General features: G+C 51.0%; 95 protein-coding genes and 6 tRNA genes (2 of these 101 running past the window's edge). 51 read left to right on the forward strand and 50 right to left on the reverse strand.

Annotated features, from left to right (window positions below; genetic code table 11):
• Positions 1-822, forward strand: partial view of a DUF6351 family protein gene (locus tag G8770_RS07165; RefSeq protein WP_167184004.1) — the end only. The gene continues 1,578 nt to the left of window position 1, outside the view; only the last 822 of its 2,400 coding nucleotides appear in the window; its start codon lies beyond the left edge, outside the window; it ends in the stop codon at positions 820-822.
• A 120-nt stretch (positions 823-942) separates the two neighbouring features.
• Here the strand turns inward: G8770_RS07165 and G8770_RS07170 are convergent, their stop codons facing one another.
• On the reverse strand, positions 943-2,478 hold the full coding sequence (locus tag G8770_RS07170; protein WP_167184007.1) for a two-component system sensor histidine kinase NtrB: 1,536 nt from the start codon (positions 2,476-2,478) through the stop codon (positions 943-945).
• 236 nt (positions 2,479-2,714) lie between these two features.
• Here G8770_RS07170 and G8770_RS07175 point away from each other — a divergent pair.
• From G8770_RS07175 to G8770_RS07195, 5 genes are all read left to right on the forward strand, one after another.
• Positions 2,715-2,790: transfer RNA gene (locus G8770_RS07175), tRNA-Val, on the forward strand.
• 21 nt (positions 2,791-2,811) lie between these two features.
• Positions 2,812-2,888 (forward strand) — tRNA-Asp (locus G8770_RS07180).
• Between the two features lie 1,139 nt (positions 2,889-4,027).
• Complete coding sequence (locus tag G8770_RS07185; RefSeq protein WP_167184010.1) at positions 4,028-5,332, forward strand: hypothetical protein; 1,305 nt, start codon at positions 4,028-4,030, stop codon at positions 5,330-5,332.
• A gap of 151 nt (positions 5,333-5,483) precedes the next feature.
• On the forward strand, positions 5,484-6,476 hold the full coding sequence (locus G8770_RS07190) for a 1-aminocyclopropane-1-carboxylate deaminase/D-cysteine desulfhydrase (RefSeq protein ID WP_167184013.1): 993 nt from the start codon (positions 5,484-5,486) through the stop codon (positions 6,474-6,476).
• Positions 6,476-7,627, forward strand: coding sequence for a cyclic nucleotide-binding domain-containing protein (locus tag G8770_RS07195; protein WP_167184016.1), 1,152 nt, complete (start codon positions 6,476-6,478; stop codon positions 7,625-7,627). Before G8770_RS07190 ends, G8770_RS07195 begins: the two co-directional genes overlap by 1 nt.
• Here G8770_RS07195 and G8770_RS07200 read toward each other — a convergent pair.
• On the reverse strand, positions 7,606-8,634 hold the full coding sequence (locus tag G8770_RS07200; protein WP_167184019.1) for a DUF1853 family protein: 1,029 nt from the start codon (positions 8,632-8,634) through the stop codon (positions 7,606-7,608). The genes G8770_RS07195 and G8770_RS07200 overlap by 22 nt on opposite strands.
• A 74-nt stretch (positions 8,635-8,708) precedes the next feature.
• On the opposite strand from G8770_RS07200, the gene G8770_RS07205 reads away from it, so the two are divergent.
• The 7 genes from G8770_RS07205 (at position 8,709) to G8770_RS07235 (ending at position 15,988) form a co-directional block, all read left to right on the forward strand.
• On the forward strand, positions 8,709-9,590 hold the full coding sequence (locus tag G8770_RS07205; protein WP_167184022.1) for an NAD(+) kinase: 882 nt from the start codon (positions 8,709-8,711) through the stop codon (positions 9,588-9,590).
• 81 nt (positions 9,591-9,671) lie between these two features.
• Entirely contained in the window at positions 9,672-10,634 is a 963-nt protein-coding gene (locus G8770_RS07210) for a metallophosphoesterase (RefSeq protein ID WP_341771097.1), read from the forward strand.
• Positions 10,631-11,551, forward strand: a complete 921-nt coding sequence (locus tag G8770_RS07215) for a rhomboid family intramembrane serine protease (RefSeq protein WP_167184028.1) — start codon at positions 10,631-10,633, stop codon at positions 11,549-11,551. Before G8770_RS07210 ends, G8770_RS07215 begins: the two co-directional genes overlap by 4 nt.
• 54 nt (positions 11,552-11,605) lie before the next feature.
• Positions 11,606-11,869: a YeaC family protein gene (locus tag G8770_RS07220; RefSeq protein WP_167184031.1), complete on the forward strand. Its 264-nt coding sequence runs from the start codon at positions 11,606-11,608 to the stop codon at positions 11,867-11,869.
• Positions 11,870-11,876: 7 nt separating this feature from the next.
• Entirely contained in the window at positions 11,877-12,737 is an 861-nt protein-coding gene (locus tag G8770_RS07225) for a DUF2797 domain-containing protein (RefSeq protein WP_243760318.1), read from the forward strand.
• A 77-nt stretch (positions 12,738-12,814) separates the two neighbouring features.
• Positions 12,815-15,487 (forward strand): aminopeptidase N, encoded by a 2,673-nt coding sequence (pepN, locus tag G8770_RS07230; RefSeq protein ID WP_167184034.1) that lies wholly within the window; start codon positions 12,815-12,817, stop codon positions 15,485-15,487.
• A gap of 45 nt (positions 15,488-15,532) precedes the next feature.
• A complete protein-coding gene (locus tag G8770_RS07235; protein ID WP_167184036.1) occupies positions 15,533-15,988 on the forward strand; it encodes a hypothetical protein in 456 nt (151 codons plus the stop codon).
• Between the two features lie 44 nt (positions 15,989-16,032).
• Here G8770_RS07235 and G8770_RS07240 read toward each other — a convergent pair whose 3' ends face one another.
• The 3 genes from G8770_RS07240 to G8770_RS07250 form a co-directional block, all read right to left on the reverse strand.
• On the reverse strand, positions 16,033-16,614 hold the full coding sequence (locus G8770_RS07240) for a DUF488 domain-containing protein (protein ID WP_167184039.1): 582 nt from the start codon (positions 16,612-16,614) through the stop codon (positions 16,033-16,035).
• Positions 16,615-16,672: 58 nt separating this feature from the next.
• Positions 16,673-17,233, reverse strand: coding sequence for a hypothetical protein (locus G8770_RS07245; protein WP_167184042.1), 561 nt, complete (start codon positions 17,231-17,233; stop codon positions 16,673-16,675).
• 130 nt (positions 17,234-17,363) lie between these two features.
• A complete protein-coding gene (locus G8770_RS07250) occupies positions 17,364-18,965 on the reverse strand; it encodes an isocitrate lyase (RefSeq protein WP_167184044.1) in 1,602 nt (533 codons plus the stop codon).
• A 109-nt stretch (positions 18,966-19,074) separates the two neighbouring features.
• Here G8770_RS07250 and G8770_RS07255 point away from each other — a divergent pair, with 109 nt between their 5' ends.
• From G8770_RS07255 to G8770_RS07280, 6 genes are all read left to right on the forward strand, one after another.
• Entirely contained in the window at positions 19,075-20,019 is a 945-nt protein-coding gene (locus G8770_RS07255) for a LysR family transcriptional regulator (protein ID WP_167184047.1), read from the forward strand.
• 344 nt (positions 20,020-20,363) lie between these two features.
• Entirely contained in the window at positions 20,364-22,532 is a 2,169-nt protein-coding gene (locus G8770_RS07260; protein ID WP_167184050.1) for a malate synthase G, read from the forward strand.
• A 459-nt stretch (positions 22,533-22,991) separates the two neighbouring features.
• A complete protein-coding gene (trmH, locus tag G8770_RS07265; RefSeq protein ID WP_243760319.1) occupies positions 22,992-23,702 on the forward strand; it encodes a tRNA (guanosine(18)-2'-O)-methyltransferase TrmH in 711 nt (236 codons plus the stop codon).
• A 729-nt stretch (positions 23,703-24,431) separates the two neighbouring features.
• Positions 24,432-27,215 carry a putative bifunctional diguanylate cyclase/phosphodiesterase gene (locus tag G8770_RS07270; RefSeq protein ID WP_167184053.1) on the forward strand — a complete coding sequence of 928 codons (2,784 nt, stop codon included), beginning with the start codon at positions 24,432-24,434 and terminating at the stop codon, positions 27,213-27,215.
• A 224-nt stretch (positions 27,216-27,439) separates the two neighbouring features.
• The gene (locus tag G8770_RS07275) at positions 27,440-28,066 is read left to right on the forward strand and encodes a TetR/AcrR family transcriptional regulator (RefSeq protein ID WP_167184056.1); all 627 of its coding nucleotides are present in this window, start codon (positions 27,440-27,442) and stop codon (positions 28,064-28,066) included.
• Between the two features lie 166 nt (positions 28,067-28,232).
• Positions 28,233-28,814, forward strand: coding sequence for a DUF1285 domain-containing protein (locus tag G8770_RS07280; protein WP_208022106.1), 582 nt, complete (start codon positions 28,233-28,235; stop codon positions 28,812-28,814).
• A 108-nt stretch (positions 28,815-28,922) separates the two neighbouring features.
• Here G8770_RS07280 and G8770_RS07285 read toward each other — a convergent pair whose 3' ends face one another.
• On the reverse strand, positions 28,923-30,545 hold the full coding sequence (locus tag G8770_RS07285) for an electron transfer flavoprotein-ubiquinone oxidoreductase (protein WP_208022132.1): 1,623 nt from the start codon (positions 30,543-30,545) through the stop codon (positions 28,923-28,925).
• A gap of 491 nt (positions 30,546-31,036) precedes the next feature.
• Here G8770_RS07285 and G8770_RS07290 point away from each other — a divergent pair, with 491 nt between their 5' ends.
• From G8770_RS07290 to G8770_RS07305, 4 genes are all read left to right on the forward strand, one after another.
• Entirely contained in the window at positions 31,037-31,789 is a 753-nt protein-coding gene (locus G8770_RS07290; RefSeq protein WP_167184062.1) for an electron transfer flavoprotein subunit beta/FixA family protein, read from the forward strand.
• Entirely contained in the window at positions 31,786-32,715 is a 930-nt protein-coding gene (locus G8770_RS07295) for an electron transfer flavoprotein subunit alpha/FixB family protein (protein WP_167184064.1), read from the forward strand. Before G8770_RS07290 ends, G8770_RS07295 begins: the two co-directional genes overlap by 4 nt.
• Positions 32,716-32,797: 82 nt before the next feature.
• Complete coding sequence (locus tag G8770_RS07300) at positions 32,798-32,992, forward strand: DUF2788 domain-containing protein (RefSeq protein ID WP_167184067.1); 195 nt, start codon at positions 32,798-32,800, stop codon at positions 32,990-32,992.
• A 130-nt stretch (positions 32,993-33,122) separates the two neighbouring features.
• Entirely contained in the window at positions 33,123-35,321 is a 2,199-nt protein-coding gene (locus tag G8770_RS07305) for a response regulator (protein WP_167184070.1), read from the forward strand.
• Positions 35,322-35,390: 69 nt separating this feature from the next.
• Here the strand turns inward: G8770_RS07305 and msrQ are convergent, their stop codons facing one another.
• From msrQ to G8770_RS07325, 4 genes are all read right to left on the reverse strand, one after another.
• Positions 35,391-36,047 (reverse strand): protein-methionine-sulfoxide reductase heme-binding subunit MsrQ, encoded by a 657-nt coding sequence (gene msrQ, locus G8770_RS07310; RefSeq protein WP_243760320.1) that lies wholly within the window; start codon positions 36,045-36,047, stop codon positions 35,391-35,393.
• A complete protein-coding gene (msrP, locus tag G8770_RS07315; protein WP_167184073.1) occupies positions 36,048-37,058 on the reverse strand; it encodes a protein-methionine-sulfoxide reductase catalytic subunit MsrP in 1,011 nt (336 codons plus the stop codon).
• Positions 37,059-37,217: 159 nt separating this feature from the next.
• Positions 37,218-38,033: an exodeoxyribonuclease III gene (gene xthA, locus G8770_RS07320; protein WP_167184076.1), complete on the reverse strand. Its 816-nt coding sequence runs from the start codon at positions 38,031-38,033 to the stop codon at positions 37,218-37,220.
• Between the two features lie 109 nt (positions 38,034-38,142).
• Positions 38,143-40,260, reverse strand: a complete 2,118-nt coding sequence (locus tag G8770_RS07325) for a carboxy terminal-processing peptidase (protein ID WP_208022107.1) — start codon at positions 40,258-40,260, stop codon at positions 38,143-38,145.
• A gap of 476 nt (positions 40,261-40,736) precedes the next feature.
• Between G8770_RS07325 and G8770_RS07330 the strand changes: the two genes are divergently transcribed.
• The gene (locus G8770_RS07330; RefSeq protein ID WP_167184079.1) at positions 40,737-42,107 is read left to right on the forward strand and encodes a DASS family sodium-coupled anion symporter; all 1,371 of its coding nucleotides are present in this window, start codon (positions 40,737-40,739) and stop codon (positions 42,105-42,107) included.
• Between the two features lie 26 nt (positions 42,108-42,133).
• The gene (locus tag G8770_RS07335; RefSeq protein WP_167184082.1) at positions 42,134-43,027 is read left to right on the forward strand and encodes an AEC family transporter; all 894 of its coding nucleotides are present in this window, start codon (positions 42,134-42,136) and stop codon (positions 43,025-43,027) included.
• A gap of 59 nt (positions 43,028-43,086) precedes the next feature.
• Here the strand turns inward: G8770_RS07335 and G8770_RS07340 are convergent, their stop codons facing one another.
• The gene (locus G8770_RS07340; protein WP_243760338.1) at positions 43,087-46,404 is read right to left on the reverse strand and encodes a mechanosensitive ion channel domain-containing protein; all 3,318 of its coding nucleotides are present in this window, start codon (positions 46,402-46,404) and stop codon (positions 43,087-43,089) included.
• A gap of 646 nt (positions 46,405-47,050) precedes the next feature.
• Here G8770_RS07340 and G8770_RS07345 point away from each other — a divergent pair.
• A complete protein-coding gene (locus G8770_RS07345) occupies positions 47,051-47,332 on the forward strand; it encodes a polyhydroxyalkanoic acid system family protein (protein WP_167184088.1) in 282 nt (93 codons plus the stop codon).
• A 102-nt stretch (positions 47,333-47,434) separates the two neighbouring features.
• On the opposite strand, the gene G8770_RS07350 is transcribed toward G8770_RS07345, so the two are convergent.
• The 5 genes from G8770_RS07350 to G8770_RS07370 form a co-directional block, all read right to left on the reverse strand.
• Positions 47,435-48,445, reverse strand: coding sequence for a YhdH/YhfP family quinone oxidoreductase (locus tag G8770_RS07350; protein WP_167184091.1), 1,011 nt, complete (start codon positions 48,443-48,445; stop codon positions 47,435-47,437).
• Positions 48,446-48,541: 96 nt separating this feature from the next.
• Entirely contained in the window at positions 48,542-49,600 is a 1,059-nt protein-coding gene (gene sohB, locus G8770_RS07355; RefSeq protein ID WP_167184094.1) for a protease SohB, read from the reverse strand.
• A gap of 24 nt (positions 49,601-49,624) precedes the next feature.
• Positions 49,625-50,278: a cation/multidrug efflux pump gene (locus G8770_RS07360; protein ID WP_167184097.1), complete on the reverse strand. Its 654-nt coding sequence runs from the start codon at positions 50,276-50,278 to the stop codon at positions 49,625-49,627.
• Positions 50,279-50,409: 131 nt separating this feature from the next.
• The gene (gene nudC, locus G8770_RS07365) at positions 50,410-51,225 is read right to left on the reverse strand and encodes an NAD(+) diphosphatase (RefSeq protein ID WP_167184100.1); all 816 of its coding nucleotides are present in this window, start codon (positions 51,223-51,225) and stop codon (positions 50,410-50,412) included.
• A 72-nt stretch (positions 51,226-51,297) separates the two neighbouring features.
• The gene (locus tag G8770_RS07370; RefSeq protein ID WP_167184103.1) at positions 51,298-53,013 is read right to left on the reverse strand and encodes a FimL-related protein; all 1,716 of its coding nucleotides are present in this window, start codon (positions 53,011-53,013) and stop codon (positions 51,298-51,300) included.
• 411 nt (positions 53,014-53,424) lie between these two features.
• Here G8770_RS07370 and nhaB point away from each other — a divergent pair, with 411 nt between their 5' ends.
• The gene (gene nhaB, locus G8770_RS07375; protein ID WP_167184106.1) at positions 53,425-54,930 is read left to right on the forward strand and encodes a sodium/proton antiporter NhaB; all 1,506 of its coding nucleotides are present in this window, start codon (positions 53,425-53,427) and stop codon (positions 54,928-54,930) included.
• Between the two features lie 352 nt (positions 54,931-55,282).
• Here the strand turns inward: nhaB and dnaQ are convergent, their stop codons facing one another.
• From dnaQ to G8770_RS07390, 3 genes are all read right to left on the reverse strand, one after another.
• A complete protein-coding gene (gene dnaQ, locus G8770_RS07380; RefSeq protein WP_167184109.1) occupies positions 55,283-55,987 on the reverse strand; it encodes a DNA polymerase III subunit epsilon in 705 nt (234 codons plus the stop codon).
• A 108-nt stretch (positions 55,988-56,095) separates the two neighbouring features.
• Positions 56,096-56,533, reverse strand: coding sequence for a ribonuclease HI (gene rnhA / locus G8770_RS07385; RefSeq protein ID WP_167184112.1), 438 nt, complete (start codon positions 56,531-56,533; stop codon positions 56,096-56,098).
• A complete protein-coding gene (locus G8770_RS07390) occupies positions 56,530-57,375 on the reverse strand; it encodes a class I SAM-dependent methyltransferase (protein ID WP_167184115.1) in 846 nt (281 codons plus the stop codon). Before G8770_RS07390 ends, rnhA begins: the two co-directional genes overlap by 4 nt.
• Positions 57,376-57,495: 120 nt before the next feature.
• Here G8770_RS07390 and gloB point away from each other — a divergent pair, with 120 nt between their 5' ends.
• The 6 genes from gloB (at position 57,496) to G8770_RS07420 (ending at position 66,196) form a co-directional block, all read left to right on the forward strand.
• Positions 57,496-58,269 carry a hydroxyacylglutathione hydrolase gene (gene gloB, locus G8770_RS07395; RefSeq protein ID WP_167184118.1) on the forward strand — a complete coding sequence of 258 codons (774 nt, stop codon included), beginning with the start codon at positions 57,496-57,498 and terminating at the stop codon, positions 58,267-58,269.
• Positions 58,270-58,399: 130 nt separating this feature from the next.
• The gene (locus G8770_RS07400) at positions 58,400-60,028 is read left to right on the forward strand and encodes a LysM peptidoglycan-binding domain-containing protein (protein WP_167184121.1); all 1,629 of its coding nucleotides are present in this window, start codon (positions 58,400-58,402) and stop codon (positions 60,026-60,028) included.
• Positions 60,029-60,602: 574 nt separating this feature from the next.
• A complete protein-coding gene (locus tag G8770_RS07405) occupies positions 60,603-62,312 on the forward strand; it encodes an extracellular solute-binding protein (protein ID WP_208022108.1) in 1,710 nt (569 codons plus the stop codon).
• Positions 62,313-62,377: 65 nt separating this feature from the next.
• Positions 62,378-63,457, forward strand: a complete 1,080-nt coding sequence (locus tag G8770_RS07410) for a microcin C ABC transporter permease YejB (protein WP_167184128.1) — start codon at positions 62,378-62,380, stop codon at positions 63,455-63,457.
• A 25-nt stretch (positions 63,458-63,482) separates the two neighbouring features.
• A complete protein-coding gene (locus G8770_RS07415) occupies positions 63,483-64,523 on the forward strand; it encodes an ABC transporter permease (RefSeq protein WP_167184131.1) in 1,041 nt (346 codons plus the stop codon).
• The gene (locus G8770_RS07420) at positions 64,523-66,196 is read left to right on the forward strand and encodes an ABC transporter ATP-binding protein (RefSeq protein ID WP_243760321.1); all 1,674 of its coding nucleotides are present in this window, start codon (positions 64,523-64,525) and stop codon (positions 66,194-66,196) included. The genes G8770_RS07415 and G8770_RS07420 overlap by 1 nt, the downstream gene beginning before the upstream one ends.
• 164 nt (positions 66,197-66,360) lie before the next feature.
• Here G8770_RS07420 and G8770_RS07425 read toward each other — a convergent pair whose 3' ends face one another.
• The 13 genes from G8770_RS07425 to G8770_RS07485 all read right to left on the reverse strand — a co-directional run bounded on the left by G8770_RS07425 (position 66,361) and on the right by G8770_RS07485 (position 84,829).
• A complete protein-coding gene (locus tag G8770_RS07425; RefSeq protein ID WP_167184134.1) occupies positions 66,361-68,235 on the reverse strand; it encodes a SurA N-terminal domain-containing protein in 1,875 nt (624 codons plus the stop codon).
• A gap of 222 nt (positions 68,236-68,457) precedes the next feature.
• Positions 68,458-68,730 carry an HU family DNA-binding protein gene (locus tag G8770_RS07430; protein WP_167184137.1) on the reverse strand — a complete coding sequence of 91 codons (273 nt, stop codon included), beginning with the start codon at positions 68,728-68,730 and terminating at the stop codon, positions 68,458-68,460.
• A 251-nt stretch (positions 68,731-68,981) separates the two neighbouring features.
• Positions 68,982-71,402, reverse strand: coding sequence for an endopeptidase La (gene lon / locus G8770_RS07435; RefSeq protein WP_167184140.1), 2,421 nt, complete (start codon positions 71,400-71,402; stop codon positions 68,982-68,984).
• Positions 71,403-71,572: 170 nt separating this feature from the next.
• Positions 71,573-72,892 (reverse strand): ATP-dependent Clp protease ATP-binding subunit ClpX, encoded by a 1,320-nt coding sequence (gene clpX / locus G8770_RS07440; RefSeq protein WP_208022109.1) that lies wholly within the window; start codon positions 72,890-72,892, stop codon positions 71,573-71,575.
• 228 nt (positions 72,893-73,120) lie between these two features.
• Complete coding sequence (clpP, locus tag G8770_RS07445) at positions 73,121-73,759, reverse strand: ATP-dependent Clp endopeptidase proteolytic subunit ClpP (protein ID WP_167184143.1); 639 nt, start codon at positions 73,757-73,759, stop codon at positions 73,121-73,123.
• Between the two features lie 247 nt (positions 73,760-74,006).
• Entirely contained in the window at positions 74,007-75,323 is a 1,317-nt protein-coding gene (gene tig / locus G8770_RS07450; RefSeq protein ID WP_167184146.1) for a trigger factor, read from the reverse strand.
• A gap of 85 nt (positions 75,324-75,408) precedes the next feature.
• Positions 75,409-75,493 (reverse strand) — tRNA-Leu (locus G8770_RS07455).
• 245 nt (positions 75,494-75,738) lie between these two features.
• Positions 75,739-76,755 carry a TraB/GumN family protein gene (locus G8770_RS07460; RefSeq protein WP_167184149.1) on the reverse strand — a complete coding sequence of 339 codons (1,017 nt, stop codon included), beginning with the start codon at positions 76,753-76,755 and terminating at the stop codon, positions 75,739-75,741.
• A gap of 120 nt (positions 76,756-76,875) precedes the next feature.
• A complete protein-coding gene (locus G8770_RS07465) occupies positions 76,876-78,225 on the reverse strand; it encodes a hypothetical protein (protein WP_167184151.1) in 1,350 nt (449 codons plus the stop codon).
• A 285-nt stretch (positions 78,226-78,510) separates the two neighbouring features.
• Positions 78,511-79,686: an acetyl-CoA C-acyltransferase FadA gene (fadA, locus tag G8770_RS07470; RefSeq protein ID WP_167184154.1), complete on the reverse strand. Its 1,176-nt coding sequence runs from the start codon at positions 79,684-79,686 to the stop codon at positions 78,511-78,513.
• A 34-nt stretch (positions 79,687-79,720) separates the two neighbouring features.
• Positions 79,721-81,871 carry a fatty acid oxidation complex subunit alpha FadB gene (fadB, locus tag G8770_RS07475; protein WP_167184157.1) on the reverse strand — a complete coding sequence of 717 codons (2,151 nt, stop codon included), beginning with the start codon at positions 81,869-81,871 and terminating at the stop codon, positions 79,721-79,723.
• Positions 81,872-82,260: 389 nt separating this feature from the next.
• Complete coding sequence (locus G8770_RS07480) at positions 82,261-82,770, reverse strand: helix-turn-helix domain-containing protein (protein WP_167184160.1); 510 nt, start codon at positions 82,768-82,770, stop codon at positions 82,261-82,263.
• 163 nt (positions 82,771-82,933) lie between these two features.
• The gene (locus G8770_RS07485; protein ID WP_167184163.1) at positions 82,934-84,829 is read right to left on the reverse strand and encodes a beta-ketoacyl synthase; all 1,896 of its coding nucleotides are present in this window, start codon (positions 84,827-84,829) and stop codon (positions 82,934-82,936) included.
• Between the two features lie 173 nt (positions 84,830-85,002).
• Between G8770_RS07485 and G8770_RS07490 the strand changes: the two genes are divergently transcribed.
• Positions 85,003-86,001 carry a GlxA family transcriptional regulator gene (locus G8770_RS07490; RefSeq protein ID WP_167184166.1) on the forward strand — a complete coding sequence of 333 codons (999 nt, stop codon included), beginning with the start codon at positions 85,003-85,005 and terminating at the stop codon, positions 85,999-86,001.
• Here the strand turns inward: G8770_RS07490 and G8770_RS07495 are convergent.
• Complete coding sequence (locus G8770_RS07495; RefSeq protein WP_208022110.1) at positions 85,985-86,638, reverse strand: class I SAM-dependent methyltransferase; 654 nt, start codon at positions 86,636-86,638, stop codon at positions 85,985-85,987. The genes G8770_RS07490 and G8770_RS07495 overlap by 17 nt on opposite strands.
• A 228-nt stretch (positions 86,639-86,866) precedes the next feature.
• Positions 86,867-87,352, reverse strand: a complete 486-nt coding sequence (locus G8770_RS07500; RefSeq protein ID WP_167184169.1) for an Hsp20 family protein — start codon at positions 87,350-87,352, stop codon at positions 86,867-86,869.
• 238 nt (positions 87,353-87,590) lie between these two features.
• Between G8770_RS07500 and thpR the strand changes: the two genes are divergently transcribed.
• The gene (gene thpR / locus G8770_RS07505) at positions 87,591-88,211 is read left to right on the forward strand and encodes an RNA 2',3'-cyclic phosphodiesterase (protein WP_167184172.1); all 621 of its coding nucleotides are present in this window, start codon (positions 87,591-87,593) and stop codon (positions 88,209-88,211) included.
• A gap of 41 nt (positions 88,212-88,252) precedes the next feature.
• Here thpR and modC read toward each other — a convergent pair whose 3' ends face one another.
• The 4 genes from modC to G8770_RS07525 all read right to left on the reverse strand — a co-directional run bounded on the left by modC (position 88,253) and on the right by G8770_RS07525 (position 92,544).
• Positions 88,253-89,389, reverse strand: a complete 1,137-nt coding sequence (gene modC, locus G8770_RS07510; protein ID WP_167184175.1) for a molybdenum ABC transporter ATP-binding protein — start codon at positions 89,387-89,389, stop codon at positions 88,253-88,255.
• 3 nt (positions 89,390-89,392) lie between these two features.
• On the reverse strand, positions 89,393-90,088 hold the full coding sequence (modB, locus tag G8770_RS07515; RefSeq protein WP_167184191.1) for a molybdate ABC transporter permease subunit: 696 nt from the start codon (positions 90,086-90,088) through the stop codon (positions 89,393-89,395).
• Between the two features lie 148 nt (positions 90,089-90,236).
• A complete protein-coding gene (locus G8770_RS07520; RefSeq protein ID WP_167184194.1) occupies positions 90,237-91,232 on the reverse strand; it encodes a TIGR01777 family oxidoreductase in 996 nt (331 codons plus the stop codon).
• Between the two features lie 220 nt (positions 91,233-91,452).
• Positions 91,453-92,544 (reverse strand): coiled-coil domain-containing protein, encoded by a 1,092-nt coding sequence (locus G8770_RS07525; RefSeq protein ID WP_167184197.1) that lies wholly within the window; start codon positions 92,542-92,544, stop codon positions 91,453-91,455.
• A gap of 378 nt (positions 92,545-92,922) precedes the next feature.
• On the opposite strand from G8770_RS07525, the gene G8770_RS07530 reads away from it, so the two are divergent.
• The 4 genes from G8770_RS07530 (at position 92,923) to glpK (ending at position 95,744) form a co-directional block, all read left to right on the forward strand.
• Positions 92,923-93,357 carry a universal stress protein gene (locus tag G8770_RS07530; RefSeq protein WP_167184200.1) on the forward strand — a complete coding sequence of 145 codons (435 nt, stop codon included), beginning with the start codon at positions 92,923-92,925 and terminating at the stop codon, positions 93,355-93,357.
• Between the two features lie 2 nt (positions 93,358-93,359).
• Positions 93,360-93,563, forward strand: coding sequence for a hypothetical protein (locus tag G8770_RS07535; RefSeq protein WP_167184203.1), 204 nt, complete (start codon positions 93,360-93,362; stop codon positions 93,561-93,563).
• 28 nt (positions 93,564-93,591) lie between these two features.
• Positions 93,592-93,984 (forward strand): HPF/RaiA family ribosome-associated protein, encoded by a 393-nt coding sequence (locus G8770_RS07540; RefSeq protein WP_167184206.1) that lies wholly within the window; start codon positions 93,592-93,594, stop codon positions 93,982-93,984.
• A gap of 275 nt (positions 93,985-94,259) precedes the next feature.
• Positions 94,260-95,744, forward strand: coding sequence for a glycerol kinase GlpK (gene glpK, locus G8770_RS07545; protein ID WP_167184209.1), 1,485 nt, complete (start codon positions 94,260-94,262; stop codon positions 95,742-95,744).
• A 251-nt stretch (positions 95,745-95,995) separates the two neighbouring features.
• Here glpK and G8770_RS07550 read toward each other — a convergent pair.
• From G8770_RS07550 to G8770_RS07560, 3 genes are all read right to left on the reverse strand, one after another.
• A tRNA-His gene (locus G8770_RS07550) sits at positions 95,996-96,071 on the reverse strand.
• A 59-nt stretch (positions 96,072-96,130) separates the two neighbouring features.
• Positions 96,131-96,207, reverse strand: a tRNA-Arg gene (locus G8770_RS07555).
• A 72-nt stretch (positions 96,208-96,279) separates the two neighbouring features.
• Positions 96,280-96,356, reverse strand: a tRNA-Pro gene (locus G8770_RS07560).
• A 333-nt stretch (positions 96,357-96,689) separates the two neighbouring features.
• Between G8770_RS07560 and folD the strand changes: the two genes are divergently transcribed.
• The 4 genes from folD to G8770_RS07580 all read left to right on the forward strand — a co-directional run bounded on the left by folD (position 96,690) and on the right by G8770_RS07580 (position 100,346).
• Positions 96,690-97,535 carry a bifunctional methylenetetrahydrofolate dehydrogenase/methenyltetrahydrofolate cyclohydrolase FolD gene (gene folD / locus G8770_RS07565; RefSeq protein ID WP_167184212.1) on the forward strand — a complete coding sequence of 282 codons (846 nt, stop codon included), beginning with the start codon at positions 96,690-96,692 and terminating at the stop codon, positions 97,533-97,535.
• A gap of 184 nt (positions 97,536-97,719) precedes the next feature.
• The gene (gene truC, locus G8770_RS07570; protein ID WP_167184215.1) at positions 97,720-98,514 is read left to right on the forward strand and encodes a tRNA pseudouridine(65) synthase TruC; all 795 of its coding nucleotides are present in this window, start codon (positions 97,720-97,722) and stop codon (positions 98,512-98,514) included.
• A gap of 68 nt (positions 98,515-98,582) precedes the next feature.
• Positions 98,583-99,278, forward strand: coding sequence for a 16S rRNA pseudouridine(516) synthase RsuA (gene rsuA / locus G8770_RS07575; protein WP_167184217.1), 696 nt, complete (start codon positions 98,583-98,585; stop codon positions 99,276-99,278).
• Positions 99,279-99,299: 21 nt separating this feature from the next.
• The gene (locus G8770_RS07580; protein WP_167184219.1) at positions 99,300-100,346 is read left to right on the forward strand and encodes a class I SAM-dependent methyltransferase; all 1,047 of its coding nucleotides are present in this window, start codon (positions 99,300-99,302) and stop codon (positions 100,344-100,346) included.
• A 227-nt stretch (positions 100,347-100,573) separates the two neighbouring features.
• On the opposite strand, the gene amrS is transcribed toward G8770_RS07580, so the two are convergent.
• Positions 100,574-101,656, reverse strand: coding sequence for an AmmeMemoRadiSam system radical SAM enzyme (gene amrS / locus G8770_RS07585; protein ID WP_167184221.1), 1,083 nt, complete (start codon positions 101,654-101,656; stop codon positions 100,574-100,576).
• Positions 101,657-101,737: 81 nt separating this feature from the next.
• Here amrS and amrB point away from each other — a divergent pair, with 81 nt between their 5' ends.
• Positions 101,738-103,255, forward strand: a complete 1,518-nt coding sequence (gene amrB, locus G8770_RS07590; RefSeq protein ID WP_167184223.1) for an AmmeMemoRadiSam system protein B — start codon at positions 101,738-101,740, stop codon at positions 103,253-103,255.
• Between the two features lie 42 nt (positions 103,256-103,297).
• Here amrB and G8770_RS07595 read toward each other — a convergent pair whose 3' ends face one another.
• On the reverse strand, positions 103,298-104,110 hold the full coding sequence (locus G8770_RS07595) for a spermidine synthase (protein ID WP_167184225.1): 813 nt from the start codon (positions 104,108-104,110) through the stop codon (positions 103,298-103,300).
• Between the two features lie 92 nt (positions 104,111-104,202).
• Complete coding sequence (locus G8770_RS07600) at positions 104,203-104,793, reverse strand: DNA-J related domain-containing protein (protein WP_167184228.1); 591 nt, start codon at positions 104,791-104,793, stop codon at positions 104,203-104,205.
• Positions 104,794-105,088: 295 nt separating this feature from the next.
• Between G8770_RS07600 and ppnP the strand changes: the two genes are divergently transcribed.
• Positions 105,089-105,370: a pyrimidine/purine nucleoside phosphorylase gene (gene ppnP, locus G8770_RS07605; RefSeq protein ID WP_167184230.1), complete on the forward strand. Its 282-nt coding sequence runs from the start codon at positions 105,089-105,091 to the stop codon at positions 105,368-105,370.
• Positions 105,371-105,492: 122 nt separating this feature from the next.
• On the opposite strand, the gene G8770_RS07610 is transcribed toward ppnP, so the two are convergent.
• A complete protein-coding gene (locus tag G8770_RS07610; RefSeq protein ID WP_167184232.1) occupies positions 105,493-106,170 on the reverse strand; it encodes a TIGR01621 family pseudouridine synthase in 678 nt (225 codons plus the stop codon).
• A 109-nt stretch (positions 106,171-106,279) separates the two neighbouring features.
• On the opposite strand from G8770_RS07610, the gene G8770_RS07615 reads away from it, so the two are divergent.
• From G8770_RS07615 to G8770_RS07625, 3 genes are all read left to right on the forward strand, one after another.
• Positions 106,280-106,546, forward strand: coding sequence for a hypothetical protein (locus tag G8770_RS07615; RefSeq protein WP_167184234.1), 267 nt, complete (start codon positions 106,280-106,282; stop codon positions 106,544-106,546).
• A gap of 749 nt (positions 106,547-107,295) precedes the next feature.
• A complete protein-coding gene (locus G8770_RS07620; RefSeq protein WP_279537115.1) occupies positions 107,296-107,793 on the forward strand; it encodes an acyltransferase in 498 nt (165 codons plus the stop codon).
• A gap of 217 nt (positions 107,794-108,010) precedes the next feature.
• Complete coding sequence (locus G8770_RS07625; protein WP_167184238.1) at positions 108,011-108,976, forward strand: NAD(P)H-dependent flavin oxidoreductase; 966 nt, start codon at positions 108,011-108,013, stop codon at positions 108,974-108,976.
• A 98-nt stretch (positions 108,977-109,074) separates the two neighbouring features.
• Here the strand turns inward: G8770_RS07625 and G8770_RS07630 are convergent, their stop codons facing one another.
• From G8770_RS07630 to G8770_RS07640, 3 genes are all read right to left on the reverse strand, one after another.
• Positions 109,075-109,842, reverse strand: a complete 768-nt coding sequence (locus G8770_RS07630; protein ID WP_167184239.1) for a hypothetical protein — start codon at positions 109,840-109,842, stop codon at positions 109,075-109,077.
• Between the two features lie 23 nt (positions 109,843-109,865).
• A complete protein-coding gene (locus tag G8770_RS07635; RefSeq protein WP_167184241.1) occupies positions 109,866-110,351 on the reverse strand; it encodes a hypothetical protein in 486 nt (161 codons plus the stop codon).
• A gap of 97 nt (positions 110,352-110,448) precedes the next feature.
• Positions 110,449-111,468, reverse strand: coding sequence for a nucleoid-associated protein (locus tag G8770_RS07640; protein ID WP_167184243.1), 1,020 nt, complete (start codon positions 111,466-111,468; stop codon positions 110,449-110,451).
• 282 nt (positions 111,469-111,750) lie between these two features.
• On the opposite strand from G8770_RS07640, the gene G8770_RS07645 reads away from it, so the two are divergent.
• The gene (locus tag G8770_RS07645) at positions 111,751-112,248 is read left to right on the forward strand and encodes a DUF3806 domain-containing protein (RefSeq protein ID WP_167184246.1); all 498 of its coding nucleotides are present in this window, start codon (positions 111,751-111,753) and stop codon (positions 112,246-112,248) included.
• A 90-nt stretch (positions 112,249-112,338) separates the two neighbouring features.
• On the opposite strand, the gene G8770_RS07650 is transcribed toward G8770_RS07645, so the two are convergent.
• Positions 112,339-112,599 carry a hypothetical protein gene (locus G8770_RS07650; RefSeq protein WP_167184249.1) on the reverse strand — a complete coding sequence of 87 codons (261 nt, stop codon included), beginning with the start codon at positions 112,597-112,599 and terminating at the stop codon, positions 112,339-112,341.
• Positions 112,600-112,822: 223 nt separating this feature from the next.
• Positions 112,823-113,107, reverse strand: coding sequence for a hypothetical protein (locus G8770_RS07655; RefSeq protein ID WP_167184252.1), 285 nt, complete (start codon positions 113,105-113,107; stop codon positions 112,823-112,825).
• 312 nt (positions 113,108-113,419) lie between these two features.
• Between G8770_RS07655 and G8770_RS07660 the strand changes: the two genes are divergently transcribed.
• Both G8770_RS07660 and G8770_RS07665 read left to right on the forward strand, forming a co-directional pair.
• Complete coding sequence (locus G8770_RS07660; RefSeq protein ID WP_167184255.1) at positions 113,420-114,367, forward strand: AAA family ATPase; 948 nt, start codon at positions 113,420-113,422, stop codon at positions 114,365-114,367.
• 68 nt (positions 114,368-114,435) lie between these two features.
• Positions 114,436-115,343 carry the 5' portion of a vWA domain-containing protein gene (locus tag G8770_RS07665; RefSeq protein ID WP_167184258.1) on the forward strand. Its footprint extends 499 nt past the window's final position, so 908 of the gene's 1,407 nt are visible here — the first part of the coding sequence; it begins with the start codon at positions 114,436-114,438; the stop codon falls past the right edge of the window.

The raw sequence follows: 115,343 nt of genomic DNA on the forward strand, positions 1-115,343 counted from the left end.
TCTGACAATGTTGAGCAGCCTGCCAAGCGCACCGAAGCGTCACTGGATGCGATCGAAGGTATTTTCCGCTCTGGCAATGTTTTTATCGGCAAACTTGATATCCCGATCCTTGATGTGCGTCACTACCTGGATCCGATCCTGGACATGCATCACTCTTCTGCATCATTTATGACCCGGGCCAGGATGCTCAAAGCTCAAGACAACGCCGACAATCAGATCATCTGGATGAGCGATCCCAAGCATGACCCGGTTGACCGCGCCTTTGCTGTCATGGACGACTGGTTACTCAACATCCATATGCACCCGGAAAAAAGCGTGGTGGAAAACCGTCCGTATTTTGCCGAGCATTCCTGTTTTGACCAGGACGGCCAAACCATTGCCCGCGGGCATAATGTTTGGGATGGGGCCTGGAATCAGCAGCCTGCAGGGGCTTGCATGAGGGTGTACCCAAGTTACCCCACCTCCAGAGAAATTGCCGGGGCTCCTGTGGATGGTGATATCTTCAAGTGCCAGCTGCAATCGATCGAAAACGCGGTTGACGGAGGGCTTTATGGGCGGGTTGACATGCAGTCGCATAGGGAGCGACTGGAGGCCATCTTTCCCAGTGGCGTCTGCGATTTCACCAAGCCGGGACTGGGGCGTCCGGGTAACCTGCTGAAGCGGGCCGTGATCGCCAAGGCTGACGTCACATCCGGGAAAAACGTTTCTGAGACTCAACAAGCAGCACCCGAGGGGCTGTCTCTGGACAAGCTGCAGCCTGTGACCTTATCCAGACTGGATGACGTGCACAACGATCTCGACAGGGAGACCGCTACGCAGTGACAGGAGCTTGTTGCGAGGGGGCTTTGCTGCCTCTCGGTGACTACTTCGGTAACTTCTGGGGCTGGACGAGATGGGGCGCTGATTGATGATTCAGCCGGGCCGTGGGTTGGTGCATACCAGCTATTCGGTCAACGGCAACGTTATGATGAAATTGGTCCCTTTGCCGGGGTGAGATTCGACCTCGATGGTTCCATCATGGTGTTCTGTGACGATAAAGTAGGTGACGGACAACCCCAGACCGGTGCCTTTGCCCACTTCTTTGGTGGTGAAAAAGGGCTCAAAAATGTGGCGGCTGACCGCTTCGGTCATTCCCGGGCCGTTGTCTTCAACTTCAATACTGACACTGTGCTGGTGTGCACGAATTCGCAGTGTAATTCTGGGGTGCAGGGGCGGACCATACTCATCGTTATTAAATGCCTGGCAGGCGTTGCGCAGCAAGTTCAAAATCACCTGTTGCATTTCAGTCGGTGAGCAGCGAACCAGGGGGATCTCCCGATCAAACTCCTTGATGATTTCAAGTTGCTCAGCCCCCTCCGGCGTTTTGAGTTCGAAGGAGTTCCTGGCCAGCTCAAGGCTGTGCTCCAGCAGCTCTTCCAGGTCCGTTTTCTGATGCGAAAGGGTGTTGCTCCGAGAAAACTCAAGCATGTTGGTGACTATCCGGGCGGAGCGGTCTCCAGCGTCCCGAATCGCATCAAGAAATTTAAAGATATCCCGGGCAGACAAGTATTCCTGGATTTGCTCGATTTTTATGCCAATGTCATCGGCTACCCGGTGGTTTTGTTCCAGTTCTGCGGAGGTTCTGCGATATATGTTCTGTACGCCATGGAGGATGGCGCTGAGAGGGTTGTTGATTTCATGGGCCATCCCTGCGGCAAGCTCCCCCAGCGACATCATCTTTTCATTCTGGATCATCATGTTTTCAATGCGCACTTTGAGTGTCACGTCATCGAGTCGAATCACCGCACCGGTTAATTCCGACGAAAGCAGAGGGTAGACCGTTAAGTCAATGTGCTGGGCATTGCTGCCGGTGCCTTGCTGGATGTTTTCATTGATTTGAGGGACCCCTTTGTCAATGGTTTCCTGAATCAAATCAATCGACACCGGAATCTCCGGATACACGTCCATCAGGTTGCGGCCCAGCGCGTCCGCGGGAGGGATTTCCGTGGCCAGGGTGGCGGCGGTATTCCAGTGTGTAATCAATCCTTGCCGGGTAATCCCAATCAGAACCGACGGCATGGAGTTAATGATGCTGTTGAGGTAATCCTGAGTCTCACGGAGCAACTCTTCCGTGATTTCGTGTTTCGCAATCTCATCGTAAAGTTGATTATTGATGTTGCGCAACTTATTGGTCCGCTCAATAACCCGTTGCTCAAGATCCCGCTGAGCGTTTTTCAGGTCATCTTTTTTTCGGATGTATTTTTTGCGGCTGGCCTGGCCAAAAATAAGGATGATCGTTTGCAGGACGATGATCAGTCCCAGGAACAGAATAATCCCCATTTGCACGGGATCCTCTGGCGCGGTTGTTTCCAAAGGCTGTGCCACCGCAGCGCAGGGCAGGATAAGCACAAGCCCCCCGGAGGCTTTTGAGCACATGTCCCGGACGTGGCGCGAAACTTCTGCGTGAGCAGGCTTTGCTGGCAGACCTGAGGCAAACATATTGCGTCCTTGTCCAGAATTTTGGTGGTTGAGGCTCGACCAGTCCAGGCCGGGTAAACTCTTTGGCGTGATTATAATTCGGGGCGCCACGATCTCAATCATGCTGAACCCTGTTGAGGTATTTATTAAACAGCAATTTGCTCATAAAATCAGCAGCTTAGAAGGATTGCCGAGTTTTTTTCAAAAAGGTTTGACACTCCAGATGGATTCGGTAGAATGCGCCTCTCTTGCAGAACGGGTGGTTAGCTCAGCTGGGAGAGCATCGCCCTTACAAGGCGAGGGTCGGGGGTTCGATCCCCTCACCACCCACCAAGCAAGAAATGGTTATACAGCGGACCGGTAGTTCAGTTGGTTAGAATGCCGGCCTGTCACGCCGGAGGTCGCGGGTTCGAGTCCCGTCCGGTCCGCCAATAACCCTAATCAAGACCTCCTATCAGTGATCTACCATCTTATCTCCTGACTTCTTCAGATTCGTAGTTTCTCGTATTTCGTCTTAATGCTTTAATTTCGCCACAGCACTTTATAAAGCCACCGTTTCATGCGTCTGAATATCCGGGATATACCGGTTACACGACTAGCAGGGCTCCGAGTGTTGCCAGGGCTTATGCGTTCTTGCGGAGCAAGCTTGAGGTGCAGCCCTTGCCCTGAGCTTGCCTTAAAAAAGGGTGAGATGGCTCCCGGTGCTGCCGGGTGTCGCTCCTTTGTCCGCATTCTCGCCCATTCAAAGAGTCAGTTAAGAACAAGCAGAAAGCTTGTTATATCTGATCGATCTAATATTTTCACGCAACTGTCATTATTTTTTTCTATCTTTAATACAAGCCTTACAAATTAAGGGCTTACAGGAACTGCTGAAGGTTGCTCCTGAAGATTCGGCAGCGCCAAGCGCATAAGCCGGGTGTTCACGCCCTGTCCAGCAGCTCATTTAAATGTCTATACAGGAGTTGATATATGCAAGACTATCTGGAAGATCTGCTTGACGAAGCCTTCGAGGAATACGAAGACGATGTCTGGGCAGAAGATTACAGTGATGTATAAGGTCTGGGGCTCCCAGACCAATCCGAATTCTCTCTCTTAATCGCCACAGCTCACCTGACTCAATGCCAGACCGCCACCCCTGGCGGAGATTTATTTTATTCGTACACTCTTTCTTTTGATGATTCCGTCACAGTTGATGAAGAGTGTTGGACGGATAATGGGGTTTTAAAGCCCTAATAAATGTAAGCATCAGGACCGTATCCTTATCCCCGTTCATGCACTGCGCTGACCAGACTCTGTTGGTGCTGTACCCTTATGGGGTATCGTTTGTTGAGGTCACAGCGCCACCCATGCCTTGCCATAGAGGCTTAGATCCAGCGCCGCTCTGTGCGTGTGCCGGGTTGCTGGGCTCTTATTAGGTGTGGTTTATACGCAGCGGGTTGCGGGCTCGGCGAAACTGGGGGCGCACCAGTTGCTTAACAATGGTTGCTTAAGACCCAGTCATGCATCGCCTATCCGGTCATTACAGCATCAGTCCTTTGGGGCCCCAGGAAGAGGTCAGGTAAAAAATACAATGAGTTACCCAGTAACAGCGGCTGAAGCGGTTCTGATATTCACCGGTAAGAAGTTAGAGCGGGAGCTGCTTTATTCTGAATTTGAAGCGGTGCTGGATGGCTTTGTGCCTCTCCCGGAGCAAGCCGGACAAACGGTGACCGCTGTTTTTTTACGGATCACCGAAAGTCATCATGTGAGCGCTGCGGTTTTTTTCACCATTGATTTTGACCAGAGTGGTTACCCGGATCAGCGCTGGAATGTTCCTATAGAGCAGCTGGCTAACATTGCCGGTGAAGGCCCGGATATGGGCGTGGGCCCGATCCGGCTGGCATGCCGCAGTCAATGCCCCATCGCCTGGCATCAGCAGCAGCTGTGGGATCCTCAGATGACCGCTGACGGCAATCACCTGGCGATCATCAAACGGGCGTTAGAACGAAACCGACTGGGTTTGAGCTTCGCCAAACCGGAACCCCTTAAACCCGATGTGGCGGCCCCAGCCGGCAACGATGAACACTGGCGCAAGCGAATTGCTCAGGCCATCAAAGAACAGCGCCTGAGGGTGGCTACACTCCAGCAACAGCACCGTTCACAGATGGAGGCCCAACAAACAGAATCCCTGGCAGCCGCTCAGCAATATTTACAACAGATTTCGGCCCTGACGGAGGAGCTGTCAAACGCGCAGGCCCGAAATCAAGGTCTGGAAGAGACGATTGCCGGGCAGACGCAAAAAATGGCAGGTTTGAGGGAGTATTTTGAGCATAAGCTCAACTCCACGAAAAGCGCAGATGCGTCGACCATCGCCAACCTCAGAAGTCATCTGGAGGAAGAGCAGCAGCGGCAGCTAGAGTCTGTGACTCAGGAGCTGAATGACCAGCTGCAAATGCGTGACATCGAACTGATGTACCGTCAAACTCAGATTGAGGGGCTGCAGGAAGAAATAGAAAGGTTGAAACAAGACAAAGACGAATTGCTCAAGGGCAGTGGTAATAATTTACTGGAGCAGCTGCATAAGGCAGGGATAAGCTTTGTAACCTTTCAGCCTGGTGCGGGTCATATGACGCTGCCCATTGATGATATTGCCGGCTTTATGGCGGATGTGAATGCCTATACCGCCCGCCGCTGCAAGGTGGATGAGTCCATTTTTATCCGCTGGAAGGGGCATTATCAGCAGCCTCAGTGTGATTTTGAGCACACGGGCCACGGAGTCTGTGGCAGGGCGGTGGCACGGATTGAGCGCCCGGCAGAATTTCTTCCGGGGGAAAGTGATCGCTGTGAGGATCACAGGGTGACTCGGCTGCATGTGTCTCAGGTCGCTTCCACATAAGTCCGAAACGGGCTTAAGATGGGGGAAGTTTAAGAAACTCTCCTGAGGGTGTGCTACCCCGTGTTCTTTTCGGCGCTGACGAGCGTGTATTCCAGGCCTTAATGTTACCTCTTAGCCTTATCATTTATTGCCATCTATGATCTCTGACTCCATGAACCTGAAGCAATTGTCTGGCCAGCACCCAGAGTATTGGGCTGCGCTGAACCCGGTTGAAGAAGTGGATTTTGAACCACTGAGTCGCCTGGGTATCGCTCTCTTGATGAAGCGTGAGGACCGTCTTGACGCCAGGCTCTCGGGCAACAAATTGTATAAATTGTACGGTCATTTACAGGCTGCCCAACGACAGGGGGCCCGCTGTTTAATCAGCTTCGGTGGCTACTATTCCAACCATCTGCATGCCTTGGCCTTTCTCGGTAAAGCCTTGAATCTTCGCGCCGTCGGTTGCGTTCGGGGGCATTGTCCCGAATCACTGTCGATAACGCTGCAGGACTGCCTGGCCCAGGGCATGGAGCTTGAATTCCTCGGTCGGCAGGAATTCAGGGCCCTCCAGTCTGCACAGGGTGTGCAATCGCTGCGGCAAAAATACCCCGAAGCCTATGTGATTCCCGAGGGAGGAGGGGAGGCAGCCGGAAGGCTGGGGTGTGAGATGATAATGTCCGCAGTTCGCCGCCAGACCTCCCTGGCCAACACGACAGTGTGCGTCCCCTGTGGAACAGGAACCACCCTCGCTGGTATGCTGGGTAACAGCTTGAGCGGCGAGTCTTTTCTGGGGTTTTCAGCGCTCAAGCTGGGGGGGCGTCTGCAAGAATATAAAGACAGTATCGCCCGGCAGGTAGAGCCAAGAGCCTGTGGTGGACATTGGGATATCGTCGATGAACACCATTTTGGGGGGTTTGCCAGGGTAAAACCGGAGTTGTTTGAGTTCATGAAGCAATTTGAGGCGAGTACGGGAGTGCTTTTGGACCCAGTGTATACCGCCAAGCTGGTGTACAGTGTGACTCAGCTGGCGCAACAGGGCTATTGGAGTGCAGGGCACCGGGTGCTGGTGGTTCACACTGGTGGGTTGCAAGGGAGAAGAGGACATAAGGAATTGATGAGCATACCAGACCAGAGATCAATGAGTGGCCGGCAGGGGGATATCTGATGGCGCCTGTCGAGCAATGTGCACCAGGACAGCCTGGTGTTGACCCCAAATTACTGAGCACTCTAATCCCCCTGGGCAGCCTTATGGAGGCTCATCAGCAGGAGTTATTGGGCAACAGTGAGGTGTTGTATCTCTGTCAGGGGGATTCGCTGTTTCACATTGGCCAGTATGACCAGACTGAGTTTTATCTGCTCAGTGGCGAGGTGAGGCTTGAGTTTTCTCCCGATCGGCACGTATACGTGACAGCGGGCAAAGCATTTGCCCCAATAGCCCAGGCTCAACCCAGAAACTGCACTGCGTTTGCAAGCACCGATGCCACGTTACTCAAGGTAAATCGGCTGCACCTGGAGCGGCTGTTGGGCTGGAGCCAGGCGGCCGAGCATTTATTGGTAGACCTCTCGATTCAGCGGGACCTCGATGAAGATGCTGTGTGGCTGGATACGGTGTTGCGCTCCAACTTGTTCCTGAAGGTGCCACCCACGAATGTGAATAACATCATCAAGCACCTGGTGACTCGGGTGGTCAACGCCGGTGAGGTCATTATTCGCCAGGGCGACCTGGGCGATTGCTGTTATTTCATTAAAGAAGGGGTGGCTGATGTAACCCGAGCGGATGTTGCGCCAGGTGCTTACACGCGAGGCGTACACCCGGAGCATTTGGCCACCATCTGTGAGGGGCGCTGTTTTGGGGAGGACGCCTTGATTCAGGAGACCCGCCGAAACGCCACTGTGACCATGCAAACCGATGGCGTTTTGCTGGTGCTGGACAAGCACCGGTTCCTGGGCTTGCTGAAAGAGCCGGTTGTTGACGAAATTACCCCACAGACACTTCAAAGCTCAGGACACCAATGTATCTTTCTGGATGTCAGGACCGAGGCCGAGTACAACCTGGGGCACTTGGCTGAATCGGTCAATGTGCCGTTGCATTTGCTGCATCTCAAACAGCGTCTTCTCGACCCCTCAAAATGCTACATTGCCTACTGCAACAGTGGCTTGAGGTCGCGTGTGGTTTGTCATTTTTTACGCGAAATGGGCTATGAGGTGGTGTCCCTCCAGGGCGGCATAGCCTCACTGGAGCGTGAGTATAAGCAACAACACTGGAGCCGGCGAGATTACTTTTTGAAAAACGGTCAGGTAATGGAAGGCCATTGATTGGGAACGACAAACAGGCGTTCCTGTTCGCGCCAGTGGTTTGCTGAGGGTGCCAGGCGTATCACCTGCACCGGCTGTTGGTGTGATGCGAAGTGGGTTGTCAGCAAGTCATGCAGTGCGCCAGTGGATATGGCATCGGACTTGTTTGATAGTGGCACCGCCTGTGGTGACAACCACTGATGGCGCGCCAGCAATACCCAATAAGTGGGGGGCATTGATGTCAGCTCTTGCAGCTTTAGCCAGCGGCCTCTGAGGTGAAGGGGGTGAAGGTAGGCGGGAAGCTCTTTACCCGGCATCCCTCTCGCGGGGTAAAACAGCCGCCCCCGCATGATCAATTGCGTCGTCAGTTTTTCTACTTGCCAGTGGGCTGGCAAGGTGATGGCTGCAGAGCAGATCCGGTCCGTGGACTTAGCCGCGGGGTGTAAGCGCTGCAATTGCTTATCAACCAGCTGGTGCCATTTCAGATCCAGTCGGTCAATGGCTTGGGGGCCAACCCAGCTGTAGCGACTGTCAGCGCGTTTCTCTCTGGGCAACTTGTCACTTTCAATGCCGAGGTAAAATTTGACGGCCAGTTCACTGTGAACCAGCTCCCCGGTGTTCGGGTTCCAGCTGACCGCATCCACTTCTCCCAGAGTTTTTCCATTCTGGTGGAGCTGGATATTGAAGCGGTGCTCCAGATGGGGGGAGCGGCGTTGCCACCAAAATTGCCAATAGTATTCGAATTGGAAGCCCAGGCGGCTGGAAGGACACTGCTTCATCCATTGTTCCAGTGGCTCGGGCGATTCATCCAAAGACTCAAGCCACGCGCAATCCTGCGGAGTCATGCCGTTATCAGGCGCAGCGGACAGTGGCAGGGTCTCATCTGACCTGGTATGGCTGCTGGAGATGGTGGCACTTTGAATGTGCCTGACGTCCACCAGGGGGGGGCTGAAGATGCACCAGGCCAGATTGCGTACCAGCGGGTGCTTCAGTGCTGAGCGCGGTGGCTGCAGGTAATCGGTCTTCATTGGCAATTGGTGTCCCTGACGAGAGTGACTTAAACCGCTATAATAGCTAACTTTCTCGTTTTAAGAGCTCAAATATGTCGGAATTTAATCGTATTGGCTTGGTCGGCCGCCTCGGCAGCGACAGCGCTCTACACACGCTTAAAAGGTTGATACGTTACTTGCAGTCCAGAGGATTGGACATCGTATTGGAGGAGGAGACGGCGGCGGCCCTTCCCGGACACCTTTTGGAAGTCTCTACCAATGAAACTCTGGGCAAAACCTGCGACCTGGTGATTGTCGTGGGCGGTGATGGCAGTTTGTTGGGGGCCGCGCGAGCGCTTTCAAAATACAACGTGCCTTTGCTGGGGGTGAACCGGGGTCGTCTCGGGTTTCTGACAGACATTACCCCGGATGATATCGAGGTACTGGTGGCCGACGTCCTCGATGGCAAGTATATGATGGAAACCCGCTTTTTACTGGATACTTCGGTGATCCGAAAAGGTGCCTTAATCGGCGGGGGCGACGCGCTTAACGATGTCGTAATCCACCCCGGCCGACTGATCCGGATGATTGAGTTTGAACTCTACATCGATGGCCAGTTTGTCTACAGTCAGCGATCTGACGGTTTAATTATTTCGACTCCGACAGGGTCAACAGCTTATGCTTTGAGCGGCGGAGGGCCTATCATGCACCCGAAGCTCGATGCCATTGTGATAGTCCCTATGAACCCCCACACCTTGAGCAGTCGCCCGATTGTCGTTGACGGTAACAGTGAAATTAAAATCATTGTCGGGGAAGAGAACTCAGCTTACCCTCATGTGACCTGCGATGGCCAGAATCATGTGGTGACGAACCCCGGTGATGAAATTCACATTCACAAAAAACCTCATAAATTGCACTTGATACACCCGCTGAATCACAACTTTTATGAAACCTGCCGAACCAAGTTGGGGTGGGGCAGTCACTTAGGTAATTAAAGCGGATCAATTGTAGAGGTTATGACGTTGGACAAGGCTCTCTCAAGCCAGGCTCTCTTAACTGAGGTGCTTTCATCGCAGGTGCAAGTCGATGTTTTCGGCGATATTCACGGGTGTTTCACGGCCCTGCTAAAACTGCTTGATCGACTTGGCTATGAAGAACAGGACGGAGTCTATCAGCATCCCGAGAGGCTGGCGGTTTTTGTTGGGGACCTGATTGACCGCGGTCCCCAAATTCGAGAAACACTGGATCTGGTTTACCGCATGCATCAGGCCGGCAAGGCCTTGATGGTCCTGGGAAACCATGAATACAACGCCATTCGTTTTCAGCAGGAGATCCTTGTCTACTTATTGGCGGGGGATGACAGCGGCATACCGGATCGCCTGCAACGGTTGATGAAAGAAACCCTGGACCAGTTCCGGGATTTCCCCGATGACTGGCAAAGATTCACCCAATGGTTTTCCGCCTTGCCGCTGTACATTGATGCCCCGGCCTTTCGTGTGGTCCACGCCTGCTGGGATGAAAGCCTCATTGACGAATACAAATCGCGCTACCCCCAACCGGAGCTGACGCAAGAGTTTATTGCCGCCTCCAAACAAAAAGGCTCTTTTGAAAGTCAATTGGTCGATCGTTTGACTCGCGGTACCAGCATGCCACTTCCTGATGGTATGCAGCTGCACAGCGAAGACGGCTTCATCCGACGTTTTTTTCGCACCAAATTTTGGGAAGAAAGCCCCAAAACTTATGGTGACGTGGTGTTCCAGCCCGATCCTTTGCCCTACGATCTGGCAGAGCACCCGATCAAGAGTCATCACAAGGGTAAACTCTTGCAGTACGATTCCAGGGCCATTCCAGTGTTTTTCGGTCACTACTGGCTGAAGGGGCGGCCGAAACCTCTGCAGCCAAACGTCGCCTGCCTGGATTACAGTGCAGTAAACTTTGGACGTTTGACGGCTTATCGGTTTTCGGGAGAATCCGTTTTGAGTGAGGATAATTTTCAGTGGGTATACGTTGAACGAGCCGATAAAGGGGAAAGCGTGTGAATTGGTATAAAGTGGGTTCATTTGCACTGTCGATGGACTTGAGCCCCTTGCTCACCCAGTTGAAACAACAGGGTGTTGTATATCGGGTGACAGAAGAGCCGAAAGGCCAGTGCTTGTGGTTAAGCAATGAATTACAAGCAGGGCAACTCAAGCAGTTCATCCATGAACACGGTTTGGACTCCCTGCAACCATCGACGATGGGCGAAGCTGCTGTAAAAACCACCGCCTCACTGCAGGATGGTGAACAGTTTATGTGGCGTAAATTGTTTGAGCTGCGCCGGGCCATGGGGCATTACCCCGTGACATTATTGTGTATTTTGCTGGGGATCCTCGGGGCAATTTGTGTTCATTACGATCATCAGTTAACCCTGGTTTCCCTGCTGACCTTTCAGCCGATCTATATTGTTGGGGAACACGTTGGGCTGGGGACCGTCACAGAAGGCTTGTCACAAGGGCAGTATTGGAGGTTGTTCACGCCGGTATTTTTACACTTTGGGCTGTTTCACATCCTGTTTAACGGCCTTTGGATCTGGGAGTTTGGTCGTCGGATCGAATTGGGGCTGGGATCTGCCATTTTATCGGGGTTGATTATCACTATCGGTTTGGCCAGTAACCTGGCTCAATACTGGTGGGGTGGGGCGTCACTGTTTGGCGGCCTGTCCGGAGTTTTGTATGGCTTGATGGGTTTTTTGTGGATTTACAATAAATTCAGGCCTCACCCTGTGTTTGCACTGCAGCCGGGCATCATTGGCTTTATGATCGGCTGGATGGTGTTAGGTATGACCGGTGCGGTAGATTTCTTCATGGACGGCAGCATTGCCAATGCGGCTCATTTTGGAGGCTTAATGGCGGGTATTCTGCTGGCGCTGGTAGTCACCAAATTCATTAGCAAGCCCCCCGGACTGTCGCCGTCCTGACAGATTAATGATTGTGCGCTCCATGGATTTATTGAAGATTGAGAGATGTAAATTATGAACTTTGACGACGTTTTAAAATCGATTACACCAGAGGTGTATGAAAACCTGAAAACGGCCATTGAATTAGGAAAATGGGCCGATGGACGAAAACTCACTCAGGAGCAGAAGGAAAACTGCATGCAGGCCGTGATTGCGTATGAGTTAAAACATATACCTGCTGAAGAAAGAACCGGTTATGTGCCACCCAAGGCCCATAGCCACTGTGGCAGTGATGGCGAGATTGCCGAGCCCGAAGATCAACCCCTGAAGTGGCAATAAAAACTTTATGAGTAAAGACATGATGAGCTTCGAGCTTCTCGGCAGCGGTCATTTGGCGAAAATGATGACCAATCATGCCCAACCGGTTCAATACCACCTGCCATTGAATGACGCTCAAATTGCTCTGTTGCCGTTAATCGGTCGGTCACTGCGTATTGAGTACAAAGGTGAGATACATTGCCAGCACTGCGGTCGAAAAACCAACAAGAGCTTCAGCCAGGGATACTGCTATCCTTGCTTTAAGGCACTGGCACAGTGTGACAGCTGCATCATGAGCCCGGAAAAATGTCATTTTGACGCAGGCACCTGCCGCCAGCCAGAATGGGGTGAAGAGTTTTGCATGACGGACCATATTGTCTATCTGGCAAACTCTTCCGGTATTAAAGTGGGTATTACCCGCCTGTCCCAAGTGCCGACACGCTGGATGGATCAGGGGGCGATTCAGGCTTTGCCTATTTTTCGGGTGGCAACTCGTCAGCAATCTGGCTTTGTTGAAGACATCCTGCGCGAGCAGGTCAGTGATAAAACCAACTGGAGAAAAATGCTCAAGGGTGACGTCGAGTATCTGGATCTTGCCGCTATACGCGATGAACTGCTCGACAATGCCTGGAACGATATCGTGGCATTGCAAAAGCGCTTTGGATTGTCCGCCATCCAGGCCATCGATGATGGTGATGTCTATGAGTTTGAGTACCCGGTTGAAGAGTATCCCGCCAAAGTGACGACTCATAATCTGGACAAAACCCCTATCGTAGAAGGGGTTTTGAAGGGCATCAAAGGGCAATACTTAATATTGGATAGCGGCGTTATCAATATCCGTAAATTCGGTGCATACAATATCAATTTTTACGCTCAGCCCATCAGCTGACCAATTTTTTTCATTCAGTTTTTTGAACCATGGCGCAAGCCAGACACGCATCAGGGTAAATCGCCTGAGGAAAAATTATGAAAGACGCACAGCCAAAAAGCATCTACTTGAAAGATTACAAACGACCAGACTTTCTGATTGAAAAAACAGAGCTGCATTTTACCCTCGACCCCAGTGAAACGTTGGTGCAATCGCGTTTGGAAATACGCCGTAATCCTGAAGCTAATACACCTGCTGCGTCGTTAGTGTTACACGGTCAGGAGCTGGAGCTGATCTCCCTCAGTATTGATGGCCACGCACTGTCTTCAGCAGGCTATGACGTGGGACCAGAAGCCCTGACGATCAGTACAGTACCTGACGAGTTTGTGTTCGAGGCAGTGGTGAAAATTAATCCCGAGGGCAATACCAGCCTCGAAGGTCTCTACAAATCCCGAACCATGTATTGTACCCAGTGCGAGGCTGAGGGCTTCCGAAAAATCACCTACTATTTGGACCGTCCGGACGTCATGAGCGAGTTCCTCACCACCATTGAGGCCAGCGAGTCTGACTTTCCGGTGTTGTTGTCTAACGGGAATTTGATTGCGAGTGGTGAAGCAGACTCGGGTAAACATTTTGCCACCTGGCACGATCCGTTCAAAAAGCCCGCCTATTTGTTTGCCTTGGTGGCCGGTACCCTGGATTACGTAGAAGATACATTTACCACCCAAAGCGGTCGCGACATTACTCTGCGTATTTTTGTTGAAAGCAAAGACATCGACAAATGCGATCACGCCATGCGCTCCCTGAAAAACGCCATGCGCTGGGACGAAGAGGTCTACGGTCTTGAATACGATCTGGATATCTTTATGATCGTCGCAGTGGATGATTTCAATATGGGGGCCATGGAAAATAAAGGTTTAAATATCTTTAACACTTCCTGCGTGCTCGCCAAGCCAGAAACCACCACCGATGCCGGTTTTCAGCGGGTGGAAAGTGTGGTTGCGCATGAGTATTTTCACAACTGGTCCGGAAATCGGGTGACCTGCCGTGATTGGTTTCAGTTGAGCTTGAAAGAAGGCTTCACCGTCTTCAGGGATTCTCAGTTCTCCGCGGATATGAATTCACAGACTGTGAAGCGAGTAGAAGATGTCAGCGTCCTTAGAACGCTGCAGTTTGCTGAAGACGGTGGCCCAATGGCTCACCCGGTGCGCCCACCGTCTTTTATTGAAATTTCAAACTTCTACACACTGACTGTTTACGAGAAAGGCTCTGAAGTGGTTGGGATGATACACACCTTGCTGGGGGCAGAGAACTTCCGCACAGGCAGTGACCTCTATTTTAGCCGGCACGACGGTGAAGCGGCAACGATCGAAGACTTTGTCGCGGCCATGGAAGAGGCGTCCGGGCGAGACCTGGCCCAGTTTACCCGCTGGTACAGCCAGGCAGGCACGCCACGAGTGGTCGCCTCAGATACCTATAACGAAGACAGTGGGACCTATACCCTGACCTTGGCACAATCGTGCCCGACCACACCGGAGGCCAAAGCAGAAGAAAAGCTGCCATTCCATATTCCTATCGCGATGGGGTTATTGGGTGACGCTGGCAATCTGCCGATTCAGCTGCAGGGACAGCCTGCCGACCCGGATACAGACGACAACACCAATATTGTGCTCGAATTGACCGAGCCTGAGCAGACTTTTGTATTTGAGGGCGTCACCGAAAAGCCCACACCAGTGTTGCTGCGTGGATTTTCAGCGCCGGTCAAACTCCACTACGATTACAGTCGTGAGCAATTAACGGCGATCATGAGCCGCGACAGTGATGGTTTCAGTCGTTGGGATGCCTGTCAAAAGCTGGCGGTTGCCGTGCTTGAGGATGTGATGCAAGCGTATCGTGGTGATCAGGCCTACCGTGTAGATCCACTATTGGTCGCAGCGTATCGAGCAATTTTAATCGACACCTCTCTGGATAAGGCGATGGTGGCGCTGATGCTGCAGTTGCCTACGGAAGCTTATCTCAGTGAAATTGCGACTGAAATTGATGTCGAGGCGATTCACTTTGCCCGCCAATATGTGCGCAAACACCTGGCCGCAGCGCTGAGCGCTCAGCTTGAGGCGGTTTACCAGGCCAGCAACGAGGTCGTTCCTTTTTCCGTCAGCGCCAGCGCTATTGCCAGTCGCAGCCTGAAAAACACCGTATTGAGTTACTTAATCTGCACGGATACTGACGAAAATTTACAGCTCGCACAACAACAGCTGGCTAATGCCACCAACATGACTGACGAGCTGTCGGGTTTAACGGCCATCATCAACAGTGAGCTGGCAACTGACGCTCAGCGGAAAACCGCACTGGATGAGTTTTATCAGCGTTGGTCCGCCGAGGCTTTGGTGGTCAATCAGTGGCTGGTGGCCCAGGCTAATGTTGCGCGTGAAGGTGGACTGGAGCGTGTCATGGACTTAATCCAACATGAAGCTTTTGACATCAAAAACCCAAACAAGGTGAGATCGGTGATCGGGGCTTTTTGTAGTGGCAACCCGGTGAATTTTCACCGTCAGGATGGGGCCGGTTATGAATTTCTGGCCGACCAGATTCTGGTCCTGAACAAGCTGAACCCGCAAATCGCTTCGCGTCTGCTAACCCCCCTGACCAAGTGGCGCAAGTACGACAAAGGTCGTCAGACCTTGATGTGCAATGCTCTTCAGCGAGTGTTGGCAGAACCGGCGCTCTCTAAGGATGTGTACGAGGTTGTGTCAAAGAGCTTGAAGGATTAACCGGTTATTTCAAGCCGTTCGTTTGCTGTGAATGGAATGTAAGAGATGTCACGTGAAGAAGAGATGTATGTTCATTTTCAGGATTGTTTGGCTGGATTAAATCGCGCCTGGGCTATTTTTTCTGAACTGGAATTGGACCGTATGCCGCCAGTGCTGGTGATGGCGGCTTTCAATATGGGGGTTATTGAATACTCCAAACCATTCAAGGAATCCTACCGCAACGGAAAAAAGCGTCACTCATTGGGGTTGCCCCTGGCGTCAGAAGATGATCATTTGTTGCACCAGTATTTACTGGGGTTGCGCGACCACGCGCTTGATCACTCCGAGTCAACAGTTGAGGGAGCCGCGATCTATGAAGGTAAGGACGAGGGCTTCCGTTTTCCTGTGATTTTGTCGGAAGCACATGAAAAATGGCCGCCAATTCGTGAGATAAAATTGTTGATTGAAAAGGTGTTGGACGTTTATTACGCACAATTGCCACAACTGCTAAAACAACTTTAACGCAGAAGCCGTCTGTCAACGCCCCTGGGTGGAGCAATCTCGACCTACTCGGGGCGCCGATAGGACGTTTTCTTGAGCTGCAGCTGGTAAGCTTGTTTAAGCTTTTCCTGGGTCGTCAGAAACAGGTCTTCTTCCAGGTTGTGCATTGTGGGCAATCTCTCTTCCAGGGATTGCTGGGACTCAAGCTCCCCCTCGTGGGTGATATGTTGAAGCTCCATCCCGAGTTCGTGCTTGAATGCATAGCCTATTAGCAAGCTGCGATGGCAGCTTGCCGGGTCTTTTTCAGCACACATTAACCCAATGTGAAAACCGCGCTGCAGGCCTGTTTTGAGACGGGCCAGGCCTTGTTGGAATAAGGGTGAATGCATCAGTCGATCAAACTGCACCTGTCGACAGTCGTCATAGTGATTATCGTCTTTAGAGCGCGGGCCCAGCTCATTGCCCAAATACACATACTGAATGCCTGCCCGTTTTAGATGCCCTTCGATAGCACCCTGATGATAATCAAAAAAGACTTTGCTGAAAGGAACCGAGCGGACATCGGCAAGCGCAGAGATACCGTATCGCTGTAACTGAGCGATGAAGGTATCGATGGGTTTGGTTGCGTAGCCGATGGAATACAGCATACTCATCAAGTCCGGGGCAGTGCCGAGTGACGCTTATTGCATTGTACCTTGGCGTTGATCAGGCGTTCACTTCTTGAACGTATTGGGCCTCAATGTCGTTGCCGTAATACGCCATACCCAATTTGTTGAGGTAATCCAGTCGATCGGCTTTCATCAGATCAATAGAGGGCACTTCAAGGCCGTTGACTTCATAGAGGCCGGACACAAAAGCCATAAATTGTTCGCCCTCATCAAGCATCAATAGGCTGGCTGCACCCACGTCGGGCTTAACACCCGCCTGCAGATCCTCAGGCAGTGTAATCTCAATCACGACAGGGGACTCGTTGCCCTGGATACGAACACTGCGGTTACGTACGGTCTGCTTAGCCCAGTAATAAGCCAGCTCTTTGCTTTGCGTCAAAAAGACCGGCTCAACGGATTCGGTATAGCTGTTGCCAATGGTCGCCATGGTTTGCTTGGCTGCCTGTTTCATGGCCTGATCGCCAGAGCGCTTCAAACCATTTATCAAAATCGATTCCAGCAGTGCGGAAGATGTGCCGTGATACCAAATCGTACCAACTGCAAAGCCTTCGTTCGACAAGAGTTCTTTAGAGTCCTGCAAGTGAGTCGGTGTTGTCATCTGTAGTAGCCTGCTTGGGGTTAATTACTCTGCTCTAGATTAACGGTTGTGCTGGTTTTTATCAAAAACCGTTTTATCAAAAAAGGCGGCCGAAGCCGCCTTTTTACACACTTTACCGGGTCAGCAACAATTAGATGTTGTTGAACTGGTTAGAAGTGTTTTTAGCGCCACCAGCTTTCAGAGCCAGTTCACCAGCGTAGTACTCTTTGTGATCGTCACCGATGTCAGAACCAGCCATGTTTTGGTGTTTAACACACGCAATACCTTGACGGATTTCTTTACGCTGAACACCAGCAACGTAACCCAGCATTCCAGCCTCACCGAAGTACTCTTTTGCCAGGTTGTCAACAGACAGGGCAGTGGTGTGGTAAGTGGGCAGAGTGATCAGGTGGTGGAACACGTTCGCTTCACGAGAACAGTCAGCCTGGAAGGTGCGCACGCGAGTATCAGCTTCTGCAGCCAACTCGGAATCGTCGTAGTCAGCGCTCATCAGACGGTCACGGTCGTAGCCAGACAGGTCTTTGCCTTCAGCGGCCCAGGCGTCGTACGCCTGCTGACGGAAGCTCAGAGTCCAGTTGAAAGATGGGGAGTTGTTGTAAACCAGTTTCGCGTCTGGGTGAACTTTACGAACATCGTCCATCATGTCCTTAATTTCGTGCACAGTCGGGACGGCTGTTTCGATCCACAGCAGGTCAGCGCCGGCATTGATGGCTTCGATACAGTCAAAGACGCAACGCTCATGGCCAGTGCCTTGACGGAACTGGTACAGGCCAGAAGGCAGACGCTTGGGACGAACCAGCTTGCCGTCGCGGCTGATCAGGACGTCGCCTTCAGCAGTGTCTTCTGGAGAAACTTCTTCGCAATCCAGGTAAGAGTTGTAAACGTCACCTTGGTCGCCTTTTTCACGCACAACCGCGATTTCTTTGGTCAGGCCAGCACCTTCAGAGTCGGTACGGGCAACGATCAGGCCGTCGTCAACACCCAGCTCCAGGAAAGCGTAACGCAGGGCGCGCAGCTTGTTGTGGAAGTCAGCGTGAGGAACGGTCACTTTACCGTCCTGGTGGCCACATTGCTTCTCGTCCGCAACCTGGTTTTCAATCTGCAGACAGCAAGCGCCGGCTTCGATCATTTGCTTGGCCATCAGGTAGGTCGCTTCAGCGTTACCGAAACCGGCATCGATATCAGCAATGATGGGCACTACATGAGTTTGGTGGTTGTCGATCTGAGCTTGAACTTCAGCTTCTTTGGCAGCATCACCAGCTTCACGAGCAGCGTCCAATTCACGGAACAGGCCACCCAGCTCACGAGCATCGGCTTGACGCAGGAAGGTGTACAATTCTTCAACCAGGCCAGCGACAGCAGTTTTCTCGTGCATGGATTGGTCAGGCAGAGGACCGAAATCGGAACGCAGAGCAGCTACCATCCAGCCAGACAGGTACAGGTACTTACGCTCGGTAGTGCCGAAGTGCTTCTTGATAGAGATCAGTTTTTGCTGACCTACGAAACCGTGCCAGCAGCCCAGGGATTGGGTGTACTTGGTTTTGTCTTTATCAAACTCAGCCATGTCACGACGCATAATGCCAGCGGTGTACTTAGCGATGTCCAGGCCAGTCTTAAATTTGTTCTGAGCACGCATGCGAGCAGCAGATTCCGGGTTGATAGCATCCCAAGGGCTACCAGCGGCGGCCTTCAGTTCTGCAACGGCTTCGATGTCCTGAGTGTAAGTAGACATGATCGATCCTTTACTTTAACAACGGGTGGGTGAATTTGTTACCTGACAAAGTGTAGGGAGTCTGTCAGAATTAAACTAATTTATAGTTTCTATATTCGGTATTTCTTTAATGAATATTGCTCGCATTGACCTGAATTTGCTTGTCTATCTGGATGTGCTCTTGCGTGAGCGCAATGTCACCAAAGCCGCTAACCAGCTGGGGATCAGTCAGCCCGCCATGAGTAATGGCCTGAAGCGCCTGAGGGCACTGTTTGATGACCCGTTGTTGATCAGAACCAGCGAAGGAATGACTCCCACGGAAAGAGCAAAAGAGTTGGAGCCGGAAGTACGATCTATCTTGGTCAGTCTCGAAAAAACCGTACAGCCAAGAACGGAATTCAGCGCCAAGGACAGCTCAAGAGTCTTCCGTATTATGGCAAGTGATTACGCTGAATGTACGTTAATACCCGCCATTTTAAGCCGATTAAGGAATTTGGCGCCTAATATTGTGCTGGACATCCTGACCCCCAGTGACGTCACATTTTTGGATGTGGAGCAGGGGCGTGTGGATATGGTGATTAACCGGTTCGACAGTATGCCGCAGTCCTTTCACCAGAAAACCCTCTGGTACGACAACTTCAGCTGTCTGCTCAGTAAGGATAATCCCGTGCTGGGCTCTTTTAATCTGGACACTTATCTGCAGGCTCAGCATGTCTGGGTGAGCAAAACCGGCATGGGTATCGGGGTTGGTGTAAACCCGGCGGATGTACAGCGTCTCGGCTGGGTGGATGAAGTGCTTAAATCACTGGGTAAGAAGCGCCAGATAACGATTTTCACCCGCCACTATCAGGCTGCCGCGTTGATGGCGGAACAAAAAGACCTGATTGCCACGGTCCCCAGCAAACTCGCCAAGCTGCAAATGTCGAACAACCGGGTCAGCATCATGCCGCCCCCATTTGAAATCCCACCGCTGGAGCTAAAAATGGCCTGGAGCCCTTTGCTGCAAAACAACCCTGCACACCAGTGGATGCGACGCTTGATTACTGAAACGGCCGAAACCCTGGATAAGTCATGACCAAAATACACCCGATGAATACCGAGAATAAAAACGATAAATTAGTTTAATGTCGAGCCGCTGGGCTACACTTTCTCGATAGCTTTTTATGGAATCCAAAGCATTGATGCAGATTGGTGCATTGACTTGATGTTGAACGGCTAGCGCTTGCTCGACTATTAAGCAGGTTGACCATCAGCGGGGTAGCTAGAGGTAGTTTCACGACAGGTCACTTAACCACAGGGCTTTACGGCCAGCGGTTAAAACGGCTCCCATTGACTTAACTACACTTTGTTTACCATTCCCCGGTTTTCGCTCACCCGGTTTTGATTCCTGTCCATCCCATCCACAAAGGCGGATTGTTTATGACTTCACGTATCCAGAAAGGCGGTCTTCAGATCGCAGAAGAACTCTACAACTTAGTAGCTAACGACATAGCGCCGGGTACAGGCGTCGATGTTGATCACTTCTGGACAGAGTTTGAAAACATTCTGAACGACCTCGCTCCTAAAAATAAAGCACTACTGGCAAAACGTGATGATTTGCAGGCTCAGATCGACTCGTGGCACACCGAGCGTGCCGGTCAACCGCACAACGCTGAAGACTATAAAACCTTCCTGCAGGAAATAGGTTATTTGTTGCCAGAGGGACCCGACTTCAAGATCACCACGGAAAACGTAGACCAGGAAATTGCCGAGCAGGCCGGTCCCCAGTTAGTGGTGCCCGTAAAAAATGCCCGATTTGCCCTCAACGCGGCCAATGCTCGCTGGGGTAGCTTGTACGACGCACTGTATGGAACAGACGCGATTTCAGATGAGGATGGCGCGGAAAAAGGTTCCGGCTACAACCCAAAACGCGGTGCTAAAGTCATTGCCTTTGCCCGCAATCATTTGGATGTTGCCGCACCATTGGCGAGCGGCAGTCACGCTGACTCGACCTTGTACGCCATCAAAGATGGAAAGCTCAGCATTACCCTGGCAGACGGTACGGTGACGGCACTGGCCCAACCGGAAAAGTTTGTTGGCTACAACGGCAGCGAAACTGCGCCCTCGGCGGTGTTACTGAAGAACAATGGACTGCACATCGAAATTCAAATTGATGCGCAAGGCAACATTGGTAAAACAGACCCGGCTAACGTTCAGGACTTGTTGGTAGAAGCGGCGGTAACCACCATTATGGATTGTGAAGACTCTGTCGCTGCGGTGGATGCAGAAGACAAAGTCGAAGTCTACGGCAACTGGCTGGGGCTGATGAAGGGCACGTTGAGTGAATCCTTTGAAAAGGGCGGCAAAACTGTCACTCGCGCCATGAATCCGGACAGAATCTATAAAGGTGCAGACGGCTCTGAATTGACCCTGCATGGCCGCAGCCTCTTGTTCGTGCGGAATGTTGGCCACCTGATGACCAACCCCGCCATTCTGGATAAAGATGGCAACGAAGTGCCGGAAGGCATCATGGATGGCATGGTCACGGCTTTGGCCGCCATCCACGACCTCAACAATTCCACCAACCGCAAAAACAGCCGTGCCGGTAGCGTCAACATTGTGAAGCCAAAGATGCACGGCCCCGACGAAGTAGCGTTCACCGTTGAGCTGTTTGAGCGCATTGAAAAAGCGCTTGGCCTGCAAGAAAACACCTTGAAAGTCGGCATTATGGACGAAGAGCGTCGTACGACCGTTAACTTGAAAGAGTGTATCCGCGCGGCCCAGCAACGTGTGGTGTTCATTAATACCGGCTTCCTGGATCGTACCGGTGATGAAATTCATACCTCTATGCTGGCAGGTCCGTTTGTACCTAAATCTGTCATGAAACAGCAAGCCTGGATTGGTGCTTACGAAGATTGGAACGTCGATATTGGGATTGAGTGCGGACTGCCAGGCAAGTCGCAAATTGGTAAGGGCATGTGGGCCATGCCAGATGAAATGGCCGCAATGCTGGAACAAAAGATCGGGCACCCCATGTCTGGCGCGAACACCGCCTGGGTACCGTCTCCCAATGGCGCTACACTGCACAGCACACATTATCATCAAGTGAACGTGTTTGAGCGCCAGAAAGAGCTGGCTAGTCGCGGCCGTGCCAGCCTGGATGACATCCTGCATATTCCTCTGCTGGAAAACCCGGCGTCGTTAACGGCAGAGCAAATCAAATTTGAGCTCGACAACAACGCTCAAGGTATTTTGGGTTACGTGGTTCGCTGGATCGATGCCGGTGTTGGCTGCTCTAAAGTTCCCGATATTAACAACGTGGGCTTGATGGAAGACCGTGCAACGTTGCGTATTTCATCCCAGCACCTGGCCAACTGGTTGGAGCACGGGATCTGTACTCAAGAGCAGGTGATGGAAGCAATGCAGCGGATGGCCGCGGTTGTTGATACTCAAAATGCTGGCGATGCAGATTACGTTAACATGGCACCCGGTTTTGACGGCATTGCGTTTCAGGCGGCCTGCGATCTTGTCTTTAAGGGCAAAGAACAGCCTTCAGGTTACACTGAGCCTTTGTTACATGCGTACCGGATTGAGTACAAAGCAAAGTAACAACTTTGTTTCCTGTTTTTTAATTTCCACCACCTTTAATGCCCGGCAAGTTCCGGGCTTTTTTGTATGTTTTGATAACGTCGCGAAACGCAAAGGCGTAAGAAAGCATGAAGCTTTTGTTAAAATGCTGCTTCTGCAGTTAAGGCGCACTAACGCTTTATGCACACATAGGGAACTTTCCGCATTGAATTCTGAAGAAACCTCTTAAATAGTTAAAATTGCGTATTGACTTGCCTAAGTTACTGATAAATATGACATATTCTGCAATGGTTGTTTTTTAATCAATCTGAGGGCGAGCCGTGATTTAAAGGCTTTTATGGTTTTTTATCTGAGTTACTAACAGTGTTATCCACCGTTTCTGTGGATTAAATAAAATGTGAATATTTGATGAAATTCTATTGCAAAAGCGTTACTTTTCGTTACCGCATCTGGCCCCACTCATAGATGCAATTCCGACCAATGACAGCAAAAGATTTTTACTCTATGACCCCGGAACGCTATGAGATTATTTGCAAAGTATTAAGGCAAAGGCAACCCGACCTGACGGTGATTACTGACGAAGTCCACAAAGGCCGCAATTTGTCCGCCATCGTAAGAACCTGCGATGCGGTGGGGATTCAGGAGTTTCATTGCGTGGAGCCCCGCAAGGGTTACCGGGCCTTCCGGGGGACAGCTCTCGGGAGTCACAAGTGGGTTGATACGGTTCTTCACGACAACGTTGTTGATGGGATAACCCATTTGCAAAAGCAAGGCTTTAGCATCGTCGCAGCGCATTTATCAGACAAGGCCGTAGACTTTCGTGCGCTGGATTACACCCGGCCGACGGCGCTGCTTATGGGAACGGAGAAAGAGGGGGTCAGCCCGGAAGCCCTGTCTTTGGTGGATCAGGAGGTTGTGATTCCCATGATGGGGATGGTCGAATCGTTCAATGTCTCGGTAGCCTGTGCCATCATCCTCACCGAAGTTCAGCGACAGCGACAAGCCGCAGGCTTATATGACGAATGTCGATTACCTGAGAGTGTCTACTCCACCAAGCTGTTTCAATGGTGTCAGCCCATTGTTCGCAAATTTTGTGACGAAAAAGACCTGCCATACCCGGAACTTGATGATGAGGGTGAAATTATTAATCCCTCAGAATGGTATCGACGTGTCCGTGAGGCAGGGTATTAGCCCTCTGTACGCATCACTGTTTACCAAAAACTATAGCGGCAGGGGGCAAAAAAAACGCACAGTCCTGGGGGAGGAGCTGTGCGCAAGACCATTAGGAGTGAAACATTTTAAGGTGTCTTGAAGAATCCTCTTTAAGCACAACCCTAAAATTGAGCCTTCAGAATATCTTCCAGCTCAACTGGTGCTTACTAACACTTGGGGGATGTGTATCACCAGTTACTTATCAGTATTGACCAACCTGATGAAACTTCCAGTCTTCGTTATTCTATTCTTAAACAGATTAGCAATATCTTTAGATTGAAATGCTACTAATTCGCTATATCCTTCGTTCAAAAATTGTTCAGCTTAGGGGCTTTGCAGGTTGTTTTAGCAAAGCGGGTGTCCTTCGAGGTATTGAACTACCAGTCCGGTGTTTTTAATATGGCCAACCCCGTCTGAATATTGACCATATTGTTTGCGGATTGATCCGCCCTGTGCCTTTCAATACCCGCCTTATCTCAATTGCTGTTAGACTCGAAATTCAGTTAAAAAATAAAATTTACAGGGATGCGGATCAGTTAAAAGCGTATGCACAACGACGAAAATAAAAAAGACTGTCCGGAGCTGACCGCTTTAGCCGCGGTTTCCGATTGGGCCTGGAGAACAAATGCTGAAGGTCTTCTTACTGAGATCACCTGTAACGCAGACTCTGTCCTAGGCTGCCCCAAAGAGCGCTTTGAGGGGGTGTATATGCTTAACTACCCACAGCGCGTCCTGCTTAATGATTCACAACAGAACCTGGAAGACGCCATTGCCAAGCTGACGGGCTTCACCAATGTATTCATCCTGTGCCGCCATGCTGATGGGCATCCGGAGTTGCTTTCTATCAATGGAAGCCCGCGTTTTGATCAACACGGTGTGTGTCTGGGTTATCAAGGCATCTGTACTGTTGTCGAGCAGCAGTCAGCGATTCAGCTGGTTCTAAAACACTTTCACCATAAATTAACCGGGCAATTGGGGGAAGATTACTTCAGGGCACTGGTCAAGGCACTGGCGACGACATTACACCTGGATTGGGTTTGGGTTGCTCGTTTCGATCACGGCAAGCGCAAGGCTGTGCAAACCCTTTCGGTGTGGGGCGATGGTGAGTATCGTCAAAATATCATCTACCCGTTGCAACAAACTGTCTGTGAAAAAGTCGTTAATGAGCGCCTGAAGGGCGCTTATATCCCTTTGCCCAATGGTCTTGACGAAGCCATCAGTGGAACCGACAGTGACTTTGAGTCTTATTACGGTTACCTGCTGGAGGATAACGAGGGAAATCCCATCGGTGTCCTGAATTGTCTGTTGCGCAAGGATGTGGCCCAGAAATACTATCTGAGCCAGATGATCGAAATCGTCGCTAAACGCTGTGAATCTGAATTGCTGAGGCTGGAAAGCAATCGATCGCTGCTGATACAAAAAGGCGCGCTGGAGAAGGCCCAGCTTATGACCGGCTTTGCGGCATGGCGCTATGAACCTGACCAAGACCGGCTTTTTTTTAACGACATCGCACACAGTATGGAATTGGAGCTGCCGTACAGCGTAAACAATCTGGACGATGTGATGGCGCTAGTACTGCCTGATTACCGTATCGCCCTAAAAAGTTTCTGGGAAAAGTTACTGCTTGGTGCCCAATTGCAGGAATTGACATTTCCCATACAGACCGCGGACGGCAGTGTGCACTGGATGCAAACCATTGCCAGCGGTGAGGTTGCCAGCAGCGAAGTCAACTTCGGCAAAGCATCATCCGTTGCCGTTGAACGCATTACCGGTGTCATTAAAGATGTCTCCGTCTCAAGGCTGTCGGATAAGCGCTTACGATTGTTAACCGAAGCGGTGACGCAAAGCTCAAATGCCATCTCAATTACCAACCTTGATGGGTTGATGATTTATGTAAACCCCGCCTTTGTGCAATTAACCGGTTACGATTCAGAAGAAATTTTAGGGGTAAAGGAAAGAACCATAGCGAATGAACTGGGACCGGCTTCAAACCAAAACATTGTACGCGATTGCCTGGCGGCCGGGCGCCCCTGGAAGGGAGAGTTTCATAACCGCCGTAAAGACGGGTCACAGTATTGGGCTTCTGTGTTAATTACTCCAATGAAGGGTGATGATGGGCTGGTCGCTAACTATCTCTATGTCCAGGAAGACATTTCCTACAGGAAACACCAGGAAGAAAAACTGTTTCATCAGGCTCATCATGATGCCTTAACCGGCTTGCCGAACCGGTTTTTGGCCATGGATAGGCTGTCACACCGTATTAACAATTCAAAACGCTCTAATCAGCACACCGTATTGATGCTCATTGACCTGGATAACTTTAAACAGGTCAATGACAGTATCGGTCATGCTGCGGGCGATATTTTGTTGATGAAAATCGCCAAGCGCCTCCAGTCTACGCTCCGGTCCGGGGATACGGTGGCTCGACTCGGAGGCGATGAGTTTGTGGTGATCCTGGAGTTCACTAGCGCTCAGGCAGCGGAGTTAAGTGCAAAGCGCATCATGCACGTACTGCGAGCCCCCATGAGTATCATGGGGAGAGAGCTGGTGACTAGCGCGAGTATTGGCATTGCTGAGTATCCCCGGGACGGCGATACTCCTGAAATCCTCATGCGTAACGCGGATGCCGCCATGTATACGGCGAAATTCGCCGGGAAAAACACCTACAGCTTTTTCACTCCGGCGATGTACGATCAGAGCCAGAAGCGGTTAAAAATTGTTTCAGAGTTGCGCAGGGCGCTTACTCGCCAGGAAATTACCTTGGTGTATCAGCCCATAGTGAACGCCTTTTCGAAAGAGGTGATAGGCGCGGAGGCGCTGGTCAGGTGGAACAACGAGGTGCTGGGCAGCGTCAGTCCTCTTGACTTCATCCCCCTGGCAGAAGAGTTGGGCTTAATTGTAGAGATGAGTGACTTTATAATTGCGCAGGCAGTGGCTCAATGCGCGCAATGGTCTATGTATCGAGCGGATTTTCTGATGGCCATCAACGTGTCTCCTCGTCAGCTACGGGACAATCGGCTGAAGCGCTCCTTAATTTCCGCGATTGAATCAAACAACATCCACTGTCACCAAATCATGCTGGAGGTCACAGAAGGGGTTTTGGTTGATAATGTCGACGCCGCCTTGAGTTTCCTGCAAGAGCTTACGGAGCAGGGGTTTCAGTTGGCCATTGATGATTTTGGTACAGGGTATTCATCACTGTCGTATTTGAAAACCTTCCCGTTTCACCGCCTGAAAATAGACCGCAGTTTTATTCACGATGCACTGCTCAGCCATGAAGATGAGACCCTGGTAAGGATAATGGCGGATCTTGGACACCAATTTGGCATGACGGTTGTGGCCGAAGGCATTGAAAATCGCGGTCAGGAACAGCTCGTCGAGAAGCTTGGAATTGAGGCCTACCAGGGCAATTATTTCTCACCACCCCTGTCGCCCGGAGATTTTCAGTCGCTCATTGAGAAAAGCAAAGACAATGGCGTGATCCTGATCTAGGGCGTATTTAGAGGGGTGATTGAGCGCCATAAATCGCGGAACTGAAGGTCGCCGCGGGCTGAACTGCAGCGATTAAGGATCTGGGCGAAGGTATTGTGCATTATGAATATGAATGAGATTTTTTTCTCATTTTGTGACTAAAAAAGCATAAATATTCACTATTCGCTTCATCTAAAATACATTAACCTGTGGGCACCACCCAAAAGTAAATTTAAGGTGAAGTAATGGATAAAGCAAAACAGAAGGTTCAGCAATTCCGACAGCGTGAGCAGGCTATTCTGGATACAGCGCTGGAGCTTTTGATTGAACATGGTGAAGACAAGGTCACCGTTGAGCAGATTGCAGCTCGTGTAGATATTGGCAAGGGCACGATCTATAAACATTTCACCTCCAAAACCGAAATATATATCCGGCTTCTGTTTGATTATGAACATCAATTAAAAGCCGACATGGACCAGGCCATCATTCAGGCCGAAGCCGGGGATTACAGCGCCCCGGCTCGGGTGTATTTTGAAAAACGCATGTCAGACCCGGTCCGCGCTCGCTTGTTTCAGCGTCTCGAAGAGAAAATGGTGGCTAACGGCGAAGAAAAAGAAAAGCTGCAAGAGTTGGAGGATATACGACAGGAAGCCCTCGTTAATCTCAACAAGTCTTTCGCCAATCGCATTCAGGAGGGGCGCCTGATCAAGGATGTGCCGCCCTATTATTATTATCTGGCCTATTGGGCCCTGACTCACGGTGCCGTAGAGCTGTATCATAACCATTCCTTTCATGACCTTATTGCCGATAAGCCCGATTTCATGAAATTCATCATGGATTTAGGTGTCCATATGGGTGTTAAAACGCCCTGAGCAACCCCCTAACTTTAACCGTTAGCCGCCGTCACGCAAAGGCTGCCTCCGATGGTGATCTACAGCTCTGTGGTTTTGGGGATCTCAGTGAAAAGCCGGAAGTCACGGGCAGAACTTAACACTGAATACCTATATTATGGATTTTTCCTCCGTCGAGTGATCTATTATGACGTCCTCCAACAGCTCTGAACGCCTGTTTGAATCCCTTCTGGCGATGCAAAATGAGTACCAAATGAGTCTTCCGCCCGTGGCCAAATGGAACCCCGAACTGAACGGTGATCTTGACATGAGAATTGATCGAGAGGGGCGCTGGTTTTATCAGGGAGGGGAGCTGAAAAGGCCAGCCATGGTGAAAATGTTCTCCTCCATTTTGAAGCGCGAGGGAGACGATTATTTCTTGATCACGCCGGTAGAGAAATGGCGTATTCAGGTGGATGTCGCCCCTTTTGTGATGGTAGCCATGCGTCAAGAAGAGGAGTCAGGTGTCAGCGGCGTGGTCTTGACTACCAATGTGGGTAATGATGTGTTGATCGGCCGGGAAAATCCATTCTGGATCGACACTGAGCTCGAGGCTACGCCACTGCCTATGGTTATGGTCAGGGATGCGTTGCCTGGGGTGTTGAGCCGGAATGTGTTTTATGAGCTGGTTGAACTGTGTCAGCCAATCGCGCAAGCGTCGGGTGATGGCGATGAACAATGGGGGTTTGACAGCGCGGGGCAAACGTTTTCCATCGGCAGTGTTGTGTAAGTGCCCTGAGCAACGCACACAATGCTTGAATGAACGAAGCAACACAAAAGAAGGAACACAAAAAAAGGAGGCGTATGCCTCCTTTTTTTGTGATCAGCGCCCCCCCCCCTACATGTTGGGGTAGTTAGGCCCGCCGGCACCTTCAGGTACAACCCAAACGATATTTTGAGTTGGGTCCTTAATGTCACAGGTCTTACAGTGTACACAGTTTTGAGCGTTAATCTGGAAGCGTGGACCCTCAGACTCCTCAATGATCTCATACACGCCAGCAGGGCAGTAACGTTGAGCCGGCTCTGCGTAAGTTGGCAGATTGTAATTGACCGGAACCTCGGCATCCTTCAGGGTGAGGTGACAAGGTTGGTCTTCTTCGTGGTTGGTGTTGGACAAAAACACCGACGTTAACTTGTCGAAACTCAACTTCCCGTCGGGCTTGGGGTAGGTGATCGGTGTAAATTCTGCAGCAGGTTTCATCTGCTCATGATCGGCAACCGGGTCAGACAAAGTCCAGGGAAGGCTGCCGTTAAAGATATTAATATCAATGAACGCGTAAGCAGAGCCAATGATGTTGCCCCACTTGTGCTGGGCAGGACCAAAGTTACGCTGCGCCCACAGCTCTTTGTAGGCCCAGGAGTTCTTATAGGCCTCACCGAACTCGACCACATCATCGTTGGCGCGGTCCGCCTTGATAGCCTCGGCGACGCATTCTGCCGCAACCATGCCGGATTTCATGGCGGTGTGACTGCCCTTGATCTTGGCAAAGTTCAATGTGCCAGCATCATCACCGATTAACATGCCGCCGGGGAAATGCATCTTGGGCTGCGACTGAATCCCGCCCTTGCAGATGGCTCGGGCGCCGTAGACCAGGCGCTCACCGCCCTCTAAATACTGCTTGATGACGGGGTGGTGCTTGTAGCGCTGGAATTCGTCGAACGGGCTCAGGTAGGGGTTGCTGTAGGACAGATCCGTGATCAAGCCACAGACGACCTGATTGTCTTCGATGTGGTAAAGAAAGCTACCACCCGCAGCACCGTTTTCAGCCAGAGGCCAGCCCGCGGTGTGTACCACCAGGCCTTCCTGGTGTTGCTCGGCGGGCACTTTCCAGATCTCCTTGATGCCAATGCCGTAGTGCTGAGGCTCTTTGCCTTCATCAAGGTTGTATTTGCTGATCAGCTGTTTGCCCAAGTGACCACGACAGCCCTCTGCAAACAGGGTGTATTTACCGTGCAGCTCCATGCCCGGCATATACGAGTCTTTGTGCTCACCGTCCATGCCAACGCCCATATCACCCGTGGCGATACCTTTGACGCTGCCATCTTCGTTGTAGAGCACTTCCGAGGCGGCGAAGCAGGGGTAAATCTCTACCCCTAAGGCTTCAGCTTGCTCGGCCAGCCAGCGGCACAAATTGCCCAGGCTGATGATGTAATTGCCTTCATTGTGCATGGTTTTAGGTACAAAGAAGTTAGGGACTTTTTGACCCTTCTCGGCATTTTTAAGCACATAAATGTCGTCACCTTTGACCTCGACATTCACCGGCGCACCTTTCTCTTTCCAGTCGGGAAAGAGTTCAGTCAGGGCTTTAGGTTCGAAGACAGCGCCTGAGAGGATGTGAGCACCAACCTCAGAGCCTTTCTCAACCACACAGACACTGATTTCTTCATTCAGCTGGCGAATACGGCATGCGGCTGCTAAACCTGAAGGGCCAGCACCGACGATGACGACATCGTATTCCATATATTCACGTTCCACAGTCTTCTCTCCTGGCTGTTATGACACGTTTTGCAAAACAGAAAGCCTTGGCTAATCTTAGGCTCTTTACAGTAATTTAACCTGACGCGAATTATATAGAAGCTAACTTGCTGATACCAATGGCAATTTCTACCATTTGCAGGGTAAAAAGGGCACTTTGGGCACTTTACCGAAGTTTTTTTGTCTATTATCGGACTCTTAATTAGTGATTGACCGTAACTCTTTACAGAGTTCTGCAGCCCCTGAATTAAGGCGGCTTGCACCGTCAGGAGTGGCTGAAATGACCGAATTTTTCCAACTCAGGTTTTTCCGGGTATTGATTTTGACGGGCGAAACGGTCAGTATAACCGCCGCTCAAAAGACCGATAGAGCCTTATTCAAAAGGTCGGGTCAGGCTTCCGAGCCATGGAAACGCTAGTATATTGCCGTGGTAATGGCTGGTTTTTATCCTTAACAGATAAGCGAATGGGAAATCCATGAAGATTCTTGTTGCAGTTAAACGCGTTGTTGATTACAACGTGAAGGTCCGTCCAAAGTCCGACGGTACCGACGTTGATATCGCCAACGCTAAAATGTCCATCAACCCCTTCTGTGAGATTGCTGTTGAAGAAGCAGTTCGCTTGAAAGAAAAGGGTGTTGCTACCGAAATCGTGGCTGTCTCTATGGGCCCCAAGCAATCGCAGGAGCAAATCCGTACCGCGATGGCACTGGGTGCTGACCGCGGTATTCTGGTTGAGTCTGATGAAGCTCTGGAGCCACTGGCTATTGCCAAGTGCCTGAAAGCCATCATTGCCAACGAGAGCCCTGATCTGGTCATCATGGGTAAGCAGTCCATCGATGGTGACAACAACCAAACCGGTCAAATGCTGGGCGCTTTAACCTCTATGCCGCAGGGTACTTTTGCTTCTGAAGTTGAAGTTGCCGATGGCAAAGTAAAAGTGACTCGCGAAGTCGACGGTGGCCTGCAGACCGTAGAGTTGAATCTGCCCGCGATCGTCACCACTGATCTTCGCTTGAATGAGCCTCGTTACGCATCTCTGCCTAACATCATGAAGGCCAAGAAGAAGCCTCTGGATACAACAACCCCCGCCGATTTGGGCGTTGATGTGTCTCCTCGCGTTCAGACTCTGAAAGTCGAGCCGCCTGCCGAGCGTCAAGCTGGCATCAAGGTAGCAGACGTTGCTGAACTGGTTGATAAACTGAAAAACGAGGCGAAGGTAATCTCATGAGCATCTTAGTAATTGCTGAACACGACAACGCCAGCCTCAATGGCGCAACCCTGAACGTGGTAGCGGCGGCAAAAGCCATCGGTGGCGACATTGAAGTTCTGGTTGCTGGTTCTGACTGTGCAGCCGCTGGCGACGCTGCTGCAAAAGTCGATGGCGTAAGCAAAGTATTGGTTGCTGACAATGCGGCTTACGGCCATCAACTGGCTGAAAATGTATCTTTGCTGGTTGCTGAAATCGGTAAAAATTACACCCACATTTTGTTTCCAGCCACGTCTAATGGCAAAAACATCGCACCTCGCGCTGCAGCACTGTTAGACGTTCAGGCGATCTCCGACATCATTTCGGTAGAAAGTGCAGACACCTTCAAGCGTCCTATCTACGCGGGTAATGTTATTGCTACCGTACAGAGCTCTGACGCCGTTAAAGTTCTGACGGTACGCGGTACCGCTTTCGATGGTGTGGCTGCCGAAGGTGGCTCCGCAGCAGTGGAAGCTCTGGCTTCTGTTGACGATGCGGGCATCTCTGCTTTTGTTGGCGAAGAGCTGGCAAAGAGTGACCGTCCTGACCTGACTGCCGCCAGCATTGTAATTTCTGGTGGTCGCGGCATGCAAAATGGTGACAACTTTGAGATGTTGTACAAAGTTGCTGACAAGCTCGGTGCTGCTGTTGGTGCATCACGTGCTGCGGTCGATGCAGGCTTTGTTCCTAACGATATGCAAGTTGGTCAGACCGGTAAAATTGTTGCTCCGGACTTGTATGTTGCTGTTGGTATCTCCGGTGCGATTCAGCATTTGGCGGGTATGAAAGACAGTAAAGTCATTGTTGCTATCAACAAAGACGAAGAAGCTCCTATCTTCCAGGTTGCCGATTACGGTCTGGTTGCGGATCTGTTTGATGCGATTCCAGAACTGGAAAACAGCATCTGATCAATTCTTTGAATTGATAAAAAGCCGGCTTTAAGCCGGCTTTTTTGTACTGTGTTTTCACGTTGCTGACGAGGTAAAAGCAATGGACATAGAAACCTTTGAAAGTGTGTCGCTTATTTTGGGGGTCGGTGGCCTGATCGCTTTCATGACATTCATCATGTGGGATCTGGCAAAGCAATCGAAAGCAGGGCGCTTTGGTACGATGATTCTCTTTATTGCGCTGGGCCTGGGTTTACTGGGGTTTCTGATCAAAACCGTCCTGGTAGAAGTCTTATAGTAGATTCGATAATGTGTTTATAACCATCTGATAAATAAGTAATTATTCGAAAAACCTCAGGTTGTTTCGAGCTTGTGAATTGCAGCTATACTGTTACAAACATCGCTAACTTTAAACCAACAGGGACTCTGTGATCTTATTCAGCGCGACCAGCAAGGTACAAAAAGACCGTGCGATTATGCGCGAAACCGACACCAGGATGGCCAAGTACAGTGGCCGTGGTCTCATCATCAATGTGTTCACCTATTTACTGTGCCTGGTCATTGGTGAAATTCATGTGGTCGCTCCAGTCACAACGGTTGTTCTGACTTGTGGACTTATCATAGCGACACTGGTTCGCGGCTATATCCTGGTGCGTTTTGAAAGCCTTTATGCCAGTGGACCATCGCGTTGGCGAACCTTCTTTTTTATTGCTACTTTGCTGGGCGCGGCCTGGTGGAGCATCATTTTGGTGGTTTTTACCCTGACGCTGGGGATGACCGCAGAGACACCTTATTTGTGGGTGTATACCATCATTTTCTTTGCTACCACCGTCCATGTGACCTCACCCTTCAGGCTGTTTAGTCAAACCTATCTGGTGTTAACACTGTTGCCTCCCACCTTGGCGGCGCTGTATGTGGGGGGGGTGCCCGGGTACATGTACAGTTTGATGATGCTTATTTTCATCGCGATGCTGTTCCAGATGGTACAAGTATTGAGTCGGGGCTATTGGGAGCGCTTCGAAGCCAACTACGCACTCAAACAAAAAGCGATTGCGCTGGAAGTCGAAAAGCGTGATGTGAATGCCTCCGTGGATTTGAGTACCCAGTTTCTGAACAGCCTTGGGCACGAGTTCAGAACCTCGTTGAATGATATTTTAGGCGGCCTGACGCTGCTCACTGACAGTGAGCTGGAAAGCCACCAGCAAGAACTTTTAAAACTTGCTCAAAAAGCGGGGGAGAGACAGCTCGACCTGGTGAACAATGTGGTTGACTTCTCCCGCATCAATAACCGTCAGCTGGTGTTGGACCACAGTGTTTTTAATTTACGGTCTCAACTGGAGTTGTGGATCACTGATCTGGCCGTGAACGCGCACCAGCAGTCGGTCGAAGTGGATTACGATATGGATCCCGCCGTTCCGCTGCGTGTCAACGGAGATGCCAAGCGTATAGGACAGATTTTCAAATACCTGTTCAATAACGCCATTCAATTCTCGGAGCAAGGAAGCATTTTTGTCGATATTGATTTTAAGCGTGACAATGATCAAGGCGGCATGCTGGAAGTGATTATTATTGATTGCCTCAAGGAAGAGCGTCCGCCGATAGAGACAACCGAGACTGAGCCAAAATTTGAATCCTCCAGAACAAAAGGGCTGTGGTTTACCATTTGCAAAGGCCTGACGGAGTGCATGGACGGCGGGGTGGACATTGATTGCAGCCCCGGTAAAGAAACCCACTATCGCTTGCGAATTCCTCTCAAGGCCGCTGAGCAGCAGCTGGTCAAAGTCACCAGCAACCCTAAGCTGCGTGATAAGCGGGTGTTAGTGATCGCCGAGGGGCTCCCGTTAGGTGCCGCACTGAAGAGCGAAATGCAAGATTGGGGGCTGCTGGTCAATGAGGTATCTGGGTTTGATAGCGCAGAAGCAGAGCTGCTGGATCTGGAGCCAGCCTCAGATCCATACGATCTTATCATCAATGTTGTCTGGCAAGATGCTGAAAAAGCGCTTGCGTTCAGCCGGCGAGTTTTGAATGCTCACTTGGAGCAGCCTATCCCCCAGATCTTTTCACTCTCGCACAACCACTCGAACGATGCCGGTGTGCGCCAATTCATCGAGGAGCAACCCAGCCTGAATTACCTGTATCGGCCGCTCGTGCCGCAGATTCTCCACGACCTTATTGCACACAGTCTATTGGGGAAACCCATGACGGGGGGCAAGGGCGGAGAGCCAGAGAGTGACGACGTAGGTGATTGTAAAATTTTACTGGTTGATGATCATCGTGTGAATCAGATGGTGGCCGAGGGGATGCTGAAAAAAATGGGGTATCGCGTCCATCTCGCTGGGAACGGCCTGGAAGCTCTGGAGGAGATTAAGGGCGGAGATATTGATCTGGTCTTGATGGACTGCCAAATGCCCGAAATGGATGGTTTTGAAGCCACTCGCAGAATTCGCAAAATTGAAGATGAATCCGGCAATGACGGTCATATTCCAATCATAGCCATGACCGCGCACACCGAAGACGGTGATCAGTCACAATGTCTGGCCTGTGGCATGGATGATTATCTTGCCAAACCTGTTCAATATGAAACCCTGCAGACCCATTTGATCCGCTGGTTAGGAAAATCGCACTGATAAGGCTAGGGTTTGTCATGAACTTGCCGGTCAGTGGCGAACGGTGGACCTGGCGGTAAACTGCAGGTTTCAGCTTGAAGCCCCGTTATCATGGGCAACCGGGCGATGCTTAAAGTGAACGTAAGACATAATGCTGTCTCGTCGTAGCCACAATAAATACAGGGCAATGATCAAATAGCTGCAGGGCTCAATCCAGCCGCTCTTTACCGACCACCAGAAGTGCAAACACACCAGCAACGCAATGACATAGATGGTGCGGTGAAGTTGTTTCCAACGCTTGCCCATGGAACGCATGAGCTTGGGGATCGAGGTGATTGCCAATGCCAGCAGCAACAACAGGGCCAGCAAGCCCACAAGAATATAGGTTCGTTTAATCAATTCTTCCCCGATTAATGACCATTCAAAGGTCAAATCGAGAGCGAGCCACGTGGAAAAATGCAACGCAGCCCAGACAAAACACCACAGTCCAAGGGGTCTGCGCAAACGCACCAGAAGGCCAAACTTAAGTGCTCTGGCCAACGGCGAAATGCACAACGTCAGCAACAGCAAGCGCAGGGCCCCGATGCCCAAAAAGTGGGTTAGCTCTTTCACCGGGTCCGCCCCTAGCACTCCCTGTGGTATTGCCCAATACAGCCAGAGCAGCGGGGCGAGAGCACCAATATGCACACAGACACGCAAAGTGTTCGATGTTTTGCGACCGGGCTTTAGCATCTGATGAGCCGTCATTTAAAAATATTTTCTCAGGTCCAGGCCGGAATAAAGTGATGCAACCTCATCGGCATAGCCATTGAACATCAGTGTTTTCTGTCGCGAACTGGAAAAGGCGCCGCCTTCCCCGATAAAACGTTCACTGGCCTGTGACCAGCGCGGGTGGTCAACGGAGGGGTTCACATTGGCATAAAAACCGTATTCATGAGGCGCCAGAATATTCCAGGTCACCGGCGGTTGCTTTTCCACCAGACGTATTTTGACAATGGATTTTATCCCTTTAAAGCCATATTTCCACGGCACCACCAATCGAACAGGGGCCCCGTTTTGTGGTGGCAGGGTCTTACCATAAAGCCCCAAAGCCAAGGTGGTCAGCGGGTGCATGGCTTCGTCGATACGCAGCCCCTCAACATAGGGATAGTCAATTCCGCCACCCAGGTAGCGAGACTTTTGGCCAGGCATTTGCTCTGGGTCGTACAAAGTCTCAAAGGCGACGTATTTGGCGCGGCTGGTCGGTTTGAATTTCTTCAGCAGTGGGCCTAACTCAATGCCCAGCCAGGGAATGACCATCGACCAGGCCTCGACGCAGCGCATACGGTAAATCCGTTCTTCCAGCTGCGCGGTTTCCATCAACTCCCACACATCGATTGTTCCAGGCTTTTCGACTTCGCCCTCAACTGTCAGGGTCCAGGGTTCGGTTTTTAAGTGTTGGCTGTTTCTGGCTGGGTCGGTTTTGTTGGTGCCAAATTCATAAAAGTTATTGTGGTTTATGACTTTGGACTCCGGGGTCAGTATCAACCCCGGGTCGAGTGTTCCGGGGGTATACGCTAATGGCTTGCGAGGGGCTTTTTCAGAGGGCGTATCATTTCCCAGCAATTGATCGAAGATTCCGGCATGACTGTTCAACGACAAACCTGTAGCCGCGACGATACCAAGGCTTTTCAGGATCGATCGGCGATTCAAATACACATCTTCGGGGGTAATTTGACTGCCAAGAATGCGGTTATTGGCACTCTTTTTTAACAACATAACATTAACACCCTGATAATCGATCTGATGTAATCATCGCCCTAAAAATATTGGGCGACAGCCTGGAACCAAAGATATTGCGTAGCCACCGGGTCGATCAACTTTTTGACCCTGCCCAGTGGTTACGTCTATGACCGGCGATCCGGCATTTAGTTGCTGTTAAAGCGAAAATTCCGTCCAGATAGGCGCGTGGTCGGACGGCTTTTCCATTCCACGAACGTCATAGTCCACACCGGCGGATTTACAGTGTTGTAACAAGCTTTGCGACACCATGATCATATCAATCCTCAGGCCGCGTCGGGGCTCGCGCTCAAAGCCCTTGCTGCGATAGTCAAACCAGCTGAAGGTCTGGCTTTCCTCAGGGTGTAAATGCCGGAAGCTGTCGACCAGTCCCCAGTCGCACAGCCGGGCAAACCATTCACGTTCTTCCGGCTGGAAGCTGCACTTACCGGTTCTCAACCAGCGTTTTCGGTTGTCCTCACCAATCCCGATGTCCAGATCGGTAGGCGAAATATTCAGATCGCCCATGACAATGACTTGATCATCAGGGTGGCAATGCTTATTCAAGAATATTTGCAGGTCCGCGTAAAAAGCCCGTTTATTCGGGAATTTGGTCGGATGGTCAATGGATTCACCCTGGGGGAAATACCCATTGATCACCTTTATTTCTCCGCCAAATGGAGATGCAATGGTAGCCGCCACAAAGCGCTTTTGGGACTCGTCGGTATCCGTTGGATAACCTTTATGAGTGGCCGACATGGGGACTTTAGAGAGTAGGGCGACGCCATAGTGAGTCTTCTGGCCATGAAACAGCACGTCATAACCCATTTGTCGAATTTCGTCGATGGGAAAGTCCTGGTCCTGAACTTTCGTTTCCTGGAGGCCAATTAATAACGGATCGTGACGTTCAATGATCGCTTGTAATTGATGCAACCGCATACGAATGCTGTTGACGTTAAACGAAATAACTTTCATAGGTCTCTCAATTTAAATGGGTGAAATTCAAAATACAGAAGATCGAGCAGGCAAAGTTTGGGCATTAAAAAAGCCAGCGCATGGCTGGCTTAGTCAGGTCAAGCCGACTTTAAAAATTGGCTACTTGCTCTGGACCTTTGTTCAAAAGGTTGATCATATCGATAAGGATGTAACCGGCTTCAGAGAGTAGGGCATCGTCGTCGGTATTTAATTGCTTCGAGGATGTTTCTTGCTCTATCCGTTCAGCAGTTTTTGCATCCCTTTCTTTTTCCCACTCTTTGGACGATGCATAGGGTTCCAACCCTTTGGCGGTGCGACGTTCATTTTCAATGGCCAGTGACCTGGCTTTCATGTCTTCCTGCTCTTTGATGCGCTCCTGCTCATTGAGAGAAAGTTCCTGGCGAGAACGGCTTTCTTCCAGGTTTTTAACCTGCTTGTTGAGATAGACAAAGTCGGGGTCTTGCAACTTGCGAATGTCATGTTTGCGGGTGATCTCGCCGATGATAGCGTCAATATTGTAATAAGCCTCGTGGGGGACCGGATGTATCTGATCCCAGGGGAGAGCCGTATCATAGGAGCTTTCACCCACTTCTTTCGAATCCACCAGAAAGGGAAAACTGACATCCGGAATCACACCGCGATGTTGAGTACTGTCCCCCGAGACTCGATAAAACTTAGACTCGGTAATTTTCAGTTGGCCAGAGTAAACCGGCGTCAATGACTGGACTGTTCCTTTACCAAACGATTGACTGCCGACGATCAGACCGCGCTTGTAGTCCTGGATCGCACCGGCAAAAATTTCTGAGGCCGAGGCACTCAGACGATTGGTCAGGACCAGCAACGGCCCACGATAGACCGCTTTATGGCGCGAACGGTAGTTGCGCGAGATGGTTTGGCTGGTTTGACGGATTTGCACCACAGGCCCCTGATCAATAAAAAGATCCGTGAGCGTCGTGGCTTCCTGTAACGAGCCGCCACCATTATTGCGTAAATCAATGATCAGGCCATCCACCTGCTCTTGTTCCAGCTCTTTGAGTAACTTGTACACATCCTTGGTGGTGCTTTTGTAGTTAGGATCCCGGCGACGATAAGCATCAAAGTCCAGATAAAAGGCCGGTACGTTAATGACCCCCAATTTGAATACTTTATCGCCATCGCTGAGCTCGATAATGCCTTTTTTTGCCGCTTGTTCTTCCAGTTTGACTTCGTCACGACTGATTCGAATCACTTTGCGAGCGCCGTCGTCTGAGCTTTCAGAAGGCATCACTTTCAAGCGAACGATGGTGTTTTTACCGCCGCGGATCAGTTTAACCACCTCATCCAGACGCCAGCCGACCACATCCACCATCTCACCTTCGTCCCCCTGGCCCACAGCAATAATCTTGTCCGCAGGCTTTAACTCGCCTTGCTTAGCTGCCGGCCCACCAGTAATCAGGCGTACTACTTTGGTGTATTCATCTTCAGACTGCAGTACGGCACCGATGCCTTCAAGAGACAAAGACATGGAGATATTGAAGTTTTCCAGGGTGCGCGGAGACAGATAGCTGGTGTGCGGATCGTAGAGGAGGGTGAGGGCGTTGATCAGCGCTTCGAACACATCGGCAGAGTCCTGCTGTTCGAGACGGGTTAACTGGTTTTTGTAACGACGCAACAACACTTCTTTGGCTTTTTCGGTGCTTTCGTCGGCCAGTTTCAGGCTCAAAATGCTGGCTTTTATCCGCTTACGCCATTTATCGTCGGCTTCTTTCTCATTTTTCGCCCATTCCTGGGCGTCATCAGAAATAGGGATGGACTCCTGTTTGGTGAAGTCAAAATTGAAGCCTTCAGGGCTTTCGAGCTGCGAAATGACCCACTCTAAACGATCGGTGGCGCGGTGAAAGTATTTGACGAAAATATCATAGCCAGGGTCAAGATCCCCCTTGAGCATGGTGTCATCCAGTTTAGTGGCGTATTTTTTATGAAACTTGTCGATGTCAGTCTTGAGAAAGAATGCCTTGGCGGGATCTAGGCTGGAGATATATTTGTCCAGCATGGCCTCGGATAACTCGTCATCAAAGGGTTGATTGCGGTAATGGCGGGTGGAGAGCTTGTCGATGATATCCACCGCAGTCTTCGATTGTTCTTCTGTGAAATGAAACTCAACGTCCTTGCTGAAACTAAGGGTTGAAAGCGAAAGAAAACCGAAGGTTATCAGGGGGATCAAAAAGCGGCGGCATGTCTTGCGCATAAACAGTCTCTGTCTGGAACGTGAGGCGGGTCAGTGATATTCAATCACGAAGAATCTGGCACTAACGACTACTTTATCAAACGTACTTATATTCAGAAAATCAAAAAACACAGGAAATTTAAACGAATCCAACTATAGCATAGAGCGATTCCGGTGAAACCGGTAATCTGACCTGGGGGGCATTTATCGACTCAGGCCAGGTTTACGCGAAAAGCCAATCAAATCATTACCTTGGAATGACTATCTGATTAAACACTCAATTTAACATAATATACATTATGCGAAGTAATGTATTCAAACTACACAGTTACAACGTCTAGAAATATGACCGGCCCGCGCCCTGATGGTTCCCGCCATCCCTGGGCTTAATCTTCAGGATTCGCTGTAGCGAGCGCTGATAAATCGGTACTGATGTCGCCTAATAAACATGTAAACTTACGCCCTCCAAAAGCCAATCAAGTTTTAATGGAGTAAACATGCCTCAGGTTGAGCCCACAACAGTCAGTGAAGGATCCACTAAATGGGGGGTTGTGCTGGCGGATCTTGGGCTTCTGATGGTCCTGTTAAATTGGCTTCCGTACGAAAAACCCCTTAACTCCGGATTGAGTCTGCTGATATTCATTGCCATTTTATGGCTGACGGAAGCTACTCATATCACCTTTACGGCCTTGCTGATCCCGGTGTTATCCATCCTCATGGGGCTGCAAACCACACCCGAAGCGCTGATCAGCTTCGCCAATCCGATTATTTTCCTGTTTTTCGGTGGATTTGCCCTGGCCGCGGCGCTGCACCAGCAAGGTTTGGACAGAATGATCGCCAACCGGATCCTGGCCCTGGCTAAAGGGCGGTTTATTGTCGCCGCCCTGCTGCTGTTTTTGGTATCTGCGCTGTTGTCTATGTGGATCAGCAACACGGCAACCACCGCCATGATGCTGCCGTTGGCACTGGGGTTGTTGGGGAGCCTTGATAGGCAACGGTATCACAAGACTTTTACCTTCATTCTTTTGGGTATCGCTTACAGCGCCAGTATTGGCGGGATTGCCACCCTGGTTGGTAGCCCGCCCAACGCCATCGCGGCCTCCGAGGCCGGGTTAAGTTTCCGGGATTGGATGGCCATAGGCCTACCCATCAGTCTGTTGATTTTGCCTTTCGCAATTCTCACGCTCTATCTGATTTTTCGCCCGGCGCTGGATTTAAACATTGCCACGGATCAGGAACCTGTACAGTGGAGTGTCCCCAAGGTCATCACACTGTCGATTTTTGTGGGCACGATCAGCTTATGGATCTTCTCCAAGCCTTTGGCGATGGCCTTGGGTGGTATTGATAAATTTGACTCCTGGGTTGCCATTGTGGCGGTCGTGTTGATAGGTGTCACCCAGTCGGCCTCCTGGAAAAAAATTGAACAGCAAACAGACTGGGGGGTTTTGCTGCTGTTTGGCGGAGGCTTGACGCTCAGCAGTGTTCTCAAAATCACCGGGACCAGTGTTTTCCTGGCGGAGAGTCTGACCCATATGCTGACAGCAGCACCGATCTTTATCTCGTTACTCGGCATCGCAGGGTTTGTGATATTTTTAACGGAAATGGCTTCCAATACGGCCAGCGCAGCGCTGCTGATCCCGGTTTTTGCAGCGGTTGCCGAACCCTTGGGGCTCTCCCCCATTGTGACCTCAGCAGTGATCGCCGTCGCAGCGTCTTGTGCCTTTATGTTGCCTGTCGCCACACCACCCAATGCGATTGTATTTGGCAGTGGTTGCATTCGCCAAAAAGACATGATGCGTGCCGGGTTGGTTCTCAATATCCTGTGTGTATTTGCGGTGGCCATCTATTTTTATTGGCTGTTGGCCTAATCTTATAACCCCTTAGTGTTCTGTGTATGATTTCACCGCTGCTCAACATTCTTACCCCTATTGTGATCTGTGCCGCTATTGGCATCGGCTGGAAAAAAATGGGATTTGATTACCCGTCGGAATTTATCGGCCGGTTAGTCATGAACATTGGAGCGCCCTGCTTAATCCTACATAGCCTCGTTGGTACCAAGGTATCGCTGTCAGCGCTGGGCGATGTCGCCCTTGTTGCCACCCTGATTTTGGGTGTGATGTTAGTCTGCTGTTTTGTCGTTTTGAAAATCTTTAACCTAAATTACAAGACCTATTTGCCACCACTGCTGTTTCCTAACAGCGGTAATATGGGACTCCCGCTGTGTTTATTTGCTTTTGGTGAAACCGGGTTGACGCTGGCAATTGGTTATTTTCTGCTAATGATGTTTGGCCACCTGACCCTGGGGCTGCTGATTCTTGAAGGCATTGAAGACGGCCTGTCACATGCGCTTAAGAACTTACTCAAGCAGCCAATGGTTTACGCCATGGCAATTGGTTTGATTCTCTGTGGTAACCAGATCGCCCTGCCGGTCTGGGCGGCCCACACCGTAGAGCTATTAAGTGGGGTAACGATTCCATTGATGCTGATAACCCTGGGGGTTTCCCTGACCAGTTTGAAAGTGGAATTTTGGCAGCGGGCCCTGTCCCTGAGCCTTTTTAAACTTGCTCTCAGTCTGCTCGTTGCCGCCTCTGCGTGCACCCTACTGGGCCTGGAAGGGGTAACCCGAAATGTTATCCTGCTGCAGGCCGCCATGCCCGCCGCAGTCTTTAATTACCTGTTTGCAGTTCACTATCAGCAAAAACCCGAAGAAGTGGCGGGCATTGTGGTCGTTTCAACGTTAACCACGGTGCTGGTCCTGCCCTTTTTACTGTCTTACCTCATCCTGTAGCTCAACCGTAACGGTCACCAACACAAGCTGGCGGTAATAACTGTGGCTGAGTTTGAGGGTTATGCCGGACTGGGAGCATCCTTATCGCCCGAGCCCCCTGCGTCCGCAGACGGAATAAACTCAGGCGGCTCAGCACTGTCCTCCCCACCGGATCTGACCCACACATCCCGTTGCGGGAAAGGAATTTCGATATTATTTGCTTTGAAGGTTTGATTAATGGCGACGTGCAACTCGTGAACCAGGGGCATCAGGTCGAGCATGCCCGGCACAAATACACGCAATTCAAAATCCAGGCTGCTGTCACCAAACCCGACAAAAAAGACAGCGGGTGGTGGGTCGCTGATGACTCTTTCATTGTCAGAAATGACTTTTGTTAACAGCTTGTGCACGGTCTCGACATCAGAGCCATAGGCCACGCCCACCTTAATAATCTGGCGGGTGATGGGATCGCTCAATGTCCAATTGGTGAGCTGTTCGGTAATGAAGGTTTTATTGGGAATAATTTGTTCTTTTCTGTCCCAGTCCGTCAGTGTTGTGGCTCGTATCCGAATTCGAGTCACAGTCCCCGTATGCTCCCCAACGGTGACGGTATCCCCAACCCGGATGGGTCGTTCAAACAGGATCAACAAACCAGAGACAAAGTTTGCCAGGATTTCCTGCAGCCCAAACCCGAGCCCGACGCCCATGGCAGCGACCAGCCACTGCAGTTTGGACCACTGGACCCCGATCAAATTTAGAAAAGCGATAGTACCCAACAGAATGATTAGATATTTGACCACGGTAATGACGGCATAACTGCCTCCAGGTCCGAGATCCATGCCTCGCAGCACTGAGATTTCTAAAGCACCGGGAAGGTTGCGGGCCCCCAAATACGTCAGCACCACCACCAGTAAGCCAAGGGTCAGGTCCCAGACCGTGACTGATCTTAACGGTGCGTTGGGGTCCGAGGTGGAAACCTCCCAAAGCTCCATCGTGTCGAAGGCGCTCAACGCCGGTGTCACATTACCCCAGACATTCCATAAGGCGTAAGCGACGAGAACAGCGGTTATAAGCGTAATAAAGCCACGGGACTGCTGGCTGACCGCATCCATATCGACTTCCTGCAAAATCAGGCTCTCCGGCACGCCTTCGGCAGCATCATCAGCCGCCTGCCGGCTAACCTGCAGTGCCCTTTCGGCCTTGCGCTTGGCTCTGATGCGTTCAAGCTTCATGCGTCGCTCGAGTAATGCAACCCCCCGTATGGCCAGTGAGTAGATCACCAAAAAGGTCGCCAATAGCCAGGCAGTCATTAACAGTCTGCCCAGTATTTCCAGAGCTGTAAAATGATACCCCAGGCAAGAGACCACAATGAGGATCAGAGGCATACCCACGGTAAACCCATAAACCCCATACTGCAGGAATCGACGTTGGCTGGGATGCTTTACCAACTTATCGGTCAAAACTTCCGCACTTGGTTTGAATATAAAGTGGCTAATCAGCGACAGAGCCAGAGAGGCGATAATAAAAAGTGAGCGGCTGATGGCTTCGTAAGGCTCTACAGCGTCGTTCATGATCGGCATCAATACGGAAATTGTCACCATAACGGCCATCAGCCAGGGCAGATGCTTTCTGACCAGGGCAATAATACGGGGACTCCATTTAAAATGTACTTCAGCTAACCCACCTTTGCGGCAAATTTGAAAGAAGACACTTAATAACACCCAAAGAATAGCTGCGTTAGTAAAGCCCTGCCTCAAGTGAGCGGCATAACCTCTGCCCCCTTCCAGCAGTTCAGCTGATCCCATCAAAAACAAGGCAGTGGGCAGTGCCAGCAATACAGTGATGCACAAGGCATAGAAGGTGCTGCTCAGTTTGTCGACATTCACTTTACCGACGTTCTCACCCAAGTGTTTTAACTGTCTCTTCAGATTGCTTTTTAACGCTGTCAGCATAAAGGCCAATAAAAAATACAGGGTGGCGCTAAATGGGTTGTTGAAGTTTTGCACTGCTTTGGAAATTTCATGCCAGTGCTTGTTGCCAAGCAAACGAAGCAGATCCCGGTTTACATTGCTAATACTGTTGAAGGTGACGGGGGTAGTACTTGGAATCCAAAATAAGCGACTGTTCAACAGTTCTTGATATTCCTCTACCCTCTTGCCCAATTGGGTATTTTCGCTGTGAACATTGATTAAGGCACTCGTATAATGCCGGTAAGCGTTAACATTATCGCGAAGTAGCTCAAGCTGTTCTTGCAGCAATTCCTTCAACAACCCACTCGATTCCGGCGGCTCAGGAGTGATCAGGTCGTGCTGACGATCCTCAAGACGAAGCTGGTTGATTTGTGCATGAGTCAGTTCTTTTTCCAGGGTGTTGGTATTAATTAACTGTGGTAAGTCTTTCGAAAACTGCTTGCGCTGTTCGAGAAGATCTACACTCAGCGTAGAAAGTCTCTCAGCACCGGCAATGGACAGTTGCTGCGACATACTGGAAAAATAGCGCTCAACTCGGTTTAGTTCTTTTGACAATTGCTCAGACTGTGAAAGGAGCTCTGAGGTGCGCGCCACAACAAAAGATAAATCATTGGCCAGGTTGGCATTTTCTTCGGCTACCGCCTGAATGTCCGGGGTGGCTTTTTTAATTTGATCTTCGCGCTGCCGGGCTTTTTCTACCTTTTCGTCAACAACCTGTTTTCTTACCTGGCTTAGAGCATCTTCTACCAATTTAATTTTTTGATTGGTAATGTTCAGCTTTTGCGTATACAGATTATCTTCTCGATCCAAAACCTCCGCGCGGGTATCACGGGTCAGCAATCGCTGGCGAAGCATTTCAACCCGTGAATTTGTGAATTCGACCTCGCTTAACTGAAAAGTATTACGAGCATTCGCGAGCTCAACACTGTCGCCAGTGCGATTTTTGTTCAGCTCATCTTTGGCTTGCGATTGTTGTTGCGTCGCCTCTTCAAGCAACTTCAGCACGTTTTGTTCGTCCGCCAGCATTTTGGAACGAATATCGGCTTGTTTTGCTCGTGACTCCAATAGCTCGGTCTGTAACTTTAACAGGCTTTTTTCCAGGCTAGAGATACGCTGTTGGTTGGACAGCCCCTCCAGATCCTGAACGGAATCAGGCGCGGATTTCAAATTTGAAATCTGCTGCTCAAGTGATTTTAAATCAGCCGGGGCCTTTGCCATTAAATCCGCGTAGATTTTTGCCCGCGAGCGGTTTTTCTCTGCCCCTTCCAGGTTTTCAACAGCCCGGCTGTACAAGTCCAAAATTGCTTTTTTTTCATCAGCTTCCAGGTTTTCGGCAACCTTGATGGCATTAATTCGTGCCTTGAGATTTTGCACATTTTGATCACTGCTGTGAGATGACTCATCGGCACTGACCGGGTTATATACCATAAAACTCAACAATAGTGCCCAAAGACAAGCGGTGACACACTGATAAATCCGAACCTTATAGTTACCCACTTTGACATGGTCCTTTGCTGAAAAGATGGTAGTTGGTGAGCCGGTGGACAAGCATTGTACGAATCGCTCCTTGTGCTTTCAGGTTGGCTTCCTGTGTTGGAGTGGCGCCTTTAAGTAACGGGTATTTAGGCGTTAACATTTAACATCGTCACGGAGGCGCTCCCAGGCTCTAAGCTTACACTGAAAAAGCGTGCCACTCCGAGGTTGACCCAAAATATCTTTCCCGCCCTGCGGTGTAAAATATTCACTCCTTTGGTCTTTATTCAGTAAAGTCTGACGCCTGCGGTCGCCTATGGCGCTTTGCGCCAATTCGATGTCCCACAGCGTTTGAACGAAAGACTGTCTTCCAGTAAATTGAATACTGGGTGTTCGCTATTTTCGCGTAATTTGGCATTGTTTTCCTCTAGTATATCTCCAAACTTCGGCCTGTCGACTCGATGACTTTGGCGTCAATATTGCCTGCAAGCTGTTGAAATCTTAAACTTGAGCCCAATTATTGAACAAAGCCATTTGGGCGTTTAGCGTCGATGACGTAAAATGACGCACGATAATCATGAGTCAGAGTGGAAATCAGTCAATGAAAAAAATCCAGATTCGTCGGGAGCACGGTTTAGGAAAGGAAGATTGTCAAAAGCTTGCCGATAAGATTACCGATGGCTTAATCGCCCGTATTGGTGGCAGCAAAGTGGTCGATGGCAATGTGATTCACTACAGGCACATCAGCGGCAGCAAAGGTACTTTAACCAGCGAAGACAACTGTCTCCATGTTGATGTATCCCTTGGCTTGCTGGTGCGATCGTTTGGTTCATCAATCGAAAAAGAGATCCACGGCACCTGTGACGAGCACTTAAACTGCTGAGCGGCGCCAGATGAAGCCATGGGCGGTGTGCCGGGTATGTGGTGCCACTCGTCACCAGAACCTTCTTACCGGGGGCTGGCTTTTGGGAAAACATCAGGGGTTTCAGTCCGCCAGTTTTATCAGGTAACGCCCCAATGAATGCCCATTATAGATTTGGGTTAAAATTTTGGGCACCTGTTCAAGGCTCAGCTCTGTGGTCATAAATTCCAACTGAGCCACTTTCCAGGGGCCCGCGAGCAAGCCCCAGATCTCTATTTTAGCCTCCAGGGGTTGCTCCACAGCGTCTACCCCCAGCAGGTTCACATTCCTTAACACAAAGGGGAATACGTTGCCCCTGAACGTCGGAGCAGACGCAAGACCGCAAGCCGCAACACTGCCCCCGTAATGCAAGGATTTGATCAGGCTGAATAAATAGTCTCCCCCCAGACAGTCTATGGCATTGCCCCAGTGGGGCTTGGCCAATGATTTACCTGCCAACTCGTCCAGACTGCTGCGATCAATTACCTTGGTCGCCCCCAATTCGATGAGCCCTTCGTTGGCTTGCAGCTTACCGGTGATTGCCGCCACGGTGTAACCGAGTTTCGCCAGCAGAGCAACGGATAAAGAGCCTACTCCCCCAGTCGCTCCGGTAACGGCGACATCCCCATCTTCCGGTTTGGCTCCCATCTGAATGAGCTTTTGTACGCACAGCGCTGCAGTCAAACCTGCGGTACCGTACTCCATGGATTCACGAAGCGATAGGCCCGAAGGGCATCTCACCGCCCACTCTGAGGGTATACGGATATATTCGGCGAGGCCTCCAGGGGTGTTCATGCCCAGGTCGTAGCCAGTGACAATCACTTCATCGTCGGGCTGAAACTGGCCGCTGTCATCTTTAACCACGACCCCGGCGGCATCTATGCCTGGCGTGTGAGGGTATTGGCGAGTGATCCCTTTGTTGCCATGGGCACTCAAGGCGTCGGTGTAGTTGAGGGAGGAATATTTCACTTTTACCAGCAAGGGGTGATCTGGTAAATCGTCTGTATGTCGCTGTACTATAAAACGCTCAAAGTTATTGGTGCCGTTTTCAGTTACCCAAAGTGCTTTAAACGGTTGTCTTATCGCGCTACTCATCGCACTACACCGCTCGCGTAAGTTAAATCAGGTACAGAAAATCATGTCTGTACCTATTTAAACTAGCACAAAGTGGAGCGTAAACGAGTGTTTTAGCTAGGAAAAGAAACGCATACTTTGTAAGCGCGTAAGCCAGGTTAGCAAAAGGCGATCAGCCGCTCCCTGTGCCGCTATGCCCAGTTTTTCCTGAATGCTCTTTTTAAAGATAAATTCCACCTCAAACACATCGGCGGTTTCCAGTCGGTTGTGTATGTATTCGTCACTGGTCATAAGTTCATCCACCAGCTTTTGCTCCAGCGCCCGGCGCCCAAACCAGACATCGCCGGTGGCAACCTGTTCTATATCAACCCCGGTGCGGTGTTCACTGACAAAATCCTTGAACAATGTGTGGGTGTCTTCCAGGTCCTCGACAAACTTCTCTCTGTCCTTATCGGTATTTTCACCGAACATGGTTAAAGTACGCTTGTACTCGCCTGCGGTTAACATCTCAAAGTCAACATAGTTCTTTTTCAATAAGCGGTGGAAGTTCGGGAGTTGAGCGACCACACCAATGGAGCCCATGACCGCAAACGGTGCCGCCAGGATTTTATCCGCCACGCACGCCATCATATAGCCACCACTGGCAGCCACCTTGTCGACACAAACGGTTAAGGGGATACCTTTCTTTTTAATCCGGTCCAACTGGCTTGAGGCCAAGCCATAACTGTGAACCATACCACCACCACTCTCCAGCCGAAGCAGGATCTCGTCCTGAGCGGTTGCAATGGACAATACCGTGCTGATTTCTTCACGCAGATTGTCGACAGCAGAAGCTTTAATGTCTCCATCAAAATTTAAAACAAACACCCGTGGTTTGGTTTTTATATCTTCAGGGTGTTTTTTAGCGGCTTTTTTCCGGCTTTTGGCTTCCGCTTTTTCTTCTTTTTCGTGAGCTTTCAGCTCTTGTTTGCGCAGCTCAGAATCCATCACTACGTCTTTCAGTGCATCCTGAGTCGCTTCGTACTGATCATTTAAGCGGGTTACTTCGATATGCCCCTTCTCTGATCTTTTGTTCTTATGCCCCATCGACACAACAAACCCAACAATCAACAATACGGTCAATAAAACCGTAATGGATTTTGCCAGAAACAGTCCGTATTCGGTTAAAAACTCCAAAGTATTCTCCAATATTTAACAACTTTATTGCCAGCGCCTGATTGCTACTTCGGCAGGCTCATTAAGGGGGCGGGAAATTAATCCACTGTGGGTTAAATTGATTTCATAAAGCGCTCCGTCGCTCATGGGTACATAGGTGGCACTGCCATAGAGGGCATCCAGCCAGGGAATATTTTGATCAACCATTTTGTACCATCGCCACGCGTCCACTCCCGATATGCTGGGGTTGAGGTCGTACACGGTCCGTTCCGATAAACGCTCCTCTTCCAGGGAAAAATACCGTCCCGCCAGACGGTCGAGCCGATAGCCTGGCTTCAGACCATAGCGTGCGAGTGAAGGTTGCCATTTGAAAATGCGAGCATCCAGTTGCCACTGGTCTCCTTTTAATTCAAACTTTTGTTCCACCCCGTCTGCATTGACTAATATAGCCTGATAATGCTGATCCTCCAGCTGTTTAAAACTGATCGTCGCGACCGACTTTTCAGTCAACAGTTCGTGATAGCTGAACACATCCCAGGCAAACAGACCGATGATGGCAGACAGAACAACCAGCGCCAGTCCTAAAGTGCCTTTTAACCAGCCCATTAACCAACCACCACTGAATAAGGTTTTTAATGCGCGCAGCAACACCAGCAAACTGATGATTGCAACGGCAATAGCTAATCCACCGTAGAACATATATTTATCCTATTTTTATCTTCTTTGCCGATGTCGCTGCTATTCCAGAGACTTCAATGTCACACATCAACGCTTATCACTGAATTTACCTGAACAGCCAGTGGGTGCGTGTATGTCACCGCTCAAAGGTGTCACAAGGCACTCTTGTGCATTTTCACGAAATGACTAATCAGTTGGCCGGATAAAGAGGCTGCGGGTGGCACTAAAGGCAATTCATCGTAACGGTACCAATTGGCCTCTTCAATTTCGACTCCGTCAACCACAATGTCACCGCTTTGGTATTCCGCCATAAAGCCAATCATCAGCTGCCCGGGAAATGGCCAGGCCTGGCTCCCAAAGTACTCCAGCTTGCCCACTTCAATGCCCACTTCCTCCCTGACTTCACGTCGAAGAGCAGACTCAATGGTCTCGCCGACCTCGATAAAGCCCGCCAGCGCACTGAAAAAGCGTGAGGGAAAGGCTGGGTTATGAGCCAGTAGGCAGTGCTCCCCCCGCGTGACCACCGTGATCACGCAAGGTGACAACCTCGGATAAAACAAGGCGTCACAGCTTTGGCAGTGCTTGGCCATTTCCCGATGATGACTTTCTGTCCGTGAGCCACAGCGACCGCAGAATTGATGATCCCGGTCCCAGTTAACGACTTGCAGGGCCCTGGCGGCCACCTCGTAACTGATCTCATCCAGCAGCCCTAAAAGCTGACGCAAATTCTGCCAGTGATGTTGATGAACGTCAGGCTGTGCTTCAAGAACCACAACATAACAGTCTTTATCAAAATAGCGACCAATGTAATGTTGAGGGGCTTCTAATTGAGGGTTGGCGAAGCGCCAGCTGGACGCGGGAAGAGGCTGCCATCCATACTCCACAGAGCTGAGCAATAACCCGTCGGATATGGGGACATAGCACTTTTCCAGTCCCTCTTGTTGTGGTCTATGGTCTGGGGTAAACATAACACAGCCGCCTTGGTAAAGCGTTGAAAGCCCACATGATTTACTCACTTTAACCGAATGTTGTTAACACGCTCAAACAGGAATAACGCGATGCCCGAGAGCCTGCAGGCTCTCTTCTGCAATGGCCAGAACTGCGTCATCAGCCGACCGGTCAGTTTTGACCGCATCCAGATAGTATTCGAGGCCGATAATTGCGTCAGCAAAGGTCTCCAGTAATTGTTGAATCGCCACTGGTTGGTCATTCACCAGCAGTGTGTCTTCGATGAATTCCACACAGCTGTTGATCACAGCGGCAGCCCGCTGAAGATTGAGGATCGTCATTCCCCCCCTCACGGTGTTCAGTGTAGCGCCCACATTTTTAATGTGGCCGTGATCGTAATTCGAGTCTGCGAACGAGCTCAAGGCTCTTTTGGTCAGCGCCAGCCCGGATTCTGCTTCCTTGATAACCACCATCTCTGCTTCTGCCAGCTGAGACGAAGCGATGACTTCCTGTCTCGCGAGGGAATTGGCTTTTAACAACTTTTCGTCGGTTAAATTGAGCGAATCCAATCCCGTTACCGTGCTTTCTACATACAGCAAGGCATCTGCCAATTCCACCAGTTCCTGCTTATCAGCGGGTCTGTTCGCTTCCTGCCAGGTATCGATGTTCGCCGCCTCTTCTTTCAGCGTGCTGCTCGCAGACGTTAAACCAACCACGGACAGGATGTCAGCGAGTTTGACCATATGAGCGGAAAGCTCTCCATACTCCCCCAGCCCACCGTCACTGGCCTGGGATGAGTTTTCAAGTATCTCTTTGATGCTGCGCAACTCGTCCTTGAGCACCGCCATAACCGATGCCACAGTATTAATGCTGGGCCCCTTGAGGGCTTCTCGTTCATTTCTGAGGTCGGAATCGCTGTAGCCCAGTGGCGGCAAGGCAAAAGCCGAAAGTACTTGTTGTGCCTTTGCTCCGGGTTTGTGTGCCAGTGCGACAATAAACAGCAACTGTTTCATCAAGGCTGCAGGCGGTTGTGCCTCAAGCGCCAGTAACCCTTTATCCTGGAGTACCTTGATTTGGCGATCCAGCAGCGTTAGGCATAATTTACGGGCCTTGCTGATTTCAAGGTTATTGGTGCGCATAGCTTCAAGCGTTGCAGCGCCCAGCCACCAAAGCTGAGCCATCGCCCGCCCGCCTGCGATAATTTCCAGACGCTCCAGGGCGCGCTCCATGATGCCAAGTGCTGAAGGCACCTGCTTGCCCTGGATAGCATTGAGCAAACCAACCTGGAACATGTGTCGGAGCCGGCGAATCAACGCGCTCATCCCCTCAGCATCAAGGGCTGAGCCCGCCGACTTTGGCTTGTAATTGGCTTTGAGGGGGGGGGTAAAGAAGTGACTTTCAGGCAGAGGTGGCTTTTTAGCTTCCTGGCGCAATTCATTAATGTATGGAATCAACAGAACCGGCATGCCGCGACGTGTTTGTTGGGTGTATTCCAGGTATCTGGGCAGGATGAAAAAGGCTCCGGTGATTTTACCCAGGGTACCACTCAGGTCCTGACCGGTCTGAGGCTCAATGGTCTTTGCGAGGCACAAAATCTCTTCGGCCAACAGGTCGGCACCATAAAGCTGGACCAGGTTTAGCGTCCCTCGTATCTGTTCAATGGCATCAATACTGGACTGAAGAAGATCTCCGTTGTCCGGTGTGGCTGCAAACTGTTCAAGTTTATTGGCTGCATGCTCAATGGTTGCAACGAGTTCGTTGCTCACCAGGTTCAGGGAGCTGATATTGACACGTTCATTCTGTAGCACGCATTTATCCTTATTGCTAAATGTGGTGGATCAACCAATCTAGATATCACTACGGTTATACTTGGCTGATCGCGTCCAAGCTGCCTTGAGGGCAGAATGAAACCAAAGTGTTCAAGTTTCAGGCGGTGCCTGACGGGCTCTGGCCCTAAAAGTAATCTGTGACGCCTATAATCTCAAAAAAATGGTTAAATTACAGCGAGATCTTATTGAAATGCTTGAATTTTTTTAGGATCAAGGTAATTTCATGTCCCCTGTATTCATACACACACGCCCTCCACAATAATAACCCCAACGGAGGTAAGCAATGTACGGTGACGCCAGCCTGCATTGCTACCCAATAACACTACGATGAGGTTGCCTGCGACTATACCTTCTACACTAAGGCTGCGGCAGCACTAAGGGACGATGAACATGGCTCACACTTTTTTTGAAGGACTTACCAAGAACTTTCTTGGGCAAGCTCCTAATTGGTACAAACAGGTCATTGTTTGTTTCCTGGTTATCAACCCTATTCTCCTGTATATCCTAGGACCGTTTGTCACAGGTTGGCTGCTGATTGGGGAGTTTATCTTTACCCTGGCGATGGCGCTGAAGTGTTACCCGCTGCAGCCTGGCGGACTTTTGGCCATTCAGGCTGCGATTTTGGGGATGACCAACCCGGAGTCCATATACCATGAGGTCGAGGCTAACCTGGAAGTCATTTTGCTGTTGGTGTTCATGGTGGCCGGCATCTATTTCATGAAGAGCCTGCTGCTGTTCGTCTTCACCAAAATCCTCATCGGTGTACGCTCCAAAGCGCTGCTGTCTTTACTGTTTTGTGTGGTGGCGGCCGTCCTCTCAGCTTTTTTGGACGCCCTGACCGTAACCGCGGTATTGATTACCGTGGCGGTAGGCTTTTACTCGGTCTACCACCAGGTGGCCTCTGGCAAGAACATCCATGTAGGCAATCATGACAGCGCCGATGACCAGCATGTCACAGAGTTCCACCGGGATGACCTGGATGCGTTTCGCGCTTTTTTACGAAGCCTGATTATGCATGGTGCTGTGGGCACAGCTCTGGGTGGGGTATGCACCTTGGTCGGAGAACCACAAAACCTGCTGATTGCTCAAACCGCGGGTTGGAGCTTTGTACAATTTTTCACCATCATGGCCCCCGTTACCATGCCCGTGCTAGTAGCTGGCCTGACCACCTGCTTCCTTCTTGAGAAATTTAAAATTCTTGGCTACGGCGTCGAAATCCCAGATAGTGTTCGTCATGTTTTGGAAGATTTTGCGGCGGCAGAAGAGAGTAAGAGAACCAAACGAGATACCGCTCAATTGGTGGTGCAGGCTTTGGTGGCAATCATTTTGGTTGCCTCACTGGCCCTGCATGTGGCTGAGGTGGGCTTAATTGGCTTGATGATCATTGTTCTTCTTACCGCCTTTAACGGCGTCATCGAAGAGCATCAAATTGGTCACGCTTTCGAAGAAGCGCTGCCCTTCACCGCCTTGCTGGTTGTTTTTTTCGCGGTAGTCGCGGTTATTCACGACCAGCATTTGTTCAGTCCTATCATTCACTATGTCTTATCTCTGGAAGAGTCCATCCAGCCGGCCATGTTCTTTTTAGCCAACGGTGTACTTTCCATGATCAGCGACAACGTATTTGTGGCTACGGTCTACATCAATGAAGTGAAAGATGCCCTGGATGCCGGAGAGATTACCCGTCAGCATTTTGACAAGTTGGCCGTGGCGATCAACACAGGCACCAACCTTCCCAGCGTAGCAACGCCGAACGGTCAGGCGGCCTTCCTGTTTTTGTTGACCTCAGCGTTGGCCCCCCTGATCCGCCTGTCTTATGGCCGTATGGTCATCATGGCGTTGCCATACACTCTGGTTCTGGGCAGTGTTGGTTTATTAATGGTCCTGACGGCGCTTTAACCACGACAGTCAACGTGAGCTGATGCCGTCAGCTCACGTTATACCCCCCCCAAAGCGAGACTAAAGGCTCGCTTTGGGGGTTTGAATTTGGGGTTTATGGTTCAGCAGAATCACCTTGCTACGGTGTGATGAGTGGTTTTTGCCCGGCGTTAACCGTTCATCGCGCTTAAAGCAGCGGGCCCAGCTTGGCTTTTTAAGGGCTTTCCAGGTTTGTTACTGCGGCTCTAACTGCCTGTACGGTGTAACCACGGTTGTAACTAGGTTTTTAACTAGGTTTTTAACTACGGTTTTAACTGCTCTACTTTTTAATGCGGTGTAAACTGCGGCTCCACTGAAGGTCCCAGCGGCGTCCTCAGCTGCGCCAGACACACGCCTCGCCCAACTCCTGTAATTTGAGTTCATGCCGCTCCAGCTCATCTGCGCTGGCCTGGACAACCGGCAGCGGGCGTCGATCCGGGTTGAGGCGTTGTATTCCCCGTATTTGCGCTCCCCCGGAGCTGGCATCCCCGGATTCGGCACCTCCCAATGACAAATTGGTTTGCCCCCCGGTCATCAGCAGGTACACATCCGCTAAAATTTCGGCATCGAGCAGCGCGCCGTGAAGGTCCCTCTGGGAGTTATCGACACCATAGCGCTTACACAGCGCATCAAGGTTGTTCTTTTGCCCTGGGTGCTTTTGTCGAGCCATAACCAGGGTATCGATGACGCCACAGTGTTCGGTAACCGGCTCGTAAGCCGGCTTTAACTTGGCAAATTCATGATTGATGAAACCGATGTCAAATGGCGCGTTATGGATGATGAGATCTGCACCGCGAACAAAGTCCATGAACTCTTGCGCTATTTGGGCAAACACGGGCTTGTCTTTAAGAAATTCATCGCTGATGCCGTGAACTTCCATTGCCCCTTCATCCACCGCTCGATTGGGCTGGATGTACTGGTGGTAATGGCGGCCGGTTAAACGACGATTGACCAACTCAACACAGCCTATTTCAATGATCCGGTGGCCTTGTGACGGCTCCAGACCGGTCGTTTCGGTATCCAGTACAATTTGGCGCATGTCTCTAGTGACTCTCTATTTTGGCGGCTTCGATAAATTCCAGGTGGGTCAGTACCCGGAAGGCGTTTCTGATAAGCCCAAGACGGCTGTTACAGAATCGGATTCAGGTTAGGCACTGATTTTACTGATGCCTCGATTGGCCAGTTCATCGGCGATTTCATTTTCCCGGTGGCCGCTGTGACCCTTGACCCAAAACCAGTGTACCTTGTGACGATTCACCTGAGCATCCAATAAACGCCAAAGGTCTTCATTTTTCACCGGTTTTCGGGCCGACGTTTTCCAGCCATTTTTCTTCCAGCCAGCCATCCATGACATGATGCCCTGCCGCACGTATTGGGAATCTGTAGTCAAATTCACCTCGCAACTTTCCTTTAGAGCCTTCAGGCCTTCAATGGCAGCCATGAGCTCCATGCGGTTATTGGTGGTGTTTGCCTCGCCACCACAGAGTGTGCGCTCAACGTCGCCATAGCGCAGTAAGGCTCCCCAGCCACCAGGACCAGGGTTGCCTTTGCAGGCGCCATCGGTAAACAAGTCTACTTGCTTCACTTCTTTCCTCTTACTTTTTTACATTCAATTCGTTGGCCGACAGCTTCGGGAACTCGGGATGTCGGCTTGCCGAGCACGAGCCCGGCCACCGGGTTAAAGCTGTTCCATAACGGTTTCGTGGGAATCATAGAGACCCGGTCTTTTCTGGCCAGCAATACATAAAAACCGCCAAAAGGCAGCTTTAGGCGGCTGCAGATTTTTTCCCAAAAACTGAACTTTTCAAGCAAGCCGGCATGATTTATCGGTAAACGATAGAAGCCTTTTTGCAAGTCCACAGGCTCACAATCGAGTAAATGCAGCCAGTCCATGACTCGCCCGGGTCTCAGCGAGCGCCGACGCCAGAAGCTGCCCGCCCCCACCCATTGAGCCACTATTTTATAGGCTCCCTGAAGGCTCCAGGGGTTAAAGCCTACAATCACAAGGTGCCCCCGGGAAATCAATACCCTGTTGGCCTCTCTTAAAACTTGGTGCGGTTTGGTCGAGTATTCCAGCACATGGTGCAGAATCACTACATCAATGGATTCAGGCGCAAGTGGCAGTGCCTCAAATTCCGCCAACGCCCCCGCGTCAAAGCCCGCAACCGGGGTGATGCGAAATTTGTGGTTGATGCGGCTACTATCGCTCAATTGCAGTTGATCAAAACAGCTCATTTCCAGCAGGTGGTAGCCAAACAACTCACCCAGCAGACTGCCCATCACGTCTTTTTGTTCGGTAAAGATCGCCTGAGCCAATGGCGTTTTCTCCCAGCCCTGTAACGACGTCATCGTCACAGCCGAAGATCGCGGTCCGTGGCGCATTTCTGCCCAGCGCTTGATCTTGGATAACCCATCAAGCAATGCCATAAATCCCTCTCATCTCGTCTGTCCTGCTGCCCAAATGGCCACAATGTGATCAACGATTATGCATTCAGCGATTGGATTCTGTATTATGCCGGTATCCACTCAAAAGCTCTACGAGACCTTATGCTTAAAATCATTCCGGTACCCGCCTTCAATGATAATTACCTTTGGCTGTTCCATCGCTCTGGCAGCAATCGGGCTTATGTGGTGGATCCCGGGGATGCGCGCCCGGTTGAACAAGCGCTTGAACATTATGGTCTTGAGCTGGTCGGGATGTTGATCACCCACCATCATGCTGACCACACCGGCGGTATTGACGCTCTGCAGAAAGGCCGCAACATCCCGGTGTATGGCCCTCATTCCGCCAACATCGATAACGTCACTCAGCCATTGAGCGAAGGCGATCGGCTCTCACTGAAAGACGATATAAGCTTCGAAGTGCTGGAGGTTCCGGGGCATACATTGGACCATATTGCCTTTCATTGCCCGGATGAAGCTGTACTGTTCTGTGGTGACACCTTGTTTGCGGGAGGTTGTGGCCGTATGTTTGAGGGCGAACCAAAGCAAATGCAGGCCTCTCTGGCCAAATTGGCGCACTTACCCCCCCAAACCCGAGTGTTCTGCGCCCATGAATATACCCAATCGAACCTGGCCTTTGCCCAGGCCGTAGAACCTCTCAATGAGGCGCTGAAGAATCGAGTTGAGGAGACACTCAACAAGCGAGCGCAGGGACTGGCGACGGTCCCCTCCCTGCTGCAACAGGAATTGGCCAGCAATCCGTTTTTACGGGTATCAGAAGTCAGTGTGATCGATGCCGCAAAAAAACACAGCAACCGTGAAGTCACTGAACCCTGGGAAGTTTTTGCAGTCTTGAGAGGTTGGAAAGATAATTTTTAATTAAGAGTTGCTCTTTTTATAACCTGAGTGGATAACCTGAACGCACTGGCCAATTATTGACCACAAGGGCATGCGTCCGTAGAATCCCCTCTTTCGCCCTATCATTTCGATATCAAAACAACGTGCCCTTATGCTAAACAGAAGTAACCTACCCCTGATTGCCTGCGCCCTATTACTGGCTGGCTGCAATCAATCGACCTCCGTTAAAAATCTGGACACAGATTCAAATTACACCTCAGACGATCGTATTGATTGGGTCCAGGCCGATCGAGTGTGCCAGAACGATGTAGACCCCTCTCAATCGGGGTTAGGCCATCAAGATTACACCGGGCCCGACTATTCCAACCTTTGGAATCGCATCCGAAGCGGTTACCAGCTATCGGACTATGACAATGATCGGGTAAATACCCACCTTCGTTGGTATGCCCGCCACACCGATTACATTGAGCGTGTGACTCAGCGTGGCAATATTTACCTGTACCATATCGTTAAAGAGCTGGAAGCCAGAGGCATGCCGATGGAGCTGGCCCTTCTGCCCATCGTTGAAAGTGCGTTTGACCCGTTTGCCTATTCACACGGCAGAGCTGCAGGTATGTGGCAGTTCATTCCGGGCACCGGCAAGGCCTTCGGGCTGAAACAAAACTGGTGGTACGATGGCCGCCGGGACGTTATTGCTTCAACCGATGCGGCTATTAATTATCTGTCGAGCCTGAGCAAGCGATTTGACGATGACTGGCTGCTGGCAATGGCCGCGTACAACAGTGGCGGTGGCAATGTGAACAAGGCTATCCGTAAAAACAAAAAGGCCGGTAAACCCGTTGATTACTGGTCACTGGATCTTCCCCGGGAGACCCAGAATTATATCCCCAAACTGATTGCTCTCAGTAAAATCATCAAAGACCCGGAACATTACAAGGTCAAGCTGGCCCCCATTCCCAATCAGCCGTTCTTTGAATCGGTTGATACGGGCTCCCAAATTGATCTGGCTCAGGCGGCCAATCTGGCGGACATGCACCTGGATGACCTTTACAAACTCAATCCGGGTTTCAACCGTTGGGCAACGGATCCTGAAGGCCCTCATCGTCTGCTGGTGCCGGTTGAAAAAGCAGACAGCTTTCGCTCACAACTTGCCAAATTACCCGCAAACTCACGGATAGCCTGGGAGCGTTACAAGATTCAGTCAGGCGACTCTCTGTTGGCCATTGCTCGCAGGCACCATACGACGGTTGATGTGCTCAGAGAACACAACAACATTCGCGGTAACCTGATTCGCAAAGGGCAAATGCTGCTGATCCCCAAATCCAGCTTATCCGCTCAGGAATATGCGCAAACCCAAAGTCAGCGCCTGTCACGCACACAAGCTAACTCCAAGGGTAAAAGCGGTACCCGTAAGGTGAATTATGTCGTGAAAAGCGGTGATTCCCTGTGGAGTATTGCCCGCCGCCACAAGGTGCAAACCGGTCAGCTCGCCAAGTGGAACGGCATGGCCCCCAAAGACACGCTGAAGGTCAATCAAAAACTCGTGATCTGGACTCCAGGTCAACAGCTGGCGCAGGCAGGAAGTTCTTCTTCCCGGGACAATGCGGTCGTTCGCAAGGTGTCTTACCGTGTGCGCGCTGGAGATTCTCTGGCCCGTATCGCGGGTAAGTTTAACCTGTCCGTCAATGACATTGTGAAGTGGAACCCGGTGAAGAAATCCGGTTACATTCACCCGGGACAATCTCTGACGTTATTCGTGGACGTTACCCGAACCAATTGATCGCACTAACGCCACCGGCTGACTTTCTCATGAACGGTTTGCGCCATGAGAAAGTCAACGTGGCCGTTGTGTCTTCGCTTAAGCGATCCCGATGACGGCGTCACTGTGATCGCCCCCGGCGCCTCTCACAACCTGAAACACAACCGGCAACTCATCCTTTCACCCCGTCCTCATCCACCGACTGCGGTCACCCCAAAAACCTCACGGTGACTCGCTGCACCGAACTCCCGAAGTACCCAGGCATCCCGCATAATGGCATAAGTCGATTGGAATTTGGGATAAAAATACGTAATCTAGGGTCTATAATGACCACAGGTTATTAATGGCCAGAGATATCCCCAACATTGGAATGATTATGCCCCAACAAGGATTTAGTACTCAGAAGACTGCTTCTTTCCGACCACTAACTCATCTGCCAGGTCGCACCTTCCAGAAGGTGACCCAGAATTTTATCAACCAGGCCCGGTGTTACGGCGCCCTGTCAGTCTTGAGCTGTGTTTTGCTCCTGTCAGGCACGCTTGCCGTCAGCACAGCAGCGCATGCATCCACAGTCATCAAGGCACATGCCATTGCGATGCACGACCAGCCCAAATACGGCCCCGATTTTGATCACTTCGAGTATGTTTCACCGAACGCGCCCAAAGGCGGGAGCGTCAAACTCTACAGCATAGGCACTTTTGACAGCCTTAATGGATTTGTCGCCAAGGGTAACCCTGCAGACCAGCTGGGGTTGATCTACGACACCCTGACCGTCAGCTCAGCCGATGAGCCTTTTACCCAGTACGGTTTGCTGGCCAAAACCATGGAGTACCCCGAGGACCGCTCGTGGATCATTTATCACCTGGACCCGCAAGCGCGCTTTCACGATGGTAAGCCAGTCACCGCAGAAGATGTGGCCTATACCTTCGAATTGCTCACGGAAAAAGGCAACCCTTTCTACAGCTTCTACTATGCGGACATCATTGATACACAGGTCCTGGATCCACTGAGCATTAAATTCACCTTTAAAGAGAACGCCAGCCACGAAACGGTGCTGATTACCGGGCAGCTGCCGGTGCTGCCCAAACACTTTTGGCAGGACAAGGATTTTGAAAACGCCAACTTGTTACCCCCCTTGGGCAGTGGTCCCTACAAAGTGTCCAAGGTTGATCCCGGCCGCTCTATAAGCTACGAGCGCGTCAAAGACTACTGGGGTATAAACCGCCCGACGCAAAAAGGGTCTTATAACTTCGATACCATAAAAGTGGACTATTACCGTGACGATGTGGTGGCTCTAGAGGCCTTTAAGGCCGGAGAGTATGACTTCCGCTTCGAACGGGTTTCAAAATTATGGGCCACTGCCTATAACAGCAATGCCCTTAGCGATGGGAGAATGATCAAGCGGGAAATTCCGCATAACAACCCCACCGGCATGCAGGCTTATGCCTTCAACCTGAGAAACCCCTTGTTTCAGGACGCCACCCTGCGTCAGGCGATTGGACTCGCGTTCGATTTTGAGTGGACCAATAAAAACCTGTTTTATGGTGCCTATAAACGAACCAACAGTTTCTTTGCCAACTCGGATCTGCAGTCTACCGGCTTGCCCTCGGAGTCAGAATTAAAATTACTACAGCCTTTCCGGGAGCAGTTGCCCGACAGTGTGTTTACCGAGACTTATGCATCGCCGGTATCCACTGATGAGCGAAATCGTAAAAATCTCAGAAGCGCACAAAAGCTACTGCGCACGGCGGGCTACAAAGTGGTCAGCAACCAGTTGATCAGCCCTCAAACTGGCCGGCCTGTCGAATTTGAAATTCTTCTTTACGATGATTCGTTTGAAAGGATTGCCAATCCATTCATACAAAACCTCAAAAAACTGGGCATTCAGGCAAACATACGTAAAGTCGATACCTCACAATACATCAACCGTCGCAGGACGTTTGATTTCGACATGATCAACCACGTATTTCCCCAGTCACTGAGCCCCGGCAACGAACAGCGGGACTTCTGGAGCTCTGAAGCTGCCAGCACACCAGGCAGCCGGAATATCATTGGCGTCTCTAACCCGGTCGTAGACGCTCTGGTCAGCGAAGTTATTGAGGCCAAAACCCGTGCGGACTTGCTGACAGCAACCCATGCTCTGGATCGTGTACTGTTAAATATGCATTACGTGATTCCCCAGTGGTACACCAACACTCACAGAGTTGCCTATTGGGATAAATTTGGACAACCCGCAGTATCGCCAATTTATGACCCGGGTTATCAAACCGGCTTTATGACCTGGTGGGTCAGGCCAACCCCTTAACAAATCTGCGGCATTACCCGAAATCGTGATAAAAAAACAAACCTAAAGGCACCCCAAACGCGTCTATGACAAATTATATTCTCCGCCGTTTGTTGCTGATGATCCCCACTCTGCTGGGAATCATGATCATTAATTTTTTGATTGTTCAGTCGGCCCCTGGTGGTCCGGTTGAACAAATGATCTTTCAACTGGAAAGCCATGAAGGCACAACCGCGTCCGGATTGGGCGGGGGAGGCAGTGAAGCGGGTTCATCGGGAGGTGCTAAATACCGTGGCGCGCAAGGCCTACCCCCCGAAGTCATCGCCAAAATTGAAGCGATGTATGGCTTTGACAAGCCCCCGCTACAGCGCTTCTGGGAAATGCTGGTGAACTATTCCCAGTTCCAGTTTGGCGATAGTTTTTTTAGAAACACCAGTGTATTGACTCTGATCGTTGAAAAAATGCCCGTATCGATTTCTCTGGGGCTGTGGAGCACGTTAATTATTTATTTGATCTCGATACCCTTGGGCATACAAAAAGCCGTTAAACATGGTTCGCGCTTTGATGTTTGGAGTAGCGCCACCATTATTATCGGCTACGCGATTCCCGGCTTCTTATTTGCCATTATTTTGATCGTACTGTTTGCCGGCGGGAGCTATTGGGATGTCTTCCCCTTAAGAGGGCTGACGTCATCGAATTTCGATAGTTTATCGCTGCTCGGTAAAATCAAAGATTATTTCTGGCATCTGACCCTGCCTCTGCTGGCATACACCATTGGTGGGTTTGCCACCTTAACCATGCTGACAAAGAACTCATTTCTGGACGAAATCAATAAACAATACGTGCAAACTGCCAGAGCCAAAGGGCTGTCTGAATCCAAAGTGTTATACGGCCACGTATTTCGCAATGCGATGCTGATTATCATCTCAGGCTTTCCGGCAGCCTTCATTGGCATTTTTTTCACCGGCTCACTTTTGATTGAAGTGATTTTTTCCCTGGACGGTTTAGGCCTTTTGGCGTTTGAATCGGTTCAAACCCGAGACTACCCGGTTATTTTCGGAACCCTGTTCATTTTCACCCTGATTGGCCTCTTCGTAAAACTGCTTTCAGACCTGGCCTATGTCGCGGTGGACCCCAGAATTAATTTTGAGACTCAGGACGTTTAATGGTGATGAAATTCGGTAGCGCGCAATGAACTCCTTGAAACAGAGACTTAACCCCATTAATCAGCGGCGCTTGGGCATGTTTTTCTCCAACCCTCGCGCCAAATGGAGCTTGTGGATTTTCCTGGTACTGTTCACGGCTTCGTTGTTTTCTGAATTTATTGCCAACAACAAGCCTGTTCTGGTGTTTTATGACGGCGGTATTTACTCACCGATCCTGACATCGTACTCCGAGACAACATTTGGTGGTGACTTCGAAACGGAAGCAGACTATTCAGATGAATATGTTATCGAACTGATCAATGAAAAAGGTTGGGCCATTTGGCCCCCGATTCCCTACAGTTATGACACTCATATTTCCGGCCTGGAGCACCCTGCCCCTTCCCCTCCGACCTCAAAGAACTGGTTGGGCACCGACGATCAGGCTCGCGATGTTGTCGCCCGTGTGATCTATGGATTTCGAATTTCGATTTTATTTGCCCTCACCTTGACCATCGGAAGCTGCATTGTGGGGGTCTTTGTCGGTGCGGTACAGGGCTACTTCGGCGGCAAGATCGATTTGGTCGGACAGCGATTTTTGGAGATTTGGGGCGGGCTGCCGGTATTGTTTCTGTTGATTATTATGGCCAACATTGTAACCCCCAGCTTCTGGTGGTTACTCGCCATCATGCTGCTCTTTAACTGGACCGCGCTGGTGGATGTCGTTAGGGCTGAATTTCTGCGCGGTCGAAATCTCGATTATGTGCGAGCGGCAAAAGCACTGGGAGTGCCCGATAATAAAATCATGGCACGGCATATTTTGCCAAACGCCATGGTTGCCACCGTCACCCTGGTGCCGTTCTTGCTGGCGGGTGCCGTAACAACCCTGACCTCGCTGGACTTTCTCGGTTTCGGAATGCCCCCTGGGTCCCCCTCTCTCGGTGAGCTGGTCGCCCAGGGCAAAGGTAACCTGCAGGCCCCCTGGCTGGCGCTGACGGCGTTTACCGTGCTAGCCGCACTGCTGACGCTCCTGGTCTTTATCGGCGAGGGAGTCAGAGATGCTTTCGATCCCCGCCTGGTCACACGCTAATGAACAGTAAATTAATGACAACACCCGCTATTCCACAACCCAGCCTTTCGGGGGCCTCGGAACCCTCGGCTCTGGCAGGCACAAAGACACCGCTGTTATCAGTAAAAGATTTGTCAGTTGCCTTCCGTCAGGGTGACGAGATCTCAGAGGTGGTCGATAAAATCAGTTTTGAAATTCATCGCGGAGAAACCCTTGCCCTGGTGGGTGAGTCAGGCTCAGGCAAGTCCATGACCGCACTGTCCATCCTCAAGCTGCTGCCCTACCCAATGGCATTCCACCCCAGCGGCGAAGTGTGGTTTGAATCGGAAAATTTATTGCGATTCAGTCAAAGCCAAATGCAACGCATACGGGGCAATAGGATCGGGATGATTTTTCAGGAGCCCATGACGGCCCTTAACCCGCTGCACACCATAGAAAAACAAATCGGTGAGGTTATTTGCCAGCATCGTGGTATTAAGCTTAGGCAGGCGCGCCCTCTCATTCTCAACCTGCTTGCCAAAGTCCAGATCCCCAACGCAGAAAGCCGTCTTAAATCTTACCCTCATGAACTTTCTGGCGGCCAGCGACAGCGAATCATGATAGCGATGGCGCTGGCTAATGAACCCGACATTTTGATTGCCGATGAACCCACCACAGCGCTGGACGTGACGGTCCAAAAAGAAATTTTACAACTGCTCAAAAAACTGCAGCGTGATGAGGAATTGGGTCTATTGCTGATTACGCATGATTTGAATGTGGTCAAGCATATGGCTCAAAAAGTGATTGTGATGCAGCGAGGACGAGCCGTAGAAACGGCCGACTGCAGCCTTATTTTTACCAAGCCCGCTCATGAATATACCCGCAAGCTGCTTTTGGGCAAACCTCAGGGCAGGCCCGTGGAAATCAGCTCGGACACCCCTGAGCTGCTTAGCACCAAGCAATTGTGTGTCTCATTCACAACCCAAAAAAGTGTCTTTGGTCGACCGCTAAAGCAGTTTCACGCAGTTAAGAACGCCAACATTTGCATCGAATCGGGTAAAACCCTGGGGATTGTCGGGGAAAGTGGATCGGGTAAATCGACGTTGGCCTTGGCCATTTTACGTTTATTAAAATCAACTGGTGAGATCAACTTCAAAGGCAGTTTGATTTCTGAGATAAGGGAAAGTAATTTGCGCGCAATGCGCAAGGATTTTCAGGTGGTGTTTCAGGACCCTTTCGCCAGTTTGAGCCCTCGCATGACCGCGGCTGAAATTATTCAGGAAGGCCTGAATGTTCACTCCAAGCTTTCGGCTGAAGAACGTGCGCAGCGTGTCGGCGATGTGATGAATGAAGTGGGCCTGGAAGTGAGCATGCAAAACCGTTACCCGCATGAATTTTCCGGAGGTCAGCGCCAAAGGATCGCCATTGCCAGAGCCCTCATTCTAAACCCTTCGCTATTGATTCTGGATGAGCCAACCTCTGCTTTGGACAAAACCGTTCAGGTTCAGGTGGTTGATCTGCTGAGAAATCTGCAGCGTCACCGCCATTTGACCTATATCTTCATCAGTCATGACCTTCAGGTGGTGAAGGCCTTAAGCCATAAAATCATCGTGATGAAAGATGGTGAGATTGTCGAGCAAGGTGATGCCGAACAGGTATTGACCCGCCCAAGGGAGCCCTATACTCAGGAGTTGATGGCCGCCAGTCTAGGATAAACGCGCCAGAGTCAGACAAAATACCACTGTGCCAGCATTAAAAAAGGCCTTGAGACAATGTCTTAAGGCCTTTTCAGTCGGAGCGATCAGTCAGAACCGTCTATTTTGTTGAAACGCATCGCCTGACTTGATCCAGTGAGCACTTCAGTGCTGTCCCGCAAGATTTAATAAATTTCGATATCCGCCGATTCATTGAGCGCCTTTTGATAGGTTGCCAACTCTTGCCCCCCCAGCTCCTGCGACAGACGCTGCTTCAAGGCCAGAAGCTGAGCCTGATCCATGTCTGGCAAAGTGCCGGGTTTAACAACCGTCAGCTGCGCAACCACCACGTCACCATTTTGCAAAGGTAACGAGGTGTTGACGGCGTCAGATGGCTGCGGCTTGGGCAGATTAAACAGGTGAGCCAGTAATTCGCGATCGATATTCTGATCGTTGCGACGGGCATCCGCTTTGACTTGCCAGTCAAGCCCTAGGTCGGATGCCAAGGCTTCCAGCTGACTGCCCTGGTTTAATTTTGCCAGCAACTCGTTAGCCTGATCGTTCAGGATTACGGCGACTTTGTCACGCGTTACAATGTCTTTAACCTCATCCTGAACTTCATCAAGCGGCTTTACTTCCGCTTCGTGGTGTTCTTTCAGCTTGACCACCACAACATGATTATCTGAAATCTCAATAACCGGACTGGCAAGCCCTTCGTGCAACACATCATCACTGAACACCTCAGCCAGCACCTGGTTGTTTGAGAGAAGTCCAGGGCCACCACGACGACCAAATAACTTTGAAGTTTTGACCTCCAGCCCCAAGCTGTCAGCCGCATCTTTCAGGCTGGCAGTGTTGTAGGTCGCGTCAGGCAGTTCGTCTAAAATCTCAACAAAGGTGGATTCTGCAGAAGCGCGGGCAAGATGCTCTTCGATCCCTGAGCGTGCTTCCTCAAAAGTTGGGGGCTGTCCCTCTTCTATCGCCAACAGCTTGATAAAGTGGGTGCCTGCGTCCGTTTCTACCGGACCGGATACTTCACCAACACTCAGTTCAGCCAACGCCGTTTCAAAAGACTGGGGGAAACTGGATCCGTCCGTGGTACCCACATCACCACCACTGTTGCTCGAGCCAATGTCGTCGGATAAATCCTTGGCAATGGCAGAAAAGTCATCCCCCGCTTTGAGGCGCTCTGCCACAGTTGCTATTTTTGCTTCGGCCCCGTCGCCGCTTTCAATCAAAATATGGGCGGCGTGGCGCTGTATGGAGGCTTCAAAATTGGCAACCTCTTGCTCGTACTGGGCCTTCACTACCTCAGGGTCCACATCTTTTTGGGCCGCGAGATTATCCAGACTCAGTTCAATGTATTCCACAGACACCTGCTCGGGGCGCATAAACTGAGCTTGATGATCGTCGTAATAAGCTGAGATTTCATCGTCGGAGACAGTCACTTGCTGGGCTGCCGTCTCATAAGGCAGCGTGACATAGTAGAAACTGCGAGTCTGCTGAGTAATGGCGGTCAGAGCCTTAAGATCGCCTTCGGTGGCGAAAGCACTGGCATTGAGGCCACTGGCGTGCTGATTCACCAACAGATCTTCCACCAGTACTTTCTTATAACTGGCCGGCGTATAACCCATGTTGCGCAACAGCAAGGTGTATAGCTCAGCATTGAACACACCGTCCTGCTGAAACTGCGGAGTATTGATGATTATTTGATTAATGTCGGCGTCACTGATAGCCATACCACCGTCTTCGGCAGCCTGCTTCAAAAGCTCCCGGTTCATGAGACGGGTCAGTACCGGTGGACGCAACTGCTCGTCGCTGATCAGGTCCGCTGGTGCCTGCTCGCCAAAACGCTCTAAAAGCTGTTGCTTTTGAATTCTGACAGCCCGGGTCAACTCCATTTCGGAAATGGCTTCTCCGTTCACTTCTGCAGCTTTGCCCGCGCTAGTGTCTTGCAAAAATAACGAATCAATACCAAACAACGCGAATGGCACAATCATCAGGCCAACGATAAACACCGCCATAGTGCCTTTGAGATTGTCCCGGAATGTCTGAAGCATAAAAGACCTCTATCGGTAGTCCAGCGACTGAGATGCAGCCGACGATGTATTAAATTAAATCCAGGTGATTGAATCACCGCATATAAGAAAAAAGGCGCATCAATGATGCGCCTTTTAAAAACTCTTTACTGCTATATTTTGAAACTTGTCGTATTTTTTACGTTGAGTCTCAACAGTGAAACAGTCGAGCTGCAGGAATGCTTTCCCGCCGGACGCGTTAAATCAGTTAACGGCGTCTTTCAGAGCCTTACCTGCTTTGAAGCTAGGAATTTTGGCTGCAGCAATTTGGATTGGGTCACCAGTCTGAGGGTTGCGACCTGTGCGAGCAGCACGGTCCTTCACAGAAAATGTACCGAAACCGACTAATACAACCTGATCATCAGCTTTTAAAGCACCAGTAACAGCTTCGATCATGGCGTCAACGGCGCGGCCTGCTGCAGCTTTTGGAATGTCAGCAGAAGCGGCAACCGCCTCAATCAGCTCAGATTTATTCACACTAAACCCCTTTTATTCGGATTAAATCAAGTAAGGAAATGTACAGGATCAATAAAGAAAAGAATTAACTCTTCCTCCCTTGACCGCAATCTTGCCCATGCAAGGAATAACGATTTATACCAATTGGGCTGAACACGGTCAAGGTAAGTTTCGTAGATTTAAGCGGCATTGCAGATTACTGCTCAGTTTCCACACAACTCGTATGAAAACCACGCCAGCCAAGGGCTGGCGCTATTTTAGGGGTTACTGAATTAATGGGTACTTATGCGTGTAGAGGACGGTTTATCATCGCTGGCTTTGGCCTCTAAAGCTTTATATTCCTCATCCGTAAACGGCGTTGGCATATGTTGCAAAGCCACTTCCAACACCTGGTCAATCCATTGCACCGGTATGATTTTCAGGTCAGCTTTAATGTTTTCCGGAATCTCTTTCAGATCCCTTTCATTTTCATGAGGAATCAACACGGTTTTAATTCCGCCGCGATGAGCCGCCAACAGCTTTTCCTTCAGTCCGCCGATTTTTAACACCTCACCGCGCAGGGTAATTTCACCCGTCATGGCCACATCCGCCCGAACCGGGATATCGGTCAGGACCGAAACCAGTGTGGTGCACATGGCGATGCCCGCGCTGGGACCGTCCTTAGGCGTGGCCCCTTCCGGTACGTGAATATGAATGTCCATGTTATCGATAAAGTCCGGTGCAACCCCCAGTACTTGAGAGCGTGAACGGACCACGGTCATGGCGGCCTGAATAGACTCCTGCATCACGTCACCCAGAGAGCCTGTCTTGATCACACGGCCTTTACCTTTCACCGCAGACGATTCAATGGTTAATAGTTCCCCACCCACCTGCGTCCAGGCCAGTCCAGTCACCTGCCCAACCTGATTTTCCAGCTCTGCAACTCCGTAATCAAATTTACGAACGCCCAGAAAATCCTCTAGTACGTCGGGACCAATGACATCGCTGAGCAAAGCTTTATCTTTAACGTGTCGGGTCACCACTTTGCGACACAGTTTTGCGATCTCACGATCAAGACCCCGCACCCCCGCCTCACGAGTGTAATAGCGAACGATATCCCGAATCGCCCCCTCCTCTATGGTCAATTCACTCTCTTTGAGACCATTGTTTTTCATTTGTTTGGGGATCAGATAACGTGTTGCAATATTGACCTTTTCATCCTCTGTGTATCCGGGAATACGGATGACTTCCATCCGATCCAGTAATGGTCCGGGTATGTTCATGGAGTTGGACGTACAGATAAACATAACATCCGAAAGGTCATAATCCACTTCAAGATAGTGGTCATTGAAGGTATTGTTTTGTTCCGGGTCCAGTACTTCCAGCAGGGCAGATGCAGGATCACCACGATTATCCATCCCCATCTTGTCGATCTCATCAAGCAGGAATAATGGATTTTTAACGCCCGCCTTGGACATCTTTTGTATCAGCTTACCGGGCAGTGAACCGATATACGTCCGTCTGTGCCCGCGAATCTCCGCTTCGTCCCTGACGCCACCCAGAGCCATTCGAATGAACTCCCGGTTGGTCGCGCGAGCAATGGACTCCCCAAGAGAGGTCTTGCCAACGCCGGGAGGCCCTACCAGACACAGCACAGGCCCCTTGATTTTTTTAACCCGTTTTTGTACGGCCAAATACTCAAGAATGCGTTCTTTAACCTCTTCAAGGCCGTAATGATCCTCTTCCAGTACTTTCTCGGCACGGGCCAGATCATGACGCACTTTACTGCGTTTTGACCAGGGCACACTGACCATCCAATCGATGTAAGCGCGTACCACAGAGGCTTCAGCTGACATCGGGGACATCATTTTTAACTTACCCAGTTCGGCTCGGGTTTTTTTCTCGGCTTCTTCGGGCATCTTTGCCTTGTCGATTTTTTGTTCAAGCTCATCCATTTCATTGGGTTCATCACCGATTTCCCCCAACTCTTTTTGGATAGCTTTCATTTGCTCGTTCAGGTAGTACTCGCGCTGACTTTTTTCCATCTGCTTTTTGACGCGGCCGCGGATGCGTTTTTCAACCTGAAACAGGTCGATCTCCGCCTCAATGAGACCCAGCAGGTGCTCCAGCCGCTCCCGAACGTCGGACATCTCGAGGATTTCCTGTTTCTGCTCAAGATCCAGGCTCATGTGAGCCGCAACCGTGTCAGCCAAACGTCCAGGCTCCTCTATCCCAGACAGCGAGGTCATGACTTCAGACGGAACTTTTTTGCTCAAATTAACGTATTGCTCGAACTGGTTCATCGCAGAGCGCAGCAGCGCATCGGATTCGTTGGAGGGGATTTCTGCACATTCGAGTTGCTCAGCTTCCGCGGTAAAGAAATCCTCATCCTCATGGATTGCCAGGACACGGGCACGATCACCACCTTCCACCAACACCTTAACGGTTCCATCAGGAAGCTTCAGCAGCTGCAGAATGTTAGAGACAGTACCGATGGTATAGAGATCATCTTTGGCGGGATCGTCGTCTGAAGCATTACGCTGGGCGAGCAATAATACCTGTTTATCGGAGGCCATCGCCTGCTCAAGCGCCTTAATGGACTTTTCCCTGCCAACAAACAGTGGAATTACCATGTGAGGGTAAACAACCACGTCGCGAAGTGGCAGCAGCGGAAGTTCGATCGTGTTCATATCAGCCGATTCAGTCTGTTCCATATGTCATCTCTTCTTGGTCGACCACGAATATCGTGAATGATAAAAGAATGGGGGCAATGCAGGCGAAATACAACTTAGGAAGCGGCAAAAAACAAAAAAAAGGAGCCATAGGCTCCCTTTTTGTTCGACTGACGCACTGATTGCTCAATGCGTAAACGCGGAGAAGGAATTTACTCTTTAGGCGCAGCCTTTTTTTGCTTGGGCTCTTCAGCTTCTTCTGTGTGTATTTCACCGCGCTCATACACCAGCAGCGGTTCTGACTCACCATTAATGACAGATTCATCCACCACAACCTTACTGACCCCCTCTTCCGAAGGAATCTTGTACATGGTGTCCAGCAAGACCGATTCCATAATAGAGCGCAGGCCACGAGCACCGGTTTTGCGCTCCATTGCCTTGTTGGCAACGGCATCCAAAGCATCTTTACGAAAATCCACCTCAACCCCTTCCATTTCAAAGAGCTTGCTGTATTGCTTCGTCAATGAGTTCTTCGGTGCGGTCAGGATCTCCACCAGAGCTTCCAGGTCAAGTTCTTCCAGAGTTGCAATCACTGGCAGGCGACCCACGAACTCCGGTATTAAGCCATAGCGTACCAGATCTTCCGGCTCCAGCTCTTTAAAGGTTTCGCCAACATCCTTTTTGTCGTCCTTACCCTTAACTTCGGCACCAAAGCCTATGCCACCCTTCTCCGAGCGATCCCGAATGACCTTATCCAAACCGGCAAAAGCTCCACCGCAGATGAAAAGGATGTTAGAGGTGTCAACCTGAAGGAATTCCTGCTGCGGGTGTTTGCGACCGCCCTGTGGCGGAACAGAAGCAACAGTGCCCTCAATCAGTTTCAGCAGAGCTTGCTGGACCCCTTCACCGGAGACATCACGGGTGATGGACGGATTGTCGGACTTGCGAGAGATTTTGTCGATCTCATCAATATACACAATGCCCTGTTGAGCCTTCTCAACGTCGTAATCACACTTCTGCAACAGCTTCTGAATGATGTTTTCAACGTCTTCACCAACATAACCAGCTTCGGTCAATGTCGTGGCGTCGGCAATGGTAAATGGCACGTTCAATAAGCGAGCCAAAGTCTCTGCAAGGAGGGTTTTACCGCTGCCGGTAGGGCCAACCATCAGGATATTGCTCTTGCCTAGCTCAACATCGTCCTTGTCTTTCTTTTTCTCTCCGGCGCGCAAACGCTTGTAGTGGTTGTAAACCGCCACCGCCAAAACCTTTTTGGCACGCTTTTGACCAATGACGTAATCGTCAAGAATTTCAGATATTTCCTGAGGGGTGGGCAGGCGGTCACTTGTACCTTCTGCTGAGCTCTCTTGAATCTCTTCGCGAATGATGTCATTACACAGGTCTACACATTCATCACAGATGAAGACCGAGGGGCCGGCGATCAGCTTACGAACTTCGTGCTGGCTTTTACCGCAAAAAGAGCAGTAAAGCAGCTTGCCGTTGTCATCACCACTTTCAGTCGTATCGGTCATTAAACCTCTCCATCAAATCTTTTCTAAGCTGTTCTTAGGTCTAACAATGCGTCCTACAGCTGATTTTTTCAAGGGGAAACCCCCTTGGGTCTTAACTTTTCTGAGCTGGATTGGCCTCATACCGGTGCAGATCAGAACATACTGGCTGCAGCTTAAGGCATTTAGCGCCAAGTGCAGCCGGTAATGTCGCCGAAATCAACAATACACCTGTTTCAAGCAGTCTGAGGGCTACTCAGCTCCGCCACGCCGCTCCAATACTTCATCTATCAGACCGTATTCTTTGGATTCAGTTGCGCTCATGAAGTTATCACGCTCTGTATCCAGCGCCAACTGATCCGCATCCTTACCGGTATGGAAGGCCATGATTTCATTCAACCGTTTGCGGGTTTTCAGGATTTCCTGGGCATGGATGTGGATATCCGAAGCCTGCCCCTGGGCGCCACCGCTGGGCTGGTGAATCATGGTCCGGGCGTTGGGCAGGCAATAACGCTTGCCTTTCGCGCCAGCAGTCAGCAAAAAGGCACCCATACTGCAGGCCTGACCAATACACATGGTGCTGACATCAGGCTTAATGAACTGCATCGTGTCGTATATGGACATCCCTGCAGTGACCGAACCACCCGGTGAATTGATGTACAAATGGATGTCTTTGTCAGGGTTTTCAGCCTCAAGAAACAGCAGCTGAGCAACAATCAGATTCGCCATATGGTCTTCAACCTGGCCAACCATGAAAATAACCCGCTCTTTCAAAAGGCGAGAATAGATATCAAAAGAACGTTCACCTCTGGCCGTCTGCTCAATGACCATTGGCACAAGGCCGGAATTAACGATCTCAGACGACTGAGACATGAAGTCTAATTTTGCCATGAGTTTATTTACTTCCTTTTAGACAAGCACAGTGTAACTATTCAGCAGAGTTCAACCACATAAACAGAGTTCAACCACGCAGTGGTGTTCATCTTTTTCAGAGGATTTCAGGGTCTGAATAGGCTTAAGTCTGAGCTTAAACGTTGCGGAAAAGATATTCTACCCCGAAGGGAAGTTTGAAGAGATATTGCCGCGAAACGGGCGTTCCGCGGCGATTTTTCGATCAATAATCAATCAAAAATATGGTTTATTGAGCTTGCTCAGCAGGCTTAATGACCTCGTCGTAAGTGCTGTCGGTTTCAGTCACTTTAGCACCCGCCAAAATGTAATCAACGACCTGATCTTCAAGAACCACAGACTCAACACTGGCGAGCAACTGCTGGTTGCTGTAGTAGTAGCTGATGACCTCTTCGGGGTCCTGGTAAGTAGAGGCCATTTCCTCAACCGTTTCGCGAACGCGATCAGCGTCCACTTTAATCTCGCCGGCTTTAACGACTTCACCAACGATCAGACCTAAAGCCACACGACGCTCGGCCTGTTCGGTGAACATCTCATCAGGAAGCAGAGACTTCAGATCCAGGTTGGGTTGGGCGCCACCGAATTGCTGCATCATTTGATTGCGCAGCGCTTCAACTTCCCCAGCCACCAAGGCTTTGGGCAGGTCAACTTCATGAGCCTCGATCAGCTTGTCCATGACCTGATTTTTCAGCTTGGTTTTGGAGGCGTTTTTCAGCTCGCGTTCCATATTTTTTCGAACTTCGGCGCGGAATTGAGTCTCGTCTTCGCCCTCTACGCCGTACTTGCTGAAGAATTCAGCGTTCAGTTCTGGCAAGACCTGCTCGGACACCGAGTTGACCTTAACGGTAAACTCAACGGCAGCGCCTTTCAGCTCCTCAGCCTGATAATCTTCAGGGAACGTCAGCGACAATACTTTTTCTTCGCCAGCCTTCATGCCGACAATGCCGTCTTCAAAGCCCGGAATCATCGAACCTGAGCCCAACACCAGATCCTGTCCTTCGGCTTTGCCGCCGTCAAACTCTTCACCGTCTTTGGTGCCGGTAAAATCGATATTTACCTGATCATCATTAGCCGCTGCGCGTTCAACTTCAGACCAGCTGGCCTGCTGTTTACGCAAAACTTCGATCATGTTCTCAACGTCGGCGTCCTGCACTTCAGCGTTCAGTTTTTCAACTTCGAAAGCACTGGTGTCACTCAGGGTGATTTCTGGGTAAACTTCAAAAGTGGCAACGAATTCAACATCCTTACCTTCAGCCATTTCTTTTGGCTCAATGGCAGGCTGGCCTGCTGGCTTCACATCTTCCTGTTGAACGGCATCGTAGAAAGAGCGGCTCATGAATTCACCCAGAACCTCCTGACGGACACCAGCCCCGAAACGCTGCTTGACCACTTTCAGCGGGACCTTGCCCTTGCGGAAGCCGTTCAAACGAACTGTCTTAGTCGCTTGCTGCAAGCGCTTGGTGACTTCAGTTTCTACTTGCTCAGCTGGAATACCTACGGTCATACGACGCTCTAGGCCAGTGGTTGTTTCGATTGAAACCTGCATGGTGTTCCTCGTGAAAATCAGGTCAATACCTAACGGTATGTCTGGGTAGTTGGGACAAGCAGTTGCGCCTGACCTCTCTTGATAATGGTGCGGACGGAGAGACTTGAACTCTCACACCTTGCGATACTAGAACCTAAATCTAGCGCGTCTACCAATTCCGCCACGTCCGCGTAGCTTATTTCGACTCAAATCCACTGATTAAATCCAGTGGAATGAGTGCAACCTATTGATTTTAGAGAATTAAATAACTTCTCTTATCCAAGTTGCTCATTTAAGGGGTGCTGATTCTGCCACAGTCCTCAATCGTGATCAACACCCCATCAGCCCTTACTCGTGACTCAGGGGGTGGTGCAGGCAGTTTTTAGACAATTTTAACGGATACCCGTTAGTTCAGGGCTATTTCAGGAGCTCAGGGCTATTTCAGGCCTGCGGATTCTGATGACCCCTGCAGTCGAACCCTGAAGCCCTCTTGCTCAAGCCGTGTTTTTAGGCCGTCGCCCCCCAGAATGTGTCCGGCGCCCACAACCACGAACAAACGCTCCCCCTCCCTGACCCTGCCGGCAATCTGCTTTTGCATCATAATATTTCGGTCTGTAAAGATACGCTGGTAGAGATCATCGGTACTCGCGCGGCGGTTTTGCGCGACCGGATCGAGCGCTGCGTACGCTTTGGGGGCCGCCCCGGAAGAAGGAGCCTCAGCGGTGGCTTGTGCGAGCGGCTGATTAGGCATCGGTTCCCCCGCGGGGGGTTGATTAAAAGCTCCGCTGATCAGCTCCTCAAGAACCGCTTCATCCCCCTGTTTCCAGGCTTGGATGATTGCCATCAGTGAGGCCGGTGTTTTATGAAACTCATCCATTGACTGCAGCAGAAAAGCGACCTCTTCCGGCCCGTCAAGCCCCTCAAATAAAGCCATTTGCTGAGCGAAGGTCTCCAGCTCAATGACGGGCTTGGTCGGGGTTTGTGACTTGGCCAGCTCCAGCATGTGCTTATCGACCCCATACTCCTCACTAAAACCACTGCGACGAATCTTTGCCGCCGTTAACTGTACTGCCACCATCCAGGGGCGCAAGCGTTGAAATGCCGGTGCTGGCAAGCCCACATACCGGGCTATTTCCAGCAGATCATCCCATTGTGACTGAGTCAGGCGACTTTTTAGGGTTTCCCCTTTGGGGAGTCGTCCATTTGCAATCAGGATTTGACTGGCTTGCGCTGTGCTTACCTGATCCATGTCCAGCTCTACCACCAGAGCCTCACTGTCATTAAAGGCGGCCAAGACATATTCAGGCAATGGATACAGCTCGGAGGTCCCAAAATGGATCGAACCAAAAAGATAGGCTTTCCCACCTCCTTCCGATGGCCGTACTTCCCACATCATCGGCTCGGCAAACGCCAGGCGTGTGAACAGTGTCAGCAACAGGCAAAGCAGAGGCAAAATCGACAGCCGGCAAGGCCGGAGGAATAGCGGCAGACGGTAACAACGGCTAACCATCATTGTTTCTCACATTAAGTTAAAGGCCAGCTTCAGGTACAACTGTTGATTGGAAAAAGCCGGTTATTTTGGAAATGAAACCAGGATGACTGAATTTCTCGCCGCCAGATTCTGAACCGTTTTGGCGCGACAATTCGCAGCAATCAGGCAAGCTTGTTCGCCGTGATAAGTCGCACCGTTGACATCAACCACACCGCTGACACCAATGATCAAGGCATACTGGTCCAGTGACAGGGCGGTGCCGGCTCCTGCGGCAAGGGTTATCCGCCAAACCTCAAAATCTGAAAACGAAACAACCTCTTCAATCAATACACCGTCACCTTCCGAGACCCGATTTAAGGGTTGTAATTGGTGCTCGTCTAACGACATGCAGTCCAGCGCGGCCTGGGTATCCCAATGATCCTGGGTCAAGACTTTCTGTGCAAAGGACAAAATTTGGCGTTCATAGACCGGAGTTTGAAATTCAATGGTACGCACGCCATGCAACAGGGAATGCGGGGTATAACAAGGTACCCTCAACACATCGCCGACCGTGAGCGGCAAGGTAGCCTTGAAGCCATCCATATACTCTCGCTGGTCGCGCTCCAGGGCCTTCAGGTCATCGGGGATGTCTTTCAGCCACTGCTTGGTTTGTGCCGCATCGACCGGCTCGTTTAACCCGACCCCGGCTTTGAGGCGAAGCTGATCCAGGTGCTCATCAATCTGTCTGCGTGTTTTCTCATACTGTTTAACCGCAAGGCCAAACGCCTTGACGAAGGCATCATCGTCCTGGAATTGACGGCGCTTTTGCCCATCAAAACCAATCCTTATTCCACCCTCACCGTTCGGCCAAGCATCACGGTCAACATGCGTGACCACATAAACTTCTTGTTTTTCTTTGTGCAATTCAAAGTACAGGTCGCCGAACACCTCTTCAGGCAAGGGGTCCAGAATTTTAAGCAGATTGAGGTCCCGTGACCGTCCAGCGGTCAGATACTCTGGCATCAGGGACAGCAGCCAGGGTAAGGGCATTTGGTGATGACCATCGGTCACCAGTGACTGCCCTCGCTCCTCAATACCGGTGTACCAGATCTCCTGCCCCCAGGGCTTGGCTATGGCGATAGGCTCGAGTCGAATGGCATGCTGAAAATTCATCAGCGGCCAATTTAGGCTTTGTGCCAGAGCGGGCATCTGACTGGCTGAAGTTAGACTCCGGCATTTTCTCTCATCGGCTTCGGTATAAGGGCCGATCAGCACCTGAGACACACCCTGTTGTTGATCCAGCTCAAGCAGGGCAATCAGCTCAACGCAAGGCTCACCCGGGAGATAATACTGTTGATAATCGTACCGTATGCAAAACAGCCCACTGTGGCCAGCGAGTAATGTTGCGCGAATCGCACGCTCAGGGTGGTCGACAACCGAACAATCTAACAAAACCTTCTCCGCAACTTTCAAGCCCAGCCCCCCGATTTCAGCAGGCCCTGGACAGCTGAGCCAATCATCCGCCGGAGCGACAAAAGCGGCAGTCTACCAGAAAGCCCGGGCTCGCAAAATCAACCTCTGGAGCACGCCCCCATTTTAACCGTAAAAGATGTACCGCAGGGGTTTTGCTGAGACACAAAAAAGCCGGACAAGTGCCCGGCTTTTGTTTTGCTCTGGCTTGAGATTAGAGTTTGGCCGTTAATATTACTGGCTGCCACTCTGCCCTCACACCATGCATCAGACCCGCTCGATGACTGTGGTGATACCCTGCCCCAAGCCGATGCACATGGTGGAAATACCCACGTTCCAGTCTTTTTCCTGCATGACTGTCAGCAGCGAGCCACTGATACGAACACCGGAACACCCAAACGGATGACCCAGGGCAATCGCCCCGCCGTTCAGGTTCACTTTGGTCTCCATATCCTCCAGCAGATTCAGGTCTTTCAGCACCGGCAGAGCCTGGGCCGCAAAAGCTTCGTTCAGCTCCACGTAATCCACGTCTTTGATATCCATGCCCAGTTGCTTCAACGCTTTCTGAGTGGATGGAACCGGGCCATAACCCATGATCGAAGGATCGACACCAGCCAAAGTTGCCGCCGTTACCTTGGCAATCGGCTTTAACCCCAGCTGTTGAGCTTTCTCGGCAGACATAATCAACATCGCCGAGGCACCATCGGTAATCTGTGATGAAGACCCCGCAGTGACGGTACCGCCTTGCGGGTTGAATGCAGGGCGAAGCTGAGCCAGGCCTTCAACCGTGGTTTCCGGACGAATCGTTTCATCATCACTCACCATGAAAGGAATTCCTGTTTCATCGTGCCCCATGACAGGAATGATTTCGCGCTCAAATTTACCCGCTGCACGAGCAGCAGCTGCCAAGCGGTGAGAACGAGCAGAGAATGCATCCATATCTTCACGCTGAATGCCGTGCAGCATCGACAGCATTTCGGCGGTCATGCCCATGCTGCCAGCAGCTTTCGCTACAGACATGCCAAGACCCGGGTTAATATCAACCGCCTCCATCATGTTGAGATGGCCCATGTGCTCAACGCCGCCAACCAGGTAGACATCGCCAAGGCCAGCCATAACATTGGCTACCGCCGTGTGCATCGCAGACATGGAGGAGCCGCATAAGCGATTCACGGTTTGAGCCGGCACCTTGTGTGGCAGCCCAGCCAAAAGGCCAACCAAGCGCGCCAGGTTCATCCCCTGCTCTTCACGCTGCATGACACAGCCCCAGATCAGGTCGTCGATGGAAGCGGGGTCGATACCCGGGTTACGGGCCAACAAGCCTTTGATGACTTCTGCGCTGAGGTCGTCAGCGCGTACATTGCGAAAACAGCCATTTTTGGAACGGCCCATCGCGCTGCGAGCGTAATCTACAATGACGGCGTCTCTTGAATTCAAGCTCACGTCTTATCTCCTAAAATCGTTAGTCGGACCGCACTTAAGCGTAATATTTTTTGCCAGCAGCGGCCATTTCGCGCTGAGCATCAGTCGCTTCGTAAAGTTTGCCCAAGTGCTTGTACTTATCACTCAGTTCAACAAACTTCTCGATACCAATACTGTCAATCCAGCGGAAAATTCCACCACGGAAAGGAGGGAAACCAATACCGTAAATTAACGCCATGTCAGCTTCAGCCGCAGAGCCGACAATGTTTTCTTCCAGACAGCGAGCCATTTCAGTGGCCATAGGAATCATCATCCGTGCAATAATTTCTTCGTTATCGAAATCCTTGCTGTCAGCAGCCACGGGAGCAATCAGGTCATAAGCTTCCTGAGTCGCTACCTTCTTGGGCTTGCCGCGCTTGTCTTTTTCGTAGCTGTAGAAGCCTTTACCGTTTTTCTGTCCGTAACGCTCGTTTTCAAACATAACATCGGCAGCGGTTTTATAGCTTTTTGCCATACGATCGGGGAAGCCTTCAGCCATCACGTGCTCGGCGTGAGAACCGGTATCGATACCCACGACATCCAGCAGATACGCGGGTCCCATTGGCCAACCCCACTTCTCCATCACTTTGTCGACCTTCTGAAAGTCGGCGCCGTCACGGACCAATCCCGCGAAACCGGCAAAATAAGGGAACAGAACACGGTTAACCAGAAACCCCGGGCAGTCGTTAACCACAATGGCTTTTTTGCCCATAGCGTTAGCGTAAGCCACGGTGCGAGCCACAGCTTTGTCAGACGTCTTTTCACCACGAATCACTTCAACCAGAGGCATGGCGTGAACGGGGTTAAAGAAGTGCATACCACAGAAGTTTTCCGGGCGCTGCATGGCCTCTGCCAGATGTGTAATGGAAATCGTCGAGGTGTTGGAGGCGATGATCGTATCATCAGAAACATGCTTCTCCACATCCGCCAGGACCGCGTGCTTCACCTTCGGGTTTTCAACGACGGCTTCAACAACCATATCGACAGAGTCAAAGCTTTCGTAAGAAAGAGTTGGGTCGATTGCGGATAGAATCTGACCCATCTTGTCCGGGGTCATGCGGCCGCGATTTACCTGCTTGCTCAATAATTTGTTGGCTTCTGACATGCCCAGGTCCAAACCGGCTTGAGCAATGTCTTTCATTTTGATGGGGGTACCTTTCAAGGCAGATTGGTAAGCGATTCCGCCCCCCATAATACCGGCCCCCAAAACGGCTGCCTGTGCAATTTTCTTATCGGCTTTCTTTTCCCAGCCTTTTGCGTTTTTCGCGATGACCTGATCGCTCAGGAACAGCCCCACCAGGGCTTTGGCCGCATCAGTTGAAGCGACTTTGATAAAGCCTTCTTTCTCAACTTCCAAGGCCTCATCACGCACCATGCCCGCCGCTTTTTGCATGCATTTCACCGCAATAACCGGTGCCGGATAGTTCGCCCCGGCCTGTGCGGCTACAAACGCTTTGGAGGTTTCAAAAGCCATCATGGATTCAATGGTGTTTAACTGCAGGGGAGCTTTTTTCTGCGCCCTGCGGGTTGCGTAATCCAGCTTGCCGTCGATGCATTGCTGCAACACATTAAGAGCGGCATCACGCAAGGCTTCCGGTGCCACAACACCGTCGACAACGCCAGCCTTCAGGGCCGCTTCTGCCTTTTGATCCTTGCCGGATGCAATCCACTCAATTGCCACATCGGCGCCAGCCAACCGCGGCAGACGAACGGTGCCGCCCCAGCCAGGAATCAAGCCTAATTTGGCTTCTGGGAGCCCCACTTTGGCGGTCGCACTGGCAATGCGGAAATCACAGGCCAGACAAAATTCAAGACCACCGCCCAGTGCGAACCCATTAATAGCGACCACAACAGGAACGCCGAGGTCTTCAAGACGGTTTAGGTTGCTGTTGTTTTTGGTCAGGTGCTCGCCTGTCGCCGCAGGATCCAGTTCAAACAGAGGCACAAACTCACTGATGTCTGCGCCCACGATAAAGACCCCCTTACCACTGGTTGCCAGAACCCCTTTCAGGCCCTCGGTGTTCTCCAGTGCCGTAATGGCCTCACCCAACTCACTCACAGTGGTGCTGTCGAACTTATTAACCGACTCACCCTGTAAATCAAAATTCAGCTCTGCGATGCCTGCTTCAAGCATTTGCACCGAAACAGCGTTACCTTTAAAAATCATGTTCGACCTCGTAAGTTCCTTTCGACGTCATAAACCCGGTCTCTCGATGAACCCGAAGCTTAATCCTGCGAATGACTGTTGTCGTGAAATAGACTGTTGCCATGAAAGTAGCTTTCATTACCGCAGGATTCTGACCTGAGACAATGAGACGCTGGAGTATAGCGAATTAAAACACACGTTTGAACCGTGACTGACGATTCAGGGCTATTCAGGAGGAATTAGATGGACCCAGCGCTTAATAAAGTAGCTGATAGTCATCAGTACCGCCACCGGATAACCGACTTCATCAAGCAATACCCCGATAGCCCCTGGGAACAGATTCTACACGGGGGAAGCGTCAATGGATGACTCAAAATGTTAATTTAGTCTTAAAATAGGTGAAATATTGTTTAAAACAGGCCAACCACGATCCAGCGAGTGTCTTCGACCAGAGGCTCAAGCCGAAATGGTGTCGTAATCTGCACGGTTAAGTTGCTGCCACAAATTAGATGGTGCTCAACCCCCAGGGAGTGATAATTGGCCTCCCCTTTTACCAGCAGCACCATTGTCTGCCCGCGAGCCATGAGATTCACGGGCGGGTCCTCGGGGCCGGCCTGCATACTTCGGATAACGATCTCTCTGCCAGCGTCGGTCGCAAAACGCGCAACCAGAGAATCCTTCGCCTCGCCAAGCTCTTCGTGTCGGACCTTGGCCTGTTGGCGAGTTGTGCTGACGGCAAAGAAATCGGCAATGCTGAGGGGAAAACCTTTGAGGACTTTCTCAAGAGAAGAGACTGATGGGCTGACGGAGCCCTGCTCAATGACCGAAATGGCACTGTTTGGCACGCCGGCGCGCTCCCTCTGTGACCAACCGTAAAACTCACGGATGGCTTTTAACCGGCTTCCCATAGGTTCGGCCATGCTGAGATCCTGTTTACTCCATCAATCAGGACTTAATCGTAACAGCAGTTGGCTATGACTGACCAGATGTGACCGCTTCAGTCGGGGCATTGTCCCCGAGCGCACCGCCGCAAGTGGCCTGACTGCCGTGGACAGGCAGGCCAAAGCAACACCGGCCCAAGAATTAGATCATATCGGTGTAACGACTTTCGCCAGGGAACGTCACCGCGTGCTGTAAACCAGGAATCGTGACGCCAGTGTCCGTAATGGCCATAGCCTTATCATCGATCATGTCTATGCCAAAGTTGTAGACGATATTGAAATCACCGTGCAAAGCGGCCTGATCGTAAGCTTGGGCGGCCTCGATCACGCCCTGCAGCTTGACCTCATAGGCCGCCATCGTCTCTGCCCCATGACGCTTGGTCAGCATCTTCTTAGCTACCGTCGGAGACAACACCACGCCAGTAGCGTTGTTACCACCAAACCCTTTGGTATTGATGAAAGCCACATCCAGCTCAGCCTTTTCGGTATCCTTGACGGAGATTGACAGGCGTTCCTGGTGGACATCGTCCGCCACTTTGTCGATGGTTTTGATCCCCGGGATAAGACCGTATTTAAAAGACCCCAGGGCCGCCATCAATTGGTCGCCACTGGCCGGGCCAATGGAGTGCCCCACGTACGCCTTCACCGCTGCCACCGGCCAGTCAGCAATGCCAAATACCTCTGCAATCCGATCAAACAGTTCGGATTCAGTTTGACGGTTGGCGGGTGTGCTGGAACCGTGAGCATGCACCATGCTGCGTTTCTGAATGCCCTCTTGCCCGACCACTTCACGAGCCGAGGAAACCGCCTTGGCGAGGGTGATGTAATTACCGGGACCAGGGGCGGAGATGGACTTTTTGAAGCCATCGGCGTTGACGAAGACATCCGTTACCGCGCCATGTATCTGTGCGCCAAGCTCAACCACCAGCTCGTCGTCCATCAGGACCACAAACTGACAGGCTTCAGCAATGGTAAAACCGCAGTTTTCGCCAAATGGGCGACTGGAGCGTCGCAGATCCGGCGTATCGCTGCCTTCTACTTTTTTCAAACCTTCGGTGGTCCCCAGGGCGCTCATGGCCGCAAAGCCGTCAATAATTTCCTGGGTAATGGGAGCCTCACTATTGCCCGCAATGACCACGCGAGCTTTGCCGGACTGAATCGCCTCGACCCCTTGCTTCAGGTTGTACAAAAACGTCGCACAGGCGCCGGTGGTGGAACCGGTAGTCCCCACACTGCCCAGGACATACGCATTGATGAAATCGGCGGGCATGGTGTTGAGCCCCAGGGGCAACTGCTTGGCGGTGACACGGCTCCCCTTCAGGCGGGATTGCATCACCCCCCCGAAACCGTATTCATCGGCCTGACTCATCACGCTGCCGGCATAAACCGCGATTTCATCAGGATGGACAGCCGATTTTACCGTTGACCAGGGAATCCCCAGGGAATGCAGCGCATCGCTCACGCCAACAATGGTCATTTGCAGGCCACGAGGATGAAAGCGGGAATTGTACAGCTCGGAAGGCTCAAATCCGGTCGGCAATTGACCGGCAGCCTGAACATCCATCAGCCGGGTCGAGTCAACCTTAACTTCACAGTTGTCGGCCAGGTCCACACGGACATGGGTATCGGAGTAATCAGACACCGTCCAGGACTTGGGGATCACCTTGGGCAGCTGGTAGCGCGACAGCAAAAAGGTGGTACTCCCCTCGTTCGGGGCCACGGTAACCGATTGTTGCCAGGGAGCGGCATCGACATCAAAGTGGCTTTTCTCAATCCGTCGAATTAAAGTGGCCTGAAGGATTTGCTCACCAAAGCGCGACTCAATTTCTGCCAGAGTAACAGGCTCTCCGGTCAAGGTCGTAAAGCCGGATTCGTCAGCCTTGATTTGCTGGGTCATCACGCCCAAACCGGCCAGAGTCTCCTGGCGGGATTGCTCGTCCAAGCTTTCAATCACCATACGACGAAACCCATGGTGAAAAGAACTGCGTCCGGCGGCATTGTAACCACCAAATCCAGCAATAATTGGCAAACGGGACATGACTTTTATCCTTTAAGGGGGCATTTATCATTAATGTTCAATGGTGTTCATTCTAGAGGGAGCCAAACCGCCGGGTAATCGGTATACTGGACATAAATGATGGCAATAAAGTCAACTTTACGTAATTATAGACAAACACGATGCAGCTCACCCTTGCCTGGACACACTAAATCATGAAAAAACGCCTTGGTGCGACCTTTTTGGTTGTTGAGGACATGCTGGCCACCAGTATCACTTTACCGATAGAAATGATGAACGCCGCTGAAAGTGCGGCTTTGGGTCGTGACAGGCGCGCAAAAAGGCTGAATATTGCAACCGCCAGCACCCGGAAAGAGTCTGTCCGTACCCGCTCGGGGTTTAACCTTGAGGCCGAGCTTACACTGGATGACATTGGAAACAGTGACATGGTCATCATTCCGTCACTTTGGCGGAACCCTCGTCCGATTATCCGGCGCAACCCGGAAATCATTCGGTGGCTGCAAAAATTAAACGAAAAAGGCGCCATCTTGATTGCGGTGGGTACCGGTTGTTGCTTTTTGGCCGAAGCTGGTCTGCTTAATGGCAAGGCGGCCACAACGCATTGGCATTATTTCGATCAATTCCAGCGTGACTACCCGGATGTGCAACTCAAACGGCAGTACTTCATTACCCAATCCGGCAACATCTATTGCGCAGCCAGCGTGAATGCCGTGGCCGATTTAACCGTGCATTTCATACACCGAACGTATGGTCAGGAAATTGCCACGCATGTACAGCGGAACTTTTCTCATGAAATCCGCAGAGCCTATGAGTCCACCAGCTATTACGATGACAAACATCGCTATCATCCGGACGAAGACATTGTACAAGCGCAAATTTGGCTGCAAGATAACTGTCAAAAAGAAATACTTTTGAAAAATGTTGCAGAAAAATTTGATATGAGTGTGCGGACGTTTAACCGCCGCTTTAAAAACGCGACCGGCAAAACGCCCCTGCAATATTTACAAGAAATTCGAATCGACATGGCCAAAGATTTATTGCAAACCAGCAACCTGTCGGTGAGTGAAATTGCCTACAAAGTGGGCTACCAGGACATGGGGCACTTTTCCAGCTTGTTCAAAAAGCTGCTTACCACAACCCCAAGCGATTATCGCGCCACCGTCAGAGCAAAATTGTTTACGGCAAGCACCTAGGCTTGTTAAAAAAAACCACATCACTGCCAACCAGCTCCATTTCGCATCCCCAGCGCTCGGCGATGAAGCTCAACGTGCGTTCATGGAAGAATACAATGTGGGTCGGATCGTTTTTATAATGCCAGGTTTTGAACGCCTGAGTGTCTATCACACGTTTGGTCATTACACCTAAGACCCCGCCCGGCCTCAACATACCCCACAAGCCATCCAGCACGTTAACCGGGTTGGAGAGATGTTCCACCACTTCAGTGGCGGTGATGAAATCATAGTCCTGCTGCAAAGCGGCTTGGTTCGGATGATAAAACACATCATAAAGGCTCATGGTATGCCCCTTATCTTCCAGCATCAGGGCCAGCACCGGTCCGGGGCCGCAACCGAAATCCAATCCGACGGAAGGGGACGGAATTCGCTCACAAAGCGGCTCAGAAAAGCGTGACAAAAACTGGCGATAACCGGCGTCTTCCGCGTGGTTCTCATGTTTATTGTATTCCGCTTTTTCAGAATCCGCGGTCAAGTGATAAGTGGCGGGCACGTGTATGGCAAAACAGGTCGGGCATGAAAAATATGCCCTGCGCTTGTCTTCATGGCACTTGCGGGTCGAGCTTTGACAGAAGGGACAAAGGGCTATACCCGTCATGTTAACACTGCTTCCTAAACGTTAAATGCGTGGATACATGTGAGACTCAACTGAAACAGACCGGCTATTTCACCATGCCGCTCACCGCAATGCGAAGCATCAATCGAGGGCGCTTTGAGCCTTCAAACCCACCAGCAAAACGATATTATTTCACACCGCGGCAGCCTGAAACACAAAAGGGCCTCTGTAATGAGACCCTTTCGAACAGTTTGAGAAAATGAATCTGAATTAGGCGACTTTATTCGGCACTGTATTCAGGGTCGCCTCTTTCGGCGTACTGGTCACCGCGCTGGCATTTTGTATTTCAATCGTGCGCGGCATCATGGCTTCCGGTATTTCGCGAACCAACTCAACATGCAGAAGTCCATTTTCGAGTTTCGCTGTCTGCACCCGAACATGATCTGCCAGCTGGAAGCGACGCTCAAAATTACGGGCCGCTATGCCTTGATGCAGAAACTGACGGCCTGAGGTATCTTCTGACTTGTTACCGGTAATCGTGAGAGTGTTTTGTTCCGATTGAATGCTTAATTCTGACTCGGTAAAGCCAGCCAGAGCCATGGTAATTCGATATTCATTTTCATCGATCAATTCGATGTTGTATGGAGGATAGCCACCCTGCCCTTGATCGGTGCGGCTTAGGTTATCCAGAATAGATGCCATACGATCAAAACCAATGGCGGTGCGGTAGAGTGGTGAAAAATCTGTATTACGCATAATCATACCCTTTTAAAAAAGCAATATGTTGATTGGCGGTCTATCCTCAGATCAGACCTGTTCAGTACTGACTGGTCAGTGCGTGTGTTACTAAGCACACCACGCCAGTGTCAAATCCGGTAACCTTGCGCAGCAGTCAAAGACCTGCATTCGCAGCGTCACCGATAAGCCTCTCCTTGAGCAGGCTTAGTACAGAGATAGGGTCCATTTTTGGCAATTCAAGGGGAAAAATAAAAAAATGGCCAATCCTGCCGCAGCCTCTTGTTCTTACCCGTACCGCGCCTTTCTCGGCATTACTGTCACCGCGGAGGCAAACCAACAGCTCAATGCGTGGGTGAGTCAGTATTCAAACGCCGTCACAGACGGGGAACATGCTTCCACCAGGAATGACCTGAGGTGGGTCAAAGCAGAGAACCGGCACATCACGCTGAACTTTTTAGGCGACATCCATCAGGCGCAGGAGCGGCGTCTGTCCAGTGCCTTCGACGCAGCAACAGCTGCAGCTGGGCCGAGTTTAAAAAGCTTTACGGTGCAGTTTGAAAAGCTGGTGTATTTGGGGGGGGCCAGCTCACCTGTTCTGGCGGCGATCTGTACCGCGTGCAGCGATCTGAGTACCTTGCAGAACTGGACCACTGAGACCGTGAAATCGATAACCGGGTGCTCAGGCCGACAACGACCCTACATACCGCACATTACCCTGGCGAGACACAGGAAGAAGGTACCAACCAGTATAACCATGCCCACTGCTTTGAAACCTCAAACGATCCGGGTGACGGTGAGTGCTTTTGCCCTATTTAAAAGTGAGCTCAAAAATACCGGTAGCGAATACACCGTCATTAAGCGTTGGCCGTTACTCTAACCCCCGTTAGCCGGGGTCTGGAATTAACCCGCATGTCATCGCTACCGGACAATAGCTACGGATTTAATCTGAGCCCACAAGGTGTCGCCTGACGCGAGCGCCAACTGGTCCACCGAACGGCGTGTGAGCCGAGCCAACATCAGCGTATCGCCAGCCGCGAGCTGCACCAACGACATGGCATCATCCAGATCAGGGGTTACCGCAGTCACCCGCACGGGTATCCGGTTAAGGATGCTTGTGGCTTCGTTGGCGGATTTCGACAAGCTAATATCCTTTGCCAGGATGCGAAGCCGAACAACCTGGCCAATGGCTTCAGCATTGTCATTTAGCCATAGTGTCCCACCTTCAATTTCAGCTCGCAGCAAGTGCCACCGATCATCCCGTTCCAGCACCGTTGCCTCCACGACCACTCCGGCTTCGGCGGATAACACCGGCAGATCCAAACGTGAAAGCACTTCTCGCAGGGGCCCCTGTGCAGCCACCCGCCCCTTCTCCATGACAACGAGATGGTCTGCCAATCTGGCCACCTCATCCATAGAGTGAGTGACATAAATAATGGGGACGTTCAGTTCGCTTTTGAGGGACTCCAGGTACGGCAGGATATCCTCCTTGCGAGTGATGTCCAGCGAGGACAGTGGCTCATCCATTAACAACAATCGAGGCCTGATCAGCAGGGATCGGGCAATAGCGACTCGTTGACGTTCGCCCCCCGACAATTGTGCAGGAAACTGTTTCATCAGGGATTGAATGCCCATCAAGGCGAGGATGTGATTGTAATCAGCGTCCGTTGGTTTTTTCGCAGCCCGGCGAATGCCGTAGTCGATGTTGTTCGCTATCGTCAAATGAGCAAACAACCCGGACTCCTGGAAGACATAGCCCAGAGCCCTTTTGTGAGTGGGCAGAAATGTCTTTTCGTCCTGCCATATTGTGTTGTTAATCGCCAGATGGGCCGTGTAGCCAGTCTTGGTCTGCGGGTGAATGTTGCGCTGCAAACCCGCGATACAACGCAACAATGTCGTCTTGCCAGAGCCCGAATGACCATACACCGCAGTGACACCTGAGGCGGGCAATTGAAGATTAACGTCAAGGGAGAAGTCTGTGCTTTCGCCGGTATCGTGGGCAAATGCAAACCGAGCACTGATCGAAGGCCGACCCAGAACACTAGAGTTATCGGACACCTATCAAACTCCATGGCCAACTTTAAACGGTGAGCTCTTTCCCTGATAGCGATACAGTACCAATAAAACACTGAAGGAAAAAACGACCATAGCGGCAGACAGCCAATGCGCCTGAGTGTATTCCAGGGCTTCCACGTGATCATAAATCTGGACAGAGACAAGGCGGGTTTCTCCGGGGATATTGCCACCGATCATCAGCACTAAACCAAATTCCCCCACGGTATGGGCAAACCCCAAAACAGCTGCCGTTACAAATCCAGGTCTGGACATTGGCAACACCACCGAGAAAAAACGGTCGCAAGGCCCTGCGCCCAGGGTAGCGGCAACTTCCAGGGGGCGATCCCCCAATGACATCATGGCATTTTGTAGCGGCTGAACCACAAAGGGCAAGGAGTAAACCATGGACGCTATCACCAAGCCCCAGAACGTAAACGCCAAACCTCCCAACCCCATCATTTGGGTCAATTGTCCAAGCCAGCCCTGCGGCCCCATGGCCAGCAGAAAATAAAACCCCAGTACGGTCGGCGGCAGCACCAATGGCAAAGCGACTACTGCAGCCACCGGGCCGCGCAACCAGGAATTTGTGCGGGCAAGCCACCAGGCAATAGGTGTTCCTATGACCAGTAACAATACGGTCACGGTGAATGCCAACCGAAGAGTCAGACCAATGGCCACCCAATCCGCGTCAGTAAAACCCATACGCTCCAGCACTCACAGTTAAGTTTCGATGTTATAAGAAACTTTGATTATGCCACAAATAATCATGACAAAAGAATGCCCTGCTCCCGGCGTAACGCGCCCACAGGCCAGGCGGAGCCGATTTGCCCGGTCGAGCTGGCGCAGTGCGCTAGGCGACTCCGCCCAACGCCTCCCCCAGAGCCAGATTTAACGTGGGGTAGGTAAACTCAAACCCGCTGCGGACAATATTCTCCGGCATTACTCGCTGGCCGCTCAGCAGCAATTCCTCCCCCATCTGACCAAACAACAACTTAACGATCGGCTCTGGCATTGGCAGCCTTGCCGCACGGCCAACCTGCTCAGCAAACAGCTGGGTAAATTCAGCATTGGTGACAGGGTTAGGCGAGGTGGCGTTAAAAGGTCCCTGCAGAGTGGTATGCTCCAACAAAAAAATCAGTAAATCGACCAAATCCTGGCGGTGAATCCAGCTCATCCACTGCCTTCCGGAACCCAGCCTTCCGCCCAACCCCATCTGAAATGGCTTTTTCAGGCGGCTGACAATTCCCCCATCGGCGCCAATCACAACTCCAATTCGGGCGCAACAAAGAACGGCTCCAAGCTGCTGAAAGCCTTCTGCCGCCAGCTCCCAATCCCGACAGAGTGAATGAGCAAAACCCGGGTGACAACGCCCTTCTTCATTGAGCATTTCATCACCGTGGGATCCGTAGTAACCGACCGCAGAACCGGAAACTACCCGTGAAGGCGCCTGCCCCGCTTCTCGGTAATAGCCGACCAGTGCTTCAGTGACATTAATACGACTGCGGTACAATCGCCTCTTTCTTGTCGCACTCCAGCGCTTGTCGGCAATACCTTCGCCTGCGAGGTTGACGATCAATGAGGGAAGTGTCTCGGGCAACTCTTCAAGATGGCTGATGTAATTCGCGCCCGCCACTGATCTCATGCCGCCACCGGCTTGACGACTCAGCACCCAGCAGGAATACCCCTTGCTCAGTAGGGCTCGCACCAGCTCCGGGCCAATAAACCCCGTGCCTCCGGTGATGAGGATATTGGCTTTGGTGTCTGAAGCGAGTATAGGCTTTGACGTAGCCCCCGGCTCACTCATGGCTGCCGAGGATGTTCCTGAAGCTTCTGGGCTAGAGTGCATAAGGCCTCCTGCTGTGATTCATTCAGTGTAGCAGGAGCCCCGAGGGCCTCATCCGAACTCGGCAGCTTCTGCATTTCATCAATAATTAAATTAGATAAATCAAGGGGTTGCAGTAATGTTGTGACGACAGTGAGGGTGCAAGGGCTGGGCAAACGGAGTTTCATCAGGAGGGAAAACTGCCGGAACTGAATCCGGCAGTCGCATTCAAACAGTCTGAAGACTAATTGATGGCATCAAGCAGGGATTTTTTAAACATAACCAGTCGTGGACGTGACAGGCGTTTGGCGTCGTAGATAAAGACGTATTCTGCACCATTATCGGAAGCGGGAATGGTACGGCGGAACTTGTGCTTACCAACCTGAAAAATCTGACGCCCATTCTGGACTACCGTATCAACCCGGTATTGGTCCTTACCCAAAAACTCAAACTGTTCGGTCTCTACTTTGTTGCCACCGAGCGTCAAACGCTTGTAAGTAGGACGGCCGTGATTGGAGTCAGTCAAAAGATCTTCCAGTCGGGCGATTTCTTTCTGGGCATATTCCAGCGCTTCCCGATCCAGCGTACTTAACTCACTCTGATCAATTGTGTCTGGCGACTCATCCGCCGCTGCTGCGATAGATTCTGTCGGCACCTGAACCGCTGGCTGACTGACTGGGCTTGGAGACGTCGGCTTGTTCAGGCTGGCTTCAACCGCCTTGCGACTCGATTCTGCCAGACGTTTTTCTTCAAGCATGCGGCGCTGCGCTTCAGCCTTGGCCTGTTCTGCCTGAGCCAAACGTCTGGAGGCATCGGCTTTTACCTTCTGCACAAGCTTTTCCTGAGCAGTGATGCGCTTCTGACCTTCCGTTACCTGTTTGGATAACTGCTCTTTTTTGGCGGTGAGCTCAGCAATATTATTTTCAACGCGCTCCAGGCGTTTGGTGCGAGTGCGAACTCCCCGCTCAGACATCTTAAGAGCGTGCTCGGTCAAATTCATATTGCGAAGATTATCTTCTGAATTATCTTTTAGTAAAGCGGCCTTGGCCGTCGCGTACTCAGACTGGGCCTTTGACAGTTCCTGCTCTGCGGATTGCAGGTCTTTTTGAGCTCGTTCTAACTTGTACTCATATCCAAACAATTCATTGTCGACATCTTCCAATTCAGAAGAACGGTTTTCAAAAGCTTGATAATAACGATCCAGTTTGTCTTCTTCTTGGCTGGGTGAAAGCGCAAAAGTGAACTGGGTACTACCGAGGATTAGGGCTGAAAGAGCTAGCTTCTTAAATATCATGGTCCGTACATCTTGAGGTGTTGATGGCTTGAAAGGTTGCATCCTAAGTAAAGGATGGCCTGTAGAACGGGCGTTTCGAGTATGTTTCACTCTACCGAGCATGGCGCATAAATACAAGTAATCAGGTCTCCCGAACACTGAAAACCCCCTAAATTTAAGGCCTTAGACCACACTTCGCTCAAAAAACAGGTCACATATCAGCCACTATGCCCTTTGTTGCATCAACGAAGAAAAATCCCAAAACTTGCTCCGGTGTTGCTAACCTTTTTCATAAGGAAAAGCACCACCACAACCCGCACAAAAAAGGGTGTCAAAAAGAAAATTTAGGCGCCAAGCCCGGCAGATTGATGTGCGACTGCAGTTTTGCTCGACAACGTCACGAGCGTGAAGTTGAAACATGAATTCCAGAAGGAACAAAATGTGAACTATTACAAAAACATACTGTGCGCTATAGATCTGGACGCCAACAGTGTAAAAATCATACAGACCGCCCTGGCGGTTACGGGCAACGACCCCGCCATCATCCATGTTGTTCACACCTGCGAGCACCCCATTACTGGCTATGGTGAACTGACGGGCAGCAACCACCAGATCACGGAAACCCAGATACGCCAAAAAACCTACCCGGAATTATGCGCCGTGCTGGAAAAGGTGAATATTCCCAAAGGCCAAGGACATATTATCTTCGGGCCACCCGCCGAAGGTGTGCACAAATTAGCCAAAGAACTAAATTGTGACCTGATTGTTGTCGGCAGTCATGGCAAGTCAGGACTGAGATTGCTCTTCGGCTCGACATCAAACAGTGTGCTTCACGGCGCACAGTGCGATGTTTTGACCGTAAGAATTGAGGATTAGCAATGACTGAAACAGCGCGTAAAGCGCCTAAGAAAGGGGGTTCTGGATCAACTGATCAGATCAATCTAGCACGGCTTTTTCGGATCACCAAGCGTTTTACATCAATTAACGTCTTTATTTCACGCTTCACTTTTTATTACAAAAAAACACTTGAAATTAAAACTGTCGGAGGCAATATAAATTTCAAAGGTGGCCACCTTAGCTAGAACCCTTCAAGATTTACAGGAGCTACTTATGCAAAACATGAATAATGTCGTTTATCGTGACCTGGATGAATCTCAAGCACTGACAAGCACTATCGATAAAAAGCTCAAAAAACTGAATCGGATTTCTACTCAGATCCACAGCAGCCGTGTTGTGCTGGACTCTCCTCATCAGCACAAGAACAAAGGCAAGATGTTTCGGGCTCAGATAGAATTGGGTGTTAAAGGTAATTCATTCACGCTGCATCAAGACGACCCATCCATTCATGTTGCTGTACGGGATCTTTTCAAAGCTGCAGAGCGCAAGTTGAAGGAAGTTTCTGCCAAACAGGCCGCCACAAAAGAAACCATCAGAACGGCACCACTAGAAAGAACGCCTTTGCTGGAAGAGGAAATGGAGTATCAAGGTAACGACCTCCACTGATTTTGCAAACGGTTTATTAACGCCACTACCGCGAACAACAGAGTAGTCCAAGTGCAAGCAGCTGACACCCTTACACACTGAGCGTCTAGCCCCAGGGTGTCAGCTTTCTCTTTCACCGCGTTCAACGCAGAACCGGTCTTATAACCACTGAACCAGCTCAACATCATCTGCACCTTAAACGCTACCGCGATTTTCTCTACCAACGCCGTCCCCCTCTTCTTTTTAATTGGTTAAGCCTGTGCCAAACTGCTGCTATACAGCGAGGGAAAGCACTCATGGCAAAATACATTCTTTCTATTGATCAGGGCACAACCAGCTCGCGAGCCATCATTTTTAATGAGCGCGGTCTGCCCTTATGGCAGGCGCAACAAGAATTTGAGCAGCAATACCCTGCCGACGGCTGGGTTGAACACGATCCGGAAACCATTTGGTCTAGCACCCTCAGTGTCTGCGAAAAAGCCATTCAAAAATCCCGCCTGCCCGCCTCGGCCATCAACTGCATCGGCATCACCAACCAGCGTGAAACCACCATAGTCTGGGACAAAGATACCGGCACGCCGGTGTATAATGCGATTGTCTGGCAGGACCGGCGCACCGCCGAAACCTGCCAGCAACTGCGCGACAGCGGTTGCGAAAAGTCTATCGCCGAAAAAACCGGATTACTCATTGATCCTTATTTTTCCGGCACCAAAATACAGTGGATTCTGCAAAATGTGGACGGCGCAAGAGCCAAAGCCGAGGCCGGTAGATTGTTGTTCGGCACCGTTGACAGCTTCCTGCTATGGCGACTCAGCGGCGGCAAAGTTCATAAAACCGATGCGACCAACGCATCGCGCACGATGCTGTTTAATATCCACACGCAACAGTGGGACAAAGAGCTTCTGGCATTGCTCTCAATACCGGAAACCATGCTCCCCGAAGTGTGTGACTGCAGCACTGACTTCGGCATGACCACGCCTGATTTATTCGGAAAGTCGTTGCCAATTACCGGTATTGCCGGCGACCAGCAGGCAGCGCTGTTTGGGCAGGCCTGCTTTGAGCCCGGAATGGCCAAAAGCACCTACGGTACGGGCTGCTTTTTGATCTTGAATACCGGCACCACAGCCATCAGCTCCGACAACCGACTGCTGACTACGGTGGGTTATCGATTAAATGGGCAGGTCACCTACGCCATCGAAGGCAGTATTTTCATTGCCGGAGCAGCCGTTCAGTGGTTGCGTGATGGATTGCAGCTGATTGATGACGCCTCGCAAACAGAGGCGCTCGCCGAAGCTGCCGATAAAACATCGAACGTTTATCTGGTACCGGCATTCACTGGGCTGGGGGCTCCCTATTGGGACCCGCATGCCCGGGGGGCGATTATGGGGTTGACTCGCGACACCGGCATTCAGGAAATTGTCGCCGCAGGCCTGCAATCCGTTTGCTACCAAACCCGGGATTTACTGGAGGCCATGGCGGCGGACGGGGCCGTACTTCCGTCAACCCTCAGAGTGGACGGCGGCATGGTAATCAACAACTGGTTGATACAGTTTTTGGCCAACCTGCTTGATTCCGCGGTGGAGCGCCCGGAAATTACGGAAACCACAGCCCTGGGTGCCGCCTACCTCGCCGGGCTACACACCGGTGTCTTTGAATCCACTCAACAAATTCAAACGATGTGGGCCTGCGACCAACACTTCGCACCCCAAATGAGCAAAACGGAACGGCAACACCTCTACAGCGGCTGGCTGGATGCGGTGCGCCGGGTCACCAACCATTGATCCGGGTCGGCTCTTGAGTCCCGTCAGCCAGCTGTCGCAGGATTCCAGAGTCACTCCGGCCTATCGGCCAAAGCGCAGCGGGCACGCTACAGATGCCCGCAGACGGGCGCTGCACGCGCATCGACAAGCACTTGGGAAGCCCAATTCAAAGAAAGAGGCCGGTCGACAGGGGCCTGAGCAGAGGAACATGTGAAAATTCACGGAGAGATAACGAAAAAATCCCGCAAATCGATGACTTGCGGGATTTTAAATGGGGTGGACGATGGGACTTGAACCCACGACGACCGGAATCACAATCCGGGGCTCTACCAACTGAGCTACGCCCACCATTGAACTTTTCTGTTGCGGTAATGCTAACTACCCAACAAAGTCTGCCTGCGCGAAGATGGCGCACCCGGCAGGATTCGAACCTGCGACCATCCGCTTAGAAGGCGGATGCTCTATCCAACTGAGCTACGGGCGCACTGTGTATTGCCAATGGGCAATTTGGGTGAGCCCTAGACTCAAAGCCTTCCTAGGCTCGAACATGAAATAGTGGTCGGAGTGGAGGGATTCGAACCCCCGACCCTCTGGTCCCAAACCAGATGCGCTACCAAGCTGCGCTACACTCCGACTGATCTTTAGTGGCTGTTGCCTCTGAAGTGGTGCGCATATTACCCATGCTCCCCTACTCCGTCAACGGCTTTTTGAAAAAAATGTTCAACAATTGCAGTAACTTAGACAGACCTTTTCAGTGACCGCCTGCAGCGGGTTGTTCTTTAGTCTAGCCGGTCTTTAAATCAGCAACTTGGCCGTAATTTTTCCCACTACCGGCCACCGAGACGAATGTCCATGCATATCAAGCACATAATGGACTATATATTGGACAATCAGACCGCTTGTGGGAGAATAGCGGTCTTTATATACCACTCTTCACTTCATCAATCTTAACGAATGAGACCCCCAATGTCTGCACTGGTAATGGACGGTAAAGCCCTCGCTCAAAAAACTGAACAAGAGCTCTCCACCCGCGTCACAGCACTGAAAGCAAAAAGTAACGGCCAAACCCCGATTCTGGCGACCATTTTGGTCGGTGGCGATCCGGCCTCAGCCACCTATGTGAAAATGAAAGGGAATGCCTGTACCCGCATTGGAATGGACTCTCTTAAGGTAGAAATGTCGGAAGCAACCACCACCGAGCAGCTGTTGGCTAAAATTGACGAGTTGAACAACAATCCCAATGTGCACGGCATTCTGTTACAGCACCCGGTTCCTGAGCAGATTGACGAACGTGCGTGTTTTGACGCCATTGCTCTTGAAAAGGATGTCGACGGCGTCACCTGCCTGGGCTTTGGTCGCATGAGCATGGGTGAAGAGGCCTATGGCTGCGCAACCCCCAAAGGCATTATGCGCCTGCTGGAAGCCTACAACATTGATATCGCCGGCAAGCACGCCGTCGTTGTCGGCCGCAGCCCTATACTGGGTAAACCTATGGCAATGATGCTGCTGGGCGCCAACGCCACCGTGACTATCTGTCATTCCCGCACCCAGGGCCTTGAGGCTCACATCAGACAAGCGGATATCGTTGTCGGTGCTGTCGGCAAACCTGAATTCATCAAGGCCGACTGGATTAAAGATGGTGCCGTTGTGGTTGATGCCGGTTATCACCCAGGTGGCGTTGGCGACATTGAGCTGGAACCGCTGAAAGAGCGCGTAGCGGCTTATACACCTGTGCCTGGAGGCGTGGGCCCGATGACTATTAATACCCTGATTTATCAATCTGTTGATTCCGGCGAAAAGAAAATCCTTTAAGGCGCTGACCGCCGAGGTAGTGAGAGGCCGCTCTCACTACCGGCACGGCACAGTCACCCGCTCGTCAAACAGCCTCCCAGAGCTTAACCCGCCTGCCTTGCGTTTAAACCGGCTTGTCTTGGGCATTCAGTTTGTTTTGGGCTTAATCGGCTTGTTTTGGACTTAATCGGTAAGGAGCTTTACCTTGTCAGCTGCGGAAACCCTTCCGGTCATTTATCAGGATGAACACCTGATCGCCATCAACAAGCCTTCGGGACTGCTGGTCCATCGCAGCGAAATTGACCGTCACGAAACCCGCTTTGCGCTGCAAATCATCAGAGATCAGATTGGGCAGAGGGTCTACCCGGTTCACCGGCTCGACAAGCCTACATCCGGTGTCTTGGTGTTTGCCTTGAATCCCGACGCCGCCAGAAGCATCAGCTCGGCGATCGAAACAAAGTGCATTCGCAAAACGTACCACGCGGTGGTGCGTGGTTACGCCCCCGAGAACGGTCATATTGACCACGCCCTTAAAGAAGAGCTCGACAAATACACCGATAAAAAAGCCAAGCACGATAAAGCGCCACAAAGTGCTCAGACGAATTTCCGTCGCCTGGCCACCATTGAGCTTCCGGTCGAAATTGAGCATTACCCGCAGAGCCGTTATTCTCTGGTTGAATGCCAACCGCTTACCGGCCGCAAGCACCAGATTCGGCGTCACATGAAGCACATCAATCACCCTGTTATTGGGGACGCCAAACACGGGCGAGGACGGCACAACCGTTACTTTAAGAGCGAATTGAACGCAGGGCGCCTGTTGCTCCATGCCAGCCAAATGCAGCTGCCCCATCCGGTATCAGGCGCACTCCTGAGCCTGAGCGCTGCGCCAGACGATGCGTTCCTCCAGTTGCTGGAGCGCTTTGACTGGTTGGGCGCTTTTTCTGACGCCACGGATGAATTACCAGCCTGGGCTAATACCACGACCGATGACATCCCTTAAGCGCCGCCAGCAATTCAACACTCTGACACTGCGGCCCCACACCGAGAATACACAGGATTAGAAACACCATGCGTTTAGACAAGTACATTAGCCACGTCAGTGACCTGTCGCGTAAGGAAGTTAAACGCCTCCTTCGCGCAGGTTTTGTCACCGTTGATGGTGAGGTCGTCAAAGATCCCTCTTTATACGTTACGGAATCGATGCAAGTCTGTGTTGACGATGAACCACTGGAAGCCCCCCGCCCCCGTTATTTTATGCTGCATAAACCTCAGGGCTATGTGTGTGTGACCAAAGATCGTGACCACCCCACCGTCATGGAATTGATTGACGAGCCCAACAAGGACAAATTACAAATTGCCGGCCGACTGGATATTGACACCACCGGCCTGGTTCTAATTACGGACGATGGCAAGTGGAATCACGCCATTACCTCGCCCAAACGCGAGTGCAAAAAAACCTACCACGTTACCCTTGCCAGTGATATCAGCGAGGATACCGGCGAAAAATTTTCCAATGGGGTGAAACTGGATGGGGAGCTTAAACTCACGCTGCCGGCAGAGCTCGACATCCTCTTTTCAAACGAAGCCCGCCTGACCATTTCAGAAGGCAAATATCATCAGGTGAAGCGTATGTTTGCCGCTGTTGGCAACCGGGTGGAAGAGTTACACCGAGAAAAAGTGGGCGACATTGTGCTGGATGCGGATCTGGACCCTGGTGATTACCGGGAGCTGACCCGCGAAGAAGTTTTAAGCGTGAAGGTTTAACACAGGATATTTCAAAAAAACATGTCTGATGCCAGCTTTCAGTTATTACTGCCTTATTTGGAAAACACACATAACCACACGCTGTGGATAGCGGACGAGAATGTGCTGCACTCCGGACAAGCTGTTACCCCGCACGAAGACCTGGACGTGATCACAAACCGCTATGATGTTTATCGCCAGTGCCTAAAACAATCACTGCAGACTCGGTTCAGCGATTACGATTTGAGTTACCTCCCCGACAACAGCGTTGACACAGTGGTCTATCGGGTCTCAAAAGAGAAGCCTGTCGTCCACCACATTATCAATGAAGCCTTCCGAACCTTAAAAGCCGGAGGAAACCTTGTCATCAGCGGCGAAAAAAGCGATGGCACAAAATCCTATATCGAGAAAGCCGGCAAATTATTCGGTCAAAAGATACCCGCAAGGAAAAGTGGCAACAGTTATCTGGGGGTCATTCTCAAAACCTCCCGGAACGATGTACCCCAGCGCCTTGATGACAAGGAGTATCCACGCATTCGAGAAATCCACACCTCTCTGGAGACGCCCACTCTCAGCAAACCTGGACTTTTCGGGTGGGACAAAGAAGATCAGGGCAGTCGCTTGTTAATGGATACAGCCAGCCACTACTTTCAAAATCACACTCCCCCCCAGTCCATCCTGGATCTCGGCTGCGGCTACGGTTATCTGACACTGAGGAGTGCGTCCTGGCCACAGGTAAAGTATCGCTGTGCAACGGACAACAATGCGGCAGCCATAGCCTGCGCTACCGAGAATTTCAACCGGGCTCAAATGGCCGTGGTCGTCATTGCGGATGATTGTGCGTCAGGCATCAATGAAAAGTTTGACTGCATTCTCTGCAATCCTCCTTTTCACCAGGGGTTTTCAGTGGACTCGTCACTGACCGACAAATTTTTGCGCAACAGCTCTGAGCGACTGTCGAGCCAGGGCATCGCGCTGTTTGTGGTCAATCAGTTCATTGGTCTCGAAAAGAAAGCCAAAGGCTATTTTTCTCGCGTGGAAACCTTGACCCGCGACCAACAATTTAAAGTCATCGCCCTTACTCGATAGCCCGATAGCCCGATAGCCCGATAGCCCGATTGCCCGATTGCCCGATTGCCCGATTGCCCGATTGAATCGCATCAGACAACGCGCCACCACGCCAAGCCAGACAACACCACACAAAACCACGCTATTGAAGCCGGAAACGCCGCCTCATTTCGTGGGTCAGAGTGAACCGGCTTTGCTGGCGTACCTGACAATGGCGCCCCTCGGGCATCAGCACGGCGGACAGCCGCTTAAGACAGAATGCGGACCGGCTGTCTTCTCGCCCCCCAATGGCCTGGCTCAGCTTCAAATACACCGGGGACAGTGGCACCACAATACTCACAACGCCCCCCCTGTAAATGCCACTCGCCCAGCTGGTACCAATCCCTTTCTATCAACAGCGCCTGGCAGGAAGGGCAATAGCTGCTACCGCCAACACGATCATGAACATTGCCACAGTAAACAAAATTCAACCCCTTTGAGCGGGCAATTGTTCGCGCGCGGCTTAAGGTGGAGGCTGGTGTCGAAAGCGTATTCAGCATTTTCCAATCGGGGTGGAACGCCGTGAAATGCAGCGGGACATCCCGACCAAGGCGGTCAGCAATCCACTCGGTCATGGCGTGCAGCTCGGAATCGCTGTCATTTTCCCCAGGAATTAACAGGGTGGTGATTTCAAACCAAACGTGAGTTTCGTGATAAAGGTATTCCAGCGTCTCCAGCACTGGCTGCAAATGCGCACCACACACTTTGTGATAAAAGGATTCCGTAAACGCTTTAAGGTCGATATTGGCCGCATCCATCACAGCAAAAAAATCTTGCCGGGGTTGCTCGCAAATATAGCCAGCACTGACCGCTACGCTTTTGATGTCGTACTCATGAGCTGCCTGGGCGACATCAACGGCGTACTCAAGAAACGTGACCGGGTCGTTATAAGTAAAAGCCAAACTGCGACAGCCCAGGGCTTTTGCGGTTTGAGCCAAGGTTTCAGGAGATGCTGCATCCGCCAGAGTATCCATTTCGCGAGATTTGGTCATATCCCAATTTTGACAAAACTTACAGGCCAGATTACACCCCGCAGTGCCAAAAGAAAGGACAGATGTACCCGGTAAAAAATGATTGAGCGGTTTTTTTTCAATGGGGTCAACGCAAAAACCACTTGATCGCCCATAACTAAACAGAACAACCTGGCCGTTTTCGCAACCCCGCAAATAACAAAGTCCGCGCTGGCCTTCCCGCAATTTACAGAAACGGGGGCACAAATCACACTGTACCCGCTCACTGTCCAGGGAATGCCAATAGCGTGTTGGAAAAGTGGAGCTTAAATCCTCAGACACCGTCTCTCACCCTACTGATTGCTCAATGATCTTCTATAATTATGGTAAATTTTGATCATTCTGCTGCAGAGAAGTTATACCATGCCATCTCTCCACCCCACCAGGCGACCGGCTGCGGTAGCTGGTAGCTTTTACCCCGCACAAGCAGAGCGATTGCGAGCATCCATCAATGAGCTTTTGGCGAGTGCCAAAGCCCGAAATAAAAACTATCACTTCGGCGCCAACCCTCAGGCCTTGATCGTACCCCATGCTGGCTATATCTATTCAGGCAAAACGGCCGCGTCCGCTTACGCCAGCTTGCCGAGCCCGCACTTGATCCGACGGGTATTGCTGTTAGGCCCCTCGCATCGAGTGGGCTTTCACGGTATTGCCTCACCTGCCTGTGATTCTTTTGAAACGCCATTGGGCGAAGTCGCGATCGATACAAGAACACTCTACCTTCTTAAACAACAGCAACTGGTCAAAGATCACCGGGAGGCACATCGCTGGGAACACTGCCTTGAGGTTCAGCTTCCCTACTTGCAAGAAACCTTGGGTCATTTCGAATTGATTCCCCTACTGATTGGAGATGCTCCGCCACAACACATCGCGCAAGTCGTCGACGATGTCATTGCAGAGTATCAGCAGCAAGGGTTTAATACCGGAGAACTTCTCATCATCATCAGTTCGGATTTGAGTCATTACCACGAATACCAGGTAGCCAACCAAAAAGACCAACGCACCTCTTTTGCTATTTGCCAGCACAGCCACTCTCTAAAAGGTGATGAAGCTTGTGGGTGTCGGGCCATCAATGGTTTCATGATGAGTCAACTGGCAGCCAATTTAACCGTTGAGTGCATAGACCTCTGTAACTCAGGTGACACCTGTGGCAACAAGGATCGAGTGGTTGGTTATGGCGCGTTCACATTCACGTACAAACCGGCGGATGGGCTTACCCCCTCAAAACGCAACTCCCGCGCTAAAGCCGATACCTCCCAAGACACTCTTAGAAACACAGAACCACCTTTACCCGACAGTGACTCCGAGCCGCTTTTGGCAAACGAGGATAAAAAGATTTTACTGGCGACCGCCAGGTCCGCCATTGGCAACCGGTTAAACCCTGACATTGGCCTTATTCCAGCCCCAGACTCTCTCACACTTCGCGAAATACGCAGCTGCTTTGTTTCGTTGCATAAACACGGAAAACTCAGAGGTTGCATGGGCGCGCTGAGAGGCTACCAGCCCCTGTATCTGGACGTTATCGAACACGCCCAGGCGGCCGCTTTTCGGGATTATCGGTATCACCCTGTCAATGAAGATGAATTGATTGATCTCGATATTGAAATTTCTATTCTTTCTATTGAGACACCTATCCAGTTTTCTTCTGAACGGCAGCTGCTCAGTCAGATCAACGTGGGGGTCGACGGTCTTACGATCGAAACAGGCTCACACCATGCCACCTTTCTTCCCTCAGTCTGGACACAATTGCACACAGCCGAAGAGTTTTTATTGCACTTGAAACAAAAAGCGGGACTCACCGTTGGGGCCTGGCCGACAGACATAAAAGCCTGGCGCTATAGCACCGTGCAGTTTTCAGAAAAAGAGGGCTTACGATCATAGCCCCCCAACCTCCCGCCTTAACGACGCTGCGGGAGCCAGGAGTCATCGGACACGTCTGAGTTGGTAGTTTAATTTGCAGGTTGTTCTGGACTCGTCCAGTTCTTTGAACTGGCGCAGGTTTTCCAGGAACTCATGTCGAGGCGTGGGCTGTTGAGTGAACAAGGCAATGCAGTTTGAATACAACGGCGTGGATAATTGATAAACCTGTTGCCACCAATCAGCGGGGAGATGGTCATTGGTTGCTGGGGACTTTTTGCTCAGGGCTTTTGGGTCGGCAGCGTGTTCAGCCAACCAAAAACAGCGCTGCATAAGTTCAGGGGTATCAAAATTGATGGCCACTGAGCCTGAATCCATAAGGTGTTTTTTTAACAGTGCACACCAGGCTTCATCTGCGGCAACCGCCCTGCAGGGTTCGCCCCCCTCCTCACCAAACAAATCGTCAATGATCAAATCAAAGGGTGGCCCTTGATACTGCTCCAGCCATTCAAGCGCGTCGGCACACACCAATTCAAACTCGTCACCCGTTACCTTGAAAAAACGCTTGGCCACCTGGATATGGACAGGATTCAGCTCAACACCCACAATCACTTCGGGTTGTAAAAAATATTGCAGTTGCTTCAATACCGCACCGCCCCCCACTCCCAGAACAAGCACTCTGTTGATCAAGCCTGGACGGTGAAAGAAAGCCGGCAGTAACAACAGATCCCAAACTGAGCCCGCGACAGGGCGGGACGGACTGTATTGACTGTGGAATACGCCATTGGTGTACAAGCGCCTGGTACGACCCGCATTGCGGACTTCATATTGAGTTGTTTTACCCGCGTGGGTAACTTGTTTCTGCCAAATCAGAGCCATAAAGGTATTGTCAAAGTCTTCGCTAAGGCTAACGACAGCTGAAGGGTAAAGTCTTCAGGTACTGTGTATGACGATAAGTCACTTTGAGTAAATCATCCATAGTAACGTTTCAGCACACCCAAAGCGTTATTTAACTCAGCCAGCTGCTCGTTACTGCCACCTCGATCCGGGTGCCAGGACATGGCCTTCTCACGATAGCGTCGTTTAATTTGTGGCATGGTCACCGGCTCCTGTAACTCCAATAAATACAGGGCATTTTGACGATCGTCCTGGCCGCCATAACGCCGCCAGAAACTTTTTAATAACTGATCTACAGAATCATCAGATGCCGATGTCAGGTTATCCCACGATAAATAATACGCTGTCAGCTTGCCGTTTTCCTCCGTCAACTCTTGTGAACCGCGTTGCTCTGTGTCATTGAGTGAATTGGCCGGTGTAAATACCGTGGACAATGTCGAAATTAACAGCCGCCCCACCCCTTTGACTTGAAATGACTGACGCAACTGGTACAGGGCATTCATCACCAAAAAGTGGGCCTGAAACAAACTCAGTGATTCACGGCCATAGTCAGCACAAAGGTACCCTTGTTCCACCAATTGCCTGATCAAAGCATGCTCAGTCCAGGTGAGCCCGGGGCTGGCGGTCAAAATATGTTCAATTGGTGTAATTAATGGATTTTCCAAGCTTTCATCTCCTCACGTCACGCACAGCTTATCAGAGACGCCCTTACCTGAGTACGCCAACTCAAAGTTGACGTACTGGTTGATTCGACCACCTCGCTATCAGGCTTGAAGCCACTGTCTGGTCAAGGTCTCTGGCTCTGCGTATAATTCCCGCCTCTTCGGCCAGCAGGTCTCAGGAAACGGCCAGCCCAGTGCTAAGTTTTGCGGGTTTTTGACGTTCCGGCTAAATTAACATGGGGTCGAGGAGACGCGCTCCACTCTTCTTTTACAGTCAACCACTTTTGAGGGTCACCCCATGTTCAAAACCAACCATTATTTTGATGGCAAAGTAACCTCCATCGCTTTCCAGACAGAGACCCTTCCAGCCACGGTGGGTGTGATGGCTCAAGGCGACTATGAGTTCGGTACCAGCCAGAAAGAATACATGACCGTTACCAGCGGCAGCTTAACCGTTAAACTGCCCGGTGCAGATAACTGGGTCACGTTCAAGCAAGGTGAGACCTTCACCGTGGAAGCGAACCAAACCTTCCAGGTAAAGGCGGATGTTGAGAGCGCTTATCTTTGCCTGTACGAATAAGCGGATCCCGTCAGTCGCACTGCCCAGTGCGACTGACATCGCTGGACAGGCATTATTCTGCGCTTCGGCAAGCTGGCAGCATTACCCCGTCGTTGGCGAGCAACATCGGTTGCAGGCCCGGATCAGACCCGTGGCCAGTCGAGGTGTTCTGGGGCTTGCCAGCGTGACAGTAGCTGGACGAAATCTGCTCCCAGGAAATGCTGTCCTTGCATTGGCAATGCGCGGTAAGTTACCCGCTGCCCCTCCCAGGGAAAACTCAGTTGCAAAGCGTGTAAATATCCCCTGTCGCTGTCGCTGCCACCGTACCGGGTATCCCCCAGTACAGGCGCGCCCAAAGAGCGCAGGGCGACCCTGAGCTGGTGGGTTTTTCCGGTATGCGGCTTCAATAAAAAAGCGCGAAGCCCCGCCCCCATGGCTGAACTGAAAAACTGGGTTATGGCCGGGTTGTTGTGCGAGGTCAAAAGCTTCCAGCTGCCGCGACGGCCTTTGTCCATATCTCCCTTGATTAAACCCTGCTTCTTTTTAGGCTTCCTATCGCTAATAGCCACATAATATTTATGCGCATCCCGTGATTGAAAACATTGTGACAACAGTTGGTTGGCCTGCGGTTGACAGGCCATCAGCAGAACGCCTGAGGTCATTTTATCCAGTCGATGCACTGGGTAGAGTTTTTCAAGGCCGAGCTCATCTGCGACCAATTCCAACAAGCCCGGCTGGTCGCAATCACGCTGCACAGTAATGCCTGGCGCCTTGTTGACGATGACAAAATCGCTGTTGTGCTCAATCAAGGAATAGTGCAAATGTTCCACTCTCAATAGGATTTATGGCACAAAGTTATTGCGCAAAGTGGCTCTATAATATATCCATAGAAACTGCAGAGAAACCATCTTCAAAAAATAAGGACATATTATGCAATACGATACCTTTGTGGAGCTACACGAACTGTTTCCCGTCGGACGCTACGCGCTGAACAGTTTTCAGCTGAGAGACCTGCTCCGCCACACGGGCTGTAAGGGCGTGGCAATCCGGGTGCTGCATATCGGGGTTGTGCACCTCGATCTTGATGATATTGCCGAAAGGCTCAAGCCTGAAAACCACCCGCGCCTCGATGGCATTAAGATAACCTGTCTCGATGGCATCATCATCATTGATGAACCGTCCCACACTGGCAAGTAGACTCGGTGTGTGATTTTTGATCACAATTGCAATCAAAGACACAAGGCTGCTCACTTTTTGCCCTGATCGGTTGCCGGTAATTCTGACTTAGCCCAGTTGGATGGATTTTAACTTCGGGGGGCTTCACTCTGAGACATCAAGCTATGAATGGCCCGGGGGATTGGGAGTAACCACCTATCTTTCGGGCCTTTTTGTAATTTCATTGCAAGGTGACAGCCTGTCCCTGTACTCCATCCACGCGCTGCTATACTGGTTTTAGGTGCCCGCGTTATCGACTCGTAATAAGGGGAATCCCCTCGAGTACTTTATCAAGTGCTCACTGCTTAGCGACGGCAGCGCTTATCTTTTTTGATACGTTGGCCTGATATGCGAGAAAGCAGACTTCTAAATCCAGTCGAGCGCGGGCACCACTTTCTACTACTTCCCTCACTACAACACATAACGGTTAACGGCTATTCTTATTAGACACCCCGTTGAGCGAGAGTGTTTCCACTAATGATGCCGGCCGTCGCTGGCACACCTGACGCTGCGCGCTCCCCCCTCTACAGCCTGGACGCCTGGAACACAGGCTCGCTCATCCGGAGCGTGATAAACTGCGGTTTTCAATTTTATGGGGGGCATCTTCAGTTATGGATCAATACCGCATACAACACAAACGACGCCTGAGCTATATGCCGTGGTTATATTATTCCTTGAAAGCAAAGCACCGGGAATGGGCAAGCCTTTGGCAGCGAGAAGTCCAAAAATCGTTGACGGAATTAGAGACCGTTGAACTGGGTGAGGATTGCTTTATTGCACCGGAGGCAAATTTATTCGCCGAGCCAGGCCGCACGATTGTCATTGGCGACCGAAGCCAGATTGCCGCCAACAGTTTTCTCCACGGCCCCATCAAGCTGGGTACCGCAGTCAGTATCAATCAATCGGTAACCATGGACGGTGGACGTGCGGGAATTCGTATTGGAGACAACACGCGCATTGCTGCACAAACTTGTATGTTTGCCTTCAATCACGGTATGGAGGTAGATCGCCTTATACAGGAGCAACCGGTCAGCTCCCGAGGCATTGAGATCGGGAGTGACGTCTGGATCGGCGCCAATGTCTGTATCGTTGACGGGGTCAGCATTGGCGACAAAGCCATTATTGGCATGGGCAGCGTCGTCACCAAAAACGTACCTGCGGGGGCAAAAGTCGCTGGCAATCCGGCCGCGATCATCGGATACCGCGGCCCTCAGGACGGTCATATTTGACAGCCAGTTGGTGATTTCTGCTAACTTGTTTGATAACAGGCCGTTTCTTTCTTTCACATATGGGCACCCCTTTTCTTCAGTGGTATCCTGACTTCATCCAGACTCCCGTCATTTCAGGACACCCTTTCCTTAACTTCGGGATACAGTTTCCTGACAACGGGTAGCTTGCACAGCCTCCATACACACCGACATAAGTCATCCAATCATAGGTAAAAAGATGTCCCTTCCCGAGCTTTTAAAAGGCCGATTAAGCATCCCGGCGGTGGCCTCCCCCATGTTTATTGTGTCCAACCCTACGATGGTCATTGAACAGTGCAAAGCGGGCGTAGTAGGTTCCTTCCCCTCCTTAAATGCTCGCGGTGAGGGTGAATTCGAAAAGTGGCTTATTCTGATTACAGAAGCACTCGACAGCTACAATGATGCCCACCCCGATAAGCCGGCAGCACCCTTTGCCGTCAATCAGATCGTGCATCGCTCCAACAACCGCCTGGAAGAAGACCTGGCCCTGTGTGTGAAGTACAAGGTACCTATCGTCATTACCTCGCTCGGAGCTCGCGAAGATGTTAATGCTGCCATTCACTCCTACGGTGGCATCACCCTACACGACGTCATTGACAACGCCTTCGCCAAAAAAGCCATTGCAAAAGGCGCTGATGGCCTGATTGCGGTTGCCACCGGCGCAGGGGGTCATGCGGGCACCCTGTCTCCTATCGCCCTGATTCAGGACATTCGCGAATGGTTCGATGGCCCGTTGCTGTTATCGGGTTGTATTGCCACGGGCGACGCTCTGCTGGCGGCTCAAGCCATGGGGGCCGATCTGGGCTATATTGGCTCAGCCTTTATCGCGACCCAGGAAGCGAATGCGGTCGATAACTATAAAAACATGATCGTTGACAGCGCCTCTGGCGATATTGTGTACAGTAATTTATTCACCGGCGTGCATGGCAACTACCTCAAGCCATCAATCGCCGCTGCCGGAATGGACCCGGACAACCTGCCTGAAAGCGACCCCTCCAAAATGAACTTTGGCTCCGGCGGTGATCAGGAGAGTAAAGCCTGGAAAGATATCTGGGGCTGTGGTCAGGGGATTGGCGCTGTACATAAGGTCCAGACCGTCGCTGAATTTGTGGAGCAATTGAAAATCCAGTACGTCGCAGCTAAAGAGCGGATTGGGACGCTGTAAAAATCTGTTGATGAACCCAAAAAGGCCCTGACGGGCCTTTTTTGTTCGCGGTGTGTTTTTGATGCCTCTTTAGCGATTGTGAAGCCGAAATGCCAACATTATTTACCGAAAAGAGACTTCAGTTGATCCAGTTTTTCAGCGTCTTCGTCACTGAGGTTTTCTTTGAGTTTGGACTCCGCCTCTTTTCTTGCCAGCGCCTTCAATTCTTTCTCGGCCGCCTTTTTGGCCTGGGCCAATATCGGAGTCAGGATCGCTTCCGCCATTTCCTCTGGGGTTAACCCCTTTTCCGGTGAACCAATGTTGGTCAAATTCACTGCGGGCATGGTCAGCGTTCTTTCACCCCATTGATCCGTTAGAATACGCATCTCTATGTTTTCGAGAGAAAACTTTTCAACCGCCAGGCGTATTTCTTTGCCCTCACTGGCTTCAGAGCTCGTTGAGGATGTCTGCCCAGCAGTGCCACTGTTGCTTTTGACGTTATTGAGAAGTTGCTGCAAATTCACATCCGTCAATTTTTGCTCTGCCAGCAGATGCGCATCAGTCACCAGGATCTCATTCAGGACGATGACGTCAGCGCTGGAGCGGTTTAAGTCTATGTCCAAAGCGACATTCCCCAGACTAAAAGCACTTGCCGCAGAAAAATTGGGCGGGTTAGCAATCGTCAGGCCGTGAAGTTCACCGCGCCCCTCTCGCCAGGTAACTTTGGCGCTATCCAACTGCACCTGAGTTCCCACCACCTCTGTGCCAGCCGTTTCTACCACTGACTTAACAATCGAATCGATGTTTTTGAACACCAGAAACATCGCTATGGCCACCACAACGATAATGGCCAGGACTACACCAGATATAATTTTAAACGCCTTCATTCAACTTCCTTATGGATTGTGGTTTAAATACGGTCAGTGCCATCGGGGGAGACCAACTGGTCCCCCGAGCTATGAGGGGCGCTATCGCCCCAGCCTGGCTGGGAATTGTCTGTCCCAGGCACGGGTTTATTATCCGGATCAGCCTCCCCATTGGGTTGGGATTGCCCATCATATGCATCAGGATCGGCAGTGTCGGACTGGGGATCCTCCAGGGCTTTTTTGGCTTCTTGCCGGGCTTTTTTCAGTTGCTCCTCTACGCTGCTCACCAGTGACTGCCAGCCATCCAGAATGGCATTGTTTGCCTCCCGAACAATACCATCGACACTGCTTTTATCCAACGTGGTAACTTTGCCATTGAGCCTGCTGACTTCCTGCTGCAGCTTAGCAATTTGCAACTGCAGTTCTTCGACCTGTGTTTGAGATATCTCCTGCCGTTGCTGTCGATCCACATACAGTCCAGCGACTGCGGCCAGCGTGATTACCACTAAAAGGAATGTTAACTTTTGCATCGCCCCCTCCCATTTTGATCAAAAATACAACAATCGCAAGGTGTACAGAAATACAAGCCAAGCAGCACTTAGCTCAAAAAGCCGGTACCTTTATATTTCATTCACCTTCAGTCAACTTTTGCATGTGCTTAATCAATCTTAGTTTAAGCGGTGCCGGTATGTTGCGAATCGTCAGACTATCGTCTTCCCTGTCATAAACGATGGTTTCGCCCAGGCACTCAGCCGCAAAGCTCATGCTCAGTAAGTCATTGCGTCCACTGATGCGGATATATTGTTTCAGTTGACGGCGATCCGGGATCAGTTGTGCGGGGGTGGCTTCTCCCTGTGACTGCCGGATAAATTGTTCAAACTTTTCTGGCGCCGCGTCATCCACATGTTCAGACAGTTCCCGAATCACCACCGGCTCACCCCGCTTGTCCTGTTCCAGGCAGTAGTCCACCACTTTATTTCGATACACCTGCACGTCCTCGTCTTTCAGAGTATCGCTGTAAGCAGAAACCACGTCCAGGAAGGCCGTCGTTTCTGAACTGATGTCGCGCTGATCCGCAAATCCAATCCAGCGCCAGAATTGATCGGTTAAATCTTTATCCCCCCGCGCCCTCAAAACGCTGAGGTAGCTGCCTCCCTCTTCCGACCGCCAGGCCGTCATATCCACCTTGGCACCGAGTAAAACACCACGCACGTCCAAAAAACGGGAAGTCTGTAAACTCAGATCGCCATCCAGGTAGACCCCTTCGTTATGCAACAACAAATACACATAGAGTGAGTCGGCGTCGGCCAGGGATTCAATCGCAAACAGAATATGACCGTCCAGGACCACATCAGTGTCACTCAATAATGACTGAAAGTGCTCTGTGGCTTTAACCGTAAAGCGCTCAAAGCTTAACCTTTCTTCACGAAACTCCCGCAACCACTGCGCCACAACCGATACAGACAGGTCGCTGTCGAACTGACCGTATTGCTTGCCGGCTTTGCCGACGTAGGAATGCTTCAACTCTCGAACCAACTCTTCAAGGTAACTGGTGGCGGGTAATGATTGTTCACGCAAGCTGGCTTCAACCGGGGCCTCGGTACCCGAACGGCGGATGGCGTGGGCAATACAATGAGTGAGAGGCATTTTTACTCCTGAGAACTGGATGGTGGAACGGGATCATACATTGAAAGCGACTTAATGCCGCATTATAAGCTGCCAGCACTGAAAACCCACGGTTGGATTAAACTTTTATGTCTGACCCCACTCTAACCCTCTTAATGACCAAGGCCAGAATTAATTTGTCTGCGAAGCTGCAAGTCTGTAATCCAGACTCTATAATGGCGCCACTGGAATACCGGGGCTGGCCGTATCATGGAGTATCAGACTCTGCCACCCCATCTCGTAACCCAATAGAGCACGACACCCATGAAGTTTTTTGCCTGTTTTTTGATCACCGCCTTGTTGAGCCCTGGCTTTGCTCTGGCTCAGTCCGTAGCCATCAGCGATCTGAACTGGCTGCAACGCAATAACCATGAGAAACAGGTTCAACAAATCGACGAACTCGCCCGCATCAACCTGGGCATGCAAGTAAACGGGACCAAAGCTGACCTGCAGCTGTTGCAAAGAATCATCTACCGGGGGTTAATTGCCAAGGATGATCACCTGGCTCAACAGGCCCTCGGGGCCGTGCTGGGTGATGTGATGGTCAATGAAATGGGGCTGGAGTGGAAGATCTACGAAGATAAGCTGGGCTTCAGCCGTGCCGCGTGTGCACCGGGCACTCAGGAATGCCTGTTCCCGATAACTATGCTGTCCCGCCGAATGGCCGTCGGCATTCTGCCCAACGTTGAAGAGCTGTATCAGGAAACCCACGAAATGATTGCACCGCTGCTTCCGAAAAACCCTTACGATGTCATTGAATAGTCTACATTGAACCCGGGAGTAAAGTTCGCATCCCTGCAGTCGACCCTGACTAAGATTGACCGGCTTTGATCAGGGTTTTACCGTCACAGCTCACCGGTTTTGCGGGCAATAAATAGTGACCAAGTTTGCGGGCAATAAATAGTGACCAAGATCACGGGAAAGCTGATCCCTTGCGACGGTAACAGCACTGCGCAGCCCGGATTGGTCAGTGACCCCCATCTGCTGACGCTGCCGTGACACCTGCTCCACCCTCTGGCTCAGGGTTTTGCCACGCTCTTTTCCCTGCCCAAACAACAACGCTATCCAGCCATCAACACACAGGAAATAGTCCGCCTCCGAGAGCTCTGACACAGCACCGAATGCGTGATGGAGCCCCAATAGCGTCTTCTCGCCGGGTGCCCTGAGAGCGGCCGGTACAGTATGTGTCAGGAGGTAGTCATGGGGAAACCGGATGAGCCAAAACAGATAACAACCGGCTCCCCAAAGTATGATCAAGGGCCACACGCAGATTAAGATGATGGCTTGCAACATTCGACTGCGACCGTGCTCAGACCAAGGCATACGCTCCAAAAATTCAGGCCAGACTATCCGCTGCACGCCCATCAGACGCCGCCACAATGCCCGTCGCCGCAGCCTTTGCAACAACAAATAACACCGCTGTTCCTTTTCGGTCAACAAAGTCCCTTGCTCCACTTGTTACACCTGCTATTGCACCGTTTACGCCTGCTGCGACACCCGTTGTTAAAATTGTAGTTAAAAACGTAGTTAAAACCACAACTAAAACCACAGTTAAAACCACAGCTAAAACCACAGCTAAAACCACAGCTAAAACCACCGTTAACACCAGAGTTGAAACCATGCTTTCAACCCTATTTAACCGTTGTGGTAACGGCTGTTAAACGCTAGCCAAGTCTGTCGTTACGCGTATCGGGAAGGCCGTACTTCATCGGTAGTGACATGTTGCTGTTACACGTCTGCGCTGCACCCCGCGAATTCAGCGTGAAGAAGACCCGATACATTCCTGTGGCGTTTACCGGCCTGATGCGAAACTGAGTGCCCCGAAAGCATTTAACTAGCAAAAATCACGCCTGAATACAGCGGTGAAGGATTTCTGACTTTCGCCACAAAAAGCAGTAGGATATGACCATCAATATCTATAAGGAATCCGGCTTTGTTGATTAAGCATCAGGATAAAATCGGCTCGGCAGAAACCATTCGCAAAAACTTTGAAAGTCTTGGCTATATTTGCAGCGAATCCATCGCCACGGCGGTCTTTTTGGCCTGTCAATTACAAAAGCCAATTTTAGTTGAAGGCCCTCCGGGTGTCGGCAAAACCGAACTTGCGAAAAAAACTGCGCAATACCTCTCCTCCCCCCTCATTCGTATGCAATGCTATGAAGGGCTGGATGAGGCTAAAGCTCTCTACGAATGGAAATACGGCAAGCAATTGCTGTACACCCAACTGCTTAAAGACCAGCTGGGCGACGTCATGCGGGGTGCCAAAGGCCTGGATGAATCCGTCGAACGCCTGCATCAATTTGGGGATATTTTTTACTCGGAAGAATTTCTGGAAACCCGCCCCTTGCTGCAGGCTTTGCGCGAAGAAGACGGAGCCATTCTGCTGATTGACGAGATTGATAAGGCGGATCAGGAGTTTGAAGCGTTTTTACTGGAGCTGCTCTCTGATTATCAGGTATCCATTCCTGAGATTGGCACCATAAAAGCGCGCTCGCGCCCGATTGTCATCTTGACCAGCAACAACACCCGCGAGCTGGGTGACGCCCTGAAACGACGCTGCCTGCACCTGTACATCCCCTTCCCGGACCCCAAACTTGAGCAGGACATAATCGCCTCACAAGTGCCCGAGATGGAACAAGCGCTGCGCAAGCAAGTGGTGGGATTTGTGAATCAGCTGCGTCAGATGGCCTTGAAAAAATTACCGGCCGTCAGTGAAAGTATTGACTGGGCCCGGGCTTTGCTGTTGCTGAATGTGGAGAATCTGGACCGGCAGTGGATCGAGAACACCCTCAATCTGCTGTTAAAGTTTCAGGAAGACATCGAAGTGGTTGAACCTGAAATCAATCAACTGCTGCAAAAAATGCGTCAGTCTAAAAGTTAAGCTGTGGCGATGTTATTTGCCTGCAATTTTACACCAAGACCGGTGTGAGACAGGGTTAATTCAGGTTTATGCAACAGATCATCGGTAATTTTATACAGGCATTGCGTCATCATGGTTTGCCGGTCTCCCCGGCGGAAACTCTGGACGCGCTACGAGCGGTGCAGCTCATTGGGCTGCAAAACCCTCAGCGGCTGAAGGCGGCACTGGGCATGACTCTCGCCAAAAACCTGTCGCATCAACAGCAATTTGAGGACCTGTTTGAGCAGTTTTTCCAATTAAACCAAGGGTTGTTAGACCAGACCTCGACACAGGCGCTACCCTCAGCACCTGAGGCTGTAACCTCCGACGCAGATCAACCGGACTCGCCAACCCGTAATTCAGCGTTGTCACAGCCACAGGACACGCCTGATCAAGAAGCGGTCAAGTCGCCACTGGCCAAGCTGTTGCTGGACGACAATCAAACCGCCCTGCAAATGGCCATAGCCAGCGGTGGCGAATCCTCCGGCGCCAGTGAAATGCGACTGTTCACCCAAAAAGCCCAAGTCAGCTACCGCATCCTGCAGCAGTTGGGAGACCGCCAGTTGACCCAGGAGCTCTCCGAGCTGGCCACCGACGAACATCAGCTGAATCTGGTCGAAGACCTCAAGCAACGGCGTCAACGTTTGCTGGAACAGATTCAGGATTATGTCGAGCAGCAATACCTCCTCTACAGTCAGAAAGCAGGACAACAGTTGCGGGAGTCCAACCTCCAAAAGATCAAACTCACGAACATTGACCACAGCTACCTGCACCAGATGACCAAGCTGGTTCAAAAAACGGCCAAGCAACTGGCCTCCATGCACAGTCGGCGCCGTCGCTTGAGTAAACGCGGCCTGCTCGATGTGAAAAAAACCATCGCCGCCAACGCCGCCTACGATGGCTTTATGTTCCACACCAAATGGAAATCTACCCGAGTCGAACGCCCCAAGGTCATGGT

The sequence above is a fragment of the Pseudomaricurvus hydrocarbonicus genome, from assembly GCF_011602365.1.
Taxonomy (GTDB): domain Bacteria; phylum Pseudomonadota; class Gammaproteobacteria; order Pseudomonadales; family Cellvibrionaceae; genus Pseudomaricurvus; species Pseudomaricurvus hydrocarbonicus.

What these genes read in the sequence shown, in the direction of transcription:
- G8770_RS07170 (WP_167184007.1), bottom strand. Translation starts at nt 2,478, where the DNA reads ATGTTTGCCTCAGGTCTGCCAGCAAAGCCTGCTCACGCAGAAGTTTCG.
- G8770_RS07185 (WP_167184010.1), top strand. Translation starts at nt 4,028, where the DNA reads ATGAGTTACCCAGTAACAGCGGCTGAAGCGGTTCTGATATTCACCGGT.
- G8770_RS07190 (WP_167184013.1), top strand. Translation starts at nt 5,484, where the DNA reads ATGAACCTGAAGCAATTGTCTGGCCAGCACCCAGAGTATTGGGCTGCG.
- G8770_RS07195 (WP_167184016.1), top strand. Translation starts at nt 6,476, where the DNA reads ATGGCGCCTGTCGAGCAATGTGCACCAGGACAGCCTGGTGTTGACCCC.
- G8770_RS07200 (WP_167184019.1), bottom strand. Translation starts at nt 8,634, where the DNA reads ATGAAGACCGATTACCTGCAGCCACCGCGCTCAGCACTGAAGCACCCG.
- G8770_RS07205 (WP_167184022.1), top strand. Translation starts at nt 8,709, where the DNA reads ATGTCGGAATTTAATCGTATTGGCTTGGTCGGCCGCCTCGGCAGCGAC.
- G8770_RS07220 (WP_167184031.1), top strand. Translation starts at nt 11,606, where the DNA reads ATGAACTTTGACGACGTTTTAAAATCGATTACACCAGAGGTGTATGAA.
- G8770_RS07225 (WP_243760318.1), top strand. Translation starts at nt 11,877, where the DNA reads ATGAGTAAAGACATGATGAGCTTCGAGCTTCTCGGCAGCGGTCATTTG.
- pepN (WP_167184034.1), top strand. Translation starts at nt 12,815, where the DNA reads ATGAAAGACGCACAGCCAAAAAGCATCTACTTGAAAGATTACAAACGA.
- G8770_RS07235 (WP_167184036.1), top strand. Translation starts at nt 15,533, where the DNA reads ATGTCACGTGAAGAAGAGATGTATGTTCATTTTCAGGATTGTTTGGCT.
- G8770_RS07240 (WP_167184039.1), bottom strand. Translation starts at nt 16,614, where the DNA reads ATGCTGTATTCCATCGGCTACGCAACCAAACCCATCGATACCTTCATC.
- G8770_RS07245 (WP_167184042.1), bottom strand. Translation starts at nt 17,233, where the DNA reads ATGACAACACCGACTCACTTGCAGGACTCTAAAGAACTCTTGTCGAAC.
- G8770_RS07250 (WP_167184044.1), bottom strand. Translation starts at nt 18,965, where the DNA reads ATGTCTACTTACACTCAGGACATCGAAGCCGTTGCAGAACTGAAGGCC.
- G8770_RS07255 (WP_167184047.1), top strand. Translation starts at nt 19,075, where the DNA reads ATGAATATTGCTCGCATTGACCTGAATTTGCTTGTCTATCTGGATGTG.
- G8770_RS07260 (WP_167184050.1), top strand. Translation starts at nt 20,364, where the DNA reads ATGACTTCACGTATCCAGAAAGGCGGTCTTCAGATCGCAGAAGAACTC.
- trmH (WP_243760319.1), top strand. Translation starts at nt 22,992, where the DNA reads ATGACAGCAAAAGATTTTTACTCTATGACCCCGGAACGCTATGAGATT.
- G8770_RS07270 (WP_167184053.1), top strand. Translation starts at nt 24,432, where the DNA reads ATGCTTAACTACCCACAGCGCGTCCTGCTTAATGATTCACAACAGAAC.
- G8770_RS07275 (WP_167184056.1), top strand. Translation starts at nt 27,440, where the DNA reads ATGGATAAAGCAAAACAGAAGGTTCAGCAATTCCGACAGCGTGAGCAG.
- G8770_RS07280 (WP_208022106.1), top strand. Translation starts at nt 28,233, where the DNA reads ATGACGTCCTCCAACAGCTCTGAACGCCTGTTTGAATCCCTTCTGGCG.
- G8770_RS07285 (WP_208022132.1), bottom strand. Translation starts at nt 30,545, where the DNA reads ATGGAATACGATGTCGTCATCGTCGGTGCTGGCCCTTCAGGTTTAGCA.
- G8770_RS07290 (WP_167184062.1), top strand. Translation starts at nt 31,037, where the DNA reads ATGAAGATTCTTGTTGCAGTTAAACGCGTTGTTGATTACAACGTGAAG.
- G8770_RS07295 (WP_167184064.1), top strand. Translation starts at nt 31,786, where the DNA reads ATGAGCATCTTAGTAATTGCTGAACACGACAACGCCAGCCTCAATGGC.
- G8770_RS07300 (WP_167184067.1), top strand. Translation starts at nt 32,798, where the DNA reads ATGGACATAGAAACCTTTGAAAGTGTGTCGCTTATTTTGGGGGTCGGT.
- msrQ (WP_243760320.1), bottom strand. Translation starts at nt 36,047, where the DNA reads ATGACGGCTCATCAGATGCTAAAGCCCGGTCGCAAAACATCGAACACT.
- msrP (WP_167184073.1), bottom strand. Translation starts at nt 37,058, where the DNA reads ATGTTGTTAAAAAAGAGTGCCAATAACCGCATTCTTGGCAGTCAAATT.
- xthA (WP_167184076.1), bottom strand. Translation starts at nt 38,033, where the DNA reads ATGAAAGTTATTTCGTTTAACGTCAACAGCATTCGTATGCGGTTGCAT.
- G8770_RS07325 (WP_208022107.1), bottom strand. Translation starts at nt 40,260, where the DNA reads ATGCGCAAGACATGCCGCCGCTTTTTGATCCCCCTGATAACCTTCGGT.
- G8770_RS07330 (WP_167184079.1), top strand. Translation starts at nt 40,737, where the DNA reads ATGCCTCAGGTTGAGCCCACAACAGTCAGTGAAGGATCCACTAAATGG.
- G8770_RS07335 (WP_167184082.1), top strand. Translation starts at nt 42,134, where the DNA reads ATGATTTCACCGCTGCTCAACATTCTTACCCCTATTGTGATCTGTGCC.
- G8770_RS07340 (WP_243760338.1), bottom strand. Translation starts at nt 46,404, where the DNA reads ATGGTATATAACCCGGTCAGTGCCGATGAGTCATCTCACAGCAGTGAT.
- G8770_RS07345 (WP_167184088.1), top strand. Translation starts at nt 47,051, where the DNA reads ATGAAAAAAATCCAGATTCGTCGGGAGCACGGTTTAGGAAAGGAAGAT.
- G8770_RS07350 (WP_167184091.1), bottom strand. Translation starts at nt 48,445, where the DNA reads ATGAGTAGCGCGATAAGACAACCGTTTAAAGCACTTTGGGTAACTGAA.
- G8770_RS07360 (WP_167184097.1), bottom strand. Translation starts at nt 50,278, where the DNA reads ATGTTCTACGGTGGATTAGCTATTGCCGTTGCAATCATCAGTTTGCTG.
- nudC (WP_167184100.1), bottom strand. Translation starts at nt 51,225, where the DNA reads ATGTTTACCCCAGACCATAGACCACAACAAGAGGGACTGGAAAAGTGC.
- nhaB (WP_167184106.1), top strand. Translation starts at nt 53,425, where the DNA reads ATGGCTCACACTTTTTTTGAAGGACTTACCAAGAACTTTCTTGGGCAA.
- dnaQ (WP_167184109.1), bottom strand. Translation starts at nt 55,987, where the DNA reads ATGCGCCAAATTGTACTGGATACCGAAACGACCGGTCTGGAGCCGTCA.
- G8770_RS07390 (WP_167184115.1), bottom strand. Translation starts at nt 57,375, where the DNA reads ATGGCATTGCTTGATGGGTTATCCAAGATCAAGCGCTGGGCAGAAATG.
- gloB (WP_167184118.1), top strand. Translation starts at nt 57,496, where the DNA reads ATGCTTAAAATCATTCCGGTACCCGCCTTCAATGATAATTACCTTTGG.
- G8770_RS07400 (WP_167184121.1), top strand. Translation starts at nt 58,400, where the DNA reads ATGCTAAACAGAAGTAACCTACCCCTGATTGCCTGCGCCCTATTACTG.
- G8770_RS07405 (WP_208022108.1), top strand. Translation starts at nt 60,603, where the DNA reads ATGCACGACCAGCCCAAATACGGCCCCGATTTTGATCACTTCGAGTAT.
- G8770_RS07410 (WP_167184128.1), top strand. Translation starts at nt 62,378, where the DNA reads ATGACAAATTATATTCTCCGCCGTTTGTTGCTGATGATCCCCACTCTG.
- G8770_RS07415 (WP_167184131.1), top strand. Translation starts at nt 63,483, where the DNA reads ATGAACTCCTTGAAACAGAGACTTAACCCCATTAATCAGCGGCGCTTG.
- G8770_RS07420 (WP_243760321.1), top strand. Translation starts at nt 64,523, where the DNA reads ATGAACAGTAAATTAATGACAACACCCGCTATTCCACAACCCAGCCTT.
- G8770_RS07425 (WP_167184134.1), bottom strand. Translation starts at nt 68,235, where the DNA reads ATGCTTCAGACATTCCGGGACAATCTCAAAGGCACTATGGCGGTGTTT.
- lon (WP_167184140.1), bottom strand. Translation starts at nt 71,402, where the DNA reads ATGGAACAGACTGAATCGGCTGATATGAACACGATCGAACTTCCGCTG.
- clpX (WP_208022109.1), bottom strand. Translation starts at nt 72,892, where the DNA reads ATGACCGATACGACTGAAAGTGGTGATGACAACGGCAAGCTGCTTTAC.
- clpP (WP_167184143.1), bottom strand. Translation starts at nt 73,759, where the DNA reads ATGGCAAAATTAGACTTCATGTCTCAGTCGTCTGAGATCGTTAATTCC.
- tig (WP_167184146.1), bottom strand. Translation starts at nt 75,323, where the DNA reads ATGCAGGTTTCAATCGAAACAACCACTGGCCTAGAGCGTCGTATGACC.
- fadB (WP_167184157.1), bottom strand. Translation starts at nt 81,871, where the DNA reads ATGATTTTTAAAGGTAACGCTGTTTCGGTGCAAATGCTTGAAGCAGGC.
- G8770_RS07480 (WP_167184160.1), bottom strand. Translation starts at nt 82,770, where the DNA reads ATGGCCGAACCTATGGGAAGCCGGTTAAAAGCCATCCGTGAGTTTTAC.
- G8770_RS07485 (WP_167184163.1), bottom strand. Translation starts at nt 84,829, where the DNA reads ATGTCCCGTTTGCCAATTATTGCTGGATTTGGTGGTTACAATGCCGCC.
- G8770_RS07490 (WP_167184166.1), top strand. Translation starts at nt 85,003, where the DNA reads ATGAAAAAACGCCTTGGTGCGACCTTTTTGGTTGTTGAGGACATGCTG.
- G8770_RS07495 (WP_208022110.1), bottom strand. Translation starts at nt 86,638, where the DNA reads ATGACGGGTATAGCCCTTTGTCCCTTCTGTCAAAGCTCGACCCGCAAG.
- G8770_RS07500 (WP_167184169.1), bottom strand. Translation starts at nt 87,352, where the DNA reads ATGCGTAATACAGATTTTTCACCACTCTACCGCACCGCCATTGGTTTT.
- thpR (WP_167184172.1), top strand. Translation starts at nt 87,591, where the DNA reads ATGGCCAATCCTGCCGCAGCCTCTTGTTCTTACCCGTACCGCGCCTTT.
- modB (WP_167184191.1), bottom strand. Translation starts at nt 90,088, where the DNA reads ATGGGTTTTACTGACGCGGATTGGGTGGCCATTGGTCTGACTCTTCGG.
- G8770_RS07520 (WP_167184194.1), bottom strand. Translation starts at nt 91,232, where the DNA reads ATGCACTCTAGCCCAGAAGCTTCAGGAACATCCTCGGCAGCCATGAGT.
- G8770_RS07525 (WP_167184197.1), bottom strand. Translation starts at nt 92,544, where the DNA reads ATGCAACCTTTCAAGCCATCAACACCTCAAGATGTACGGACCATGATA.
- G8770_RS07535 (WP_167184203.1), top strand. Translation starts at nt 93,360, where the DNA reads ATGACTGAAACAGCGCGTAAAGCGCCTAAGAAAGGGGGTTCTGGATCA.
- G8770_RS07540 (WP_167184206.1), top strand. Translation starts at nt 93,592, where the DNA reads ATGCAAAACATGAATAATGTCGTTTATCGTGACCTGGATGAATCTCAA.
- glpK (WP_167184209.1), top strand. Translation starts at nt 94,260, where the DNA reads ATGGCAAAATACATTCTTTCTATTGATCAGGGCACAACCAGCTCGCGA.
- folD (WP_167184212.1), top strand. Translation starts at nt 96,690, where the DNA reads ATGTCTGCACTGGTAATGGACGGTAAAGCCCTCGCTCAAAAAACTGAA.
- rsuA (WP_167184217.1), top strand. Translation starts at nt 98,583, where the DNA reads ATGCGTTTAGACAAGTACATTAGCCACGTCAGTGACCTGTCGCGTAAG.
- G8770_RS07580 (WP_167184219.1), top strand. Translation starts at nt 99,300, where the DNA reads ATGTCTGATGCCAGCTTTCAGTTATTACTGCCTTATTTGGAAAACACA.
- amrB (WP_167184223.1), top strand. Translation starts at nt 101,738, where the DNA reads ATGCCATCTCTCCACCCCACCAGGCGACCGGCTGCGGTAGCTGGTAGC.
- G8770_RS07595 (WP_167184225.1), bottom strand. Translation starts at nt 104,110, where the DNA reads ATGGCTCTGATTTGGCAGAAACAAGTTACCCACGCGGGTAAAACAACT.
- ppnP (WP_167184230.1), top strand. Translation starts at nt 105,089, where the DNA reads ATGTTCAAAACCAACCATTATTTTGATGGCAAAGTAACCTCCATCGCT.
- G8770_RS07615 (WP_167184234.1), top strand. Translation starts at nt 106,280, where the DNA reads ATGCAATACGATACCTTTGTGGAGCTACACGAACTGTTTCCCGTCGGA.
- G8770_RS07625 (WP_167184238.1), top strand. Translation starts at nt 108,011, where the DNA reads ATGTCCCTTCCCGAGCTTTTAAAAGGCCGATTAAGCATCCCGGCGGTG.
- G8770_RS07630 (WP_167184239.1), bottom strand. Translation starts at nt 109,842, where the DNA reads ATGAAGGCGTTTAAAATTATATCTGGTGTAGTCCTGGCCATTATCGTT.
- G8770_RS07635 (WP_167184241.1), bottom strand. Translation starts at nt 110,351, where the DNA reads ATGCAAAAGTTAACATTCCTTTTAGTGGTAATCACGCTGGCCGCAGTC.
- G8770_RS07640 (WP_167184243.1), bottom strand. Translation starts at nt 111,468, where the DNA reads ATGCCTCTCACTCATTGTATTGCCCACGCCATCCGCCGTTCGGGTACC.
- G8770_RS07645 (WP_167184246.1), top strand. Translation starts at nt 111,751, where the DNA reads ATGAAGTTTTTTGCCTGTTTTTTGATCACCGCCTTGTTGAGCCCTGGC.
- G8770_RS07655 (WP_167184252.1), bottom strand. Translation starts at nt 113,107, where the DNA reads ATGGTTTCAACTCTGGTGTTAACGGTGGTTTTAGCTGTGGTTTTAGCT.